At 64.2% G+C, this 115,343-nt stretch carries 105 protein-coding genes, 2 tRNA genes and 1 pseudogene (1 of these 108 cut by a window edge); 48 read left to right on the forward strand and 60 right to left on the reverse strand.

What is annotated here, in order from left to right; translation table 11 throughout:
• Positions 1-176: 176 nt before the first annotated feature.
• A complete protein-coding gene (locus tag AC56PL_RS11685) occupies positions 177-575 on the forward strand; it encodes an MmcQ/YjbR family DNA-binding protein (RefSeq protein ID WP_497153925.1) in 399 nt (132 codons plus the stop codon).
• Between the two features lie 151 nt (positions 576-726).
• The gene (locus tag AC56PL_RS11690; RefSeq protein ID WP_497154293.1) at positions 727-1,119 is read left to right on the forward strand and encodes an FCD domain-containing protein; all 393 of its coding nucleotides are present in this window, start codon (positions 727-729) and stop codon (positions 1,117-1,119) included.
• 31 nt (positions 1,120-1,150) lie between these two features.
• Here the strand turns inward: AC56PL_RS11690 and AC56PL_RS11695 are convergent, their stop codons facing one another.
• On the reverse strand, positions 1,151-1,792 hold the full coding sequence (locus AC56PL_RS11695) for an aminodeoxychorismate/anthranilate synthase component II (protein ID WP_495515961.1): 642 nt from the start codon (positions 1,790-1,792) through the stop codon (positions 1,151-1,153).
• Positions 1,793-1,937: 145 nt separating this feature from the next.
• On the opposite strand from AC56PL_RS11695, the gene crgA reads away from it, so the two are divergent.
• Both crgA and AC56PL_RS11705 read left to right on the forward strand, forming a co-directional pair.
• Positions 1,938-2,228 (forward strand): cell division protein CrgA, encoded by a 291-nt coding sequence (gene crgA / locus AC56PL_RS11700; protein ID WP_495513856.1) that lies wholly within the window; start codon positions 1,938-1,940, stop codon positions 2,226-2,228.
• 161 nt (positions 2,229-2,389) lie between these two features.
• Complete coding sequence (locus AC56PL_RS11705) at positions 2,390-2,851, forward strand: PH domain-containing protein (RefSeq protein WP_495513857.1); 462 nt, start codon at positions 2,390-2,392, stop codon at positions 2,849-2,851.
• Between the two features lie 14 nt (positions 2,852-2,865).
• Here the strand turns inward: AC56PL_RS11705 and AC56PL_RS11710 are convergent, their stop codons facing one another.
• Both AC56PL_RS11710 and AC56PL_RS11715 read right to left on the reverse strand, forming a co-directional pair.
• Positions 2,866-3,705: a rhomboid family intramembrane serine protease gene (locus AC56PL_RS11710; protein ID WP_497153926.1), complete on the reverse strand. Its 840-nt coding sequence runs from the start codon at positions 3,703-3,705 to the stop codon at positions 2,866-2,868.
• Between the two features lie 54 nt (positions 3,706-3,759).
• Positions 3,760-4,296, reverse strand: a complete 537-nt coding sequence (locus tag AC56PL_RS11715) for a peptidylprolyl isomerase (RefSeq protein WP_482136547.1) — start codon at positions 4,294-4,296, stop codon at positions 3,760-3,762.
• A 104-nt stretch (positions 4,297-4,400) separates the two neighbouring features.
• Here AC56PL_RS11715 and AC56PL_RS11720 point away from each other — a divergent pair, with 104 nt between their 5' ends.
• Both AC56PL_RS11720 and AC56PL_RS11725 read left to right on the forward strand, forming a co-directional pair.
• Positions 4,401-5,015, forward strand: a complete 615-nt coding sequence (locus AC56PL_RS11720) for a hypothetical protein (RefSeq protein WP_495513859.1) — start codon at positions 4,401-4,403, stop codon at positions 5,013-5,015.
• A gap of 28 nt (positions 5,016-5,043) precedes the next feature.
• The gene (locus tag AC56PL_RS11725) at positions 5,044-5,769 is read left to right on the forward strand and encodes a DUF4190 domain-containing protein (protein ID WP_497153927.1); all 726 of its coding nucleotides are present in this window, start codon (positions 5,044-5,046) and stop codon (positions 5,767-5,769) included.
• A 105-nt stretch (positions 5,770-5,874) separates the two neighbouring features.
• Here AC56PL_RS11725 and AC56PL_RS11730 read toward each other — a convergent pair whose 3' ends face one another.
• From AC56PL_RS11730 to dnaA, 11 genes are all read right to left on the reverse strand, one after another.
• A complete protein-coding gene (locus AC56PL_RS11730; protein WP_497153928.1) occupies positions 5,875-6,801 on the reverse strand; it encodes an LLM class F420-dependent oxidoreductase in 927 nt (308 codons plus the stop codon).
• A 229-nt stretch (positions 6,802-7,030) separates the two neighbouring features.
• A tRNA-Ala gene (locus tag AC56PL_RS11735) sits at positions 7,031-7,103 on the reverse strand.
• Positions 7,104-7,272: 169 nt separating this feature from the next.
• Positions 7,273-7,346, reverse strand: a tRNA-Ile gene (locus AC56PL_RS11740).
• A 67-nt stretch (positions 7,347-7,413) separates the two neighbouring features.
• A complete protein-coding gene (locus AC56PL_RS11745; RefSeq protein ID WP_497153929.1) occupies positions 7,414-8,487 on the reverse strand; it encodes a DUF3566 domain-containing protein in 1,074 nt (357 codons plus the stop codon).
• Positions 8,488-8,587: 100 nt separating this feature from the next.
• Entirely contained in the window at positions 8,588-11,074 is a 2,487-nt protein-coding gene (gene gyrA / locus AC56PL_RS11750) for a DNA gyrase subunit A (protein WP_497153930.1), read from the reverse strand.
• A 47-nt stretch (positions 11,075-11,121) separates the two neighbouring features.
• Positions 11,122-13,158, reverse strand: coding sequence for a DNA topoisomerase (ATP-hydrolyzing) subunit B (gene gyrB / locus AC56PL_RS11755; RefSeq protein WP_495515962.1), 2,037 nt, complete (start codon positions 13,156-13,158; stop codon positions 11,122-11,124).
• A 403-nt stretch (positions 13,159-13,561) separates the two neighbouring features.
• A complete protein-coding gene (locus AC56PL_RS11760; protein WP_495513864.1) occupies positions 13,562-14,158 on the reverse strand; it encodes a DUF721 family protein in 597 nt (198 codons plus the stop codon).
• On the reverse strand, positions 14,155-15,330 hold the full coding sequence (gene recF, locus AC56PL_RS11765) for a DNA replication/repair protein RecF (RefSeq protein WP_495513865.1): 1,176 nt from the start codon (positions 15,328-15,330) through the stop codon (positions 14,155-14,157). Before recF ends, AC56PL_RS11760 begins: the two co-directional genes overlap by 4 nt.
• Positions 15,331-15,350: 20 nt before the next feature.
• Positions 15,351-16,244 (reverse strand): phosphogluconate dehydrogenase (NAD(+)-dependent, decarboxylating), encoded by an 894-nt coding sequence (gene gnd / locus AC56PL_RS11770; protein WP_495513866.1) that lies wholly within the window; start codon positions 16,242-16,244, stop codon positions 15,351-15,353.
• 159 nt (positions 16,245-16,403) lie between these two features.
• Positions 16,404-17,573 (reverse strand): DNA polymerase III subunit beta, encoded by a 1,170-nt coding sequence (gene dnaN, locus AC56PL_RS11775; RefSeq protein WP_495513867.1) that lies wholly within the window; start codon positions 17,571-17,573, stop codon positions 16,404-16,406.
• 654 nt (positions 17,574-18,227) lie between these two features.
• A complete protein-coding gene (dnaA, locus tag AC56PL_RS11780; RefSeq protein ID WP_497153931.1) occupies positions 18,228-19,865 on the reverse strand; it encodes a chromosomal replication initiator protein DnaA in 1,638 nt (545 codons plus the stop codon).
• A 443-nt stretch (positions 19,866-20,308) separates the two neighbouring features.
• Between dnaA and rpmH the strand changes: the two genes are divergently transcribed.
• From rpmH to AC56PL_RS11825, 9 genes are all read left to right on the forward strand, one after another.
• Positions 20,309-20,452, forward strand: coding sequence for a 50S ribosomal protein L34 (rpmH, locus tag AC56PL_RS11785; protein ID WP_495513869.1), 144 nt, complete (start codon positions 20,309-20,311; stop codon positions 20,450-20,452).
• A gap of 43 nt (positions 20,453-20,495) precedes the next feature.
• A complete protein-coding gene (rnpA, locus tag AC56PL_RS11790) occupies positions 20,496-20,864 on the forward strand; it encodes a ribonuclease P protein component (RefSeq protein ID WP_495513870.1) in 369 nt (122 codons plus the stop codon).
• On the forward strand, positions 20,864-21,232 hold the full coding sequence (yidD, locus tag AC56PL_RS11795; RefSeq protein ID WP_497153932.1) for a membrane protein insertion efficiency factor YidD: 369 nt from the start codon (positions 20,864-20,866) through the stop codon (positions 21,230-21,232). Before rnpA ends, yidD begins: the two co-directional genes overlap by 1 nt.
• A 4-nt stretch (positions 21,233-21,236) precedes the next feature.
• Positions 21,237-22,430 (forward strand): membrane protein insertase YidC, encoded by a 1,194-nt coding sequence (gene yidC, locus AC56PL_RS11800; RefSeq protein ID WP_495513872.1) that lies wholly within the window; start codon positions 21,237-21,239, stop codon positions 22,428-22,430.
• A gap of 48 nt (positions 22,431-22,478) precedes the next feature.
• Positions 22,479-23,048, forward strand: coding sequence for a Jag family protein (locus tag AC56PL_RS11805; protein ID WP_497153933.1), 570 nt, complete (start codon positions 22,479-22,481; stop codon positions 23,046-23,048).
• A 134-nt stretch (positions 23,049-23,182) separates the two neighbouring features.
• Positions 23,183-23,875, forward strand: a complete 693-nt coding sequence (gene rsmG, locus AC56PL_RS11810) for a 16S rRNA (guanine(527)-N(7))-methyltransferase RsmG (RefSeq protein ID WP_495515963.1) — start codon at positions 23,183-23,185, stop codon at positions 23,873-23,875.
• An 11-nt stretch (positions 23,876-23,886) separates the two neighbouring features.
• Positions 23,887-24,882 carry an AAA family ATPase gene (locus AC56PL_RS11815; protein ID WP_495515964.1) on the forward strand — a complete coding sequence of 332 codons (996 nt, stop codon included), beginning with the start codon at positions 23,887-23,889 and terminating at the stop codon, positions 24,880-24,882.
• 98 nt (positions 24,883-24,980) lie between these two features.
• Positions 24,981-26,033 (forward strand): ParB/RepB/Spo0J family partition protein, encoded by a 1,053-nt coding sequence (locus AC56PL_RS11820; protein ID WP_497154294.1) that lies wholly within the window; start codon positions 24,981-24,983, stop codon positions 26,031-26,033.
• Positions 26,034-26,253: 220 nt separating this feature from the next.
• Positions 26,254-26,985 (forward strand): hypothetical protein, encoded by a 732-nt coding sequence (locus AC56PL_RS11825; RefSeq protein ID WP_495513874.1) that lies wholly within the window; start codon positions 26,254-26,256, stop codon positions 26,983-26,985.
• Positions 26,986-27,042: 57 nt separating this feature from the next.
• Here the strand turns inward: AC56PL_RS11825 and AC56PL_RS11830 are convergent, their stop codons facing one another.
• The 3 genes from AC56PL_RS11830 to trxB all read right to left on the reverse strand — a co-directional run bounded on the left by AC56PL_RS11830 (position 27,043) and on the right by trxB (position 29,805).
• The gene (locus AC56PL_RS11830; RefSeq protein ID WP_495513875.1) at positions 27,043-28,221 is read right to left on the reverse strand and encodes a peptidoglycan-binding protein; all 1,179 of its coding nucleotides are present in this window, start codon (positions 28,219-28,221) and stop codon (positions 27,043-27,045) included.
• A gap of 182 nt (positions 28,222-28,403) precedes the next feature.
• Complete coding sequence (gene trxA, locus AC56PL_RS11835) at positions 28,404-28,736, reverse strand: thioredoxin (protein ID WP_495513876.1); 333 nt, start codon at positions 28,734-28,736, stop codon at positions 28,404-28,406.
• 67 nt (positions 28,737-28,803) lie between these two features.
• The gene (trxB, locus tag AC56PL_RS11840; protein ID WP_495513877.1) at positions 28,804-29,805 is read right to left on the reverse strand and encodes a thioredoxin-disulfide reductase; all 1,002 of its coding nucleotides are present in this window, start codon (positions 29,803-29,805) and stop codon (positions 28,804-28,806) included.
• Between the two features lie 210 nt (positions 29,806-30,015).
• On the opposite strand from trxB, the pseudogene AC56PL_RS11845 reads away from it, so the two are divergent.
• Positions 30,016-30,522: pseudogene (locus AC56PL_RS11845) on the forward strand (phosphatase PAP2 family protein); the annotation flags it as partial.
• Between the two features lie 171 nt (positions 30,523-30,693).
• Here the strand turns inward: AC56PL_RS11845 and AC56PL_RS11850 are convergent.
• The 3 genes from AC56PL_RS11850 to AC56PL_RS11860 all read right to left on the reverse strand — a co-directional run bounded on the left by AC56PL_RS11850 (position 30,694) and on the right by AC56PL_RS11860 (position 33,626).
• Positions 30,694-31,461, reverse strand: a complete 768-nt coding sequence (locus AC56PL_RS11850; protein ID WP_495513878.1) for an RsmA family anti-sigma factor — start codon at positions 31,459-31,461, stop codon at positions 30,694-30,696.
• An 88-nt stretch (positions 31,462-31,549) separates the two neighbouring features.
• Positions 31,550-32,116, reverse strand: coding sequence for a G/U mismatch-specific DNA glycosylase (gene mug / locus AC56PL_RS11855; RefSeq protein ID WP_497153934.1), 567 nt, complete (start codon positions 32,114-32,116; stop codon positions 31,550-31,552).
• 4 nt (positions 32,117-32,120) lie between these two features.
• Positions 32,121-33,626 (reverse strand): MFS transporter, encoded by a 1,506-nt coding sequence (locus AC56PL_RS11860; RefSeq protein ID WP_497153935.1) that lies wholly within the window; start codon positions 33,624-33,626, stop codon positions 32,121-32,123.
• Between the two features lie 97 nt (positions 33,627-33,723).
• Between AC56PL_RS11860 and AC56PL_RS11865 the strand changes: the two genes are divergently transcribed.
• The gene (locus tag AC56PL_RS11865) at positions 33,724-34,458 is read left to right on the forward strand and encodes a TetR/AcrR family transcriptional regulator (RefSeq protein WP_497153936.1); all 735 of its coding nucleotides are present in this window, start codon (positions 33,724-33,726) and stop codon (positions 34,456-34,458) included.
• Here the strand turns inward: AC56PL_RS11865 and sigM are convergent.
• Entirely contained in the window at positions 34,453-35,043 is a 591-nt protein-coding gene (gene sigM, locus AC56PL_RS11870; protein ID WP_497153937.1) for an RNA polymerase sigma factor SigM, read from the reverse strand. The genes AC56PL_RS11865 and sigM overlap by 6 nt on opposite strands.
• A gap of 174 nt (positions 35,044-35,217) precedes the next feature.
• Between sigM and AC56PL_RS11875 the strand changes: the two genes are divergently transcribed.
• The 3 genes from AC56PL_RS11875 to AC56PL_RS11885 all read left to right on the forward strand — a co-directional run bounded on the left by AC56PL_RS11875 (position 35,218) and on the right by AC56PL_RS11885 (position 38,184).
• On the forward strand, positions 35,218-35,724 hold the full coding sequence (locus AC56PL_RS11875) for a flavin reductase (RefSeq protein ID WP_495515966.1): 507 nt from the start codon (positions 35,218-35,220) through the stop codon (positions 35,722-35,724).
• Entirely contained in the window at positions 35,721-36,449 is a 729-nt protein-coding gene (locus AC56PL_RS11880; RefSeq protein WP_497153938.1) for a pyrimidine reductase family protein, read from the forward strand. Before AC56PL_RS11875 ends, AC56PL_RS11880 begins: the two co-directional genes overlap by 4 nt.
• A 298-nt stretch (positions 36,450-36,747) precedes the next feature.
• Positions 36,748-38,184 carry a stealth family protein gene (locus AC56PL_RS11885; RefSeq protein ID WP_497154295.1) on the forward strand — a complete coding sequence of 479 codons (1,437 nt, stop codon included), beginning with the start codon at positions 36,748-36,750 and terminating at the stop codon, positions 38,182-38,184.
• 10 nt (positions 38,185-38,194) lie between these two features.
• Here AC56PL_RS11885 and AC56PL_RS11890 read toward each other — a convergent pair whose 3' ends face one another.
• On the reverse strand, positions 38,195-39,106 hold the full coding sequence (locus AC56PL_RS11890) for a phosphodiesterase (RefSeq protein WP_497153939.1): 912 nt from the start codon (positions 39,104-39,106) through the stop codon (positions 38,195-38,197).
• 290 nt (positions 39,107-39,396) lie between these two features.
• Here AC56PL_RS11890 and AC56PL_RS11895 point away from each other — a divergent pair, with 290 nt between their 5' ends.
• Positions 39,397-39,861: an NUDIX hydrolase gene (locus tag AC56PL_RS11895; protein ID WP_497153940.1), complete on the forward strand. Its 465-nt coding sequence runs from the start codon at positions 39,397-39,399 to the stop codon at positions 39,859-39,861.
• A 7-nt stretch (positions 39,862-39,868) separates the two neighbouring features.
• On the opposite strand, the gene AC56PL_RS11900 is transcribed toward AC56PL_RS11895, so the two are convergent.
• Genes AC56PL_RS11900 through AC56PL_RS11915 form a run of 4 tightly spaced genes read right to left on the reverse strand, consistent with a single transcriptional unit; the run spans position 39,869 to position 48,020 of the window.
• Positions 39,869-40,483 carry a DNA-3-methyladenine glycosylase I gene (locus AC56PL_RS11900; protein WP_497153941.1) on the reverse strand — a complete coding sequence of 205 codons (615 nt, stop codon included), beginning with the start codon at positions 40,481-40,483 and terminating at the stop codon, positions 39,869-39,871.
• Between the two features lie 9 nt (positions 40,484-40,492).
• Positions 40,493-44,371 carry a murein biosynthesis integral membrane protein MurJ gene (gene murJ, locus AC56PL_RS11905; protein WP_497153942.1) on the reverse strand — a complete coding sequence of 1,293 codons (3,879 nt, stop codon included), beginning with the start codon at positions 44,369-44,371 and terminating at the stop codon, positions 40,493-40,495.
• Entirely contained in the window at positions 44,368-46,944 is a 2,577-nt protein-coding gene (locus AC56PL_RS11910; protein WP_497153943.1) for a DUF6049 family protein, read from the reverse strand. Before AC56PL_RS11910 ends, murJ begins: the two co-directional genes overlap by 4 nt.
• Before the next feature lie 11 nt (positions 46,945-46,955).
• Positions 46,956-48,020 (reverse strand): NUDIX hydrolase, encoded by a 1,065-nt coding sequence (locus AC56PL_RS11915; RefSeq protein WP_497153944.1) that lies wholly within the window; start codon positions 48,018-48,020, stop codon positions 46,956-46,958.
• Between the two features lie 124 nt (positions 48,021-48,144).
• Here AC56PL_RS11915 and AC56PL_RS11920 point away from each other — a divergent pair, with 124 nt between their 5' ends.
• On the forward strand, positions 48,145-49,635 hold the full coding sequence (locus tag AC56PL_RS11920) for a CCA tRNA nucleotidyltransferase (RefSeq protein ID WP_497153945.1): 1,491 nt from the start codon (positions 48,145-48,147) through the stop codon (positions 49,633-49,635).
• Between the two features lie 18 nt (positions 49,636-49,653).
• Here AC56PL_RS11920 and AC56PL_RS11925 read toward each other — a convergent pair whose 3' ends face one another.
• Genes AC56PL_RS11925 through AC56PL_RS11935 form a run of 3 tightly spaced genes read right to left on the reverse strand, consistent with a single transcriptional unit; the run spans position 49,654 to position 53,009 of the window.
• A complete protein-coding gene (locus tag AC56PL_RS11925) occupies positions 49,654-50,460 on the reverse strand; it encodes a transglutaminase domain-containing protein (protein WP_495513891.1) in 807 nt (268 codons plus the stop codon).
• A gap of 51 nt (positions 50,461-50,511) precedes the next feature.
• Positions 50,512-51,435: a YegS/Rv2252/BmrU family lipid kinase gene (locus AC56PL_RS11930; RefSeq protein ID WP_495513892.1), complete on the reverse strand. Its 924-nt coding sequence runs from the start codon at positions 51,433-51,435 to the stop codon at positions 50,512-50,514.
• Entirely contained in the window at positions 51,432-53,009 is a 1,578-nt protein-coding gene (locus AC56PL_RS11935) for an FAD-binding oxidoreductase (protein ID WP_497154296.1), read from the reverse strand. Before AC56PL_RS11935 ends, AC56PL_RS11930 begins: the two co-directional genes overlap by 4 nt.
• Before the next feature lie 62 nt (positions 53,010-53,071).
• Between AC56PL_RS11935 and AC56PL_RS11940 the strand changes: the two genes are divergently transcribed.
• Both AC56PL_RS11940 and AC56PL_RS11945 read left to right on the forward strand, forming a co-directional pair.
• Positions 53,072-53,710 carry a TetR/AcrR family transcriptional regulator gene (locus AC56PL_RS11940; protein ID WP_497153946.1) on the forward strand — a complete coding sequence of 213 codons (639 nt, stop codon included), beginning with the start codon at positions 53,072-53,074 and terminating at the stop codon, positions 53,708-53,710.
• Complete coding sequence (locus AC56PL_RS11945) at positions 53,656-55,269, forward strand: glycerol-3-phosphate dehydrogenase/oxidase (protein WP_497153947.1); 1,614 nt, start codon at positions 53,656-53,658, stop codon at positions 55,267-55,269. The genes AC56PL_RS11940 and AC56PL_RS11945 overlap by 55 nt, the downstream gene beginning before the upstream one ends.
• Before the next feature lie 7 nt (positions 55,270-55,276).
• Here AC56PL_RS11945 and AC56PL_RS11950 read toward each other — a convergent pair whose 3' ends face one another.
• Entirely contained in the window at positions 55,277-56,368 is a 1,092-nt protein-coding gene (locus AC56PL_RS11950) for an aminotransferase class V-fold PLP-dependent enzyme (RefSeq protein WP_495513895.1), read from the reverse strand.
• 99 nt (positions 56,369-56,467) lie between these two features.
• On the opposite strand from AC56PL_RS11950, the gene AC56PL_RS11955 reads away from it, so the two are divergent.
• The gene (locus AC56PL_RS11955) at positions 56,468-57,088 is read left to right on the forward strand and encodes a hypothetical protein (protein WP_495513896.1); all 621 of its coding nucleotides are present in this window, start codon (positions 56,468-56,470) and stop codon (positions 57,086-57,088) included.
• A 31-nt stretch (positions 57,089-57,119) separates the two neighbouring features.
• Here AC56PL_RS11955 and AC56PL_RS11960 read toward each other — a convergent pair whose 3' ends face one another.
• The 5 genes from AC56PL_RS11960 to AC56PL_RS11980 all read right to left on the reverse strand — a co-directional run bounded on the left by AC56PL_RS11960 (position 57,120) and on the right by AC56PL_RS11980 (position 61,260).
• Positions 57,120-57,923 (reverse strand): hypothetical protein, encoded by an 804-nt coding sequence (locus AC56PL_RS11960; RefSeq protein ID WP_495513897.1) that lies wholly within the window; start codon positions 57,921-57,923, stop codon positions 57,120-57,122.
• Positions 57,920-58,336, reverse strand: coding sequence for a M78 family metallopeptidase domain-containing protein (locus AC56PL_RS11965; protein WP_495513898.1), 417 nt, complete (start codon positions 58,334-58,336; stop codon positions 57,920-57,922). Before AC56PL_RS11965 ends, AC56PL_RS11960 begins: the two co-directional genes overlap by 4 nt.
• A complete protein-coding gene (locus tag AC56PL_RS11970; RefSeq protein ID WP_495513899.1) occupies positions 58,333-58,746 on the reverse strand; it encodes a hypothetical protein in 414 nt (137 codons plus the stop codon). The genes AC56PL_RS11965 and AC56PL_RS11970 overlap by 4 nt, the downstream gene beginning before the upstream one ends.
• 247 nt (positions 58,747-58,993) lie before the next feature.
• Entirely contained in the window at positions 58,994-59,836 is an 843-nt protein-coding gene (locus AC56PL_RS11975; RefSeq protein ID WP_495513900.1) for an LLM class flavin-dependent oxidoreductase, read from the reverse strand.
• 44 nt (positions 59,837-59,880) lie between these two features.
• A complete protein-coding gene (locus AC56PL_RS11980; protein WP_495513901.1) occupies positions 59,881-61,260 on the reverse strand; it encodes an MFS transporter in 1,380 nt (459 codons plus the stop codon).
• Positions 61,261-61,373: 113 nt separating this feature from the next.
• Between AC56PL_RS11980 and AC56PL_RS11985 the strand changes: the two genes are divergently transcribed.
• Together AC56PL_RS11985 and AC56PL_RS11990 are read left to right on the forward strand one after the other, a co-directional pair.
• Positions 61,374-61,949, forward strand: a complete 576-nt coding sequence (locus AC56PL_RS11985; protein WP_497153948.1) for a YqgE/AlgH family protein — start codon at positions 61,374-61,376, stop codon at positions 61,947-61,949.
• 107 nt (positions 61,950-62,056) lie between these two features.
• A complete protein-coding gene (locus AC56PL_RS11990) occupies positions 62,057-64,090 on the forward strand; it encodes a CocE/NonD family hydrolase (RefSeq protein ID WP_495513903.1) in 2,034 nt (677 codons plus the stop codon).
• A gap of 100 nt (positions 64,091-64,190) precedes the next feature.
• Here the strand turns inward: AC56PL_RS11990 and AC56PL_RS11995 are convergent, their stop codons facing one another.
• Positions 64,191-65,132 (reverse strand): bile acid:sodium symporter, encoded by a 942-nt coding sequence (locus tag AC56PL_RS11995; protein WP_495515969.1) that lies wholly within the window; start codon positions 65,130-65,132, stop codon positions 64,191-64,193.
• Positions 65,133-65,187: 55 nt separating this feature from the next.
• Positions 65,188-65,634 carry an SdpI family protein gene (locus tag AC56PL_RS12000; protein WP_495513904.1) on the reverse strand — a complete coding sequence of 149 codons (447 nt, stop codon included), beginning with the start codon at positions 65,632-65,634 and terminating at the stop codon, positions 65,188-65,190.
• 84 nt (positions 65,635-65,718) lie between these two features.
• On the opposite strand from AC56PL_RS12000, the gene leuS reads away from it, so the two are divergent.
• Positions 65,719-68,604, forward strand: a complete 2,886-nt coding sequence (gene leuS / locus AC56PL_RS12005) for a leucine--tRNA ligase (protein WP_497153949.1) — start codon at positions 65,719-65,721, stop codon at positions 68,602-68,604.
• A 71-nt stretch (positions 68,605-68,675) separates the two neighbouring features.
• Here leuS and AC56PL_RS12010 read toward each other — a convergent pair whose 3' ends face one another.
• Together AC56PL_RS12010 and AC56PL_RS12015 are read right to left on the reverse strand one after the other, a co-directional pair.
• Positions 68,676-71,030 carry an FHA domain-containing protein gene (locus AC56PL_RS12010; protein WP_497153950.1) on the reverse strand — a complete coding sequence of 785 codons (2,355 nt, stop codon included), beginning with the start codon at positions 71,028-71,030 and terminating at the stop codon, positions 68,676-68,678.
• Positions 71,031-71,086: 56 nt separating this feature from the next.
• The gene (locus AC56PL_RS12015) at positions 71,087-71,851 is read right to left on the reverse strand and encodes an LppX_LprAFG lipoprotein (RefSeq protein WP_497153951.1); all 765 of its coding nucleotides are present in this window, start codon (positions 71,849-71,851) and stop codon (positions 71,087-71,089) included.
• 192 nt (positions 71,852-72,043) lie between these two features.
• Between AC56PL_RS12015 and AC56PL_RS12020 the strand changes: the two genes are divergently transcribed.
• The 5 genes from AC56PL_RS12020 (at position 72,044) to AC56PL_RS12040 (ending at position 78,253) form a co-directional block, all read left to right on the forward strand.
• Complete coding sequence (locus AC56PL_RS12020) at positions 72,044-73,543, forward strand: cytochrome b5 domain-containing protein (RefSeq protein ID WP_495513908.1); 1,500 nt, start codon at positions 72,044-72,046, stop codon at positions 73,541-73,543.
• 68 nt (positions 73,544-73,611) lie between these two features.
• Entirely contained in the window at positions 73,612-74,802 is a 1,191-nt protein-coding gene (locus AC56PL_RS12025; RefSeq protein ID WP_497153952.1) for a type III polyketide synthase, read from the forward strand.
• Positions 74,803-74,840: 38 nt separating this feature from the next.
• Complete coding sequence (locus tag AC56PL_RS12030; RefSeq protein ID WP_497153953.1) at positions 74,841-76,577, forward strand: ATP-binding cassette domain-containing protein; 1,737 nt, start codon at positions 74,841-74,843, stop codon at positions 76,575-76,577.
• Between the two features lie 93 nt (positions 76,578-76,670).
• A complete protein-coding gene (locus tag AC56PL_RS12035; RefSeq protein WP_497153954.1) occupies positions 76,671-77,516 on the forward strand; it encodes a DUF8686 domain-containing protein in 846 nt (281 codons plus the stop codon).
• 98 nt (positions 77,517-77,614) lie between these two features.
• Entirely contained in the window at positions 77,615-78,253 is a 639-nt protein-coding gene (locus AC56PL_RS12040) for a maleylpyruvate isomerase family mycothiol-dependent enzyme (RefSeq protein WP_497153955.1), read from the forward strand.
• A 23-nt stretch (positions 78,254-78,276) separates the two neighbouring features.
• On the opposite strand, the gene AC56PL_RS12045 is transcribed toward AC56PL_RS12040, so the two are convergent.
• Both AC56PL_RS12045 and AC56PL_RS12050 read right to left on the reverse strand, forming a co-directional pair.
• Positions 78,277-78,546 carry a DUF4235 domain-containing protein gene (locus tag AC56PL_RS12045; RefSeq protein WP_495513913.1) on the reverse strand — a complete coding sequence of 90 codons (270 nt, stop codon included), beginning with the start codon at positions 78,544-78,546 and terminating at the stop codon, positions 78,277-78,279.
• Positions 78,547-78,622: 76 nt separating this feature from the next.
• Positions 78,623-79,504, reverse strand: a complete 882-nt coding sequence (locus AC56PL_RS12050; RefSeq protein ID WP_497153956.1) for an alpha/beta fold hydrolase — start codon at positions 79,502-79,504, stop codon at positions 78,623-78,625.
• A gap of 72 nt (positions 79,505-79,576) precedes the next feature.
• On the opposite strand from AC56PL_RS12050, the gene AC56PL_RS12055 reads away from it, so the two are divergent.
• The gene (locus tag AC56PL_RS12055) at positions 79,577-81,535 is read left to right on the forward strand and encodes an AfsR/SARP family transcriptional regulator (protein WP_497153957.1); all 1,959 of its coding nucleotides are present in this window, start codon (positions 79,577-79,579) and stop codon (positions 81,533-81,535) included.
• Between the two features lie 52 nt (positions 81,536-81,587).
• Here the strand turns inward: AC56PL_RS12055 and AC56PL_RS12060 are convergent, their stop codons facing one another.
• The 9 genes from AC56PL_RS12060 to AC56PL_RS12100 form a co-directional block, all read right to left on the reverse strand.
• Complete coding sequence (locus tag AC56PL_RS12060) at positions 81,588-82,790, reverse strand: MFS transporter (protein WP_497153958.1); 1,203 nt, start codon at positions 82,788-82,790, stop codon at positions 81,588-81,590.
• 150 nt (positions 82,791-82,940) lie between these two features.
• Positions 82,941-83,633, reverse strand: a complete 693-nt coding sequence (urtE, locus tag AC56PL_RS12065) for an urea ABC transporter ATP-binding subunit UrtE (RefSeq protein ID WP_482136485.1) — start codon at positions 83,631-83,633, stop codon at positions 82,941-82,943.
• Entirely contained in the window at positions 83,633-84,481 is an 849-nt protein-coding gene (gene urtD, locus AC56PL_RS12070) for an urea ABC transporter ATP-binding protein UrtD (protein ID WP_495513917.1), read from the reverse strand. The genes urtE and urtD overlap by 1 nt, the downstream gene beginning before the upstream one ends.
• Positions 84,478-85,596 (reverse strand): urea ABC transporter permease subunit UrtC, encoded by a 1,119-nt coding sequence (urtC, locus tag AC56PL_RS12075; RefSeq protein ID WP_497153959.1) that lies wholly within the window; start codon positions 85,594-85,596, stop codon positions 84,478-84,480. The genes urtD and urtC overlap by 4 nt, the downstream gene beginning before the upstream one ends.
• On the reverse strand, positions 85,593-86,480 hold the full coding sequence (gene urtB, locus AC56PL_RS12080; RefSeq protein ID WP_495513919.1) for an urea ABC transporter permease subunit UrtB: 888 nt from the start codon (positions 86,478-86,480) through the stop codon (positions 85,593-85,595). The genes urtC and urtB overlap by 4 nt, the downstream gene beginning before the upstream one ends.
• A gap of 58 nt (positions 86,481-86,538) precedes the next feature.
• On the reverse strand, positions 86,539-87,819 hold the full coding sequence (gene urtA / locus AC56PL_RS12085; RefSeq protein ID WP_495513920.1) for an urea ABC transporter substrate-binding protein: 1,281 nt from the start codon (positions 87,817-87,819) through the stop codon (positions 86,539-86,541).
• A gap of 388 nt (positions 87,820-88,207) precedes the next feature.
• Positions 88,208-90,568 (reverse strand): endopeptidase La, encoded by a 2,361-nt coding sequence (gene lon, locus AC56PL_RS12090; protein ID WP_497153960.1) that lies wholly within the window; start codon positions 90,566-90,568, stop codon positions 88,208-88,210.
• 168 nt (positions 90,569-90,736) lie between these two features.
• Positions 90,737-93,241, reverse strand: coding sequence for a toxin glutamine deamidase domain-containing protein (locus AC56PL_RS12095; RefSeq protein WP_497153961.1), 2,505 nt, complete (start codon positions 93,239-93,241; stop codon positions 90,737-90,739).
• Between the two features lie 114 nt (positions 93,242-93,355).
• The gene (locus AC56PL_RS12100; RefSeq protein ID WP_497153962.1) at positions 93,356-94,219 is read right to left on the reverse strand and encodes an LLM class flavin-dependent oxidoreductase; all 864 of its coding nucleotides are present in this window, start codon (positions 94,217-94,219) and stop codon (positions 93,356-93,358) included.
• Positions 94,220-94,324: 105 nt separating this feature from the next.
• Between AC56PL_RS12100 and AC56PL_RS12105 the strand changes: the two genes are divergently transcribed.
• Entirely contained in the window at positions 94,325-95,173 is an 849-nt protein-coding gene (locus AC56PL_RS12105) for a DUF5995 family protein (RefSeq protein ID WP_497153963.1), read from the forward strand.
• Between the two features lie 17 nt (positions 95,174-95,190).
• Here AC56PL_RS12105 and AC56PL_RS12110 read toward each other — a convergent pair whose 3' ends face one another.
• Positions 95,191-95,790: a hypothetical protein gene (locus AC56PL_RS12110; RefSeq protein ID WP_497153964.1), complete on the reverse strand. Its 600-nt coding sequence runs from the start codon at positions 95,788-95,790 to the stop codon at positions 95,191-95,193.
• 132 nt (positions 95,791-95,922) lie between these two features.
• Here AC56PL_RS12110 and AC56PL_RS12115 point away from each other — a divergent pair, with 132 nt between their 5' ends.
• Positions 95,923-96,204, forward strand: coding sequence for a hypothetical protein (locus AC56PL_RS12115; RefSeq protein WP_495513926.1), 282 nt, complete (start codon positions 95,923-95,925; stop codon positions 96,202-96,204).
• 13 nt (positions 96,205-96,217) lie between these two features.
• Here the strand turns inward: AC56PL_RS12115 and AC56PL_RS12120 are convergent, their stop codons facing one another.
• The 5 genes from AC56PL_RS12120 to AC56PL_RS12140 all read right to left on the reverse strand — a co-directional run bounded on the left by AC56PL_RS12120 (position 96,218) and on the right by AC56PL_RS12140 (position 98,588).
• The gene (locus tag AC56PL_RS12120; protein ID WP_497153965.1) at positions 96,218-96,550 is read right to left on the reverse strand and encodes a transcriptional regulator; all 333 of its coding nucleotides are present in this window, start codon (positions 96,548-96,550) and stop codon (positions 96,218-96,220) included.
• Positions 96,535-96,999, reverse strand: coding sequence for a hypothetical protein (locus tag AC56PL_RS12125; RefSeq protein WP_497153966.1), 465 nt, complete (start codon positions 96,997-96,999; stop codon positions 96,535-96,537). Before AC56PL_RS12125 ends, AC56PL_RS12120 begins: the two co-directional genes overlap by 16 nt.
• 107 nt (positions 97,000-97,106) lie before the next feature.
• Positions 97,107-97,616, reverse strand: coding sequence for a peptide-methionine (S)-S-oxide reductase MsrA (gene msrA / locus AC56PL_RS12130; RefSeq protein WP_495513929.1), 510 nt, complete (start codon positions 97,614-97,616; stop codon positions 97,107-97,109).
• Positions 97,617-98,075: a peptide-methionine (R)-S-oxide reductase MsrB gene (gene msrB, locus AC56PL_RS12135; RefSeq protein ID WP_495513930.1), complete on the reverse strand. Its 459-nt coding sequence runs from the start codon at positions 98,073-98,075 to the stop codon at positions 97,617-97,619.
• A gap of 123 nt (positions 98,076-98,198) precedes the next feature.
• Positions 98,199-98,588 (reverse strand): YidH family protein, encoded by a 390-nt coding sequence (locus AC56PL_RS12140; protein ID WP_497153967.1) that lies wholly within the window; start codon positions 98,586-98,588, stop codon positions 98,199-98,201.
• A 95-nt stretch (positions 98,589-98,683) separates the two neighbouring features.
• Here AC56PL_RS12140 and AC56PL_RS12145 point away from each other — a divergent pair, with 95 nt between their 5' ends.
• Entirely contained in the window at positions 98,684-99,958 is a 1,275-nt protein-coding gene (locus AC56PL_RS12145; RefSeq protein ID WP_495515970.1) for an MFS transporter, read from the forward strand.
• Positions 99,959-100,011: 53 nt separating this feature from the next.
• Here the strand turns inward: AC56PL_RS12145 and AC56PL_RS12150 are convergent, their stop codons facing one another.
• The gene (locus AC56PL_RS12150) at positions 100,012-100,968 is read right to left on the reverse strand and encodes a hypothetical protein (protein WP_495513932.1); all 957 of its coding nucleotides are present in this window, start codon (positions 100,966-100,968) and stop codon (positions 100,012-100,014) included.
• Between the two features lie 174 nt (positions 100,969-101,142).
• Here AC56PL_RS12150 and AC56PL_RS12155 point away from each other — a divergent pair, with 174 nt between their 5' ends.
• From AC56PL_RS12155 to AC56PL_RS12180, 6 genes are all read left to right on the forward strand, one after another.
• The gene (locus tag AC56PL_RS12155; protein WP_495513933.1) at positions 101,143-101,679 is read left to right on the forward strand and encodes a ferritin-like domain-containing protein; all 537 of its coding nucleotides are present in this window, start codon (positions 101,143-101,145) and stop codon (positions 101,677-101,679) included.
• Between the two features lie 110 nt (positions 101,680-101,789).
• Positions 101,790-102,164 carry a nuclear transport factor 2 family protein gene (locus tag AC56PL_RS12160; protein WP_497153968.1) on the forward strand — a complete coding sequence of 125 codons (375 nt, stop codon included), beginning with the start codon at positions 101,790-101,792 and terminating at the stop codon, positions 102,162-102,164.
• Between the two features lie 4 nt (positions 102,165-102,168).
• A complete protein-coding gene (locus AC56PL_RS12165; protein WP_497153969.1) occupies positions 102,169-103,152 on the forward strand; it encodes an alpha/beta fold hydrolase in 984 nt (327 codons plus the stop codon).
• Positions 103,153-103,233: 81 nt separating this feature from the next.
• Positions 103,234-104,112 (forward strand): LysR family transcriptional regulator, encoded by an 879-nt coding sequence (locus tag AC56PL_RS12170; RefSeq protein ID WP_497153970.1) that lies wholly within the window; start codon positions 103,234-103,236, stop codon positions 104,110-104,112.
• Positions 104,094-105,020 (forward strand): serine hydrolase, encoded by a 927-nt coding sequence (locus tag AC56PL_RS12175; RefSeq protein WP_497153971.1) that lies wholly within the window; start codon positions 104,094-104,096, stop codon positions 105,018-105,020. Before AC56PL_RS12170 ends, AC56PL_RS12175 begins: the two co-directional genes overlap by 19 nt.
• Before the next feature lie 115 nt (positions 105,021-105,135).
• A complete protein-coding gene (locus AC56PL_RS12180) occupies positions 105,136-106,941 on the forward strand; it encodes a penicillin-binding transpeptidase domain-containing protein (protein WP_495513938.1) in 1,806 nt (601 codons plus the stop codon).
• 15 nt (positions 106,942-106,956) lie between these two features.
• Here the strand turns inward: AC56PL_RS12180 and AC56PL_RS12185 are convergent, their stop codons facing one another.
• Entirely contained in the window at positions 106,957-107,637 is a 681-nt protein-coding gene (locus AC56PL_RS12185) for an SDR family oxidoreductase (protein ID WP_482142667.1), read from the reverse strand.
• 91 nt (positions 107,638-107,728) lie between these two features.
• Here AC56PL_RS12185 and ggh point away from each other — a divergent pair, with 91 nt between their 5' ends.
• From ggh to AC56PL_RS12200, 3 genes are all read left to right on the forward strand, one after another.
• Positions 107,729-109,069 (forward strand): glucosylglycerate hydrolase, encoded by a 1,341-nt coding sequence (gene ggh, locus AC56PL_RS12190; protein WP_497153972.1) that lies wholly within the window; start codon positions 107,729-107,731, stop codon positions 109,067-109,069.
• Positions 109,070-109,134: 65 nt separating this feature from the next.
• The gene (locus tag AC56PL_RS12195) at positions 109,135-110,082 is read left to right on the forward strand and encodes an alpha/beta fold hydrolase (RefSeq protein WP_497153973.1); all 948 of its coding nucleotides are present in this window, start codon (positions 109,135-109,137) and stop codon (positions 110,080-110,082) included.
• A 75-nt stretch (positions 110,083-110,157) separates the two neighbouring features.
• The gene (locus tag AC56PL_RS12200; protein ID WP_495513942.1) at positions 110,158-110,778 is read left to right on the forward strand and encodes a TetR family transcriptional regulator; all 621 of its coding nucleotides are present in this window, start codon (positions 110,158-110,160) and stop codon (positions 110,776-110,778) included.
• Here the strand turns inward: AC56PL_RS12200 and AC56PL_RS12205 are convergent.
• Together AC56PL_RS12205 and AC56PL_RS12210 are read right to left on the reverse strand one after the other, a co-directional pair.
• Positions 110,775-110,933, reverse strand: a complete 159-nt coding sequence (locus AC56PL_RS12205; RefSeq protein WP_497153974.1) for a hypothetical protein — start codon at positions 110,931-110,933, stop codon at positions 110,775-110,777. The two genes, AC56PL_RS12200 and AC56PL_RS12205, sit on opposite strands and share 4 nt — an antisense overlap.
• 222 nt (positions 110,934-111,155) lie before the next feature.
• Entirely contained in the window at positions 111,156-113,240 is a 2,085-nt protein-coding gene (locus AC56PL_RS12210; protein ID WP_497153975.1) for a PhoX family protein, read from the reverse strand.
• A gap of 128 nt (positions 113,241-113,368) precedes the next feature.
• Between AC56PL_RS12210 and AC56PL_RS12215 the strand changes: the two genes are divergently transcribed.
• Positions 113,369-114,805, forward strand: coding sequence for a phytoene desaturase family protein (locus AC56PL_RS12215; RefSeq protein ID WP_497153976.1), 1,437 nt, complete (start codon positions 113,369-113,371; stop codon positions 114,803-114,805).
• 14 nt (positions 114,806-114,819) lie between these two features.
• On the forward strand, positions 114,820-115,343 hold the 5' portion of the coding sequence (locus AC56PL_RS12220; protein WP_497153977.1) for an LLM class F420-dependent oxidoreductase. Its footprint extends 271 nt past the window's final position; 524 of the gene's 795 nt are visible here — the first part of the coding sequence; the start codon lies at positions 114,820-114,822; its stop codon lies beyond the right edge, outside the window.

Genomic DNA, 115,343 nt, shown 5'->3' on the forward strand with positions numbered 1-115,343 from the left:
GGGGGAGTTGGGAGGTGCCTGGCGGCGCCTGTTGCTGACAGGTTCGCCCAATACGGTGTGGACCGTGGGCGCGTGCCGATAAATTTGGGGTTCATCGAGAGAGAGCCCAGCGGCGAGTAGAGCGTGGCCCCGTCAGTGCTCCGGCTGTGCCCGTATTGATGAGGGGGTTCGCGACCATGGACGGAAAAACCCTGCAGAACACAGCCCAAAGGTGTGCTGAGAACCTCCCGGCAACCACGCTGGACCCCTTCGAACCCGGCTGGAAGGCCGCCAGAGTCCACGAAAAATGGTTCATGCTGATGACCGAGGTTCCGCAGGATTCCCAAATACGGGACCTGGCCGGCCAGCCGGTCGTGATCGTCAAGTCCGACCCGAGCGACGCCGCAGCCCTTCGTGAGGCTTACGCGGACATCACTGCCGGTTACCACATGAACAAGCAGCACTGGATCACGCTGGCTCCCGGCGACTCCATCGACACGAGTCTGGTCGAGGAACTGGTGACCGAATCCTACAGACTCGTGGTTGACACGCTGCCCAGATCTCGCCGGCCCGTCGATCCCGAAGACGGTCGGTGACTGACTGCGACCCGCCCGCCTGCGACCTCGCCGGCCAGAAGCTGCAGCACGTCAACCAGGTTGCGAGACAGGTCATCCTGATCGTCACCGACGATCCGGACGAAGGGATCATCGCCGTCAGGTCAGAGCAGACGCGAGCTCTGCAAGGTGGATACGCCACCTCACACGTGGCGTCGAATTCACAAACTCCGCCAGAGACTTTCACGACCTGGTCGTCTCGTTCACACCCAACGCCACCATTCGTTACGCCGTCGGCAGCTGCGTCGCCCTGTGGTCCTCCGCCCAGGAAGAGGCGTGGGCAGAAGCCCGCACCCGGCACGGCGAGTACCCCTCTGAACACGAAGCGGAAGGTGCGGTTCACGCCCACCGCCGCCTCGTCGAAGAGATCGCAGCCGGACGTGCCGACGAGGCCGAACGGCTGGCCCGAGCCCACCTGGCCGCGACCCAGGCATTTGTACTCGAGCGCTTCGGCGATCAGATCGTCAACGCATCTGCAGCCATGTCGCGCCAGGCGATCCACGCCGGCCGACGCTCACGGATGTGACGTCACGCCACCGACCGACGCGGGCGGGTCGTCAGCCCAGCGCTGCGGCGACCTGTGCCTCGAGGGTGTTGACCTGACCATCGGGTACGGCCATGCCACACACCGTCAGCCAGTTGGCAAGCATCCGATGGCCACCCTGGGTGAGCACGCTCTCCGGATGGAACTGAACGCCATGGATCGGGAGTTCGCGGTGATGCATCGCCATCACGATCCCGGTATCGGTCTGAGCGGTCACGACCAATTCGTCCGGGATGGTCTCCGGCAACACCGTCAGTGAGTGATATCTGGTGGCGATGAATGGGTTCGGCAGGCCGGCCAGAACACCCTCACTGTTGTGGGCCACCAAAGAGGTCTTGCCGTGTAGGAGTTCCGGTGCGCGGTCGACGGTTGCGCCGAACGCGGCGCCGATGGCCTGGTGGCCCAGGCAGACCCCGAGCAAGGGGGTACCGGCAGCGGCCGCGGCACCCACCAGCGACATTGTCGCGCCTGCGCGCTGCGGCGTCCCCGGTCCCGGTGAGAGCAACACACCATCGAATTGCGCCACCGCGGCCGCTGGATCGGCCAGCCGCTCGTCGTCGTTGCGCCAGACCTGGGCATGGACACCGAGTTGTCCGAGATATTGGACAAGGTTGTAGACGAAGCTGTCGTAGTTGTCGACAACCAGGATCTGCACAGGGGCGCCAGGGTTCACGTCGACAGGCTACCTGGGTCGATGCCGCGAGCTCACCCCACTTTCCGGGTAGCCGCAGAACTCCGGCACCCGTCGACGGGTGGGTTAGGTTATAGGGAAACGTTTGTACCCGCGAACCGAGGAAGTCATGCCCAAGTCAAAGGTCCGCAAGAAGACCGATTACACGATCAACCCTGCCAGCCGCACACCGGTGAAAGTGAAGGCCGGTCCCTCCGGCACCATCTTCGTTTCGGTGATGCTCGGCCTGATGCTGCTGGGCCTGGCCTGGCTCATGGTTTTCTACCTTGTCGCCACGCCCGAGTCCCTCGGCGCCCCCGGCAAGATCCTCAACTGGATGTACGAGCTCGGTTCGTGGAACTTCCTGATCGGATTCGGTTTCATGGTTGCCGGTCTCGTGATGACGATGAAGTGGCGTTGAGCTGCAGCTTCAATGATTCACAGGCTGTGGAACACCATGTGTGTAATTCATCCCCAGTGTGGATAACCCCTGTGGAGTGAAGTGGCGGTGAACAGCACTTTCATTCATCCACAGCTGTGGAACAACATGTGTGTAATTCATCCTCAATGTGGATAAGGCCTGTGGATAACTCTGTAAACGCACGTCTGGAATGGGCAACACCAGCACCGATGGGTGCACTGATGGTGGTCGGTGGGATTGCCCTCGGCGGCGCCGGACTTTTCTCCGGCACCGACGCGGCGGGCATGGCTCTGATGCTCATCGCCGCGCTGCTGCTTCTGCTGCTCGGCGGGCAGAGTTTGTGGATCCGTCCGAAGCTGGCCGTAGAAGGCCGCGAACTACACGTCCGCACGCTTTTCCGGGGGACGTGTAGTTATTCGTTCGACGACGTCCGTCGTGCACAGGTGCTCACGTACCCGCGGTTCGGCCGCCGGGTACCGCATCTGGAACTGGATCTGGACGATGAGCAGGCCCATGAGGGGGAACGTCTGGTCATCTACGGACGCTGGGATCTGGGCACGAACCCACTCGATGTGGCCGACGCGCTGCGCGCGGCCGGTCTACCGGTGGAAGAGCGTAAATAGCGGTTCGGTGAACGTCAGAAGGTCAGCGTCTGGGCTTTCACGACACCGATGATCAGTGCCACCACGATCAGTAGGCCCATCGCCAGGAATCCCACCGCCGTTGCATTGCGGGGATTGCGTGATCGGGTGGGCAGCAGCTCCGGTCCGTAGACGATGCCTGCGGCCGCCGCGGCGCCGAATGCCAGGCCGCCGAAGTGGGCCCAGATCGAGATGTTCGGGATGGTGAACGAGAGCACGACGTTCAGGGCGATGATGCCCAACAGGCCGGTGGCCGGGATCTTGGCCTTCAGCACCACGACCAGCGTGGCACCCATCAAACCGAAGATGGCTCCCGAGGCGCCGGCGTTGATCGCCAACGGGTCGCCGAACAGCATCACCGCGGCGCTACCACCGAGCAACGAGGTCAGGTAGATCCCGACGAAACGTGCGGTACCCAGGGTCAACTCGACGTCGCGACCCAGGATGTACAGCGAGAACATGTTGATCCCGACGTGGATCAGAGAGAAATGCAAGAAGCCGGCGGTGAGCAACCGCCAATACTCGCCCGAGGCCATGAAGGGCCCCCAGAGCGCGCCGTCGGCGAACACCTGCGACGACGCCACGACGTCGGTGAGGCTCCTCGCCTGGGCGGCGACGATCACGAACAGGGCGATGTTGATCGCCATCAAGGTGTAGGTGGCCCAGGCGACCTTGGCACCGATGGTGCGGGCCCGGGGAACCTGACGGCCGGAGGCCCGGACGCAGTCGACACAGTGTTGGCCGACTGCGGCCGGGGTCAGACAATCGGAGCAGGCCGGACGCCCGCACCGGCTACACGCCAGTCCCGTCGGCCGATCGGGGTGCCGAACGCACACCTGGGTAGGTGGAGACGGCGATTGAGAGGCCGGGGGCTGGTATGTCACAACAGGTCAGGAAATCGTGACCCGCTCGATGACAACATCCTCCAGCGGACGGTCACGACGATCGGTGGCGACACTGCCGATCGCGTCGACGACCTTCTTCGACTCGTCGTCCTCGACGACACCGAAGATGGTGTGCTTGCGGTTCAGGTGGGGGGTGGGGCCCAGGGTGATGAAGAACTGCGAACCGTTGGTGCCAGGTCCGGCGTTCGCCATCGCCAGCAGGTAAGGCTGGCTGAAGGTGAGCTCCGGGTGGAACTCGTCTTCGAATTGGTAGCCGGGGCCACCCGTGCCGGTTCCGGTGGGGTCACCACCCTGGAGCATGAAGCCGGAGATGATCCGGTGGAAGACGGCGCCGTCGTAGAACGGTCCACTGTCGCCACCCGAGGCGTTTGCCGTCGAGTAGTCCTTGGAGCCGTCTGCCAGGCCGGTGAAGTTCGCTACCGTCTTGGGTGCGTGGTTACCGAACAGGGCGATCTTGATGTCACCTTTATTGGTGTGCAGGGTCGCGGTTGCGGTTTTCAATGCTGTGGTCACGCCCACCATGGTGCCACTTCGGCCGTGGTGCCCCCGACACAACCGGCCAGATCGCACCACCGGTGGCACTAGTGTGGAGTCGATCCCGCTGGTTCTACCCGAGGAGTTTTTTCATGAGCACACTCGAATCCGATCTGAAAGCTGTGCGAGACAAGGCGGTCGCGTTGTCCTCGAGTCAGCGTCTGCGGCTCGGTACCCACCAGAGCCTGGCAGGTCTGTCGAATGTGACCCTGGGATCACTCGGATTGGGTGGCATCGGCATCCGCAAGACCTTCGACTCTGCTGCCCTCGCCACCCGCAGCACCGGCGCAGCGGCCTGGTCTGGTGCCAAAAAACTTGGAGCCCAGGCATATTCGAAGGAAGCGGAACTTGCTGCGGACGCCCGCCGGCTGACCGACGAATACCGCCACCGCGCCGCTGACACCTTCCCCGTGCAGATCACCAATCCGACCGTGGTCTCGGGTCTGCAGCGCACCGGCCTGGCCGACGCGCTGCCGGAGCAGGTGGCAACGATCAAGCCATCGCGACGACGGCTGAAGATCGCACTCATCGCCGCCGGTGCCCTCGCAGCGGGTGCGGCCGTGTTCGCGATTTCCCGTCGCCGCCGTCCGTCACCGCCCTCGGTGGCCGCCGCTCCCCCGCGTCTGACCGATGTTCCGGTTGCCGACGAGGTCGAACCGGTCCCCGCTCCTTCATCGCCCTCATCGAACGGACAGACGGAAAGCTGACACCGGGCAGACGGGTACCGTGTCATTCGTGAGTGTTGAGAACGGGGACCCAACCCGGCGCAGTGCGCCGGTGCCCGCATGGGAGCAGCGAGGACCTCAGGGTGCACCGCCTCCCGGCTATCGGCCGCAGCCCCCGCGTCACGGCACGGGGCCTGCGCCGCAGGGTGGCCGCCCAGGTCCGCCGCCGGTCAATCAGCCGCCGCCGAATCGCATCCCACCGCCCATGCCGGGATCCGGCCCGCCACCGGGTGCGCCCTACCGGCCGGCCCCCGGCAGAGCTGGACCGGGGCAATCCGGCCCACAGCCGCGCCCACCGTGGCAATCAAACCCATCCCCGGCCCCGCTGAGCGGTCCCGCTGCCGGCATCGGTTCTCCTGACGCCGGGCCCGGCAACGCATATTCACAGACCCACGACCCGGCGGACCGTCGCAATGAGAACTACGACGACTACTCCGCCGCCTATCTCGCCGACCCCGTCGAGGATCACGAAACCGGAGCACAGATGACACCCGCACCAACCTCGCGGGCTAACACGACCAACCGCACCGCGATCGCGGCGTTGGTCCTGTCGGTGATCGGCGTGACGTTCATCGCCGGGATCATCTGCGGCCACATCGCACGTGCACAGATCCGCCGCAGCGGAGAACAGGGCAGTGCGTTTGCCATCGCTGCGCTCTGGGTGGGTTACCTCTACCTGGCGGCCTCCGTGCTGGTGCTGGGCGGCTACCTCTACATCGTCGGCACCGGCAGCTGACCCAGGTTTCACCAGCCTTCCAATCCGCTTCATCTTCCGCGATCCGCTCCACCTGCAGTGCGCTGCAAGTGGAGCGGATCGTTGTATGTGGAGCGGATCTTCGGGTCAGAGCTGAGGCATGACCTTGTCGGCGATGTAGTCGATGTGCGCCAGGTCTGCCATGTCGAGCACCTGGAGATAGATCCGCGATGCGCCGGCCTGCGCGAAGGTCCCGATCTTGTCCACGATCTCGGCCGGGGATCCGGCCAGGCCGTTGGCCTTGAGTTCATCGACGTCCCGGCCGATCTTCGCCGCCCGGCGGGCGACCTCGGCGTCGTCGGCGCCCGCACACACGACCAGCGCGGCCGAGTAGACCAGCTCGTCGGGTGAGCGTCCCCGGTCGGTGCAGGCCTGCCGGACGCGACCGAACGTCTCCTGGGCCGTCTGGGCCGAGACAAACGGGACGTTGAACTCACTGGCGAACTGAGCGGCAAGCGCCGGTGTCCGCTTCTTGCCCTGACCACCGAGCAGGATCGGCGGTGTCGGGCTCTGAACGGGTTTCGGCAGTCCCGGTGAATCGGTCACGGAATAGTGCTCCCCGGTGAACGAGAACGTCTGGCCCACCGGTGTCGTCCACAGGCCGGTGATGATCGCCAGCGACTCCTCGAGGCGGTCGAACCGCTTACCGAGCGACGGGAACGGGATAGCGTACGCATCGTGCTCGGCCTCGAACCAGCCGGCGCCGAAACCGAAGTCCACACGACCACCCGACATCTCGTCGACCTGAGCGACGGTGATCGCCAACGGTCCCGGGTAGCGGAAGGTCGCCGAGGTGACCAATGTGCCGAGACGGATCGTGGAGGTCTCCCGCGCGATGCCGGCGAGTGTGGTCCAGGCATCCGTCGGTCCGGGCAGACCCTCGGCGTTCATCGCGAGGTAGTGGTCGGAACGGAAGAAGGCCCCGTAACCCGCTGCCTCTGCGGTCTGGGCCACTGCCAGCTGATCGCTGTAGGTGGCACCCTGCTGTGGTTCGACGAAGACACGTAATTCCATGCCTCTCACTCTTGTCGGAGCGGCCTGCGGACAGCAACTCGGCCAGTGAGGCGGTGTGCGTCTTCGCGCGGCCTCAGAACGGCTCTCAGGGGGTGTGCAGCTCTGAATCGGGGCATGTTTCCCGTGAAACAATCACATTTGCGTAATTCACATTCCGACGGCGTTTGTGAAGTACCTACCGACACAAAAATGACCACCTCCCCGATTCGGGAAGATGGTCATTTTTCTGTGGAGCCTAGGAGATTCGAACTCCTGACATCTGCCTTGCAAAGGCAGCGCTCTACCAACTGAGCTAAGGCCCCGGCGCCAGTTCTCACTGACTTTCGGGCAGCCCGTGCCAAATCTCCATCTTGCGACGAGACTCGGCAAGCAGGCTCGCGACTATGAGTGCCAGTGCCGCGGCGGTGATCAAAACGAACTTCATCACGTCCCTTTCGGGTTTTCGTCCGCGGTGTGGACTCATGGTCACAGTGGGCCTAGGAGGACTTGAACCTCCGACCTCTTCGTTATCAGCGAAGCGCTCTAACCGCCTGAGCTATAGGCCCTTGAACCGAAATCAGAGATTACCCGACGTCGGCCCCACACAACAAAACGCCTGGTCAAAGACCCTGTTTAGTCGCGATCCGCAAGAGTGACCTCAAGCCCGCCGACAAGATCGGACGACAGGTTGTAGATGAACGAACCGACGGTCGCCAAAGCTGTGAACAACACCACGTTCACGGCCCCGACCAACGCTGCGATTCCGAACACACCGCCGGCACTGATCTCGAACGACGACTCCGTCTCGGTGTCGCTCGACACCAGGGTTCCGAAGGAGTTGTTGACCTGATCCCAGACGCCCATGCCGTCGAGGATGAGATACAACACACCGATCGCGATCATCCAGACGAAGAACGACGCCACCGACAGCACTGCCGACACCTTGAACGCGGCCCACGGGTCGATCCGGCGCAGCTGTACCGACGCACGCAGGGCTGCACCCACAGGACTGTGCGCCGGGACCGCTGAGATCGGCTGTATCGGCGCCGGAGCGGCTTCGGGATGGTGGATGGCATCGAGGTCCGGAAGATCCTCCTGGGCGAGATCCCGGCGATCGATGTTCCGAGTCGGGCCGTCGAGCAGTTTCGGTGCCGCGGTACCGGTGATCACCGGACGTTTGACGGTCTGCGGACCACTCCCCTGCCCTGGTGCGCCCGAACCCGAGGACGGACGCCCGGGAGGCGGCCCGGCCGGACCCCGACCCTGCGTCGGGACACCGGGAGGCTGCTGTGAGGCAACACCCGGAGGCGGTTGGCTGCCTGCCGGAGGCGGCGGCTTGCCGGGACCACCCGGCGGACCCTGTGGAGGTTGCTGACCCGGACCGGGAGCACCGCCCCCGCCACGCTGCCACGGCGGCACCCCACCCGGACCGGTACCTGTCGGACGACCCTGTGCCGGTCCCGGTGGTGGCGGTGTCACCGGATTCGCCTTCGTCTCATCGCCGCCGGTCTGTGCCTTGGTGGGACCTGTGTCGGGTCCCCGCGGCGGTTGATCCTGCACCGAGACGGCAGGCCGAACACCATTGGTCCCGGGAACAGGGGCCGGGGTGCCCGCCCCGTTCGACGAAGCCGGCTTTTGCACTGGCCCAGGGGTCCCGGCCGAGTCGCCTTCGGTGTTGGGTTCCGTGGGCTCATTGGGTGTGCTCATGCGTTCCTTTGCCTTCGGCTTCGTCTCGCGGAGCACTTCGCCTGCTCCGACCGTTCAGTGCAACAGCTCTCCTGGCCAACTTCTGGCCAGCAGGCCCGCTCTACTGCTCGACCGGTTCGTCCGGCAAGTCAGCGTTACGGGCAATAGCCAAGAGCGTAGTTCCTTCGTCCAGGTTCATCAGGCGGACGCCCTTGGTTTGGCGTCCGGCCTTACGGACCTGCCGGGCCGCGGTACGAATCACGCCGCCGCCCGAAGTGATTGCATAGAGCTCACTGTCATCGTCGACGATCAGTGCACCGACCAGCGCACCACGACGTTTGTCGTACTGGATGGTCAGAACACCCTTGCCGCCACGACCCTGCACCGGGTAATCGTCCATTGCGGTGCGCTTGGCGTAACCACCGGAAGTCGCCACCAACAGATAGGTGCCCTCGCGGACCACGTTCAGCGACAACAACTGGTCCTCGTCGTTGAAGCGCATGCCCTGGACACCCGAGGTCTGCCGACCCATCGGGCGCAACGCATCATCGGTCGCGGAGAACCGGATGGATTGGCCCTTGGTCGACACCAGCAGGAGATCGTCCTCGGCACTGCACAACTGGGCACCGACGAGTTCGTCTTCGCCACGCAGGTTGATCGCGAAGATGCCGCCGGAACGGTTCGAATCGAAATCGACCAGACGGGACTTCTTGACCAGGCCGTTGAGCGTCGCCAGCACCAGGTACGGGGCATCCTCGTAGCTCTTGATCTGGATGACCTGAGCGATGCGCTCCTCGGGCTGGAAGGCCAGCAGGTTGGCGACATGCTGTCCGCGGGCGGTGCGGTTGGCCTCGGGCAGTTCGTATGCCTTCGCGCGGTAGACCCGGCCCTTGGTCGTGAAGAACAGGATCCAGTCGTGTGTGGAGCACACGAAGAAGTGCCGGACGATGTCGTCCTGCTTCAGCCCCGCGCCCTGCACGCCCTTGCCGCCACGCTTCTGGCTGCGGTACAGATCGGTTTTGGTGCGCTTGGCGTAACCGGTCTCGGTGATCGTGACCACGACGTCTTCACGGGCGATCAGATCCTCGTCCGAGACATCACCGTCTGCGGCAATGATTTTCGTCCGGCGCTCGTCGGCGAACTTTTCGACGATCTCGGCCAATTCGTCACGCACGATGGCGCGCTGACGCTCAGGCCTGGCGAGGATGTCCTGGTAATCGGCAATCTCGACTTCGATCTCCGCCAACTCGTCGACGATCTTCTGTCGCTCGAGGGCGGCGAGGCGCCGCAACTGCATCGCCAGGATCGCGTCGGCCTGGATCTCGTCGACGTCGAGCAGGTCGATCAATCCGGTACGGGCCAGATCAACCGTCTGCGAACGCCGGATGAGTGCAATCACTTCATCAAGTGCGTCAAGGGCTTTGACCAGACCACGCAGGATGTGGGCGCGCTCTTCGGCCTTGCGCAGGCGGTACCTGGTGCGCCGTACGATGACCTCGATCTGGTGGGCCACGTACAGCCGGATCATCCTGTCCAACCGCAGGGTTCGCGGTACGCCGTCGACGATGGACAACATATTCACACCGAAACTGGTCTGCAGCTGACTGTGCTTGTAGAGGTTGTTCAGAACAACCTTGGCCACCGCGTCACGCCGCAGGGTGACCACGATGCGCATACCCACACGATCCGAAGACTCGTCATCAATCTTGCTGATGCCCTTGAGCTTTCCTTCGTTCACCTGCTCGGCGATCGACAGGATCATGTTGTCCGGGTTCACCTGGTACGGCAGTTCGGTGATGACGAGGGTGGTCGAGCCCTTGTTCTCTTCGATCTCCACGACACCGCGCATCCGCACACTGCCACGACCGGTGGTGTAGGCATCTCGAATACCCTGACCGCCCACGATGAGTCCCGAGGTGGGAAAGTCCGGTCCCTTGATGGCTTCCATACACGCGGCGAGGGTGGTTTCCTCGTCGGCTTCGTAGTTGTCCAGGGCCCAGAAAATGGCGTTGGCCACTTCACCGAGGTTGTGCGGCGGGATGTTGGTGGCCATACCGACGGCGATACCACTCGAACCATTGATCAGCAGGTTCGGGATACGCGACGGCAATACCGTCGGTTCCTGAGTCTTGCCGTCGTAGTTCGGCGTGAAATCGACTGTCTCCTCGGTGATGTCACGCAACATCTCCATGGCGAGCGGCGTCAGCCGCGCTTCGGTGTAACGCATGGCGGCGGCGCCGTCGTTGCCACGCGAACCGAAGTTGCCCTGGCCGTCGACGAGCGGGTAACGCATCGACCACGGCTGGGCCAGACGGACCAGCGCGTCGTAGATCGCGGTATCACCGTGGGGGTGATAGTTACCCATCGTCTCGGCGACCGGCTTGGCCGACTTGACGTAGCTGCGGTCCGGGCGGAATCCGGCGTCGTTCATGGCGTAGAGCAACCGGCGATGTACGGGCTTGAGGCCGTCGCGGACCTCGGGCAGGGCGCGGCCCACGATCACGCTCATCGCGTAATCGATGTAGCTGCGCTGCATCTCCTGCTGGATGTCTACCGGTTCGATGCGGTCGCCTTCGCCACTGTCGGGCGGCAAGGTGGTGTCGGTCATCGTTTCGCTTTCGTTGTATCAGGCTGGTGGGTGAGTGACGACGCCGGTCAGACGTCCAGGAAGCGAACGTCTTTCGCGTTGCGCGCGATGAAGCTGCGGCGCGCAACGACGTCCTCACCCATCAACACACTGAACAGCTCGTCGGCGGCTGCAGCGTCATCAAGTGTCACTTGACGGAGAACTCGGACCGCGGGATCCATCGTGGTTTCCCACAGTTCCTTCGCATTCATCTCGCCCAGACCTTTGTAGCGCTGGATGCCGTCTTCTTTGTTGATCTTCTTGCCGGCTTCAGCGCCTGCCTTGAGGAGTCCATCCCGCTCACGATCGGAATATGCGAACTCCGCAGGCGCACCCTTCTGCCACTTGAGCTTGTACAGCGGCGGCTGTGCCAGATAGACGTGGCCGTGCTCCACTAGCGGACGCATGAAGCGGAACAGCAGCGTCATCAGCAGGGTCGAGATGTGTTGTCCGTCAACGTCGGCGTCGGCCATCAGCACGATCTTGTGGTACCGGAGTTTGGAGATGTCGAACTCGTCGTGGATACCGGTGCCGAACGCTGTGATGATCGACTGGACCTCGGTGTTCTTGAGAACCCGGTCGATCCGCGCCTTCTCGACGTTGATGATCTTTCCGCGCAGCGGCAGAATCGCCTGGTACATCGAATCTCGACCGGATTTGGCGCTACCGCCGGCCGAGTCGCCCTCCACGATGTAGACCTCACACTTGCTGGGATCCTTGCTGCGGCAATCGGCAAGCTTGCCCGGCAGACCACCGATGTCGGTTGCGCTCTTGCGGCGCACCAACTCTCGCGCTTTTCGGGCGGCGAGACGAGCCTGTGCGGAATCGAGTGCCTTCTTGATGATGATCTTGGCCTCGGCGGGATTTGCCTCGAACCAGTGCGAGAGGTGTTCGTTGCTCACCTTCTGCACAAAGCTCTTGACCTCGGTGTTGCCGAGCTTGGTCTTGGTCTGGCCCTCGAACTGGGGATCGGCCACCTTCACGGAGATGACCGCGGCCAAACCCTCACGGATGTCATCACCGGTGAGTTTGCCGTCTTTTTCCTTCACCAGTTTCTTGTCCAGCGCGTAGCGGTTGACGGTGGTGGTCAGCGCGGCGCGGAAACCCTCTTCGTGGGTACCACCCTCATGGGTGTTGATGGTGTTCGCGAAGGTGTGCACCGACTCGGCGTAGCCGTTGTTCCACTGCATGGCCACTTCGAGCTCGTGACCGGTTCCCTTGGCGGTGAAGCCGACGATCGACTGGTGGATCGCCTGCTTGGTCCGGTTCAGGTGCGCCACAAAGTCTTCCAGACCACCGGGGTAGTGATAGGTGCGGGTGCGCCTCTTCTTGCTGTGGACCTCGGGCTTGCCCTCGGCGTCGACCGGGACGTCGTCGGCGAGCTCGGTGTTCTCTGCCTCTTCGGCCAGTTCGTCTTCGGACTTGGGTGCCTCGGCGATGTCGACGTCGTCGGCATCACCGACCGCAACGGTGGCTGCACGCTCATCTGTCAGCGTGATGGTCAGACCCTTGTTGAGGAAGGCCATTTCCTGTAGTCGTCGGGCGATGGTGTCGAAGTTGTAGTCGGTGGTCTCGAAGATCGAGTCATCGGCCCAGTAGCGGACCAGGGTGCCGGTCTTCTTGGACGGCTCGCCCTTGACCAGTGGCTCCGGGATTGCGTTCTTGTAAGTCTGCGACCACGAATAGCCGTCACGCTGAATCTCGAGTTCGACTTTGGTCGAGAGCGCGTTGACCACCGAGATACCGACGCCGTGCAGACCACCGGAGACAGCGTAGGAATCGGAGTCGAACTTGCCACCGGCGTGCAACTGGGTCATGACGACCTCGACGGTGGGGACTCCGGTCTTGTGCATCTGAACCGGGATGCCACGGCCGTCGTCAACAACCTGAACGGCGCCATCGGCTCGCAGGGTGACATCGACACGCGTGGCGTATCCGGCCATCGCCTCATCGACAGAGTTGTCGACAACTTCCCAGATCAGATGGTGGAGTCCGCGCTCTCCGGTGGATCCGATATACATACCGGGCCGTTTCCGGACCGCCTCGAGACCCTCGAGGATGCTGATCGAGTCCGCACCGTATTCGCTGTTCCCCTTCTTCTTTGCCGGGGCTTTCTTTGCCGGTTCCGGGTTCTTCGCCGGATCCGAGGCTGCCGGTTGCTGGGGTTCGGTGCTGTCGGCCACGAGTGCGTCCGCTCCTTACATCGCCAATGATTCACCACGCAGCACGCACCCGGCAGTCACAGATGTCTGCCTGTTCCGGGGGTTCTCCACGCGGCGGTCTGCCCCGGTTCGGGGCAACTCTCTACATACTACTGGGTGAGGCGACAAGAGATAGCCCTGCCGCACCCCTCACGTCTCTTCTGGCGGAGTTTTTCGACAGAGTCCTAGTCTGACCGACAACTTTGGGGTCCAACGTTCGTTGCGACGGGTTTCTCGCCCTTTGCCGACATCGGCCCCGCTGCCGGTTCTATCCGTAGGTGTCCCGCGGTCCGCGGCCGCGTACGTGGCGCTCACCCTTACGCCAGGACGGAGCCTGCGGGCCGGTGATCCGCAGACTGGTCACCACATTGTCGCCAACCACCGCCGCGATCTTCGCGATGATCTGTGACTGGACCAACCGCAACTGGGTGGCCCAGGCCGTCGATTCAGCGGTTACATGCAAAACTTTGTCCTGCAATGCTTTTGGCTGAGCGTGCGATGAAATTTCTTCGCCGACGATGCGATCCCAGGACCCGAAAACGGTACCTTCGCTGATCTTGTCGCTCCAGCCGCGACGCCCGGCCAGACCGCCCACGAGCCGCCCGAACGGCTGCGGGTCGTACTGATCCGGTCCGGCACCGGTCCAGCCGCGACGGGTGGGTCGGCGTGATCCGGGCTTGCGAGCGGCCGGTGACGCCCGGCCCTGTCCGACCGATTTTCCGGCGGCCCTGGCCGCTGCGCGAGCATCTTCGAGCGCCTTGCGGGCCATGTCGTAGCCGCTCGGGGCCGGGTTTTTGTTGCCGGACTCACCACCCTGCGGCGTGTCGGCACCACCGGGAGGTCGATTCGAATCGCTCTCGCTCATCCCTGCACCACCAACTCTGACGTCCGGACACCTTCGGATTCGACGATGTTGACCGCAACGGTGCGGCCACCGATCTGCGTCGGGATGTCGTCTGCCACCGCCGCGGTGACCAACACCTGCTCGGCACCTTCGGCCACCTCGACCAGCTTCTCCCGGCGTTTGGCATCGAGTTCGGCGAACACATCGTCGAGCATGAGGACCGGTTCGACCCCGTCGGCACGGGCCAGTTCCACCGAACCCAGTCGCAGCGACAACGCCATCGACCACGATTCCCCGTGGCTGGCGAACCCCTTTGCGGGTTCATTGCCCAACATCAGATCGATGTCGTCGCGGTGGGGTCCGACCAGACAGACACCCCTTTCGATCTCTTTTTTACGCAGCATCGACAGATCGTTCAGCATCACTGCCTCGATGTACTCGAGGTCGGCCTTCTCCCCGTCGGCCGGGATGACATTCTCCGACACCGACGAACGATAGTGCAGCGATGCCGGCCGAGACTGCGGAGCGATCGTCGAATATGCCTGGCGCACATGAGGTCCGAGTTCAGCGACGAGATCTATTCGGGCCGCGGTGACCTGCGCCCCGTACTCGGCGAGCTGAGCATCCCAGACATCGAGCGTGCTGATGACCGAGTCGGCCTCGCCGCCACCCCGACGCAGCGCCGCCGACGCGGTCTTGAGTAGAGCGGCCCGCTGCCGCAGCACGCGATCGTAATCGGCCTTGGCCGCCGCCCACCGGGGGCCACGAGCGGCGGTGAGTTCGTCGGCGAATCGTCGCCGCTCCCCCGGGTCGCCGCGCACCAGCGACAGGTCTTCCGGAGCGAACATCACGGTGCGCAGGATCCCCAGGATGTCCCGCGGACGACGGCGGGGTGCACCGTTGATCGCGGCCTTGTTGGCCTTGGACGCGACGATCAGCAGGTCAACTGTCAATTCCCGGCCGTCGTTTTCCACGGTCGCGGACAACCTGGCCTGCTCCGCACCAGACCTGATCAACGGCTGATCGGTGCTGACGCGATGCGATCGCAAGCCCGACAGGTAGTAAAGGGCCTCGAGTAGATTGGTCTTGCCAAATCCGTTTCTTCCGACGAAAAGCGTTGTGCCGGGCGTTAATTCGACTGACACATGTTCCCAGGAACGGAAATCATGCAGCGTCAGATTGCGGACATACACCTCGTCGGATCAACTCCCGGTCATGTCGTCGACCTCTGGACCACCGAGTGTCCACCGAACTGTTGACGCAGTGCCGAGACCGCCTTGAGGGCGGGCGAACCACCTTCTTGACGGGAACCGAAGCGGGCGAACAGGGCCGCGGAGATCACGTTGGCAGGCACCGAATGTTTGACCGCTTCCTCGACAGTCCATTTTCCTTCGCCGGAATCTGTTGTGTAGTCCGTCATTTCAGACAATCCGGGGTCCTCTTGGAGAGCTTTGACCAAGAGTTCGAGAAGCCACGAGCGCACTACGGTGCCGTTGGTCCAGGCACGGAGGGTTCCGGTGACGTCTTCGATGAGTGGTTCGGCGTCGAGAATTTCGTAGCCCTCGCCGTAGGCGTGCATCAGTCCGTATTCGATACCGTTGTGCACCATCTTGGCGTAATGCCCGGCGCCGACCTTGCCTGCATGGACGAATCCATCGGCACGTTCTCCTGGTGGGCGAAGCGCATCGAAGATGGGCATCGCCCTCTCCACATCTTCCTTCGCGCCACCGCACATCAATCCGTAGCCGTTCTCCAGACCCCAGACACCACCGGATACACCACAGTCGATGTACTTGATTCCGTTGGCGGCCAACAGTTCTGCATTGATTGCATCATCGGTGTATTTGGAGTTGCCGCCGTCGATGACCAGATCTCCCGGAGACAGGACATCGGCCAGTGCCCTCACTGTCGAGCGTGTCGGTTCACCCGCAGGCACCATCACCCACACGATCCGGGGAGCGGCGAGCGCACTGGCGAGTTCGGTGAGCGAGGCCACGTCCGAGACTTCCGGTCTCGGGTCGTAGCCCACCACTTCGATGCCGGCGTCGCGGACCCGGGTGCGCATGAAGCCACCCATCTTTCCCAGTCCCACCAAACCAATCTGCATGGTCGTCCCCATCTGTGTGCCGATCACGGTGCTCGCGGACAATCTCCGCCGGGCCGACGCTCATCGTCTGACTCGACTCTGTCTGCGCCTCCCTCATTCTGATCCGATTCGGTCAGGTCTGCGCAGATTCTCGCCCCGAACACCGTGTCAGCAGGCGACTCAGCCAGGCAGACGAACCGGCATCAGCAGGTATGTGTATTCGCTGTTCGGGGCGGCGTAGGCACCGTTGCCGTCAGGGGATGGCTCACTGTCGGCGCCCGGACGCAGCACGGCGGGCCGCGACGGGGTGGTGAACCCGAAGTCAACCGTCGACGAGTGCAGCGATCCCAGTCCGTCCAACAGATATCCGGGATTGAAGGCGATGGTGAGCGGTTCACCGTAGAACTTCACGTCGACCTGCTCCTCGGCGCGGCCGGCGTCATCGCCACCGGCGGTGAGAAGCACCGAATCCTCACCGAACTCGAGACGCACCTGGGCGCCACGCTCGGCGACAAGGGCCACACGCTTGATGGCCTCGGTCAGCGGCGCGATCTCGATCGACGCGACGGAGGTGTGAGTCGCGGGCAACAACTGCCGGAACTTCGGGAATTCGGCATCGAGGAGACGGGTGGTTGTCCGTCGTCCGGAACCGACGATGCCCAGAAGGCCGTCGGCACCGATGCTGCCACCGGAACCGAATGCCAAACCCACAGCAGAGCTGCCGTCGGCTCCTGCGGTTTTTGCCGCTTCCGACAACGTCTTGGCCGGGACCAGGACCGCGGAGGTCGTGTCGGGGACCTCAGGGGTCCAGGTGAGCTCTCGGACAGCGAGCCGGAACCTGTCAGTGGCCGCCAGGACAACCTTCGTGCCGTCGATCTCGAGCCGGATTCCGGTGAGCATCGGCAACGTGTCGTCGCGGCCGGCTGCGATGGCAACCTGCGTGATTGCCTCGGAGAAGACATCCGCCGGGATCGATCCGGTCTTGTCGGGAACGTCCGGGAGCTGGGGGTAATCCTCGACGGGCATCGTGGGCAGCGAGAACTTTGCACTACCGCAGACGATCGCAACGCGGGTGCCGTCGAGCTGGACGTCGACCGGTTTGGCGGGCAGGGCACGGGTGATGTCGGCCAACAATTTGCCCGAGACGAGGACCTGGCCCTCATCAGCGACCTCCGCTGAAACGTTGACCTGCGCAGATACCTCAAAATCGAATCCCGATACAGAAAGACCCGCATCGGTCACGGTCAGCAGGACTCCACCGAGCACCGGTACCGGCGGTCGGCTGGGCAGACTGCGCGCAACCCACGCGACCGAATCTGCAAACTCGTCACGAGTCACCCGAAACTTCATAGTCTCCAGCTTGCCCTTCTTGATTGAACTTTCCGATGCGCATCAGGTTGCCTGCGGACGCAGAACATCCGACGAGCGCAGGCGTCAGGGTCTCCACTCTAAGGCGGATCCCAAGTATTCGGTGCCGATGGGGGTGCTCGAAGACATCGACCGATGGTTTGCCGGCAGCGCGTGTGGAGCAGTTTGTGCACAGCACTGCTTTTAAAGAGTTTTGTTGATAGATAAATTCTTATTGGTAGTAGGCGCTGTGAATTTGTGGACAGGTACCAAATTTGCCAGGTGAGAACGGCTGAGGGGTTGGTAGCGAATTCTTGGCGACTGGTGGACCAACATGGCCGGCATGTGCACAGACCTCGGAGTTTGTGGAAACGTCCACCGCTTATCCACAGAAATTCGGAGTTATCCACGGAGTTGTACACAGGCTGGCGGCGACGCGGCGGACGCCGATTTGTGAGATCGCACGGATCCAAAGTCTCGACCAGAGGTTGAGGTTGTGGTGGTTTGGACGCGTTTGTGTGTCCGTTTGATGACTGCTCCCGACGACGGTTGAACCAGGCGCTCACGTGCCGCAGACCGTGGGCCCGGGGGCGCACAACAAAACAGTGGGCGGCCATCAGGCCGCCCACTGTGGGGTCTTCTCTGTAGTGCTGTTGTCTAGCGACGTGAGCGCTGTTTGATCCGTGCGGTCAGTTCCTGCACCTGGTCGTAGACGCGCCTGCGCTCGGCCATTTCCTTACGGATCTTCTTGTCGGCATACATGACGGTTGTGTGGTCACGGTCGAAGGTCTCACCGATCTTCGGCAGTGAGAGGTCCGTGAGCTCACGACAGAGGTACATGGCGATCTGACGGGCCTGCGCGATGGACCGGGTCTTACCGGGTCCGCGGAGTTCCTCGAGACTGATGTCGAAGTACTCGGCGTTGACGGCGAGGATTGTGGCTGCGGTGATCTCCAGGCTTGCCGAGTCCGGTAGCAGGGCTTGGAGCACCACATCGGCCAGCGCGGTGTCGAGTTCAGAGTGATTCAACGAGGCGAACGCCGTGACGCGGATCAGCGCACCTTCGAGTTCTCGGATGTTCCGCTCGATCTTCGAGGCGATCAGCTCGAGCACATCGTCGGGTACCCGGATCTGATCCATCTGCGCCTTCTTGCGCAAGATGGCGATTCGGGTCTCGAGCTCCGGCGGCTGAACATCGGTGATCAGACCCCATTCGAAGCGGGTACGGAGTCGATCTTCGAGTGTTGCAAGCTGTTTGGGAGGCCGATCGGACGAAACGACGATCTGCTTGTTCGCGTTGTGCAGGGTGTTGAAGGTATGGAAGAACTCTTCCTGGATACCTTCTTTGCCTTCCAGGAACTGGATGTCGTCGACGAGCAGCACATCCATGTCGCGGTACCGGCGCTTGAATGCAACCCGGCGGTCATCACGAAGCGAGTTGATGAAGTCGTTGGTGAACTCTTCGGTGGAGACGTACTTCACCCGCATACCGGGGAACAGTCGCTGCGCGTAGTGACCGGCGGCATGCAGCAGATGTGTCTTGCCCAGTCCCGATTCACCCCAGATGAACAGCGGATTGTATGCGCGGGCCGGAGCCTCGGCGATGGCCACGGCCGCGGCGTGCGCGAAGCGGTTGGAGGCGCCGATGACGAAGGTGTCGAAGGTGTACTTCGAGTTCAGGCTCGAGTCGGCGCTCGAATCCGACTTCGACGATGCCGCGGAGAAATACCCGGACCACTCGGCGGCCCCGGTGCGACCGAGATCACGGTCGCGGGAGGCGAAGGTCTCGGGAGGGAGCGGCGGTACGGATTGCAGATACCGGCCGTCACCCTCTTCGGCGCGTACGCCTGCGGGTCCCGCGGGGTCTGTCGGAACCTGACCGGATCCGGCCGGTCCTGGCGGGACGGACCCGGGACCGCCTGCCGGCTGCCCGGCAGACTTTTTGTTCTCGGCCCGCTCGGATTTCGCCCGATCGGCCTCATAAGGGTCGAAGAGGGTGTCGGCGGCGGCGATCGGGTCGATCCGCACACCCAGGTCGACGGAATAGCCCAGATGCCGGCTCAGCGCGGTAACGATCGGCTCGCGTAGTCCGCGTTCGATCTGTTCCTGCACACGCTGGGTCGGAACGGTCAGAAGTGCAAAGCCCTCGGCAAGCGTCAACGGGCGGACCAGCGAGAGCCAGGCCTTCTGTTGTTTCGAGAGTGGAAGTCGGTTTCCGGTGCTGTCATCGTTGAGCTCGGTAACGACTTTGTTCCAGATCACCGTGAAAGAATCGTGATCGGAATCGGCTGGCATGGTCATCCCTCCTGGTGGTTCGTCACCAATTGTCCACACCGTTATCCACAGGTGTGGAACAACAGCGAGACAACAACGAACCCCAGATGGGTGATCGCGATTCCGCCCCGGGTGGATAGCTTCGGTGAAGTTAACAGACATTGGTCAGGGGTCACAACCGAAAACCACATGTTGCAGGTAAAGGCAAGAATCCGTCGGTCTGAGGCGTGTCGATCGTCGATATCGCAGGTCGGGGGCGGTTCGGCACTTTCTCCGGCGGTTTGACCCGCCCGCCCGTCATCAGTAGTCTCGAACGGTCGCCAAACGTCGATTCCGGCTGCGGTGAGCGAACCCGTACAAAGGTAGCTTGCTCGTCCGATGCTTCGAGGTAGCGAACAGACCACCGATTAACAAGCTGGGCTCAAATTGTGTAAGCGAGCCCATCACCATGAGGAGATTTGGCCGTGGCCAAGGGCAAGCGGACTTTCCAACCAAACAACCGTCGTCGTTCACGTGTGCACGGCTTCCGGTTGCGTATGCGTACCCGCGCTGGACGCGCGATCGTCAATGCACGTCGCGGCAAGGGACGCTCGAGCTTGACGGCCTGAGTCGGCACGGAACCGCAGCCCGCGTAGCAGGCCGCAGCAACTCGTGTTGGCTCCGCCCAACCGGATCACCCGGCGATCGGACTTCACCCGCACTCTGAAAAATGGGGTGCGGGTTGGTCGGCGTGATGTGGTTGCGCATGTTTACAGGCCGTCGCACCCGGATTTTGTCACCACCGGCGGACCACGAATCGGATTGATCGTGGGCAAGACGGTGGGCAATTCCGTGACCCGTCACGCGGTGTCACGCCGGCTGCGTGCGGCCTGCCGGTCGTTGCTCGCCCAGTGCGAGCCGACCACAATGGTGGTTGTCCGGGCGTTGCCCGGTAGTGCCACCTGTTCGGAGCCAGAGTTGGAACAGCAACTTGTCAGTGCATTGAGTAAGGCGCAACGCCGTATCGAATCGACTGCGTGATGAGCGCGGCAGCAGGTTTTCGTCACGCGGTGGCGATGTGGCCGCGCCGGGCTGTCATCTTCCTGATCGAGCTCTATCGCACATGGGTCTCCCCCATGCGGTTGCCGACCTGCCGTTTTGAACCCAGCTGTAGTACCTACGCCGTCGAGGCGCTGACCGAGTTCGGATTCTTCCGAGGCGGTCTGCTGTCCATCGTGCGGCTTGCGAAATGTGGACCCTGGCACAAACCGGGCTACGACCCGATCCCGGAGCGCCGCTGCAGGCACCGCGCTGAACCCGATGATTATGCGACATCGGGCAGCGAACAGGATCTGGACCGATCTTCTTCGGCTGCAGAGCCGAATTGTGTTGTAACAGTGAGGAACTGACGACGTGCTCGATTTCATTTACTGGCCGGTTTCGGCAATCATGTGGGTGTGGCACTGGCTGTTCAGCCAGGTCCTGCCAGATACTCCGGGCTGGGACGGCATTTCGTGGGCGCTCTCCGTCATCTTCCTGGTCTTCACCCTTCGCGCCATCCTGTACAAGCCATTTGTGAAGCAGATCCGCACCACGCGGAAGATGCAAGAGATCCAGCCGCAGATGCAGGCGATCCGCAAAAAGTACGGCAAAGACCGGGTCAAGATGACCGAGGAGATGCAGAAGCTCCAGAAGGAACACGGGTTCAACCCACTCCTGGGCTGCCTCCCGATGCTGGCGCAGATCCCGGTGTTCATCGGTCTGTTCCACGTGTTGCGCTCGTTCAACCGGATGGGCACCGGTTTCGGTCAGTTGGGTATGACGGCCGAAGAGACCCGGAACACCGCCAACTACATCTTCAGTCCTGAACTCGTTCAGAACTTCCTCGACGCCCGTCTGTTCGGTGTGCCGCTGTCGGCCGCAATCAGCCAGCCCGAGACCGAATGGGTGGCGTTCAGCGCCAACGGGGTCATCGACTTCACCCGCGCGAACATCATCATGTTGGTGATCCCTCTGGTCATCATCTCCTCCATCGCGACGCACATGAACTCTCGCGCCTCCGTGGCACGCCAGAGCGAAGCGGCGATGGAGAACCCGCAGACGCGGATCATGAACAAGCTCGCGCTCTACGTCTTCCCCCTGGGCATCCTGGTGTCCGGTGCCTTCTTCCCCGTCGCGATCCTCCTCTACTGGGTCTCGAACAACCTCTGGACCTACGGACAGCAGCACCTCGTCTTCGGTCGGATCGAAAAGGAAGAAGAAGAAGAGAAGGCTGCGAAGCTGGAGAAGCGGTCGCAGAATGCACCGAAACCCGGCGCCAAGCCGGCTGTGTCCGCCAAGCCGAAGCCGGGTGCAAAGCCCGTTGCCAAGGGTAAGGCGGCCGACACCGCCAAGGTAGACGCTGTCGATCTGTCCAAGGGTGACTCAGACACCGACGATGATGAGATCGTCGCGGACGACAGCAAGACTGCGGCCAAGGATTCTCCGGGCGTCAAGAAGACTCCCGACAAGACCAAGGCCGCCGGCTCCCCCGCTTCGAACAATGCGAAGAAGCCTGCCGGTGGACGCCCGAGCGGTAACCAACCACGACGTAAGAAAAGGCGCTGACACAATGCGCGGTCAGCTCCCCGGAAGAGTACAAAGCGAGGTATTGCGATGAGTGCAGAGACCAAAGACGTCGCTGTCGAAGACGTGAACGACGAGACTGCTGCCGATGACACTGCCACCGAGGATTCGGCGTCGGATGAGCCGGAGATGTCCGATGAGGAGCGATTGGTAGAAGAAGGCGAAATCGCCGGCGACTACCTCGAGCAGCTCCTCGACGTCCTCGATTTCGACGGGGACATCGACCTTGATGTCGACGGGGATCGGGCGATCGTCAGCATCGACGGTGGATCCGATCTCGTGAAGCTGGTCGGCAAGAACGGTGAGATCCTCGATGCGCTCCAGGAGCTGACACGGCTCGCGGTGCAGCGCACCACCGGTGATCGCAGTCGGCTCATGCTGGACGTGGCTCGGTGGCGTGCCGATCGTCGGGAGCGGTTGGCCAAGCTGGGTACCGAGGTCTCCGAGCGTGTCCTCGAGACCGGTGAGCGCGAGACCCTCGACGCCATGTCCCCCTTCGAGCGCAAGATCGTCCACGACGCGGTCGCCGCTGTCGAGGGCGTGTACTCCGAGAGCGAAGGCACCGAGCCCAACCGCCGTGTTGTAGTGCTCAAGTCCTGATCTTCCAGTGTTTGATGCAATGGGCCCCGGCGGTTTCGCCGGGGCCCATTGCGTTGTCGATGTTTGGTGCTGCACTAGTTACACCGATGTAGTTTGCTCGTCCGCGTTCGGTGCCCCGCACCAAGAGCGCGGTGATGTTTCACGTGAAACGGAGGATGACGTTGTCAGCAGAGTTTGATGGTCCCGAGGGTGAGAAGACGTTGGCCGCCGCTCAGGCGGTGTTCGGTGAACGCTTACCGCTCGCAGAACGATATTGGTCGAGCTTGGCCGGCGCCGGGGTTGAGCGCGGGCTGATCGGACCGCGGGAAGTGGACCGGCTGTGGATCCGTCACGTGTTGAATTGCGCCGTGATCGGAGACCTCCTGACCGACGGCGAGAATGTGGTTGATATCGGCAGCGGTGCCGGCTTGCCGGGTGTGGCCGTGGCGATAGCCAAGCCGACGGTGCGGATGACATTGGTCGAGCCGCTGTTGCGCCGTGCGACCTTTCTGGAGGAAGTCATCGAGGAGCTCGGTCTGGATGTGCAAGTCGTCCGCGGGCGTGCCGAGGAAAAGACGGTCAAGAAGATTGTCGGGGGTGCCGATGTCGTGACCTCGCGAGCGGTTGCCCCTCTGGACCGGTTGGCCAAGTGGTGCGTTCCCCTACTGCGGCCCGGCGGCCGACTGATGGCGATCAAGGGATCGTCGGCTGCGGACGAGATTTCCGAGCACCAGGGAACCCTGGGGCGAATCGGACTGTCCAACCTTCATGTCGAGACGTGTGGTTCTGGGATACTCGAAACGCCGACAACAGTTGTTGTTGCCACTCGAATTGGTGGACGTCGGTGACAGAGCGCAGAATGTTCGGTAGGCGTAGCCGAAGGAGCGATAGCGTGTCCAATGAACCGAATGTTTCACGTGAAACGGTTTCACGTGAAACCACCGGATATGAGGCCAGACCCCAACCCCACTACGACACCCCTATTGCCGCGGCGGCCGAGCGTGCCAGCCGGGTACTGACGCCGGGAGGTTCGGGTTCCCTCCCCCGCCCCGCGCGCACTCGGATCATCACGATCGCCAACCAGAAGGGCGGCGTCGGCAAAACCACCACGGCGGTCAATCTGGCGGCAGCGTTGGCGGTCCACCAGCTCCGGGTCCTGGTGATCGATCTCGATCCCCAGGGCAACGCGAGTACGGCGCTCGGTGTGGATCACCGTTCGGGCGTTCCGTCGGTGTACGAGCTCCTTATCGGTGAGGTCGATTTCGCAGACACCATCGTCCAGAGCTCCAGTAACGAGAATCTCTTCTGTGTCCCGGCGACACTGGATCTGGCCGGCGCCGAGATCGAGCTGGTGTCGATGGTGGCCCGTGAGAATCGCCTCCGGAATGCACTCGACCGCGAGACGCTCGATCGCTATGACTTCGACTTCGTCCTGATCGACTGCCCGCCTTCCCTCGGCCTGCTGACGATCAACGCGATGGTCGCGGCCCAAGAGGTCCTGATCCCGATCCAGTGCGAGTACTACGCTCTCGAGGGCGTGAGTCAGTTGCTCTCGAACATCAACTTGGTGCAGGCCCATCTGAACCCCGCGTTGCATGTGTCGACCGTGGTCCTGACGATGTATGACGGCCGGACGAAGCTTGCCGATCAGGTCGCTGAGAGCGTCCGTGCGCACTTCGGTGACCGAGTGCTCAACGCCGTCATTCCACGCAGCGTGAAGGTCTCTGAGGCCCCGGGATACGGCAGCACGATCATCGAGTACGACCCGGGTTCACGTGGAGCAATGAGTTACCTGGACGCCGGTCGTGAATTGGCGTTGCGATCTGAACGAGAAGATGTGGAGGGCCGGCAGTGACCGACAACAAGAACTCTGCGAAAGCGAACCCCGCGAAAGCAACGGGCGCCGCCAAGCCGGCAAAAGCCGCACCACGCAAAGGTGGTCTCGGACGTGGCCTGGCCGCACTGATTCCCACCGGTCCCGCCGACGGGCCGAAGATGGGTTCGGCCGCCACCGACGTTATGTTCGGCAGCGGCCGTACCACGGCAGCATCGTCCACCGGTGACATCGCAGGCGACACCGTCAGCGACACCGGTAGTGGCGACAAACAGGGTAAGCCGACCGGCACAGACACGGCGAGTGCTCCGGTACCCACTCCCCCATCCATCACCGATCCGGATGGAATCGATGATGTGGGGGCGATCTACGACGAGATCGAACCCAGTCGGATTCAGCCCAACCCGCAACAGCCGCGGACGGCGTTCGACGAAGAGGCATTGGCCGAACTGGTCCACTCCATTCGCGAGTTCGGGCTCATGCAGCCGATCGTGGTGCGCCGGCTGGCCGAACCCGAGGGCACTGCCGAGTACCAACTCGTCATGGGCGAGCGCCGTTGGCGAGCGAGCCAGGAAGCCGGTCTGGAGAAGATCCCGGCGATCATCCGGGAGACCGCCGACGGCGACATGCTGCGCGACGCACTGCTGGAGAACATCCACCGCGTGCAGCTCAATCCTCTGGAAGAGGCAGCCGCGTACCAACAGCTGCTCGAAGAGTTCGGCGTCACCCACGATGAACTGGCGAGCCGACTGGGGCGCTCACGCCCGGTGATCACCAACATGATCCGGCTGCTCCGTCTTCCCATCCCGGTCCAGCGCCGGGTTGCCGCAGGCGTGCTGTCGGCGGGTCATGCGCGGGCGCTGCTCTCGCTCGAGGCCGGAGCGGACGCACAGGAAGTTCTGGCGGCCCGGATTGTTGCCGAGGGTATGTCGGTGCGTGCGACCGAAGAAGCAGTGACGTTGGCCAACCGCGACGACGGTAAGACCACTCCCCTTCCTCAGAAACGCAAACCGATGCAGATGCCGGGCCTGCAGGACGTGGCCGAGCGACTTTCGGACAAGCTCGATACCCGCGTGACGGTCGCGATGGGCAAGCGCAAAGGCAAGATCACGGTGGAATTCGGGTCGGTTGGCGATCTCGAGCGGCTGGTGGACATCATCGCGCAGAGTTAGAAAATTCACCGCGAAATCTCGGGTACCGGTGGGTGCGGGTGAAACGTCACAGTGACAACAATGCGAACAATAGGCTCTGATATTGATGAAAGACGTGTTGTGACAACAGAATTGGCGTTCACCATCGCTCGATGCGAACTGGATTCCGTCATCGCATATGCTGAGACGTGTTCTTCGCAGTATTTGGTCCAATGACGTGTTTTCAGGAGGCGGCGGGTCCGTGTCGGTAACGATAACGCCGCTCACCATGGACGGGTTCGAGTCACTTCCCGTGCACGGTCGGCGCTGTGTGTTCTGGGAGATGCAACCGAAGCTGATCCCCGACACGGTGGGTGGAGAACCCTTCGCGAGCGAGTTCGACAAAGAGGCGTGGGTCTCGATGATCCTGCTCGAGTGGGGCACGTGCGGACAGGTTGCGATCAACCGCAAGACCGGCAAGGTGGTCGGAGCCGCGTTCTACGGTTCCCCACTCAGCGTCCCCCGCTCGGCCCTCTTCCCCACTTCGCCGGTTTCCGCCGACGCTGTGATCCTTTCCTCGATGTGGGTGGACCCCGGTCATGACAATGCCGCCGAGGATCTGGTGCGGGCTGTCATCGTCGACCTCACCCGTCGTGGAGTGCGCGCGGTCGAGGCGTTCGGGATCGTGCGATCCGAACGCGCCGACCTGAGCGTGGAACAGGGCAACGGCGAGATCGTCGGCGACGAGACCATTTGCCCGCGCTGCATGATCGACGCGGAGTTCCTCAAAGAATCAGGCTTCGACGTGGTGTCAGCACACCACCGCTTCCCCCGGTTGCGGCTGGAGCTCGACAGCGACCTCGGCTGGAAAGCCGGCGTCGAGAGCGCACTCGAGAAGTTGGTTGTGATGGCCGCCATCGACGTGGCCGGTCGGGAACGTACCGCGGTGACCGTTGGACGACGCGGGCACACTACGGCGCTGACTCAGCCCTGACTCGTTCGAATATTTCGGGGCCGAACGGGTTCCGTGCAACCCGGTGCGGAACCTGGACTAGCGCGGGATCTGTTCGGACGCGAGCAATCCGGCAAACGTGTAGGTGCCGGTGGGCTGGTCGTCGCGTTCCAAAAGGTACAGGCGCTTGACCGCGACAAGAATTGCCTCCGCGATCGTGTCGCGTACCGCTGGGTTGCTCAGCTCGGTGGCGTCGTGAAGATTGCTGATGTAGCCGATGTCCAACTGGACCGCAGGCATCCGACTGCGGCGCAGGATGTCCCAGGTACGTTCATGCGAGCGGCAGTCTCGCAGTTCGGTTCTGGCAACGATCTCGCGCTGGATGAAGCCCGAGAGCGAACGGCCGATCGTGGACGTCGATCCATGCGGGGTTCCGAAGTGGAAGCAGGCCACACCACTGGCCAGGCTGTTCGGGTAGTGCGCACAGCGCAACGCGATAAGTAGATCGCCGCCAATGGAATTCGCGATCTCGGCGCGCTCTTCGTCCGACGGGTTCTGATCCTCGGCACGCGACAGGAAGGTCTCCATGCCTGCCGCGATCATCCGGCCCTCGAGACGGCGTGCGAGATCCCAGAGGATCTCGGCTTCGATGGCCGATTCGGCCGGATCGGCACCGGGATGGTCACCACCGGAGCCGGGATCGATGACAATGCGTTTGCCGGACAGCTGCGGTCCGAGACGACGGACGTGCTCCTCTTCGCGAATGGCGTGGGGAGAACCACCGGTGACACGGGTTCCGAGCAGTTCCAGGGATCGCAAAGTGGCCGGTCCGCAGATGCCGTCGGCACTGAGTCCGAACTCGCTCTGGTAGTTGCACAGCGCGGCGTAGGTGTCGCCACCGAAGTGGCCGTCGACCAGGCCGGTGTAGTAACCGAGATTCTGCAGTCGAGATTGCAGCGTTGCCACGTCGTCGCCGTGCATGGGGGCCGACAGTTGATAGAACAGAACGCGGGCGCCGAGGCGGTACGAGGCCTCATGAAGTGCTCCGAAGGTGGCCGGGCCGACGATTCCGTCGACAAGCAGGCCACGTTGCTGCTGAAATGCCCGAACGGCCTGGTCGGTTTCGGCATCGAAGACGGCTTCGGGCGGCGCCCAACCGTTTGTATCGACCACACGACCCAACAGGGGAACGGTGTCGGCCAGCAAACCCTGATTGGTCAGGATTGCCCGTATTTCGGCGACAGCGGATCCGTGATCCCCCAACCGGAACAACGGCATCGGAGTGGCCTTCCTTCTAACAACAACACGAACTGACGACAATACGGACCTCGATGAGCCGGGACACGAACTCGTTTGCAAGTGTCTCAGCAATCGGATGACAGAGCCAATACGGCCAGGCACCAGAACGGAACCTTTAAGGTCACGCTGCTGATGTCTGGCCGTTGCGCCCTGAGGCGATATTACTTGCCGATGACCCCGTCGAGCTCGCGCAGCAGAGCTGCCTTGCCCTTCGCGCCAACGATGGTCTTGGTGGGCTTACCGTCTTCGAACAGAATCATGGTCGGGATCGACATGATCTGAAAGTCCCTGGCCACGTTGGGGTTCTGGTCCACGTCGAGCTTGGCGACGGTGATCTTCCCGGAGTTCTCGCCGGCGATCTCCTCGAGGACCGGGGCGACCATCTTGCACGGTCCGCACCAGGTGGCCCAGAAATCTACGAGGACCGGCTTGTCGGCTCCGAGTACCTGTTCCTTGAACGTGGCATCGGTGACGACCACGGTGTTTGCTCCCATTGTGTTCTCCTTTTCACAGCTACGTGCAGGCCGTTCAAATGAACGGATCCTGCGATTGGTGGGCGGTTCAGGCCCCGGCGGCGGCCGACACTGCTCCGACGGCTTCCGGTACTTCGGGTGCGGTCGAATCTGCCTGGTCGGCGAGCCAGCGCTCGGCGTCGATGGCCGCGGCGCATCCGGAGCCGGCGGCGGTGATGGCCTGCTGATAGGTGTGATCAACCAGGTCGCCGGACGCAAAGACACCGGGCAGCGAGGTGTAGGTCGTGCGACCGTCGACCAGGACATAGCCGTCGGCATCGAGGTCGACCTGGCCCTTGACCAGTTCACTGCGGGGGTCGTGTCCGATCGCGACGAACATGCCGGTCACGTCGAGGTTCGAGGTCTCACCGGTGACGGTGTCGACCAGCTCGAGGCCGGTCACCGACGTCTCACCGAGAACGCGGCCGATCGTTGTGTTGGTCACAAAGCGGATCTTGTCGTTCGCGCGAGCCCGATCCAGCATGATCTTCGACGCACGGAACTCCTCGCGACGGTGGATCACGGTGACGGAGCGTGCGAACTTGGTGAGGAAGGTTGCCTCCTCCATCGCAGAGTCGCCACCGCCGATCACGGCGATGTCCTGGTCGCGGAAGAAGAAGCCGTCACAGGTCGCACAGGCCGAAACGCCACGTCCGAGCAGTTCTTGCTCGCCGGGTACGTCGAGGTAACGGGCCGCTGCCCCCATGGCGAGGATGACCGCCTTGGCGCGATAGGTCTCGCCACCGGCGTCGATCTCCTTGATGTCGCCGGTCAGGCGGACTGCGTCGACGTCCTCCATGCGCAGGTCAGCGCCGAAACGGATCGCCTGCTCGCGCATCTCCTCCATCAACTCAGGACCCTGGATACCCTTCTGGAAGCCCGGGAAGTTCTCGACCTCAGTGGTGGTCATCAAAGCGCCGCCGAACTGTGTGCCCTCGAATACAACGGGCGACAAATCCGCACGAGCTGCGTAAACGGCTGCCGTGTAGCCGGCCGGACCTGATCCGATGATGATCACGTCGTAGACGGTGTCGGTACCTGCTGAGGTCATCGATGCTCCACTTTCCTTCACTGGGTGACAGCTTTATAAACATCAGCCTAAGGGCTTCTGTTCCCGGACACGGTTGTGACGCAGCGCCTGAGAAGACTCACAGGCTTCTGCGGCACCATGGAGCGTATGTATCGGTCGTCGCCACTTCGTGCATCCCGAGGACAGCTCTCGCTGTCGTCGGTGTTGTGGGTTGTATCGCTGACGGCCGCAATGGTCGCCACCTACCTGGTCGCCGTGCACACCGCAGTCGGTCAGCGGGCCGATCAACGGGCCTTCCTATCCCTACGCGGGACCGGTGCCACTGCTGATCTCCCCCACATTGTCGGTCTGGGTTCGGTCACCGACCTGAGGTTGTGGGTGGTGTCGGCCGCGGCGATCATCGGATTGGGTCTGCTGGCCCGTCGTCGGCTCAGTATTATTGTGCTGCTTGTGCTTCCGGTTGTCGGGATCCTGCTCACGCAGTTTCTGCGCGATGATCTGCTGACCCGCCCCGACTTCGACGGGCTCGGATGGGTGGCCAACACCTTCCCCAGCGGTCACGCTGCGGCCGCCGCTGGTTGTGTGGCCGCGATCGTGCGGGCCGCGCCCCGTTCGATCGCTCCGGTTGCGGCTATCGCCGGCGTCGGGTGGCTGACCCTGGTGTCGCAGGATCTGATGGTCTGGGGTTGGCACCGTCCCAGCGACCTCATCGGCTCGGTGCTACTGGCGGCCGCACTCATGCACCTGGTGCCCGGGTCGACCGGACGGGGACGGAGTCACGGCGGCAATCGTCTGCTGGTCGGGGCGATCACCGCCCTGGTGGCAGCCGTGGGACCGTTGGTGTGGGCTGTGGCCACCGGACATCTGGCCGTTGCCCCGGTCGGTCTGGTCGCCGCAGTGGCGATCGCCTCACTTGTCGCCGATGGTGGTGCGGCTGATCGTCGCCGGGTTCCCCGTGGTGCAGTCGGTCCCGACGACCAGCGCGTCGAACGTCCCCATCGTGCCGGTGGCCAGCAGGATTACCACGGCACGGCCGCCGGCGTTGTTGATTGATCCGGACCCCAATACTTGGGTCGACGGCGCGATTCGATTGGCGAGCAGACACCGATCCTGCGCTGCCTGATCCACGAATCCCTCATTCTCGGTGCTGCCGAGGACGCTGAGAAGTGTGGCCGTCGACAGGCCGGTGGGGGTCAGGGTGTCGGTGGCTTCGGTGGCCGTGGCCACCGGAGCCCGCTCGGAGTCCCGGGAATCGGCCGTGAAGGAGAAGGTGGCCGCGACTGCGATCCCGACCACCGCGGCGGCTACCGCGAGCGATGCCGCGACGGCGCCGCGACGGCGCGATAGCCAGGTGACCTGTGCACCCCCGCGGTCGGCCTCGGCCAGTGCAGTCAGTGTTTGATCGATCCGCTCCTGTGCGAACGGCGGGACCGGGATCGGTGAGGCGGGTAGCTCGGCCAACTGGGCAGTGGTGGCCTCGAGCGCCGACCAGATGGCACCGGCGTCCGGATCGGCGAGTACCCGAGGTTTCAGCAGTTTCGCGAAGTCTTCGGGGTATACCCCCGCGTGCAGGTCAGCGATGACATCTACGGGGTAGGGCGGGTCGAGCAACTCACTGTCTGGGTGGTCTCGGTTGCCGATACCGAACATCGTGCGGACCCCTGCTTCCCTCGTCATCTCGATGGCCAGTCATCTCGATACTCAGCTAGGACGTCGTCGCGGCACGGTCGGTTCCCTCGGTATCGGAAGTTCGGTGGACCAGTTGTCATCGTACGATTCCCGCGGCCCTGGCCGGCTCGCGGTAGTCGGCGGCAAGTGAGTCGATGGTGGCGTGGGCGTTGAGTCCGCTGGGGTTGGGGACAACCCACACCGGGATGTCGCCGATGGTCCGATCCTGAAGACCTACCGCTGTCTTCCGTTCCCCGAATGCGGTGCGGTATGCGGTGATTCCGGCAACTGCGATGATCTTCGGCGACACCGCGCGGACCGTCGCGATCAGTTCTTCGCCACCGGTCTGGAGTTCCTCGGGAGTCAGCTCATCCGCACGGGCCGTTGCTCGACGCACGAGGTTGGTGATACCGATACCGCTGTCCAACAACAGTTTCCGATCCTCTTCGCGATAGCCCTCCGATGCGTCGATCACCCGATCGACGATTCCGGCGCGGGCCAACGCGGGATAGAAGCGGTTGCCAGGGCGGGCGAAGTGGGCACCGGTCGCAGCTGTCCACAATCCCGGATTGATCCCGACGAACAACAGCCGGCAGTCGGGCCCGACCAGGTCCGGGATGACCGCATCACGATACGACTCGAGTTCGGCGTGTGTGAAACCCATGTCCTCAGTAGACCGCAGCCCGGGCAGCCGCGGCGTCGGTGGGTCGACGGAGCAGGACGATGGCGGCCAGTGCGGTGAGTACGAGAACGACTGCACCGACCACCGAGGCAACCACGAAACCGTTCACAAACGCGGTCCGTGCCGCGGCCGCCAACTCGTCACCGGTTGCCACAGATGATGTCCGGACTGCGGCGAGGGCACCGCCCAGGCTCTCTCGCGCGGAGTTGTCCACGGGGTACGAGTAGTCGAATGTGTTGCGGTACACCATGTTCACGACGCTGCCGAGGATCGCGATGCCGAGCGCTCCGCCGAGTTCGGTGGTGGTCTCCAGCAGTCCGGCCACAGCACCCGCGCGCTCCGCGGGCGCAACCCCGACCACGTAGTCGTAGACCATGGCACTGGTGGCGACCAGACCACCGGCCAGGAATGTCGCTCCGATCAGGCCGGTGATCAGCGAGTCGGTTGTTGTGAACATCGCCAATATTGCGAAGCCGCCACCGGCCACGAGTAGCCCGCCGATCATCACCGGCGGCCGACCGACCCGGGTGGCCAGGATCGCGGTCAATGGTGCGACAAAGGCGATTGCGACCGAGGGCAGCAGACTCCAGAGTGCCGCGACCAGCGGCGACTGACCGAGGACCGACTGCAGGTACTGCGTAACGATGATGGCGTTGCCGAGGATGCCGAACATGGCGATCATGTTGATCCAGATGGTGGTGGAGAAGCGCCGATCGGAAAATTGGGTCAGGTCGACCAGTGGCTCGTCCAGGTGCTGTTGGCGGCGCACGAACATCACGCCGGCAGCAACTCCCACAACCAGATAGCCGACGCGCACCGGACCCCAACCGTCGGACGCGAGCGTCTTGATGCCCTCGATGATCGGGAGGATGGTGACCAGTGCCAGGAGGGAGCTCACGATGTCGATCCGACGCGTCCGGTCACCGGTGTCACCCGGGAGCAGGACCGGGGCCACAACGAGCAGCAGCACCATCACCGGAATGTTGATCAGGAACACTGATCCCCACCAGAAGTGTTCCAGCAGTGCACCACTGATGATCGGGCCGACCGCAACTCCCCCGGTCATCACGGCGGTCCAGGTGGCGACGGCTTTCGCTCGCTGGGTGTCGTCGATGAAGATGTGCCGGACCAGGGCCAGCGTCGACGGCATCAGTGTGGCGCCGGAGACGGCAAGGAGCGCCCGGGCCCCGATGAGCATCTCGGCGCTGGTCGCATAGGCCGCGAGCAGCGAGGCGATGCTGAAGCCGATTGCTCCGATGAGCAGCAGGCGGCGATGTCCGACCCGGTCGGCAACCGCGCCCATGGTCAGCAGCAGGCCGGCCAGGACGAATCCGTAGATGTCGAAGATCCAGAGTTGCTGCGCGGGTGACGGATCGAGATCTGCGGAGATGAACGGTACGGCGAAGAACAGGACCGATACATCCATCGAGACGATGAGCATCGGGAGGCACAGGGCCGTGAGGGCGAGCCACGGTGAGCGGGTGGTGGGCATCCGGTATCCAAACTGTGTACGGACAATACTGTTTATGAGGTACACGGATATTAGGCAGCTAACTGTGTATCTGGCAAGCAGTTAGTAGGATTGCCTCATGACCACCGACGATCGACCGATGCCGCGTCATATGCAGCTCCTCTGGGGACAGGAGGTCCTCGGTCGTCGAGGTCCCAAGCCGTCGCTGTCCATCGGAGACATCGGAGCCGCGGCGGTGGCGCTTGCCGATGAGCGGGGCTGGGACTCGGTCACGATGAAGGCGGTCGCGGAGGTCCTCGGGCTCACCACGATGTCGCTGTACCGCTATGTCGATTCCCGGGAGGAACTGCAGCAGGTGATGCTCGACGTCGCCTTCGGCCGCGCCGATCCCGCCTTGACCGCCACCGGAGACTGGCGCACCCGACTCGAGAGGTGGGCGCGCGGGATCGCGACGGTGTTCCTATCCCGATCCTGGATCGTGACGGCGCCGATGCACACCGCGCCGATCACCCCAAATCTGTTGAGCTGGACCGAATGTGGACTCCGGGCCTTCGACGGGACATCGATGTCGGGCCAACAGAAATTGTCGTCCCTTCTGCTCGTCGACGGATTTGTGCGTAATCATGTCCGCCAGTCCATCCAGTTGGGTGCGGTCACGGAGCGCGGCGTCACCGCCGACGACGGTGCCTTTGAGGCATCGATCGTGAAACTTGCTGCCCCCGAGGTTTATCCGCACCTGGTCGAGGCGGTGACAGACGAGGCGAACACGCCAGGCGACTACTACACAGAAGAACTCACCTTCGGTCTCGAGGTCATCTTTGCCGGCCTCGAGGCCCGGATGGACACCCTATGAGTTGGCCTCTTCGGCCGAAGATCGCAGATGCCCCAGCGCCACAGCAAGTTTGGCGCGTCCGCGCGCACAACGACTCTTGATCGTCCCGGTGGGCACACCCAGGATCGCCGATGCCTCGGCCACCGAATATCCCTCGATGTCGACCGCCACGATGGCTGCTCGCTGATCCGCAGGCAAGGCGTCGAGGGCTCGGCCGATCGAGACCGACAGGTCGACATCACCGTGCTGGTCGTGAGGATCTGCCAGCTCGGAGATGTCGAACTCCGGTAGCGGCACGGTCAGGCGCGACTTGTTGTGGCGAATCCGGTCGAGACATGCGTTGACCACGATGCGGTGCATCCACGAGCTGACCTTGGCGTCGGCCCGAAACCGATGGGCCATCCGGTGTGCGTTGAGCAGTGCATCCTGCAGAGCGTCCGCCGCATCCTCGTCAGAATGCGAGGTCCGGCGCGCAACCGCCCACAAATGACCCTGCAACCGCGTGATCAGTATCCCGAACGCATCGGAGTCCCCCTCCACGTGAGCCGCAAGCAATTCCTCATCAGTCCGTGCATCATCCCCACAGACCTCCCCCCACTCGGCCATGGGTGGAGACTAATGGAGGCAAACGTTCCACGCGATGGCAGACGCCAAATCCGTATCCCCCCGTCGGCAGGGGAAATGAGTCCGTGAGGTTTGCGTTCTACTCCACCCGGAGACACTGCAAGCAGAACGTGTCCAGGAACGTTTGTGATTGGTGTGACGAAGGATGAGCAAGTGGTGAATGAAAAGGAATCCTCTGAGCCCGCTTTCGAGCAGCTGGTGGGCCAGTTGAATTATCCGATGTTTGTTGTGACGACCCGCGCTTCGGATCGTATGGCAGGCTGTCTGGTCGGCTTTGCGAGCCAGGCCAGCATCAGTCCGTCCCGGTTCTTCGTCGGCGTGTCCAAGAGCAATCACACCTTTGGGGTCGCTCAGGATGCGGAGTACCTCGCCGTGCATGTCCTTGCTCGTAAGGACCTCGACCTCGCGCGCCTGTTCGGTTCGGAAACCGGCGACGAGGTGGACAAGTTCAAACGATGCCAGTGGCATGAAGGCCCGCATGGGTTGCCGATCCTCGATGATGCGGCCGCGTGGTTCGTCGGCCGAATCGTCCGGAGAATCGACGCCGGGGACCACGAAGGAATGCTGGTGGAACCGTTTGACGGTGCGACAACGCCCGCGGCCACCCAGGAACTGGTGAGTTTCTCCGATGTCCGAGACCTCGAGCCAGGACACGACGCATGAACGATTCAAAGGTGCGGTTGTTGCCCTCGGGTGAGGTGGACATCACGACGCTGGCCGTCGACTGGTACGGGGATCCGCCCGTGGGTGTCCGGGCGAACATGGTGACGAGCCTGGACGGGGAAGCGGCGTTCGACGGGCGGGTACGCCAGATCTCGGGTGCCACCGACCAAGCCTTGTTGAAGGCTCTGAGAATCTTCGCCGACGTGGTGTTGGTCGGGGCCGGCACCGTGCGTGCCGAGAACTACGGGCCGGTGGTCCTGAAAGACGCCTACCAGCGGGTACGTGAACAGCGCGGGGCGATGACCGCACCGCCGATCGCGGTGGTCACCAATACCGGTGTCTTACCCGAAACCTCACGACTGATAGGTGCCACTCCCCCGCCGATCATCGTCACGACCACCCGCGCGCGCACCAGGGCGCAGGATTACGGAGCCGACGTGATCGCTGTCGGCGATGAGTCCGTCGACCTTTCGGCGGCAATCGCGGCGCTGAAAGATCGTGGGATGAAACACATTCTGTGCGAGGGCGGTCCGACATTGCTGGACGCGCTTGCCGCTGCCGACCTGGTCGACGAATTGTGTTTGACGGTGGCGCCGAAATTCGCAGGGCTCCAAGAACATACCCCTCGGGCGCGCCCTGTGGGTCGACTCGCCGAGCCGCGTGGCCTGACGCTCGCGCATGCCCTCGCACACGACAATTTCTTGTTCCTGAGATACGTTCGCTGACCTGGTGGGCCGCCTACGCAAGCGGGATCGAGATCAGCATTCGGGCTGCGGTCGGGAGACGATCTACACTGGTGAGATTCCGGGGATCTCTCGGCCGTATGCCGTCCCCGGAAGGAATGCCATCACTTCATCCCCCGCACCCCATGAGATCTACCTCGTCCCTCCCGAGCCGGAGACCCCGGAGTCGGTCGTCCGGGAGTCTGCCGCGTCGGTGGCCCGCCTGCGGGAGCAGCCGAACGTCGTGGGCTTCGAAGGTCGGTACGCGCTCGCCATCTCGTCGACCACTCCGCAAGAGGCGATGGTCGAGGATCTGCTGTTCATCCGTGGCGTCCTCGACGCTGCCGAGATCGCCTACCTCCTGGTGCGCGGCAACGACGAACGACCGGTGATCGCGATCGCATGGCCGGACCGCGCCGCCTTCAAGGCAGCAATGGTCGCCGCTTGCGAGCGGGAACCGTTCTACTCGAAAACTGTTGATGCAGAACGGGGTAAGGCGGTACTGGTAGGCGATGGGAAACTGTCGCAATCCACGAAAGCAAGAATCTTCCGGCTCTATCGACCGCGCGTCGAACCGAACAGCGGGCTGCACTACGGTGCTGCGACCGCCGTGCAGATAGAGCTGTGGTCTTTCGATGACACCGAGATCACCCTGCCGATCGAGAACTCGTTGACCCGGCGGACCATCCCGAGGGACGAAGCCGTCCGTGGGACCGTCGAGCGCTACGGTCTGACCTGGCCCACCATCGAGAACATGTTCGCCGGACATGCCTCCGACATCAATTTCGACATCGACATCGTCTTCTCCTGGGTCGACGGGTCATCGGCGGAGTTCCAGGCGCAGCGGGCCAAGCGAATGCAGAATTACATTGTCGGAGAAGGGGATGCGTCGGCCGCGCGGTACCGCCAGATCGACGAACTGAAGTATGCGTTGCGCTCGGTCCACATGTACGCACCCTGGATTCGCCGGATCTTCGTCGCCACCGATTCACCGCGCCCGGCGTGGCTGGCCGACGATCCTCGGGTGACCTTCGTCCCGAGCGAGGAGTTCTTCGTCGACACGTCGGTTCTGCCGACGCACAACTCTCAGGCCGTCGAGAGCCAGCTCCACCACATCCCGGGGTTGTCCGAGCATTTCCTGTACTCCAACGACGACATGTTCTTCGGACGTCCGGTCGGACCGCAGGCGTTCTTCTCCTCGGGAGGGGTGAGCATGTTCATCGAGGCGACCACGCGGATCGGACTCGGCTACAGCGACGCCGACCGCAGTGGTTTCGAGAATGCCGCCAGGGTCAACCGCCGATTGCTGCAGAACCGATTCGGCCTGATGACGACGCGGCACCTCGAGCATGCGGCAACTCCGTTGCGCAAGAGCGTGTTACAGGAGATGGAAAAAGAATTCCCGGAGGAGTTCGCCGCCACCGCCGCCAGCGCTTTTCGCACCAGTTCGAATATCTCGGTGACCAATTCGCTGTACCACTACTACGCGCTCATGACCGGTCGCGCTGTGGTGCAGAAAGACGCCAAGGTCAAGTACATCGACACAACCGCCGTGGCGGGACTCAAGGCCATGGGGAAGATGCTGCCGCGGCGGGCCGTCGACTTCTTCTGTCTCAACGACGGCAGTACCCCCGAGGTCGATCTGGAACTCCGCACCCAGACGGTGATCGGCTTCCTCGACCGCTACTTCCCCATCGCCGCACCATGGGAGACGGCGGCAGGGGCGGCGTCGGACTAGTGCCCCGACGCTAGTTCCGGCTGACCGGGCTTCGCCGGGTGCTCTCGGCGATCCGGATATGGGCTGCGGCCAGTCGGCGCGCGGTCTCGTCGGGTGAAACATATTCGCCCACAGTCGCATACGTGCCGATGGGTACGGCTGAATGGACGACGGTCGAGTCGTAGACGTGGATGAGGTTGAAGCCTTGTCCCCCGTCGCGGCCGCGCATCGCCCCGGCCGGCACGTTGAGATCCTGGTTGTAGCAGGTGGCGGCGGCCACGGAGACCGGTATCCCGGCGAACGTCGCGTTGGTCGAATAGTGCAGATGTCCGGCAATGATGGAGCGGACATCGCTGCCCTGCAACACATCTGCGAGTCGGTGCTGATCGCGTAGTTCTACGAGGACCGCGAGATCGAGTACACACGGCACGGGTGGGTGGTGCATCGCGAGTATGGTGCCGTGTTCGGCAGGTGTCGCCAAAAGATCTGTGAGCCAGGTGAGTTGAGCGTCGGTCACCTCGCCGTGGTGCAGGCCGGGGACGGTTGAGTCCAGGGTGATGATCCGCAGACCGCCGACGTCGTGCACCATGTCGATGGACCCGGTGTCCGGCGGCTGGTCGAGCAGTTCCACTCGGAAGACGGCGCGATCGTCATGATTGCCCATCGCCCAGATGAGCTCGGCTCCGAGCCGGTCGGCGACGGGTTCGACCATGCCGCGCAGCGTCTCATAGGCGCGTGGATCGCCTTTGTCGGTCAGGTCACCGGTGAAGACCAGTGCGTCGATCGCGACACCGGATCCGGTGAGTTCGGTGAGGATCTGGCGTAACCGCGCCTTGCTGTCGACACCGCCGTACAGATCGCCGTCACCGTCGATGAGATGGGTGTCGCTGATGTGCACTATGCAGTGATTCGGCCTGGGGTATTCGGCCGTTCGAGCCACCATCAACGCACTCGCTTCCGATCGGCCCTGCGCTGCTGCGGTTGTGTCGGGCGGACGCCCGGGCTGACAACCGTCACCAACACACACTAGCGAAACACATCGAGAAACCCTGAACGCGGACGTCGCCAGGACAGCAGATGAACATCTGCGGTGGCTTCCGGAGACGCGTCTGTGGCCCGGTGACTGCCGGCACGGTCGGTTACGGCGGGTGGTTCGCAGCGAGATCCCGGGGCTGAGCTCAGTGCGCCCGCATCGGGTCTGGCAGGCTGGTGAACGCCGGAAGGGGGTGGACGATGGGAGTGACCGGACGTCGTCGACAGGCCGCGAGGATGATCCTGATCGACGAGGTCGGCCGAATCCTGCTGTTCCGTGGGGTCGATCCGATGAACTCGTCAGGCGGGACATGGTGGTTCACCCCCGGGGGCGGCCGCGAAGGCGACGAGACCGATGAGCAGACCGCCCGGCGTGAGGTGTTCGAGGAAACCGGTCATCGGGTGGACGTGATGTCGGGGCCCGTGATGCACCGCGAGTTCGACGTCGTCTTCGCCGGGGAACCCATCCATCAGGTGGAGGTCTATTTCGTCGCGTATGTGCCGGCATTCGAGCCGCATTCGATCGGCTGGACCGAACTCGAGCGGCACACGATCCTCGACCACCGCTGGTGGTCACCAGCCGAGCTGGAGTCCAGCACCGAACTGATCTTCCCGACGAACCTGGCCGACCTCGTCCGTCGCCTCGGCACAGCGGATCAGCGGTAGCCGACGACTAGTGGGGATCGGTCCATACGCCGGAACTCCCCCGCCGGAACGAGTCCATCAAATGGGTGTCGACGATCCCGATGGCCTCCATCAGCGCATACATTGTGGTCGGACCGACGAATCGAAAACCCTTTGCCCGCAATGCCTTGGACATCGCAACAGACTCGGGCGAGGTGGTCGGCACCTCGGCCATGGTCCGCGGGCGCGGGGTCGTCTCCGGCTTGTACGACCAGAGGAAGTCGACCAAACCGCCGTCGGCGCGCAGATTCTGGGCGGCCCGTGCGTTCCCGATGGTGGCCTCGATCTTGCCCCGGTGCCGGATGATGCGGGCGTCGGTGAGCAGTCGGGCGACCTCGGGTTCCCCGTAACCGGCCACGGTGTCGACATCGAAGTCGGCGAAGACCTCCCGGAACGCCGGACGTTTGCGCAGAATGGTCGCCCACGACAGTCCGGCCTGAAACCCCTCCAACGCAAGACGTTCGAAGTGGGCGTGCTCGCCGGAGACAGGCATGCCCCACTCGGTGTCGTAGTACTCGCGCATCAAACCCGTCTGCGCGGCCCAGGCGGGCCGGATCAGCCCATCCTCACAGCGCACCGCACCCACCGGCAGGTCGTCGTTCACAGCGGGGTACTAGCCCGTCATCGACACTTGGCTGATGGCACCCTGGTAGCGCCCACTGTCGTTGCGTGGCAGGGACGTCAGCCATACCAGGACGTACTTCCCCGGCTTGGCGTCGCTGATCGGGATCCGGGTCTCCTGGCCCTCGAGCGTGGCCGCCCCGACCAGTGTGGTGGCCTCGAACGCCGTCTGAACGGAGTTCGCGGTGCGGATCTCCAGCTGCATGCCCGGCGTCGGTGACCGCACGATGACCTCGGAGAGCGTCGCATCCCGATCGAGGGTGAACATCAGGCCCAGACCGGGTTTGAGGTTGCCGAACTTGGCGCCACCGCGATACTCATCGGTTTTCCACGCCGGCGCCTGCCCGCTGATCACGTTGTTCAGGTTGGTCCGGCCGTCCGGTACCTGATCGGAGTAGTCGAGCATCGTGACGGCGGTCAGGCCCACCGGTCCTGCTGCAGCCGGAGCCGGAGCCGGAGCCTGTGGGGCCGCCTCACCGGACGGACGTGCCGAGGTGGAGAAGATCGAGTCGATGTCCGGGGTCTCGTCGTCTCCGCCGAAAGCGTTGGTGGCCCAGACGACCACCGCGATGACGAGGAAGAGGATGAACAATCCCGCGCCTGCCAGGATCGCCATTGTGCGCACCGAACGCGGCTTCTTGGTGTCGTCGTCTCCGCCCCCACCGAGCATGCTCGGTGTTGCGCGCGGCGACGAGTTCACCGGTTTGCCGTCGGTCCCGACCTGGGCGATCAGGTCGGTCTGCTGGTCGAGAACCGTTGCCTGGTCGAGAACATGCTGGACCGTGGCGGCGGTGCGGATCCCGCTGTTGCCCTCCAGGGCCCGGGCCGCGACCGCGGAGATCTCGAACGGGATGTCGGGGCGCTGCGCCCGGGGTTCACGTGGCAGACCGTCGTTGCCCGGCGCGGCAGGCGCCAGACCACCGATCTGTTCGGCTGATTGCCTGCTGGTGGCGAGTTCGACCCCGGTCTCGGCGTCGAGCGGCCAGCGCGCCAGCAGGAGGGCGTAGAGAACAGCCCCGAGGCCGCGCACGTCCGAAGACTTGTCAGAGTCGGCGAGCGTACCGGGGAACGCCAGAAAAGCATTGCCCTCCTGGCTGATCCGGACGCGTTCGGGATGATCGATGGACAGGGCGCCACCGTTGCGATGTGCGGCCTCGGCCGCGGCGGCCAGTGCGCGGACCGCGCGAGCGGCGCCGACCGGCGACGGATTCGACTTCGCGACGTCGGCCAGCGACGAGCTGGGGATCCATTCGGCGACAACAATTCCGCCCGATGATCCGCGGACCACATCCAGGACCCGCGCGATGCCGGGCGAGTTGATCCGGCCGAGCCGCAGGGTCCGCGACAGCACTGCCTGCGGGCCCTCGTCACGGGGATCGATCCGCACACCGGCTTCCGGTAGCGGAGCGGCCTGTTCGGCGTCGACAAAGGTCAGTGCCACGTCGCGGTCGAGGTTGATGTCGCGGGCCTGCCAGAACTGCAGACCGCGCGATCCGCCGTGGTGTTGCAGCAGTCGGTACCGGCCACCGGCGACGGCAGCTCCCGGAACGAGCCTGGGGCCCCGGCGAACCCGCGGCCGGGCGGGCGCCGGTGGACGGGCCCCGGTCGGCGCTTCGGGTGTGGCCTTGCCGGCTGCTGCCACATCGGCGAGGTTCATCTGCGCGGTCTCATCGAGACCCGGCGCACCGACGGACGGGCGTGGCGACGTGGGCGCCTCGACCGACTTGCTGTCGGCATCCTGTTTACCCAAAGCACCCACTCCTTTCCTTCGATACCGCAGGTCTTGTGGCTGACGGAAGTTGGTTCCGGCAGCGCCGCCGCTTGTGACCGCGTAGGCCTGCCAGCTCGATGTACCCCGATCGAAGCGTCGGATAACTTCGACCTGACCAGAATACGGAACAGACTCCTCGCCCGAGATCCGCGGGAACTGGACCGTCATCGTGGCCGCACCCTCGGTCTCGGGTTCGGGTGCCGGTGCGATGGCCGGGATGAAGCGGCCAAGCAGACGTCGAACCACGACCACGACGGTCAGCACGTCGGGCACTCGCAGCAAGGTCAGCACGATGTAGATCAGTGAGATGGTGACGATCCCGACCAGACCGAGGTAGGCGATCGACCCCAATTTGCCGTGATCGGTGGAGAGTTGGTCGAGCCCGGAGATCTCGGCCAGTGCCCACACCAGCGCGCTGCATCCGACGGAGACCACCAGGGTCCACGACACGGTTCGGCCGACGTTGGTCATCCGGGCGCCACCGAGGCGGCTGCGCAACAGGAAGTGTCCGACAACGGCGCCGACCAGATAGCCCAGACCGTTGGACAGGGCGAGCCAGCGGATGATGTCGTCCGGGTCGTCGAACAGCACCGGGCCGAGGTACGACGCGGCGACCTTGACCGCGGTGATCCCGACAACCATGTAGGTAGGCGTCCAGGCATCCTCGCGGGCGTAGAACACACGCAGCTGCACGAGCGTCATCGCGTACGGGATCATCGTGAACGCGCCCCACGACAGGACACTGCCCAATTGGGAGGCGGTCTCTGCGTTGAACTTCCCGAAGTTGAAGACGGCCACACCGATGGCGGGACCGAAGAACGTCATGAATGCGATGACCGGAACCAGCGAGACCATCGTCAGGCGGGTCGCGAGCGACAGGTCGTCGATCACCGCGTGGGTGTCGTCGGCGGCGGCGTTGCGGGACAGTCGCGGCATGATCGCGGTCAGGATCGTTACGCCCAGGACGCCGTAGGGCAACTGCAACAACTGCCACTGGGTGGCGTAGACGCTGACACCGTCCGCGCTCGCGGCCGAGGCGATCCGATAGGTGACGATCAGACCGACCTGCAACACCGCGACGTACAGGACGATCGCCACGGCCATGTTGCCGAACTTGCGGAGTCGGTCGTCCAGACCCCACTGCAGGCGCAGTTTCACACCGCTGCGGCGGATCGCCGGTACGAGGATGAGCGTCTGCGCGACCACGCCGAGTGTGGTGCCGATACCGAGGATCAGCAGTTTGGTATCGCCCATCCGGACCGGGTCCAGGGAGATCTCACCGGGACTGGCGGCATAGGCGATCAGGGTGATGATCTGAACGATGTTGTTGAGCACCGGTGCCCAGGCGCCCGGCTTGAACAGGCCCTTCATGTTCAGGATCGCGATGAACAGGGCCGACAGTCCGTAGAACAGGATGGCGGGCAACAGCAGGTAGGCCAGTCCGGTCGCCAAATCCCGGTTGACCTTGCCGTCACCGAGATTGAGGGCGGTCAGGAGCGGCGCAGCGATCACCGCGACGAGGGTGGCGGCCCCGAGTAAGACGACCGTCAGGGTGAAGATCCGGTTGATGAACCCGGCTCCCCCGTCGGCGTCTTCGCGTTCGGCGCGGACGAGGACCGGGATGACGATCGCGGTCAGGACCGCACCGAGGACAACCTCGGCGATCATGTTCGGCAGCACGTAGGCGGCCTGGAACGACGACGCGACCGCTGCACCGAGCATGGCCAGCACCAGGACGGTCCGGACGAAACCGGTGATACGTGAGACGAGGGTGGCCAGCGCGATCGAACCACTGGTTCGCATGACGCTGTCGTCGGACGGCTGACGCGGCGTGGTGGCGGTCGGCTCGTCGGGCTTGGGGTCGACGGTGACCGGCGCCACAGTGGCCCGGTTCACCCGCCCACGCGTGGACGCAGGGTCACCGGCAGTCGGTCGGGCGTCGCCGGGAGGTCGTGGCTGTGGCGCCGGACCTCCGTGGGGTGCGGGCCGGAATCCCGGTGGTGGGCCCGACGGTGGGCGCGGACCTGTTCCCGGACCCGGCATGGGCCGCGGTGGTGGCCGGCGCCGGGGCGGCGGGGGTGGTGGTGGCTGATCGGTCATCGATTGTCCCCGTCAGGCCGTCCGGGGTTGTCTCCTGGCCGGTGCCCTGGCTCCGGCGAAGCCCAGGTGCCGATGCCCCCGCTGTGGAGAGCGCGACTGTCGGCCATCAGACGCTCGCGCTCGTCTGGTTCGGGTCTGTCGAGGTCAGCGGGATCTGGTTCGCCGCGGAATCGATGCCAGAGCCGTCGGCCGGCGAGGAGTACCAGGAGCACCCCGGCACAGATCGTGATGATGAAAAGCGGTTGTCCATATGCGTTGGAATGTACTGACAATTCGATCGGACTACCCAATGGGACACCGCTGGATGTGACCAAACCGATCTGCACGGTCATGGATTTGGAGCGGTCGGCCCGGGTCGGGATCTGCAGTTGCCGCGTTCCCTGCGCCGGTATCTCGATGACGCCGAGGTCCCCGACCGTCATCCCGGCCGGGGCCGAGACCGAAAGACGGGCACGCATCGCGACCGGGAGGTCGTTGCGGATGACCAGCAGCAGCGGGCTCCGTTCGGAGGCCAGGGTGAAACGGCCGCCGGGATCGAGGATGCCGACGCCGCCGCGAATCCCCGCGATCGTGATCGCCACCGCAGAGGTCCGCATCTCACCGGCCTCCGTGGCGGCCCGCTGATCCTGGGGCGAGACCGATGCCATCGCACGGAGCAGGTCTTCACGAAGCGGAGCCATGTACGCCTGCGGCGTGATCGGGACATCGGACCGCGCGACCATCGACTCCTGCAGGTCCCAGGTCTGGGTGGTGTCCGATCCGACGGCGGTGATGATCTGCTCCGGCGGGCCGGTGATCTCGGCGCCTGCCGGTGCGATCAGTCGGGCCCCGGCCGGTGCGGTGGCGGTGGCTGTCAGGTCGGCGCCCAGGGTCTCGAGCGGTCGCGGGACACCCAGGTTGGACGTCAGCAGCTGGGTCATCGTGGACAACACGGCCTTGGTGTCGTCTGCGGTGGCGGACCACGTCGGCGGCGGCATGAGGACCTGACCCCGTCCGATCGTCTTGGCGATCGGGTCGTCGCTCCCGTTCTGCTCGGCATCACCGGTGATCGCGGACAGTGTGGACGGCGCCAGTGCCGAGAACATCATCGCTCCGAGCGCGGTCTGTCGCCGGGCCGCCTCGCTGCCCCGCAACCATCCGTCGCGCTGATCGGTGGGGGTGACCTGCGCCGACCGCGGGGCATCACCCATCGCGGCCAGCGCACTGGACATCGCGGGATCGAAGGTCTGGACCGCAAGGTCGTCGCCGAGCGGGTACTCGCCGTTGGTGGAGGTGGGTGTGGTGGTGCGGACCGCGGACGCGGACAGGAGCGTGCCGACCGAGCCGTTGTCCTTCACCAGGTCGGCGGCCTTGTCGTCGAGGACGCCGGAGGTGGGAAGGGTCAGTCCCCGCACGCTTTTCACCTTGAGGATGGTGTCGACGATGTCGGCCGGTGTGTCGAGTGCGGCCTTGGAGAGCCCCGAGTCGTCCACCTGCGCGAGCGCGTTCGTGTCCACATGTGCAAACGGGGTCGCGACGACGCACATCGTCGGTGCCAGTGCCTGCAACCGGGCCAGCCAGGCCTTGGCGACCGCCGATCCGGTGCCCTCGAACGCAGGTCCGGTCGGATCGCCGGGATCGGTGCTGACCAGGTAGGGGCCGGTCATGGCCTGGACACTGACGAGCAGATCTGGATCGATGGCCAGGCACAGGCTCTGGGTGAGCGGCGTGTTGGCCTCTTGCGCGTGGGTCTGTTCCATCGCGGTCAGGAGGGTGTCGAGTCGACCGCCGGATTCGAGTGATTGGCGCAAACCGTTGTCCAACAAGCGGACCGTTTCGTCGCCGCCTCCGGTGACACCCGGTGCCAGTGACGCGGGTGCGGCGATCGGCCACAGCAGGGTCAGGCCCATCGGCTGGGAGGTGTCCGGGGCGATGGATCCGTCCGGCGCCACCGGGATCGCCCCGGTCGGCGCGGAGTCCGATCCGGCCAAACCCTGCGTCTGCGCGCGGGTGTCGTCGTCGGGCAACCCCATGACCGGCAGCAGGGTCCGGGCATCGTCGAGCCTGGCCGCATCGCCGTACTCGGGTGTGCCGTTGACGTTGATCAGGATGGGATAGACGCCCGGTGTGTCGATGGCCAGACTGGGCCGGTCGGAATCGTCCGCCGACAAGGGGAGCCGCAGGGTGAACGGCACCGATTCCCCTGGCTTCAGTTCCCTGGTCACATCGACGAAGTTGCCGACGATCTCGAAACTGTTCGGATCTGCCGACAACGAGTCACCGAGGCCCGCGCTGGTGGTGATCACGTCCCCGCGCTCCATGCGCATCGCGATGTTGCGGACCGGGCGGTCACCGATGTTGTTCAGCGTTCCGCTCGCGGTGACGGTCCCGCCGCTGGTGGTCGACACCGTCGACGGATCGATCGACTCGAGGGAGATCTGCAGGAACTGATCAGAGTCGGTCTGCACGTCGCCGGGCGCTGCGAACGCTGCCGGAGCCAGCGGCACCGCAATCATGATCGTGGCGCCCAGGACGATCAGTAGTCGCCGGACAACGAGGAACCACCGCAGGTGGCCGATCCCCCGAGCCCGCATCGAACCGGCCTTCACGTGGCTTCTGATGGGCCGGAGTCACCGGTTGGGCCGTGCGCGGCCGCTCCCCCGCCTTTACCCGCCGAACCCTCGCCTCCGCGACCGGAGCCGCGTCGACCGCGTCGTCGGCGTCGACGCGGTTTCTGGACGGGAGCAGGTGGTTCGTTGCGTTTCTGGTTGCGCGCCGCGGCGGCCTTCTCGTAGGCATTGGGTTCGCTGCGCGTGCCCAAGGCCTCGGATTCGGCCATCCGATCGGGATCGGCGGTCAGTTCGGCGATGACGTCCTCGGCCACGCGGGCCAGGCGCCGCTCATCGGAGTACGTGAGTCGACGGGGCAGATCGACCAGTGGCACCCAGGCCACCTCGGCGACCTCGTAATCGGCGTCGGACAGCTCTCCTCCGGTGAACCGCATCAGATAGTGGTGCACCGTCTTGTGGATACGTTTGCCTTCGCTGACAAACCAGTAGTCGATCTTGCCGAGGGGCGCGACGACGTTGCCCTTGATGCCGGTCTCCTCGGCGACCTCACGGATGGCCGTCTGCTCGGCGGTCTCACCGGTTTCGATATGGCCCTTGGGCAGCGACCACATCATGCGGCCCCGCCGGTCCACGCGACCGATCAGTGCGGCGCACCGCTCGTTGTCGGGACCGTCGAGGCCGGAGACCATCAAACCGCCTGCAGAGGTCTCCCGGACGGTTCGCAGCCGCTGCTTGGCAAGGTTCGCCGGGACCTTCGCGGGCAATTTCGATCTGCCCACGTCCGATGGCTTGACCTGCGCGGTCCGCCCGTCGGCCGCCTTGGTGCCTGCGACACCGGTCGATTCGCTGCGGGCGGCATCGACCGTGTTGTCGACGGGACGGGACGGTTTGCGGCGCCGACCGCGACGCGATCGACGTGATGATCCGCCCGCGGGCGTCTTGTCGGTCGCCGGGGCGTCGTTCGTCGCCGGCGAATCGGACACCGCTGCGGGTGGCCTGGGATCGGTGGTCTGACCAGCGCCGCCCCCGCGGCGATTGCCGCGCCGTCGCCGAGGACGCCGGGTGACGTCCCTACTCGGCTCTGTGGGTTCGGCTGACACTCAATAGATGCTAGTCGTCGGTAACCGGCTGTTTCCGCCAGCGTGGCCGATCAGGCACCGAACTCACACCCTGTGGTGGCCCGTGAACTCCCCTGCCGGTCCCGCTCGACTAGTCTGGCGTTTCGTGACAACTCCCCCGCCTGCCGCCGATTCCTCTGCCGCCGATTCCGCAGGCGCAGACGAACGACGCACGCGGTTGCTGGCCTCTGCCGCGGTGTCGCTGCGGGAGCTCTCCGACGTCCTCGATCCCCTCGGTGCCAAGTTCGCCGCGGCCGGATTCCAGCTCTACCTGGTCGGTGGTTCCGTGCGGGACGCCGTCCTCGGCCGGCTCAACCACGGCGATCTGGATTTCACCACCGATGCCCGCCCGCAGGACGTGCAGGAACTGCTGCGTGGCTGGGCCGAGGCGATCTGGGACACCGGCATCGACTTCGGGACGATCAGTGCGGTCAGGTCCGGGCAGCAGATCGAGATCACAACGTTCCGTGCCGACAGCTACGACCGGGTCGGGCGGAACCCGCAGGTCCGGTTCGGCGACACCCTCGAAGACGATCTGGTGCGGCGTGACTTCTCCATGAATGCGATGGCGGTGAAGATCGGCGCCGATGGCAGCCAGGAGTTCGTCGACCCGCTCGGTGGTCTGGAGGCATTGCTTGCCGGGGTGATCGACACACCCGCTGCCCCCGAGGACTCCTTCAACGACGATCCGCTGCGCATGTTGCGGGGTGTCCGGTTCGTCTCGCAGCTGGGCTTCTCCCTCAGTCCGCGGGTGTTCGAGGCCATCACGGCCATGGCCGACCAGATCGCCCGGATCACGGTCGAACGGGTTGCGGTCGAACTGGACAAGCTCATCCTCGGAGAGCATGCGGTCGAGGGCATCGACATGCTCTGCGAAACGGGTTTGGCGGAACGGGTGATCCCCGAGATCCCGGCGATGAAGCTCGCGATCGATGAGCATCATCAGCACAAGGACGTCTATACCCACTCGTTGACGGTGCTGGCTCAGGCGATGGACCTCGAGGACGGCGACCCGGATCTGGTGTTGCGGTGGGCGGCCATCCTGCACGACATCGGAAAGCCCGACACCCGTCGGCACGAACCCAACGGCGGCGTCAGCTTCCACCATCACGAGGTGGTCGGCGCGAAGATGGTCCGCAGGCGGTTGCGGGCACTGAAGTATCCGAAGGCCGTGATCGAGGACGTCGCGAATCTGGTCTTCCTGCATCTGCGATTCCACGGCTACGGCGACAGCCAGTGGACCGATTCCGCGGTCCGCCGGTACGTCACCGATGCCGGTGACCTACTCCCCCGCCTCAACAAGCTGGTCCGCGCCGACTGCACCACCCGCAACAAGCGCCGGGCTCGCCGACTGCAGCAGAACTACGACAACCTCGAAGAGCGGATCGCCCGCATCGCGCAGGACGAAGATCTTGCCCGGGTCCGGCCCGATCTCGACGGCAACGCCATCATGGAGTTGCTGGGATTGCCGCCCGGACCCCAGGTGGGCAAGGCCTGGCGCTACCTCAAGGAACTCCGGCTCGATCGTGGCCCGATGTCCCATGAGGAGGCCGAGCAGGCCTTGCGCGAGTGGTGGGCGCAGCAACAGCCGAGTTAGTGCCCGGGGTCCGGCAGATCAGGTGAGCGAGACCAGCTTCCCGATGTCGTCGGCGGGCAGCTTGCCGTCTACCACCGCGGTCACGGTCGTGTTGTTCAAAGTGATTGCGCCACCGTGGTTGTCGAGGAACGCGGTGTCGGCGGCGTCGCGTCCGGTCGAGATGCGGATGAGGGTCTGGCGCGGTGCCAGGCAGGTCGCGTCCACCACCCGCCACTGGTCGTCGACAAGTGCTTCGGCAACGGCGTGGAAGTCCATCGGGTCACATCCGGGCGCATAGACGGCGACGAGTCGGGCCGGCACATTCAGGGCGCGGAGGGCTGCGACGACCAGGTGCGAGTAGTCCCGGCAGACACCGGCCCCGGCGAGCAGGGTGTCGGTGGCCCCGTCGGTGGGACCGCTGGCACCGGGTGTGTAGTCGAGGTGGTTACCCACCCAGGCGGCAACGGTCTCGAGTAGCTTGGAAGGTTTGGCGTTGGTATCGAATTGCTTTGCGGCCCAACCGAAGAACTTGTCTGTCTCGGAGTACCGACTGGGTCGAAGATAGAGCGACCGATCGTAGTCGGTGGCCGTGGCGGGCGCGGTGGTCCCCACGATGGTGGCCGTGTACGCGACCTTCAGGTTGCCGACGCCGGCATGTAACAGGTGGATTCTGTTGCCGTGGGGTCCGCTGATCTCCCTGGCGTCCAAGGGCTTTCCATCGAGCGTGAATGAGAGGGTCTCGGTCACCTCGGCACCGGGATGCGGTGCGACGGCGATCTGGAACTCGAGATCCGTCTCGCCGTTGATGTCGACGTCGAGGCGGGCTGACACATCGCGCTTTTGCACGCAGAACTCCTGTATTGATCAATTCGGAACATGGATCGGACAGGAGAACTCTCAAACACCCCCCGGCGCTGCCGACGACAGAAACGATACCGCACCCGGACGGACTTCGATGGTTGCCGGTAGTTCGCCGATCCGGTCGCCGTCGGCGTATATCGGCGTCCTCCTGGAACTGGTGAGTTCGATGCGCCTGCCGCGCAACTGCTCCACTTCTTTGCGATGAATGTGCTTGCCGCTGTAGATGGTTGGGAACAGACCCATCAGCTTCAGGCGTGGCCCGTGATGCACCAGGATGACGTCGAGTTCCCCGTCGTCGATGACGGCCGACGGAGTGATCTGCATCCCACCGCCGTAGCTTGCGGTGTTCCCCACCGATGCCAGCACGAGATCGCGCTCGAGTCGGCGGCCGTCCACGGAGATCTGATAAGGAAACGGTTTCATCCGGGCCAGCTCGATCAGGGCCGCAATCGGGTATCGCAGTTGACCTTTCGGCCACGAAAGGGTGTTCGCCCGTTCGGTGACCAGGGCGTCGAGGCCGGTGGCGGCCACAGTGCCGTACGCGTGAATGCTGCCATCGGACAGCGTGATGGTGGCGGTGTCGCAGACCCGGCGGGCACCGCCGCGGATGATGGCTGCCGCTGCGGCCGGATCACCGATCGGGATGCCCAGTGTCCGGGCCGTGTCGTTGCCGGTGCCGGCAGGCATCAGTCCGATGGGTACGGCGTCTGCGCCGGCCTCATAGGCGGCCTGTAGGGCCAGGCGGATGGTGCCGTCGCCCCCGACCACCACCAGGGCGTCATGCTCGGGTGAACGGACGCCTCGTGCGAATTGCAAGGTCTCGTCGGCGCTCGAACCGGTCAACGCGGTGACCTCGAGGCCGGTTGCCACCAGCGCTTCGACGGCGGCGGCCACTGCGGCGCCGGCGAGGCCGTGACGTGCGGCCGGATTGATGAGCGCGGCAACCCGAAGGATGGTCATGGAATGAGTTTGCCCGGATTCAGGATGCCGGTGGGATCGAGGGCGGATTTGACCGCGCGCAATATCTGCGCGCCGACGTCCCCGATCTCCATCGGCAACCAGCGACGGTGGTCGGCGCCGACGGCATGATGGTGGGTGATCGTGCCGCCTGAATCCACAATCGCTTGACCGACAGAGGCTTTCACGCCGGACCATTCGGTGATCGGATCATCCCCGTAGCGGTAGACCACCGTGAAATACAGTGAGGCGCCGGTGGGATAGGTGTGGGAGATGTGGCAGAGCACCAGTGCCGGGGAGCCGGACCGTCCGATGGCCTCGGTCAGGGCGCCGGTGACCGCGGTCTTGAGTGTGCTCACGTTCGACCAGGTGGTGGCGGTTTCCAGTGTCTCGCAGCCGACCCCGATGTCCAGGAGTGCATCCCGCAGGTAGGGAGCGTTGAAACGGCTGTGTTCCCAGGCCTGTGCGCGGGCGGCGCCCAGCGACGTACCACCGGCGGCGGCCAACAGTCGTCCGGTGAGCTCCTGGCGAGCCCGGGCCACCGCCTCGGTCCCCTCGAATGTGGTGATGGCCAGGCATCCACCGGAAACGGTGTCGGTGTCGGCACCGATCTTGTCCGGGCTGGCCAGGTTGACACCGGTCTCGGCCTCGTCGGACAGACGCATCACGGTCGGCCCGCCTCCTTGCTGCGCCACCGCACGCAAAGCTTCTGCGCCGGAGTCGAAGTCGGTGAAGTGCCAGGCGTCGTACAGGGTGACGGGCGCGATGCGGTGCACACGCAGGGTCACGGCGGTGATCACGCCGAGGGAGCCCTCGGAACCGAGGAACAGTTGGCGAAGATCGGGTCCGGCCGCGGTCTTCGGCGCCCCACCCAGGTCGATGACCCCGGTGGGTGTGACCACTCGCAGGCCGGTGACCATCTCGTCGAACCGGCCGTATCCGGCGGAGGCCTGCCCTGATGATCGAGTGGCCGCGAACCCGCCGATGGTGGCGAACTGGAAACTCTGCGGGAAATGTCCGAGTGTGAATCCATGTGCAGCCAAGAGCTTTTCGGCCTGTGGACCGGTGACGCCTGCACCCAGCACCGCCTCACCGGAGATGGTGTCGATCGACAGCAGCTGATCAAAACGCTGTAAATCCAGGCTGATCACCGCGCGCAGGGAGCCGGCGTCTGGGTCGACCCCCCCGACCACACTGGTGCCGCCACCGAAGGGAACCACCGCGACCCGGGATCTGGCGCACCAGTCCAGGAGGTCGGAGATCTCCTGTTCGCCTGCGGGTTCGACCACACCGTCCGGTGCGTCTTGTCTGCGGGTCCTTCGACGCAGGAGGTCAAGGGTCGATTTACCACCCGCCCGCGTCAGTCGATCACCGTCGGACGTCGATACCGCACTGACGATTCCGCGGAGGGCATCGAGGTCGGCGTCCGTGAGCCGGACGGGCGAGAGTTCGATCTCGGTCGCGGCCGGGGCCGGGATCCGATCGCCGGAGACGCCGAGAACCTGTGACAGGAGTGCCCTGATCGGCTCGGAGAGCTCGGTGGCGGCCTCGGGTGATCCCCATCCGTCCCAACGCATCGGGGGCAGAGGCAGGGAATGCTGGGGAAACTCGACCGTCATGAGTTACAGTTTTACACAACATGTCAATCCGTAACGGTAAATCGTCCATGGTCGGAAACCACGACGCCGGCACCCCCGACCCGGTGGCCTCTGCCATGGGCGCCAACATCACCGATCGGGTCCTCGATGCGACCCGTGCGGTGCTGATTCGCGCCGAGGGCCGCAAGATCACGTTGGCTGAGGTGGCCCGTGAGGCCGGGGTGAGCAGGCCTACCGTCTACCGGCGTTGGCCGGACGTACGGACGTTGATCGCCGACCTCGTCACCCGGGAGTTGATCGGCACGATCGCCGACATCCCCGCACGCGGCACGACCCTGGACGCCAAGGTCGATCGCCTGGTTGCCGTCGCCGATGCGATCCGGGGCAACAACCTGCTCGAAATGCTGTGGCGTGAACCGTCAGCCGCTCTTGCCCCCTATGTTTTCGTGAGGCTCGGTCGCAGCCAGAACGCCGCCCTGACGATCCTGCAACGGGCCATCACCGACGGTCAGCATCGCGGCGACGTCCGTGACGGGGCTCCGGACGAGATGGCCGCCATGGTGCTGTTGATCTGTCAGTCGGCGATTCAGTCGCATGCGATCGTCCAACCGATCCTGGCCGATCGATGGACCGTGGAATTGCGGTACGCGCTGCACTCGTACCTGCGGACGGCGCCGTGATCGCCGGACAGTTTCCGGCCGGAGCGCTGAGCCCGGCGTCACGTCGGGCCGGCCTCGATGAATTACGGCTGCGCACTGAGCCTTTGGATGTCCTGGTGATCGGCGGCGGAGTCACCGGAACGGGCGTCGCATTGGATGCTGCCAGCCGTGGTCTGTCGGTGGCCCTGGTGGAGGCCCATGATCTCGCCTTCGGCACCAGCCGGTGGAGCAGCAAGCTGATCCACGGAGGCCTGAGATATCTCGCAAGCCTCGATGTGTCGATCGCGCAGGAGTCGGCCGTCGAGCGGCATCGGATCATGACGGTGATCGCCCCACACCTGGTGCGCTCACTGCCGCAGGTCATCCCGGTCTTCGCCGGTGGTTCGGTGAAGGGGAATCTGGCCGCGCGATTGGGGATGCTGGCCGGGGATGTGTTGCGCCACAATGCCAAGACGTCAACCGAGGTCCTGGCGCGGTCACGGAGGGTGTCGGCGTCGGAGGCCGTGGAATTGTGTCCGGGAATCCGTACCGAAGGGCTGCGGGGTGCGGTGGTGGCCCACGATGGGCAGCTCATCGACGATGCCCGGTTCGTGGTGACACTGGCGAGAACCGCTGCCGCGCATGGCGCGATCATCAGTACCTACACCCGGGCAACAGATGTGACCGGAACGGGAGCAACCCTGACCGATGTCCGCACCGGCGCCACGTTCGGGATCCGCGCCCGCGCCGTCGTCAATGCGACGGGCGTCTGGGCCGGTGAGGTCGACAACGCCGTCAAGCTGCGGCCGAGCCGCGGGACGCATCTCGTGGTCGACTCGGCATCCCTTGGCAACCCGACGGGTGCACTCACAGTTCCCTTGGGCGACAGCATCAGCCGGTACGTGTTCGCGTTGCCGCAGCAGCTCGGCCGCACCTACATCGGTCTCACCGACGAGGATGCGCCCGGTCCGATCCCGGACGTGCCCAAGCCGACCGACGCCGAGATCACCTTGCTGCTCGACACCATCAACAAGGCGCTGGAACGTCCGCTGTCCACCGACGATGTCCGAGGAGTCTTTTCCGGCCTGCGTCCGTTGGTCGAGGAGGTCGGTCCCGGGGTGCCGCTGAGCACGGCTGATCTCTCGCGCAAACACCTTGTGGCAGTGGCGGACAGCGGTCTGATCACGGTCGTGGGGGGCAAGCTCACCACTTACCGTGCGATGGCCGAGGAGGCGGTCGACGAGGCCGTGAGTCGTGCGGGTCTGAGGGCCGGGCCGTGCCACACCAGTGAACTGCCGCTCATCGGGGCGACGGGGACACCGGACGTCTCGGGCTTACCGGGTTCGTTGATCGCCCGTTTCGGTGCGGAGGCCCCCCACGTGCTGGGCATCGCGCAGGTGCCGGATGCGGCCGCCCCGATCGCGCCCGGCATCGATGTCACCCGGGCCGAGATCGAGTTCGCCATCACCCACGAAGGTGCCTGCACGGTCGACGACATCCTGGCCCGCCGAACGCGAATTTCCTTGGTACAGAAGGATGCCGACCTTGCCAGGGCTGCCGTCGCCGAGATCGCCGGGATCGTGAACCCGGCGGGGACCTGACGCCGGACTAGTAGCCCATCCCGCGAAGCTCACCGGCCAGCAGATCGAGGTGGGATCGCTGGACGTCCAGATGTGGGCTGATCCGCAGGACCGACTGTTCCGAATCCAGTGGCGCGCGCCAGGAGTCCGCGCAGGTCACAAGGATTCCGATCGATCGCAGTTTGTCACGGGCGGCCTGGACGTCCGACGGACCCCAACCCGGTGGTGGGGCCAGGGTCACGATGGCCGACGGCTCGTCGATCGGTTCGAGAACCTCCCAGCTGCCGATACCGTGGAGGCGCTCACGGGTGAAGCGGCCGATGGCCGCCAGCTCCCGGTTGACCCGTTCGGGCCCGAAGCTCTGCAGTTCCTGGATCGCCACACCGAGCCCGAGACGCCCGGCCACGAAGGCTTCCGAACTCTCTACCTCCACCGGGCGTACCGAATCCGAACGTGCGGCAAGGAATCCGACACCGCGCGGGCCGGCCAGCCACTTACGGCTGGTGCCGTAGACCACGTCGGCTCCGGATGCGCAGTCGCGCTGGCCAAATGACTGCGCGACGTCGACAACCACCGGCACACCGGCGACCCTGGCGAGCTCGACGACCTTGCTGACCGGCTGCACCACGCCGCTCTGAGAGCCGATATGGCAGATGTGGATGAAGTCGGGCTGGTCGAACTGCAGCATGTTCTCGAGTGCGTCGGTGTCGACATGCCCGTACACATCGCCGGAGGGGATGGTGTGGACGGCGTAACCGCGGCGTTCGAACTCGTCGAGGTTGGGGCCGAACTCGTTCTTCGCCACCCAGACCGTGGCGGATATCGGGAGGTTCCAGTAGGTCAACAGCGCTCGCAGCGCGGCCTTTGCCGACTCCCGGAACGCTAGTTCGTGGGCCTGATGTCCGACGAGCGCGGCGATATCGCGACGGCAGCGGTCCAGGGCCTCGCTCATCTGTTCCTGTGCGACGTAGGCGCCGCGCTCGGATTCACGCCACAGGTGCGCGGTGATCGTCTCGATGACTTTGGTGGAGGAGCGTGATGCCGCCGCCGAATCGAGATGGATGTTCATCGGCTCGGTGCGACCGCGATGCCACAGATCGCCGAGCTCGCTCACATACATCCGTAGATCCTCCTCGACGCCGGGACATGGTGTGCATCACACGCTACCGTCTTCGGGCGCCGTGGAACCGACGCACCGGTCCAGTCCGTCCAAGTACTCATGGAGCCGGTCATCGAGTACGTCTTTGGAATTGGTGACGGATCGAGCACCACATGGACGTCGCAGGCCGACGTGGCACTCGGTGGAGGTGCGGTAGATGCGATTCGACTCGATTTCGACGGTGACGGCAGAGCCGACGACGTGATGTGGGATCGAGACGGTGATGGCCGGGCCGATCTCAGTGGTCTCGACCTCGATGACGATGGTGCAGTCGACAAATGGTTCTCGGACAACGGTTCTGGAGTGTGGGGGCACCCGGAGCCGGATCCTCGGGTCAGTGCACCGAGCCCACCCCCGGTTCCCCATCCGCCGATATCCCAGCCAACCGACATCCGTCTCACGTGGACGTCGCTCGATGGCGCATCACAGACAGCGACGGCAGACGCAGATCCGGGGGGTTCGCGCGCGCTGGTCGATTTTGTCGGTGACGGTGATGCCGCTGATGTGCTCTACGACCGTGACGCGGACGGTCGCGGTGAGATCGTGGTGGTGCGGTCGGGCGGGCGCGTGTACTTCGATACCGACGGCGATCAAGGTTTCGACCAATTGTTCGTCGACGACGATCTCGACGGAACGGCAGATGCGGTGATGTTGCCGGGCCAACCCGGTTTCGGTGTCTGAGAAGTCAGACCACAAGCTTCAGGCCGTAACGTCAGGCGGCCCGGTTGTGGTGCCGAAGGCGACGGTCCTCGATCGCGCGTGCGTTCCGGTAAGTCCGCCCGTTTTGCCAGGCAGAATACGATGCGGTCAGTCCGAGCAGCAGTGCCCCGATCACGCAGAACGCCAGGGCCAGGAATCCGAGAGTCACGCTCACCGGACTGTTTTCGGCGATATCGACGCCGCCGATCCAGATCGTTGCGGTGACGATGATCTTCCAGATCGCCCAGAGCACACCACACAGTCCACCGAACCCGACGGTGTAGCGCAGCGGACCGAGTTCGGATCGGACAACGGTCCATCCGAGATAACCGGCCGGAAATCCGATCCAGCTGGCGAATACCACCTGGTACATCGCCACCTGGTACATGTGGCCGTAGTCGGAGAGAAAGTTCGCCGACGGCGCGAGTGTGCTGTGGGCGAGCGTCAGGTTGATCACGGCAATCGAAGCCGCGGCAGCCACCACCAGAAGCACTATCCGCTGGTTGAGGTCGGGATCGTTTCGAGGGGCGGATCCCGGATTGCTGTTGCCGCGGCGGATCGCCATCAGGGATGCGACCAGGGCGCAACCGGCGATCACCGCCGAGGTGGCACCCCAGATCCGTTCGGAAGTGTTCAACACGTGGCGGACACCGTTTTCCGGAACCAGGGCGGTGTAGGTCTCCCCGGTCAGGCAGTAGAAAGCGACGCACACGCCGAAGGCGGTCGTCGCTGTCTGGCGGTACAGGGCCCCACGGATTGCGAGTATCGCTCCCAGGGCGACCCCCGTCCAGGCGAGGGCGCCCAGAGCTTGACTCATGCGACTATGCCAACAGCTCCGAACGCTGCAGTCAAAGCGCGATTATTGCGGGGTTCGTTGCCCCGTCCTTCGGCGAGCGTGCCGACGGTCGTGGCAAATGCCTCGGCCTGCGCTTCGCGCCGTGCGTTCTGATCGCAACCCTCGTGGCCGGCAAGGAGATGCCAGGCTTCATGGGCTGCAATGTGGATCCGGTGGGCGTCAGAGACATTGGCAGGAGAGACGATGATCGCGGTCCCGCGGGTGGTCCGCAATGCGGCTCCGGTGATCTCGCCGGAGTTGAATGACTCCGACGTGATGCACCGGACATCGCACTCGAGTTGCTCGCCGAGCCGGGACTCGAAATCGTCCCAGTCCCAGCCGCTCATCGGTGTGATGGCCGCGGCGAGGCGAAACATCTTCTGCCGGGTCATCATTGTCCGACGCTCTTCTCGGCTTCGAGGACCCGACTCACCTCTCGCAGTAGGGAGGCGAGTTCAGCCCGCCCGGTCGACGACAGCTGATCGGCGCGGAGGCCGGCTACTTGAAGTCCTGTTTCCTCGATCGCAGCCTGCACCTCTTGGCCGAGCGTGCGGGGGCTGAATGAGAAATGTTCTTTCGAGACTCCGAAAAATGAACAGATGGCGTCGCGAACTGCGCCGTCCACCTTCATTACGCGGCCCTTGCGGATCCGCCATACAAATTGCCGATCGATGTTGCGACCTGTTTCGGCCGTCACCCAGTCGGCAATCTCTGCATTTGCAGTGCGCGACCCACCTGGCCAGCGAGTAGCACAGAGCCTATTGAGTTCAATGGCGAACTCAGACACCTCGTCACGATTGCGCATTCGCCAATAGTGCCAGGTGATTCCCTATTTTGTCGCCTTGATGAGCGGAAATTGCCGATATTTTCTGTCACGGTATCGGTGATGTTTGTGCCGGAGTGTCTGCGCTCCCAGGCGCTTCACGGCGCTGAACTGCATAAACGCTCGAATTCAGCTGGTGTTTCCGTGATCTTTCGCAAAGGTTACGATCAATTTTCGCAAATCCGGGCTCGGGCCGAAGATATGCCGCTGACCTCCGCAGATACCCCATTTATGGGGTAGTGGGCATGGGCGGCCCGGCATTGATGCGCTCGAGTTGGTAAGCGATGGGATCGTCGGGTGTTGCACCCCAATCCGAGTCCAACCACCAGGTGATGCCGGCGTCGGCCAGTGCCGCCGCCCGCTCGCGTTCGCCTGCGGGGTCCGTCAGGTCGGTGGTGCCCTCGTAGACGACGTCGTAGTGCCCGCTGTAGCCGAGTTCGTCGCGAAGCTCTCGGATGTTCCGGGCCACGCTGACCCACCGCTCGAACGGTTGCGGTCCCGGGCCCTGCGCACCGGCGAAGTTGGGGATCAACCCGTCGCACCGGGCCGCCCGCGACATCGATCTGCGAGAACCCTCCAATCCCACACACCAGGTGGTGATGCGGGGCTGTTGAACCGGCGGATCGGGCAATTCGAAATCGGTGGGCCGCACTTCGTAATGCTTGCCGTCGTAGGTGAAGGGCTGACCACCCCAGAGCCCGAACAAGACGTCGAGACCTTCATCGAGGAGTTCGGCACGCACCTTGCGTCCCTGATCGGCCTCGAAGGCCAGCCAGCCCGGATGCAGTGCGCCCAATCCGACGCTCAGGATCACGCGACCACCGCTCAGCCGATCCAGGGTGGCGGTGGTCGATGCCAGGTCCCACGGTTTGCGCCGGGGCAAGGGCGTGAGCATCGTCCCGAGCTTGATCCGGCTGGTTCGCATGGCCGCAGCGGTCAGGGAGATCCAGGGGTCGACGCCCCATAGCGCTTCCCAGCCGAACACCGCGTCCCAGCCGGCTTCCTCGGCGGCCACTGCCATCTCGGCGAAATCCGCACTGTCACCTTTGGGGAAAACGATTCCGTACTGCACGGTGCCTCCTGTGAAGAGTCGACCTGACCGGCAGCGGGCACGGATCAGGAGGTGGTCGCCAGTGGCGCGGACGGTGGTGAGCTGACCGGGACGGGTCGATGGTGGATCAGGGTGACCGAAACGATGGCGAGCGCATAGAGCACGCAACCGGCCACGACCAGGACCGCGGACTTGCCGTCGGTGGGAATGGCAATCGCGGCGGCGGTGACCGCAGCGACGAACGCAACGTTGAACAGCGCGTCCTGGAATGAGAATGCCTGTCCGCGGCGGGCGTCGTCGACGTCCATCTGCATGGCCGCGTCGCCGCACAGCTTGCACACCTGGCCGATCAGACCCAAGACCACCGCCGCGAAGCAGATGACCACGCCGTTGAAACTCAGCAGCGACAGCTGGGCGACCGTCCCGATGGCCAGCGCCGACACCACAGCGCGCTGACGCCCGAATCGGGCGACCGCGAAGGGGGTGATCACCGCGGCGAGCAGCATGCCCACCGCAGTCAGACCCGCGACGAGCCCGAAGCCGGTCAGTCCACCGCCAAGCGCCGACTGTTTGGTCAGGACGAGCAGCAGGAGCGTGTTCATGCCGAACACGATGCGATGAGCACCCACACCGGACAGTGCTGCGGCCGCAGGTGGCGAGCTCCAGACCGCACGGGCGCCATGGCCCAGACCGACCGCGACAGCGCGCATGGCAGTGCCCTCCGGGTGCCCGGGGATCGGAGGACCGACGAAATCGGGATGATCCGGGCCCAGCTGCAGTGGTTTGAATCGGTGTGCGACGACTGCGGTGACCATCGCCATCACAACTGCGCCGAGCAGGGTCAGGGCGCTGCCGGTGTTGTCGGACCCGAAAACCTCGCGCAGGGCGAAGGTGGCACCGGCGCCGAGGGCCAGGACTCCGGAACCTGCGGTGGTGAAGAACGAGTTCATACCGACCAGCAGGTCGCGGGACACCACGTGGGGCAGCGACGCGGACAGCCCCGACGCGACAAACCGGCTCGCGCCGGTCACCGCCAGCGCGGCGATCAGCACACCGGTGTCGCCGGCTCCGGTGGCGACCACCACCGACACGATCGAGACCAGGATCGCTCGCAGCACGTTGGCCCAGACGAGAACCAACCGTCGATCCCAGTGGTCCAGGAGCGCGCCGGCAAACGGACCGATCAGGGAGTAGGGCAGAAGCAGGACCGCCATCCCGGCCGCGATCGCCATCGGATCGGCGTGGCGCTCCGGGTTGAAGAGGATCGCGCCGCCCAGCGCGGCCTGGAAGAGACCATCGGTGAACTGACTGCCGAACCGGACGGCGAGAAGCCGGGACAGGCCGGGTGATTCCCGAAACGACCGCGTGAAATCGCGCAACGCCAACCGCTCATGGCTGGCGCAGACATGCGGCTCTGGGTCCGCGACGGGCGGTTCGGCGTTCATCGTGTCCAGCCTACAAATGAATTCACGATCGGGTATTCCGACGGATACGAGACCGGCTGATTCCGACTGATCGCCGTAGCCTGTTGGGGCCATCGGCGTGGCATCATGTTCGGGTGTCATCTGGTACCGAGGCGATTTCCGCCGGCAGTTTGTTGATGGCGTCCACCGATCTCGCGGAGCCGACTTTCCGCCGGACGGTGGTCTACGTCATCGAACACAACGATGCCGGCAGCCTGGGTGTTGTGCTGAACCGGATGAGTCAGACGGCGGTGCACAACCTGTTGCCGACGTGGACCGACACCGCGGCCCGGCCGAAGGCGGTGTATGTCGGCGGTCCGGTCAAACAGGACTCGGCGCTGTGCCTCGGTGTGGTCAAACCCGGTGTCGAGATCGATGACGTGCCCGCACTGCGACAGGTCGAAGGCCGTGTGGTCCTGGTCGATCTCGACGCCGACGCCGACGAACTCGGCCACTTCCTGGTCGGCGTCCGGATCTTTGCCGGTTATGCCGGGTGGGGTATCGGACAGCTCGGTGATGAATTGCGCAGCGGCAGCTGGATCGTGGCCCCGTCGCTGCCCACCGATGTCATCGCCCCCGCCGAGGTCGATCTCTGGTCGCAGGTCCTGCGGCGTCAGCCGTGGCCGCTTCCGATGCTGGCGACACACCCGATCGAGCTCGAACGTAACTGATCTGGTGATTGTCGATTGGATTTCGATAACCTGTTATTGTTCATCCCTGATGTGAGCGGCGTCTCAACAGATGCTTGCTCGGGGGTCGGGGAATGCGGAGGGGTCCGATGGTCTTGTGGGGTCGATGTGTGGGCGTGGTCGCCGGTCTCGTGTCAGTTGCGCTGATTGCCGGCTTCGTGAATCCTGTTGCAGCGCAGGCTGATCCGACGGGTGGCACGGATGGTGAGCGGTGGACCGCGCAACACGACGGTCCGCCGCGGTATCCCGGCATCAACGTCTCCTGGGACGTCCCGATCACCATGAGCGATGGCACCGTCCTCAAGGCCAACATCTACCGGCCCGCCGACGCCGCGACGAGGCCGGTTGCCACCAAGACGCCGGTGATCGTGAACATGACGCCGTACACGAAACTGGTGAGCGCTGTTGCCGATGCGGCGCTGTCGAATCCGGTGCTGGCGCCGCTGGCCCTGCAGCTGGCCGACCTGCTGAACTTCTCGGGCACCCCGATCGACGGCCTGTCCGATCTGGTGCAGACCCTCAAAGGCGGCTTCGCCCAGACCTTCAGCGTCGACCCCGCACTGGTTCGCTCCGGCTATACGCAGGTGGTCGTGGATGTGCGCGGGACCGGTTTCTCGCAGGGTGTCTGGGACGTCTTCCAGGCCCGTGAGCAGCAGGACACCATCGAGGTCATCAACTGGGCCGCGAAGCAGAGCTGGTCCGACGGCAAGGTCGGCATGAGCGGGGCGTCGTACTCGGGCATCAATCAGGTCCAGGCGGCCAACAAGAACCCGGAACCGCTCAAGGCGATCTTCCCGGTCGAACCCGGTGGCGACCTGATCCGCGACATCGTGGCGCCCGGCGGCGCGTTGGGTGTCGGCTTCTTGCCTGCGTGGCTGGCACTGGTCAACGGACTCAAGTTCGTGCCCGACGTAGCGTCGATGTTCAACGGCACATTCGACTGGAAGTGGTTGGGCTCGCGGCTTTCTGATCCGGCGGTCTTCGCCCCGCAGCTGTTGGACGCGCTGCTCTCCCCCACCGTGGAGTCGGTGCCGCCGCGTACGCAGAGCCTGCTCGACGAGGCTTCTTCCGAACGCATCAACTGGCAGGACTACGCCGAGAACATCACCACGCCGACGATGATCTACGGCGGCTGGTACGACCTGTTCACCAACAGCGAGTGGCGGATGTTCGACAAGATCCCGCTCGAAAACGGCCGCAAGCAGCTGATCATGGGCCCCACGTATCACGTCACCGGCGGCTCCCGATTCGGTGATCCCGGCTATCCGCCGCGGCTCGACGTCCTGCAACGCGCGTGGTTCGACAAGTGGCTCAAGGGAATCGACAACGGCATCGACAACTATGGCCCGGCCACCCTGTACCAGCAGGGCAATGGCTGGACCACCGCCGAGGACTTCCCGCGCCCGGGAATGAACCACCAGCGGCTCTATCTCTCCGACCGTTCGAGCGGTACGGCGCCGCACGCGGTGCGTGACGGATCGTTGTCCGCGACACCATCCGACAGCCGCGGCAGGCTCACGGTCGCACCGGCTCTGGCCACGTTGTGTTCGCGTGATGCCGCTCAGCAGACGGCGGGCATCCTCGCGGTGTTCTCGTTCTGCGCGGACGATTCACGGATCGCCGAATCCAGCGCTTTGACGTTCACCACGGCCCCGTTTGCCGAGTCGACGAGCGTGAGCGGTCCGATCAATCTGCATCTGAACGCCGTCATGGACGCGACCGACGGCTACTGGACGGCAACACTGAATGATGTTGCCCCCGACGGCACCTCGACGGTCCTCACCTCAGGCCAGTTGATGGCCTCGTTGCGGGCGCTCGACGAGGATGCGACCGGGTACGGTCCGGGAGGTGACGTGGTGGATCCGGTGCAGACATTGACTCTGGCGACACGTCAGCCGGTGACCCCGGGCCAGGCCGTACAGCTCGACGTGGGCCTGCTGGCCACCGATGCCCTGATCAAACCCGGACATCGGTTGCGGATCGATGTGTTCGCGGCGAACTTCCCGAGAGGTGTTCCGTTGCGGCCGTTGCTGAACGATTCGCAACTCAAACCCGAACACATCCAGCTCGATCCGAATGCGCCGAGCTACGTCAACGTTCCGGTGTCGCGGCCGGTGGGCTGACCCCCTTCCCACATTCGCGCCACTTGCCTGCGTTTGCGCCAGTTGTAACCGGCGCGTTCGCGAGTAAGTGGCGCGAATTTCGGGGGCGGCTGCAGCGGTTCTAGTCGGAGGCCTCGGACTGGCGGCTGTAGCGGGTGGCGAGCCAGGCGCAGATCATCAGCTGAACCTGGTGGAAGATCATCAGCGGCAGGACGATCAGGCCGATGGTGCGACCCTCGAACAGGACAGCGGCCATCGGCAGACCGGTGGTCAGTGATTTCTTGGTGCCGCAGAACTGGATTGCGATGGAATCGGCCCTGTCGAATCCGAGGCGCCGCGATCCGGCGCCGGTCAGCCACAGCATCACGGCCACCAGCACCACGGCCAGCACGACGAGGATCACCACCTGCCACCAGCTGACCTGACTCCAGATACCGTCCCGCACACCGTCACCGAACGCGGCGTACACGACGAGCACGATGATGCCGCGGTCGAAGAACTTCGTGAGGCTCTTGTGCGCCGCGATCCGCCGGCCCACCAGCGGCCTGAGTAACTGTCCGGCGATGAACGGAACCAGTAGTTGCAGGACGATCGTCACCACGGACGAGGCCGAGAACGAGATGTCGCCGGACGAGTTCATCAGGAGCACCACGAGCATCGGGGTGAGGAACACACCCAGCAGATTCGACGCCGAGGCGCTGACGATGGCGCCCGCGATGTTGCCGCGGGCGATCGAGGTGAAGTTGATCGATGACTGGACCGTCGACGGCACCAAACACAGGTAGAGCACACCGGTGGCGAGGTCGTCGCCGACGAGGTGCGGGAGCAACGGCCAGAGGGCCAGACCGAGCAGTGGGAACACCACGAAGGTGAACCCGAGGATCGTCAGGTGCAGGCGCCAGTGGGTCAGACCGGTGAGGGCATCACGTGGGTGCAGTCGGGTGCCGTAGAGGAAGAAGAGCAGCCCGACGCCGATCTTGACCACCCAGTCGAGGATGTCGTCGGCGACGCCGCGGGCGGGGAAGATCGTCGCGACGACCACCGCGCCGATGATGGCCACCATGAAGCCATCGATGTTGAAGCGCTGAAGGAAGGCCAGCGGGGAGCGCGCCACGCCTTTAGTTGGCGGGAGCTGCGCCACCGGCGGCGCTGTCGGTGGTGCACATGCTCTGCAAAGAGCAGCTGGTGCAACCACCGCTGACACCGCAGTCAGAGGCGGGATCGGGCAGTGCTGCGGCCGCTCGGACGCCCAGTGACCCGATGACACCGGCCAGGCCGATACCGACCGCGATGGCCGCGATGGCGATGATCACGCCTGCGGTGCCACCGAGGAGAATCGCCAGGACGGCGCCCATCACCAGGACCACACCTGCGCAGATCAGACCGGGTCCGGCTACGCGGTTGGCCAGCTGGAACTTCTCGTCGCTGCCCATGGTCTCGGCGGAACGCACGCCGAGCCAACGGTTGCGGGGCAGGCGCCTCACGGTGCCCAGGACCCCGGGTACTCCGAAGACCAGCGCCAGCGCCAGGGCGACGACGGCGAGGATGTTTGCTGCGACGGTCACGCCCATACAATACGAGGCCCCGGAAAATCAATGGTCACCCAGGCCTGCCTGCAGCTCAGATGAGCCAGGCTTTACGCTGGTCAAGTGACTGGCCCGACGACTTCAGCCCCCGACGAATCCCCGCAGCACCGCTACACGGCAGAGCTGGCCGGGCAGATCGAGGCGCGATGGCAGCAGAACTGGACCGAGCGGCGCACTTTCGAGGCGCCCAACCCGGTGGGTGACCTGGCAGGTGATCTGTCGGTGTTCGACGGACCCGACGCCAAGCTCTTCGTCCAGGACATGTTCCCGTACCCCTCGGGCGCCGGACTCCACGTGGGGCATCCTCTCGGCTTCATCGCCACCGATGTGTACGCGCGGTTCCACCGGATGAACGGGCGCAACGTTCTGCACACGATGGGCTTCGATTCGTTCGGGCTCCCGGCCGAGCAGTACGCGGTGCAGACCGGAACCCATCCCCGCACGACCACCGAGGCCAACATCGAGCGGTACCTCGAACAGATCCGCCGGCTGGGCCTGGGCCACGACGAGCGTCGCCGGGTCGCCACCACCGACGTCGACTTCTACCACTGGACCCAGTGGATCTTCCTGCAGATCTACAACGCCTGGTTCGACGGCGATGCAGGCAAGGCCCGCCGCATCCCCGAGTTGATCGCCGAATTCGATTCCGGAGCACGGACTCTCGCCGACGGCCGGGACTGGTCGGATCTGGACGAGGCTGCCAAGGCCGAGGTTATCGACGACTACCGGCTCGTCTACCAGAGTGATTCGCTGGTCAACTGGTGCCCCGGTCTGGGTACCGTGCTGGCCAACGAAGAGGTCACCGCCGACGGTCGCAGCGACCGCGGCAACTTCCCTGTGTTCCGTAAACACCTACGGCAGTGGATGATGCGCATCACCGCGTACAGCGACCGCCTGCTCGACGATCTGGAACTGCTGGACTGGCCCGAGAAGGTCAAGACCATGCAGCGCAACTGGATCGGCCGATCGCGCGGCGCGCAGGTCGCGTTCAGCGTCCCATCTGGTCGAGCTCCGGCTTCGCCTTCGTCTCCGGTGCGGGACTGTAAAATTGAGGTGTTCACCACCCGCCCCGACACCCTGTTCGGTGCGACGTACATGGTGCTCGCCCCCGAACACGAACTCGTCGATCAGCTGATCGCGGCGCAGTGGCCTGCCGATGTCAATCCGCTGTGGACCGGCGGCGCGGCAACTCCGGCGGAAGCTGTTGCCGCCTACCGGAAGACGATCGCAGCGAAGTCGGATCTCGAACGCCAGGAGAACAAGGAGAAGACCGGCGTCTTCACCGGCTCCTACGCCGTCAATCCGCTCAGCGGCGCGCAGGTCCCGGTGTTCATCGCCGACTACGTGCTGCTCGGTTACGGAACCGGCGCCATCATGGCGGTCCCGGCCCACGACGGCCGCGACTACGAGTTCGCCACCGCATTCGGGCTGCCGATCATCGAGGTCATCGGTTCGGAGCAGGGTGTGGCCGAGGAAGCCTTCACCGGTGACGGACCTCTGGTCAACTCGGGCTTCCTGGACGGCATGCGGGTCGATGAGGCCAAGTCGGCCACCATCGAGCGTCTCGAAGCCGACGGCACCGGCAGCGGCACCGTTCAGTACAAGCTGCGCGACTGGCTCTTCGCGCGTCAGCGCTACTGGGGCGAACCGTTCCCCATCGTCTACGACGAGTCCGGTGCGCCGCATGCGATCCCGGATTCGATGTTGCCGGTAGCACTTCCGGATGTCATCGACTACGCGCCGATCTCGTTCGACCCCGACGATCCGAACAGCGAACCGTCCCCTCCGCTGGCCAAGGCCACCGACTGGGTGAACGTCGAACTCGACCTCGGCGACGGACTCAAGCACTACACCCGCGACACCAACGTGATGCCGCAATGGGCCGGTAGCTCCTGGTACCAGCTGCGCTACATCGATCCCACCAACTCGGAAGAACTGTGCGCCAAGGAGAACGAGGCGTACTGGATGGGGCCGCGGCCGGACATCCACGGTGAGAACGATCCCGGCGGGCTCGATCTGTACGTCGGTGGCGTCGAGCACGCGGTGCTGCACCTGCTGTACTCGCGTTTCTGGCACAAGGTGCTGTTCGACCTCGGGCACGTCAGCTCGGCCGAGCCATACCGGCGTCTTTACAACCAGGGCATGATCCAGGCCTACGCGTACACCGATTCCCGTGGTGTCTACGTGCCTGCCGAGGAAGTCGTCGAAGAAGGCGGTAAGTTCTTCTACGAGGGCAAAGAGGTCAACCGCGAATACGGAAAGATGGGCAAGTCCCTGAAGAACTCCGTTGCGCCGGACGACATCTGCCGCGATTACGGTGCCGACACCCTGCGTGTCTACGAGATGTCGATGGGACCGCTGGACACCTCGCGGGCCTGGGCGACCAAGGACGTCGTCGGTGCGCAGCGATTCCTGCAGCGCGCCTGGCGTCTGGTGGTCGACGAGATGACCGGCAAGACCCGGGTCGTCGACGTTGATCTGACCGATGACACCAATCGGCTGCTGCACAAGACGATAGACGGTGTGCGCGAAGACTATTCGAACCTGCGGGACAACACCGCAGTGGCGAAGTTGATCGAGCTGACCAACCACCTGACCAAGCAGTATCCCGACGGTGCTCCGCGCGACGCGGTCACCCCGCTGGTGCTCATGCTGGCGCCGGTGGCACCTCACGCAGCCGAAGAACTGTGGGAGCGTCTGGGCAACAACGGATCTCTTGCACACGGGCCGTTCCCGGTGGCGCAGGAGCAGTGGCTGGTCGACGACACCGTCGAGATCCCCATCCAGGTGAAGGGCAAGGTGCGCAGCCGGATGACCGTTGCGGCCGACGCAGACGAGGCGACGTTGCGTGCGACGGCGTTGGCGGACGAGAAGATCATCCCGTTGCTCGACGGTGAACCCCGCAAGGTCATCGTGGTACCCGGCCGAATGGTCAACATCATCCCCTGACCCCGGAATTGGTGGGTTTTGGCGAGTAAACGCGCAGGTCGCGGTCTCCAGAACCCACCAAGATGGGGCGGTCAGGATCGTTTCAGCCGCAGTCGGCTGTAGATGAACAACAACAGGACCGCGGCCATGGCGCCGAGGATCGCGTAGCTGGTGCCCAGGGTGGTCATGTCGTGTTGCCAGAGGGGTTCGTTCTCGGTGGCCGAGCCGGGTGTTGTCCACTGCACCTCGACGGTGGAAGCTGCTGCGGCATAACCCCATCGACTCGGGATCAGCCACGCGATCTGTTCCAGTCCGGCCCTGTCATGCAGGGCGAAGAGGCCACCGCAGAACACCAGTTGGATCATCACCGCGACCACCAGTGGCGGCATGGTCTGTTCCGGGGTGCGAACGGTCGCCGAGATGGCGAGGCCGATGAGGGCGCCGATGCAGGTGAGCAAGGCGAGGCCGATGCCGAGTTCAACTGTGGCAGGCAGGTATACGCCCTTACCGGGCGTGCCACGGCCGGCGTAACAGATCAACAGCATGATCACCGATTGCACAATCGCGAACACCGCGAAGACGAGGACCTTCGCGGCCAGGTAGGCGCCGGGGCGTAGTCCCACAGCACGTTCGCGCTCGAAGATCGAACGTTCACCAACCAGATCACGGACCGTGAGCGCCGACCCCATGAAGGTCGCACCGATCACCAGGATCACCAGGATCTGCAGGGTTTCAGTGGTTCCGGGTGCGTTGAGTCCGAATCCGGCCGACCCGGGGATCACCAGGGTCAGCGCTCCCAGGACCACCGGGAGCAGCAGGAGGAACACCAGATATCCGCGGTCGGCCAGGATCAGCCGGAACTGCCTGCGGGTGATCGTGCTGACCTGCCGCAGGGCGCTCGCCTGACGGGAACGTGGCCGCGATGATCCGGGTTGCGGTGGCGCCGGTGGGGGTTGCCGTCGGACAGTGGCCCGGTATCGATTCGATGCCTCTTCCGGATGAGCGGCGACGTAGGTGAAGATCTCCGGCCAATCATCGGTGCCCATGGCGGTTTTCACGGATCCAGGTGGACCACAGAACGCGGTCCTTCCGCCGGGTGCGAGCAACAGCACCTGATCGCATATCGACAGGTGTGCCACGGAATGGGTGACGACGATGACCACACGACCGGCGTCGGCGAGACGGCGCAGGGTCTGCATCACCTGCCGGTCGAGTGCGGGGTCCAGTCCGGACGTCGGTTCGTCGAGGATCAGCAGTGCAGGCCCGGTCAGCAGTTCCATCGCCACTGATGCCCGTTTGCGTTGTCCACCAGAGAGTTTGTCGATTCTGGTACCGGTGTGTTCGGTCAATTGCAGTTCGGCGAGCACTCCGTCAATCACCAGATCCCGGTCGGCGCGGGACATATCCGGTGGCAGTCGCAGTTGCGCGGCATAGCGCAGAGCCTGGCGCAGGGTCAGCCGACTGTGCAGGACGTCGTCCTGCGGGACCATACCGATCCGGGTGCGGAGTGCGTCGTACTCTTCGTGAACGCCGTGCCCGTCGAATGTCACGGTTCCGGCGGATGGCTGGTGTGAACCCGAAACAATCTTGGACACAGTCGATTTACCGGCGCCCGACGGTCCGATGATCGCGGTCAGTGTCCCGGGTGCGGCGGTGAAGTCGATGTCGTCGAGTAGCTGTTTGCCGTCGATGGTCAGACTCACCGAACTGACGTGCACACCGCCGGAGACCACCGACCGGGCCTGACCGCGGACCAATTGACCTTCGGCGACCACGAAGTCGCTGTTGCCGATGGTGACGACATCGCCGTCGGTGAGGGGTTGCCGGGTGATCCGGCGGCCGTTGACAAACGTCCCGTTGACGCTGCGCAGGTCTTCGATCACCAGACCGGATGGGCTGCTGATCATCTGGGCGTGGTGGCGAGAAGCGAGTACGTCGCTGACGACGACATCGTTGTCCGGGGTGCGACCGATACGGATCGTGGATCCGCTGGCGATGTCGACGGCCTGTCGTTGCGGCGGCGGCTGATTCCCGGCGGTCTGGTACACCGCGGACATGTTCTGCCGCAGCGCCTGCATGTGCGGCCGGTCGTCGGCCCCGGCCGGCTTCTGCAGGGGCCGAATCGGTGCCGGAGCGGGTTCTGCGATTCTGAACCGCAACACCGGTCCGGCGTCGGGCCCACCGAGTCGGACGTCCTGTGTGCCCCGTAGGTTCACCGATTGCACCCGTTGACCACCGGCATAGATCCCGTTGGTGCTCCCGGCGTCGGTGATCGACCATCCGCCGTTCCAGGACAGCACCGCGTGCCGCCGGGAGATCAGCGGATGGTCGATCGTGATGTCGTTCTCGGGCACCCGGCCGATCTGGATCTGGGTCGCGCCGTCCACCGGCGGAGCCTGGATCCCATCGACCCATATCTGCAGTTCAGCGGGGATACGTGTGGTCATGATCTGCTGTTACCTGACGTCGGGTGTTCGGTGAGCTCTGCCGGTGTCACCGGCGACTATTCGGGGCTCGCGACGGTGACGGGCTCCTGCCACTTCGAGGTGACGATGTTGACCTCGCCGCCCGAGACCTCAGCTGTGATCTGCACGAGGTTGTACGGGGCTTCGGCGGTGACCCACAGCGTGATGGGTAGCTCGGCACCGGTCTTGTCGACCTCGGGAAGGATCGGCTTGAGTTCCGTACTCGCGATGGTGCCCTCGATCTTGATCGCCTCGACACCGTTGACCTCCTCGGTGCCGACGACCGTCGGATTCTGGACCTTGGAGATCACATTGGCCAAGCCCTTGTCCTTGTCGAGGATGATGGCCGGGTCGTAGATCCGCTGGGCCGGGCCGAGGTTGGTGTAGCTGTTTGCGCCTTCGCCGCGGGTGTAGAGGTTGCCGTTCGCGACGATGAAATCGGTCGCCGTCAGGTTGTTGTTGATCCGGAACTCACCGGCACCCTGGGCGCCGACAACCGGCTGATTCGTGACATCACCGTCGATCTGTTGAATGGGCAGACTCTCGATCGACTCGTCGACCACCAGTGCGATGTGTACGGAGTTCATCATCCGGGTCGTCTGGGAGCTCTGCTCGATCACGGCAGCCGGATCAGTCGCGACCACCGACGGCTGAGTCGATCGAGATGTTTCCAGGACTGGCGGAACCGACTGGGACACAGTCGCTTCCGAATCGTTGGAACCTCCGCCGCCGCAGGCGGTCAGCAGAACTCCGGAGAGCGACAGTGCGACCGCGGCCGCGAACAGGTTTGTTTTCGAGCGCATGATTCGCGGGGTGCGAGAAGGTTGATTTGGCATGCTCAGGGACGGTATAGCCCCGCGCGGCATGTCAAAAGTCGTTCAATTGACCGTAATCGGTTTCCTCGCCCGGGAACATCGGACGCCTCCGCGTACTCCTATAGCCAAACCACGACCGCTGCCGTCACCTGATTCGGGCAGCCGACACGGAGGAATCGGATGACTGAATTGCAGACCGACGAGGCGACAGACGTCGACGTCGATCAGGGGCCGGCGGCGGACCACGACCTCGGCCGGGCGCCCGGACCCGACGGCGGACCCCGCTTGGCCAATGTGTGGATCTACAAGGGCCGGGCCTACGACCTGACGGATTGGATCTCGAAGCATCCCGGCGGGGAGTTCTTCATCGGTCGCACGAAAAACCGCGATATCACCTCGATCATCGGCTCGTACCACAAGAATCCTGAGCGGGTCGAGAAGATGCTGGAGAAGTACGCCCTCGACCGCGACGCCGAGGTCGAGGACATCCACCCGAAGGCCAACGCACCGGACTTCCTGTTCAAGGAAGGCTTCGACAGCTGGCGTGACACCCCGCACTTCCGGTTCGACGACAAGAACGACCTGCTGCACCGGATCAAACGCCGGTTGCGCGAACCGGAACTCGCGGCCCGGATCAAGCGGATGGACACGATCTTCAACGTCGTGGTCGTCGCGTTGGTGCTGGCATATTTTGCCGTCCAAGGCCTGCGGCTGTATGACACCAGCTGGATGCCGTTGCCGGTCTTCGTGATCGCGATGGTGGTGCTGCGCAGCGGTATTGCCGGGTACGGACACTATGCGATCCACCGGGCGCAAAAGGGTGCAAACAAGGCGTTGGTCAGTGCCTTCGACATCAACTACGTCGCACTGTCCTTTGTCACCGCCGATGGCCATGCGCTGCTGCATCATCCACACACGCAGAGTGAGGTGGACATCAAGAAGAACGTCTTCACCTTCATGATGGATCTGCCGCGGGCCTTTCGGGTGCCGATCCACACCCTCCACAAGTTCGGGCACGCCACCACCGGCATGGTCATCCGGCTGCTGGAGATCTGTAAGCTGACCAGGCAAGTCGGTGTCTCCGACATGTACGGTTCGCTGCGAGGCGGACTGCCGCACTTCGTCGGTGCCTTCGGTCTGCGAGCCCTGTTGATCTCCGAACTCGCGATTTTCATTGCCGTTGGCGACTTCTGGGCCTGGCTGGCGCAGTTCGTCGCGGTCCTCTGGTTCAGTACCTTCCTGGTGGTGGCCAGTCACGACTTCGATGTCGACACCCACGACCTACCCGAGGTCGAGACCGACGACTGGGCCGTGGATCAGTTGGAGAAGGCATACGACCTCAAGGTCATCGGTAACCGTTATGCCGACTGCTTCTTGTCCGCCGGCCTCAGTTCGCACCGCGTGCACCACGTTCTTCCGTTCCAGCGCAGCGGCTTTGCCAACATCGCAACCGAAGACGTGGTGCGAGAAGAAGCTGCCGAGTTCGGTGTCGAATGGTTACCTGCCAAGAGCTTTGTCACCGACCGCCTGCCCAAGCAGTGCCGCGTCTACCTGGGTTCGCGGTCGCGGCCGGCCCAGGAACAGGGATGGGGCTTCTTCCGCGAGCACTTCTCACCGGCCGCACTCAAGACCTGTGCCGACTACACCATCAAAGGCTTCACCGGAATAGGGACGGTCTGACCCCTGCCCGACCCCATCCCAGCACACCCCCGCACCACCTCTCCCTTACCCGAAAGGACCACTCCCCCATGTCTGTCATCTCTGATCAGCCCATCACCGGATCGCATCCCACGTTTGTCGGCCGGCGTCCACACATCCGCCCGAGTCTGCCGCCGGCCCCGCCGACCACTGTCGCCGTGATCGAGGGCATCGCCACCGGCGCACCGGAGCAGGTCTTCTCCCAGGCCGATGCCGCCGAGGAGGTGGCCGCGCTGTTCACCGATCCGATTCAGCAGGCCCGCATCCGCCGGATCTACGAGAAGACCCGAATCACCGAGCGTCACTTGGCCATCGACCCCACCGATCCCGAGTTCCGCGACTTCAGTGAGCGGCGTGGCACCATCCGCGAACGGATGAACCTCTACCTCGAGCATGCCGCACCCCTGGCCGTCGACGTCGCCCGTCGGGCCCTGGGCAGCGTGAAGGGTGAGGTCGAGGTGGGATTGCTGGTGTTCGTCACGAGCACCGGGTTCATCGCGCCGGGTGTGGATGTCGCGGTGATCAAAGAACTCGGCCTGCCCCGCAGTACCAATCGGGTGGTCGTGAACTTCATGGGCTGCGCGGCCGCGATGAACGGGATCCGCATCGCCGGAGACTTCGCCCGCGCCAACCCCGACAAGAAGGCCCTGGTGATCAGTCTCGAGGTGTCTTCGGTCAACGCCGTGTTCGCCGACGACATCAACGAGGTCATCACCCACAGCCTCTTCGGCGACGGGTGTGGTGCGGTGGTGGTCGGTGCCAGTGAGGTCCGTGCGCCGATCCCGGCAGGCCGGATCGTGATCCGCGAGACGTTCAGTCATCTCCTCGATGACGCGGAAGACGGAATCGTGTTGGGAGTCAACGACAACGGGATCACCTGCGAACTCGCGGAGGATCTCCCCCAGTACATCTTCCGCGGTGTCGACCCGGTCATCACCCGGGTTCTGGGCTCTCACGGCCTCGGCAAGTCCGACGTCGACCTGTGGGCGATCCACCCCGGTGGCCCGAAGATCATCAACGAATCGGCGCATTCGCTCGGAATCGATCCGGAGTGCGCCGACGTCAGCTGGGACATCCTGGCCCGTTACGGGAACATGCTCAGCGTCTCGTTGATCTTTGTGCTCGAGCAGATGGCGCAGCGTGGTGCCGACACCAACGAGGAGTCCACCACCGGTGTTGCCTTCTCCTTCGCCCCCGGAGTCACCCTGGAGGGCCTCCTCTTCGACATCGTCCGTCGCTGACGCGACCACCGAGTCAACGAACCAAAAGGTCAAACATCATGCAGCTCATCAGATTTCTGATCTCCGTGTCCTGGAAGGGCATCGCATTCGCAGTGATCGCCGGTTTGATCGGCGGTGCGGCCAACGCGTACCTGGTCACGCAGATCAACACCGTGGTCTCACCGCCGCCCCACCCGGACAACATGGTCATCCGATTCGCCATCACTGCGATTGTCGTCCTGGTGACCGGGCTGCTGTCCCAGATCGTGCTGATCCATTTGGCGCAGAGCGCGATCTACCGATTGCGGGCGAAGCTCAGCGCCGGCGTGGTGTCGGCTCCGCTCGAACAACTCGAACGTCTGGGTATGCATCGGTTGATCGCAACACTCACCGAGGACGTGCGTGCGCTGTCGATGGCGGTTTCGGCGATTCCGAGCATCTGCATCGACGCCGCCACCATCGTCGGATGCCTGATCTTCCTGGCGATGCTCTCCGGTCCGATATTTGCGATCACCGTGGGATCGACGCTGCTGGCGATCATGTGTGTGGAGACGGTGTTGCGACGGGTGCGGGCCATCTATCAGCACGCCCGGGAACGTGAGGACGACCTGCTGCGCTCTTTCCAGTCGGTCACCTTCGGCATCAAGGAACTCAAGCTGCATCGCGGACGTCGTCGTGACTTCATGGACCGGCATCTGCTCGGTACCGCCGAGGATCTGCGTGCCAAGAACGTCTCTGCCGGGGCCAAGTTCTCGATCGCCCAGGGTTTCGGTCAACTCTGCCAGCTGGCGACCATGGCGTTCATTCTGTTCGGTTTGGCTCTGCTGCTGGACATTCCGCATGAGCACATGATCGGGTACGTACTGATCACCACGTTCCTGGCGATGCCGATGCAGAACATGATGCACCTGATCCCCGACATCCTCCGCGGTGATGTGGCGCTGGCGAAGATCAGGGACATGGACCTGTCGATGATGTCGGCCGATGACGAGTCGAACCTGCCGTACACCGATCGGCCGGTGGTCGCAGGCGCCCGGATCGAGCTGCGCGGGCTGGGCTACGCCTATCACGGCGAGCAGCTGACCGGTCCTCCCCCGCCACCCCAGAAACCGGGCAAGCCGGGTCAGCGACCGTCCGGTCCACCTCCGGGTGGCCCCGACGACGGTGCCGGTTTTCACCTCGGACCCATCGACCTGACGCTCGATCCCGGGCAGGTCACCTTCATCGTGGGTGGCAACGGGAGCGGCAAATCGACTCTGGCCAAACTGATCACGGGCCTGTACGCACCTCACCACGGACAGGTGGTGCTCAACGGCGAGCCCATCGACCACAACAATGTGGAGTGGTACCGGCAGAACGTGTCGGCTGTCTTCACCGACTTCCACCTGTTCGAGGACTACCTCGGATTCGATCGGCCCGGAATCGACGACGAGGTGCGCGGTTACCTGCATCAGCTGCAGATCGCCCACAAGGTGACCGTGTCCGACGGCAAGCTGTCGACCATCAATCTGTCACAGGGACAACGCAAGCGACTGAGCCTGGTGACGGCGCTGCTCGAGGATCGTCCCATCTACGTCTTCGACGAATGGGCGGCCGATCAGGAACCACAGTTCCGGGAGTTCTTCTATCGGCGCATCCTGCGCGACCTCAAGGAGGCAGGTAAGACGGTCGTGGTGATCACCCATGACGATCGCTACTTCGATCTTGCCGATCAACTGGTCAAACTCGACTTCGGACGTCTCGCGCAGGTCGGTGAGTTCGCCGGCAATATGGCGAATCAACTTGTGGCCCCGTAGAACTGCTGACAGACTCGACTTCGACCGGACCTGGTTTGTCCGATCGGAGTCGAGTTCGGCTCCAGGGCAGGACGACAGGTTGGAGACGAACAGATGGCGCGTGCCCCACGGCGGTCAGCGATGTTGCGTGGTCTGGCCATCGTCGCCGGTGTGCTGGTGGTGTACGTGTCGGTTCTGCTCCTGTATGCCCTGGGCGGTTCCGGCAATCAGCCCGACACCCGTGAGCCTGCTGCCGATGGCGTGCTCGTTTATCTCGATATAGACACCGTGAATGGCGCGGAGTATTCGTTCGGCGGGCATGTGTCGGTGTATCCCGGTGGCAATCTGGTGGACGAGGACGGCAACCTCAAGGACGCTCTGCTGATCGACGTCTCACCGATGGTTGCGAATCAGCGGATCGAATTCGCCAGTGGGACACGGCCGGGGATGCTGGCGGTCTCGCTCTATGCCTACGGCGACATCCGCACCTGGCCCTTCGACGAGTACACCTCGGAGTCTGTTGTGGTGCGCGGCGTGAGCGAGATCGGCGACAAGCGCGAACCACTCGAGACCGAGGTCGCGATCACCGATTCGCTCAGCGGCTGGGACATCGACGCTGGTGACGAGGACCCCGGTGCGGGACAGTCATTCATCATCGAGGGGTCGAGATCTGCCGGATCCCTCGTCTTCGATCTGGCGCTCTGCGCGATGCTGGTGGTGCTCCCCGTCTGTACGTTGTTCGTCGCGATCCAGACGGTGCGCCGGCGCAAGGCGTTTCAGCCGCCGATGGTCACCTGGTTCGCCGTCATGTTGTTTGCCGTCCTCCCCCTGCGCAACATCTTCCCCGGTACGCCGCCGTTCGGATCGTGGGTCGACTACACCGTGGTGCTGTGGGTGGTGGCCGGGTTGATCTCGGCCATGGCGTTGTATGTGATCGCCTGGTGGCGCCAGGCCCCGTGAGACTCGGCTCGGCCTGACCACAGGGTGGGGCCTTGTGTGCCGGATGGTGTTGTTCGCCCTCGCGATGAGTTTTCGAACTGTCGGCGGTCTGTTTGTGCATGAAACGCAAGTTCTCGGATGTGTGGCCGGTGGTGCATGCCGAGCGGGTCCAGCTGGTCGATGATCTGCGCGGCATACCCGCTGATGCGTGGTCGACGCCCTCGTTGTGTCCGGGTTGGGATGTGCACGATGTCCTGGCACACCTGGTCGACTCGGCGATGACCACCAGGTCCAGCTTTGCGCGACGAATGATCCTGGCACGCTTCGACTTCGATCGAGACAATGCCACCGGTATCGCAAGGCAGAAACGGGATGACCCCCGCGACACGCTCGAGGCAATGCGCGCCGTTGCCGAGTCGACCAGGACGCCGCCGGCCAATCCGGCAACACGTCTTGTCGAAGCGTTTGTCCATGGCGAGGACATTCGCCGGCCGCTCGGCATCGACGCGCACTACCCCGTGGACTCCGTTGTGGATGCCCTGGGTTATCAGGCGGTCACCGCGGTCGGCTTCGGCGGTGGACGCGAACGGGTGTCTGGTCTGCGCCTGATCACAACCGACTCCGAGTTCGTCCACGGCCTCGATACCGGGGACGATGTCCGCGGTCAGACGATCGATCTGCTGCTGGCGGTCTCGGGCCGGGCGGTGCCCACGGGCGCGCTCTCGGGTTCAGGGGCAGCAACGCTGATCGACGACTGAGCGATTGGACGATGCCGCCTTCCTCAGGCGGGATCCTCGTGTGTCATGGCCTTGTAGCTGCGCGCACCTGCACGGTCCACGGCCGCGCGCACCAGTCCGAAGATCAGCCCCTGCAGCGCGGCAGCGACAAGCACTTCGGTGTTGCTCCTGCTCAGATCCTTGGGGTCAGGGACCTTCGAGTCGTGGCCCAGACGTTTCCACACCTGTCCGAAGGCAGCGGAGGCAGCCAACCCACCGAGCACGCCGGTAGCGATCGACAGTGGCTTGTACATGGCTTTGGACTTGACGCTCATTTGCTTCCCTTGTTCGAACGCGTATCAGACGACCAGAGAGTACCGATCTGCGCGAAGGTTGAAACCTTTCCGCGATCTAACGTTTCAGGAGGTCGGTGATGGCGCAGACCACCTCGGCGGGAGACTGTTCGGCCATGAAGTGGCCGAAGTCCCGGAGGCGGTGATCGAGATCGGTCGCCCAGCTCTTCCAGATCTGCTCGCCGTCGAAACCCATCTGCGTGCCCCAATCCTGCTGAATGACGCTGACGGGCATGGTCAGTGTCAGACCTGCGGCGCGGTCCTGCTGGTCGTGTTCGATATCGATGCCTGCTGACGCGCGATAGTCGGCGACGATCGAATCGATGGCGTCGGTACTTGCCTGCAGGTACCGCGCCCGGATATCGGCGGGAATCACCTGTCCATCAGCGCCCCAGGCATCGAGGAAGTAGCCGAAGAAGGTGTCGGCACTGCCCCGGATCATCGCCTCGGGCAACCCGGCCGGTTGAGCCATGAGATAGAGGTGGAAGCCGACCGCGGCGGACACCCCGTGCATGACGTCCCACATGTCCAGCGTGGGCAGGACATCGAGGCTGCCCAGATGGGTGATGCGGTCGGGGTGATCGAGTCCGGCGCGGATCGCCACGAGTGCGCCGCGGTCGTGGCCGACGAGTGCGAACTTGTCGAAGCCGAAATGTGCGGCCAGCGCGATGACGTCGTCTGCCATCGTCCGCTTGCTGTAAACGTCAGGACTCGTCTCTGCCGGCTTGTCGCTGTCCCCGTAGCCACGCAGGTCAGGAACGATCACGGTGTGGTTGTCGGCCAGCGCAGGGGCGACGTGACGCCAGCACAGATGGGTCTGCGGGAATCCGTGCAGTAGGACAACAGGTGAGCCCTGACCTGCGACGGCGGCGTTCAAGGAGACATCGGGTGCGACCTGGACGCGGTGGTATTCGAATCCGTCGATGGATGGTGTGGTCATGGCGATCGGGTCTCCTACAGTTGAGTGGTGATGTCGTTCGGATCGAGTCTGTGCGGAGCGGATGAGTAACCGATGAGTCCTCGCGGTGATCTACCCGCGACCGCCGCGGAGATGGTGTGCGTCCTGGGGTTTGTCGGTGGGCGCACACCGACCGGTGAACGGATCGAGCTCGGCGGCCGGCGTCAGGCGCAGCTCTTGGCCCGGCTGGTGGCCGCGCGGGGCGCCGCGGTGTCTGTTGATGATCTGGCCGCGACGTTGTGGCAGGCGGAGAGCCCGCGGGACCCCGTCGCCGCGATCCGCACCTTCGTTGCCGACATCCGCCGCCGACTCGAACCGCAGCGGCCCCGCGGAGTGCCGTCGGCTTTTGTGGTGACCTCGGGCCGCTTCTATCGGCTCGACCACTCGGCACGAGTCGACGCATGGGAGTTCGCCGAGCTCGCCGCATCGGTGGATTCGATGCCATGGGCGCAGCGGCTCAGCAGGCTTCCCGACGCTCTGACCGACCTGTGGGGTGGGGCGCCGTTCGCCGGGCACCGTGATCTACCGGGGGTTGGAGCAGAGTACGCCCGGCTCGTCGAACTACACGCCCGGACAGTGGAGGCACTCGCCCAGGCGCAGATCCATTCAGGCCGAGGTGATCTCGCCATCTCCGAGTTGCAGTCGCATGTCGACCGACACCCGAGTCGGCAAAGCGCGTGGATTCTTCTGGCGTCGGCCCTGCACTCCGCCGGGCGCACAGAAGACGGACTCGCGGTGCTGAACCGCGCACGCACACGTTTGGCGGACGAGTTCGGTCTGGACCCATCGGTGGAATTGGATCGGGTGCGCCGGGAGCTTCTGCAGAGTGATGGTCTTCCCGAAGAGACCGGGAGACCGTGGCAGTCTTCGGCGACCGCGTTTATGCCCACAGGCAGCCGATCCCGGGTGCTCAGCTCCGCGGTCCTGCTGCGCGACCTGGCACTCAGTGGTGCGGACGGATTGGTGACCGCCCAAACGGAACGCTCAACGGGTGCAACGGAACTCACGGCGCGCGACGATCCCCGCCTGGCCGCGGACTTTCTCACCCACCTCGAGATCCCGGGTATCTGGACCATCTCCGACGATCCGGCGCGATCAGCCCGGATCGTCGCCGCCTCCCGCAGGTGTCTCGAACTCCTCGACGGCGAACTGTCTCCCGCGCAACGCGCCCGACTACTGGCCCTCATCGGCATCGAATCACGCGGTACCCGTGGACCGGCCGGTTCCGAGGCCGCGGACCGTGCGGTCGCGATCGCGCGCGACCTCCGCGATCCCACCGTGCTGTGCATCGCGCTCAACGCCGAGTTTCTACAGTCGTTCCATACCTTGGACTCCATAGAGCAGCGCCAAGCGATCGGCGGCGAACTCATCGCGCTCGGTGCCGACCATGACCTGCCGACCTACCAGATCCTCGGACATTTGATCTGCCTCCAAACAAGCGCCAGTACAGGCGATTTCGACCGAGGAGATCACCACGCAACCACCGTGGACCGGCTCGGCGAATACCACGAGCGCAGCCTCGCGGGGTTCTTCACCACCTGGTACCGTGCGATTCGCGCGGATATGACCGACGGTCCACCTGCCGAGATCCGGCAACGCTACGCCACAGCGCTCTCCCTGCTGCCCTCCTGCGGAATGCCCGGCATCACACGTGGGCTGGCCCCGTTGATCGCGCTGGTCCATGCCCTACGAACCGGGTCGGGTCTCCACACGTTCGACGACGTCGACTTCGGGCCCAACATGCCGTGGACGACCCCCATCACGGCTGATGCCGCCGGCGATCACCGACGCGCGTTGACATCGCTTCAGCAGGCACCGGCACCACCTCCCGATCACCTCGCGACCACACGGTGGGCGCTCCTGTCGATCGCAGCACATCGGTTGGGCGACACCACAACCGCGGCATCTGCGGACGGTCGGATCCGGCACCTGTCTCATCCCATCGGATCCGAGACCGGAATGTTCACCCTCGGTGACACCGCACATCTACCCGTCGTCATGCCACCGGCGTGAGCGATCCCGACGGGATCGCGAGCTGGACCCGCCAGGTGGGGAAACGGGTGGTTCACGATCGCACCGGCGCCGCACGATGAACAAACAGCAAGCCCAAACAGAAGGTCGCCAGACCGAACAGTGTCACCCCCGCGCCCAACGCCCCGGTCGATCCGTAGTCCATCCCACGCATCACAGCAATCGAACCGATCAGTGCGCCAAGACCGTTGGACGCGTTGAACGATGCACTGGTGAGGGCGGTGGCCAGTAGTTGGGCCCGCCCGGCCGCACGCATGACGTGCACGATGAAGCCGAGTCCGGTAGGTGGGCCGAGCAGGCCCACCAGGAAGATGAGCAGGAACAGCGCCAACGACGTGCGCGTCACCAGAGTGATCCCCACCAGTAGGCCGATCGTCACCAGATTCCCCACGACAATCACCCTGATCGCCCCGGATTCGATGATGCGTCCGGCAACGAGGCCGCCGAGCACCGAACCGAGTCCCCACAGCAGCATCGCCACCGGTACCGAACCCTCCGACAAGTTCGCGGAGTCGGTGACCAGCGGCGCGATGTAGGCGTACATGACGAAGACGCCACTCGAGGTCAGGAGCGCGCCCACCGCGCCGAAGACCACCTGGGACCGCCGCAGTGCGCTGAACTCCGCACGCACATTGAGGGTCTTGTCGCCGGGGGACATCGGTACAAACGCCCAGATCGCCGCGGCGGCAACCAGGCTCAGCACAAAGATCGCCAGAAAGGGAACCCGCCAGTTCGTGACCTGCCCGAGCCAGGTGCCGGCCGGGACCGCGGTGATGGACGACAGTGTCAGGCCCAACCCGACGTATGCGACCGCCCTCCCCTGCCGGATCGGTGCCACCAACGTCGATGCCAGCACTTGTGCGGCTCCGAAGTACGCGGCGTGTGGCAGCCCGGCCAGGAACCGCGCCACGTGCAAGGTCTCGAAGTTCGTGGCCAGTGCGGTCAGCAGGTTGCCCACGCCGAGGGCAAGGACCAATCCGATGGTCAGTGTCCGACGCGGCAGATGGGTTGTCGCCGCGACGATCAGGGGAACACCGACCAGAACTCCGCAGGCATAGGTGGTGATGATGCGCCCGGTCTCGGCGACCGAGCGGTCCATCGAGGCTGCGATTTCTGGGAGCAGCCCCATGGTGATGAACTCCGTCATACCGATGACGAAGGTTCCGGCGGCCAATGCCGCTGTGGCCAGACCGATTCGGGTGCGTTCCCCCGGGATCGCGGACTTCTCTATCGTCATGCCGGGCTCAGGAGAGCGCCCAGCGCCACCGGTGTTCCACTGACTCTTGGTGCACTGAAACGTGATTCGTGCTCCCCGGCCGCAGGTTTCCCTTTCATCAGCTAAAGATACTGGCGCAGTGCACATATCGCCATCCGAGAGCGATTCCGGTCAAATGGTCATCGCCTCGCGGACACCGGCTTCGGCGTCGGCGCCGCCTGCGCCGGATGAGGTGATTCGACCGCCTTCGAGGATGTAGTACCGATCGGCGGCTTCGAGCGCGAATCCGATCTGCTGCTCCACCAACAGAACTCCCATGTCACCGCGTTGGGTGAGGGCGGTGATGGTGTTCTCGATCTCGGCGACAACCGACGGCTGGATGCCCTCGGTGGGTTCGTCGAGGATCAGCATCTTCGGTTCCGTGATCAGGGCTCGCGCGATGGCCAACTGCTGGCGCTGACCACCCGAGAGCAGTCCGGCCCGGCGGGTCAGGAGTTCTGTCAGAGCGGGGAACAAGTCCAATGCCTCGGCGACGAGTTCTTTGCCGCGCTTGCGGCCGTCGGCGACAACCTGAAGATTCTCTGCGGTGGTCAGGTAGCCGAAACTCTGCTGGCCCTGTGGGACATAGGCCAATCCCCGGGCCACCCGTGCGCTCGGACGCATCGAGGTGATGTCGGTGCCGTTGAATTTCACGGTGCCCTTGGTGACCTTCAACAGGCCGACCGCTGCACGCAGCAGGGTGGTCTTGCCCGCCCCGTTGTGCCCCATCACCGCGGCGACACCGTCGGTGGGTACTTCGATACTGGCGCCGTGGACTACCTCGGTGCGGCCGTAACCGGTACGGACATCGATCAATTCGAGCATCAGAGTGCCCCTTCGGATTCTGCGGCGGCGGCGACTTCTTCGATCTCGGTGCCGCCGGCCGCGGTACCGAGATAGACCTCCTGGACTTGTGGGTTGGCCTGAACGTCGGCGACAGAGCCTTCGGCGATGACCTTGCCGCGGGCGAGCACGGTCACCGAGGTGGCGAACGAGCGCATGAACTCCATGTCGTGTTCGACCACCACCACGGTGCGCTGTCCACCGATGCGGCGCAACAGTTGTCCGGTCTCTTCGCGTTCCTCGTGACTCATGCCGGCGACCGGCTCATCGAGAAGGAGCACAGATGCGTTCTGTACCAGCAACATCCCGATCTCGAGCCACTGCTTCTGCCCGTGGGCAAGAATCCCGGCGGGGGAGTCCTTGAGGTGCTGCAAGCCGATCGTCTCGAGTGCTTCTTCGATCTCGGGCAGAATCCCGGACCGCCGACGCAGCAGGGTCAGTGGACCGCGTCCGGCGCCGGCGGCGATGTCGAGGTTCTGTAGGACGGTGAGCTCTTCGAAGACGCTGGCGGTCTGGAAGGTTCGGCCAACACCCAGGCGGGCGATGCGGTGCACCTTCTTGCCGACCAGCTCGACACCTGACTTCTGGATCGATCCGGTCGCGGGGACCAAGCCGGTGATGGCGTCGATGACGGTGGTCTTGCCTGCGCCGTTGGGGCCGATGAGAAACCGTAGATCACCCTGCAGCAAAGTCAGATCCACGTCACTGACGGCCTTGAAGCCGTCGAAGCTGACCGATAGGCCACGGACCTGGAGGTAGTCGCTCGACATACCGGCGTTGCCGCCGAGTTCGGGTTCTTTCTCCACAACCGGGGTTTCATTTGCGCTCATGAGGAAGCTCCCACTGGTGTCACGTCCGCCTTGTCTGGATCGGGATCAGATTCGGGTGGCTCGGATTCGGTCTTCTTGCGACGCCACTTGGCGAGGGCTCCGAGCCCGGCCAATCCGGCGGGGAAGAAGCCGACCACGACGATGAAGAGCAGACCCTGGGCGTAGACCCAGCCGGACGGGAAGTTCTCTGACAGGTTGGTCTGAGCCCACGCAACACCGATGGCGCCCAGGACCGGACCGAGCAGCGTGGTGCGCCCACCGATGGCGACACCGATCAGGAATGCGATCGACGGCACGATACCGACGTCCGCGGGCGAGATGATGCCGACGATCGGAACGAACAGTGCGCCGGCGATACTCGCGAACAGTGCGGCAACGGTGTACGCCACGAGCTTGATGTTGGCGGGGTCGTAGCCGAGGAAACGGACGCGCTCTTCCTGGTCGCGGACGGCAACCAGCAGTTCGCCGTAGCGGCTGTACATCAGCTGGCGGGTCAGTGCGACAACGATCAGCAATGTTGCTGCGGCGATGAAGAACAGGAGTCGCTTGTTGGCCGGATCATTCAGTGCCAGACCGAAGAAGCTACGGAAGCGGTTGAGCCCGTTGCTGCCGCCGGTGCTCTGCTGGCCGATGAGCAGGATGGCGAACGCGGCCGCGAGAGCCTGCGACAGGATGGCGAAGTACGCACCCTTGACGCGGCGTTTGAAGATTCCCAGGCCGAGGATCAGTGCCACACCGGCCGGGATGAACAGGATGCCCAGAATCGTGACGACCGGTGAGGCGAACGGCTGCCAATACGCGGGCAGTTCGGTCTTGCCTGCGATCTGCATGAAGTCGGGAACGTCGTCACCCCGGAGCTCTGCGTCCGAGATCTTGAGGTGCATGGCCATGATGTAGGCGCCAAGGCCGAAGAACACACCTTGGCCCAGGACGAGCATTCCGCCACGGCCCCAGGCCAATCCGATACCCACGGCCACGATGCCGAAGCAGAGGAACTTGCCGAGCAGGTTGAGCCGGAAGTCGCTCAGTATGGCGGGGGCGACGGCAAAGAGGATGACTGCGGCGATCGCAAAGCCGGAGTAAGCCTGCCAGCGTGAGGATAAGAACTGTTTCATACCAGGCTCCTCGTCTTGACGGTGAACAGTCCCTGCGGCCGGATCTGCAGGAAGACCACGATGAGGACGAAGACGATCACCTTGGCCACCGAGGCGGTGGTGTTGTATTCGATGAATGAATTGAGCAGACCGAGCGACACGGCCGCGATGACTGCGCCCTTGATCTGTCCGAGGCCGCCGATCACAACCACCAGGAAGGCGTCGATCAGGTAGGTGGTTCCGGTGTTGGAGCTGGTGGAGCCGATCAGTGTCAGTGCCACACCGGCGATTCCTGCCAGGCCTGAACCGATGAAGAAGGTGGTGATATCTGTTTTGCGACTTGATATCCCGCTTGTCTCTGCGAGTTCGCGGTGCTGCACCACAGCCCGGATCCGCCGGCCCATGGGTGTGTACTTCATGGTTGCCGCCAGAGCCACCACACAGACGACGGCGAGGATCATGATGAAGATGCGGCTCTTCGGCACGACTGCGCCGAAGATGTCGACACCACCGCTGAGCCATTCCGGGCCGACCACGTTCACTGCCGGTGCGCCGAAGATGTCGCGGGCAGCCTGTTGCAGGACCAGGCCAACACCGAATGTGACCAGCAGGGTGTCGAGCGGCCGGTGATACATGCGCTGGATGAGTGTGACTTCGAGGAGTACACCCATCAGCCCGCCGACGAGGAAGCCGACAAAGAGTGAAACGATCAGGGAGACATTGGTATTGGCCACCACGTGTTCCTGCACCACATAGGCGGTGTACGAACCGGTCATGATGAACGCACCATGAGCCATGTTGATGACGCCCATCTGACCAAAGGTCAATGAGAGTCCCAATGCTGCGAGTAGCAGGATCGACCCCAGACTGAGTCCGGTAAACGTCTGTCCTATCAGCACATCCACGAGGGCTGTTCCTTCCCGATCACTTTTTGCCGGCTTCCGTCGTCGCTGTCGAGCTGAACTACTTGGCGCTCAGGCCCTCGGCCCAGGGGTACCCCTCGAGGTACGGATCGGGCTCTATGGGTGCCGGTGACTCCCAGATCGTGTAAATCAGACCGTCGGAACGGATCTCACCGATACGTGCGGTCTTGGTGATGTGGTTGTTCTCGCCGTCGATGGTGACCGGGCCCTCGGGTGCGTCGAAGGTGACGCCGCCTGCGGCTTCCTGAATAGCTGCCACCTCAAAAGAATTCGCCTTCTCGACGGTGTTCTTCCACAGGTAGACCGAGACGTACGCGGCTTCCATCGGATCAGAGGTGGGCTTGTTGGCGCCGTACTTCGCCTTGTATGCGGCGACAAACGCGTTGTTCACCGGGGTGTCGATGGTCTGGTAGTAGTTCCAGGCCGTCAACTGGCCGTCGATGTTCTGTACACCGATTCCGCCGACCTCTTCCTCGGCGATCGAGACAGAGACGACCGGCATGTCCGCGGCGGTCAGGCCGACGTTGTTGTACTCACGGAAGAACGCCACGTTGGAGTCGCCGTTGAGGGTGTTGAAGACGGCGTCGGCGTCAGCGGAGCGAACCTTGTTGACGATTGTCGAGAAGTCGGTGGAGCCCAGCGGCGTGTAGTCCTCGCCCTTGATCTCCATGCCGTTGGCTTCTGCGTAGGCCTTGATGATGCGGTTGGCCGTCTGCGGGAAGACGTAGTCGCTGCCGACGAGGTAGAGGGACTTGACGCCCTTTTCCTTCAGGTAGTCCAGAGCCGGGACGATCTGCTGGTTGGTGGTGGCGCCGGTGTAGAAGATGTTTGGCGAGGACTCGAGGCCCTCATACTGCACCGGGTAGTAGAGCAGTGCGTTGTTGTCTTCGAAGACCGGGAGCATCGCCTTGCGGCTGGAGGAGGTCCAGCCACCGAAAACTGTTGCAACACAGTCACTACTGATCAGCTTCTCGGCCTTTTCGGCAAAGATTGTCGGCTCAGAGGCGCCGTCTTCACCGACGAGCTGGATCTGTTTGCCCAGCACACCGCCGGAGGCGTTGATCTCATCGACCGCCAGTGCGATCGAATCACGAACGGTGACTTCGGAAATCGCCATGGTACCGGACAGCGAGTTGAGAGAGCCGACCTTGATTGTGCTGCCAGAGGTGTCGACACACGAAGTGGCCGAGGTGGTGGACTCATCACTGGCCGAGCTGCCACAGGCACTGAGGGCGAGGGCAACTGCTGCGAGTGCGGCAGGGGCGACGAGGGCGGACCGGCGGAACCGGGACCTCTGGGAAACAGCATCGGATTGCGGCATAGCGGCCTTTCACTTGTGTTGCGTTGCACGAGAATTTGCACCGAAAGAGGAGGTCTGCAAGCAGCGCTCAGACCCAGAACTGCGCGTATACGGTTCCGTGTACCTGCATAAAAATAGGTAGGGTTTGTTTCATCGAGGTGTCTTGACGTGACAAACCGATTTCCGATTTACGAAATTTGCGCGTCTTCGGTGGTGGGAGCCGTTGATGTGATGTGAGTCACTACGCGTACGGCGTGTGGAATGCGCTGTGTTGTAGATGCTTTGCGAAAGCAGCTAGCAGGCAATTGTTTTCGGCTTATCTCTGTAGCCAAGCTAAGTAATTCGCGATGCGTCGGACACAAAGAAGCCCACCCGCAACCAGGTGCGGGTGGGCTTCAGATCGGGGTGATCAGGCGGCGGCGGTCGCGCCTTCGGAGATCGGCTCGAGTGCCTGGGCAACTATCTGTGCCACATCGGTCATCGGGAGCACAGTCAGTGCTTCGAGAACTTCGGTCGGCACGTCGTCGAGATCGGGCTCGTTGCGTTGCGGGATGAATACGGTGCTCATTCCCGAGCGGGCCGCAGCGAGAAGCTTTTGCTTCACCCCGCCGATAGGCAGGACCCGGCCGTTGAGTGTGACCTCACCGGTCATCGCGACGTCTGCGCGAACATTGCGGCCCGTTGCCATCGACACGAGCGCCGTCACCATCGTGACACCCGCGGACGGTCCGTCCTTGGGAGTGGCACCTGCCGGCACGTGTACATGGATGCTCCGTTCCAGTGCCTCCGGATCGATGCCGAACTCGGCTGCGTGCGAACGGACGTAGCTCAGCGCGATCTGTGCGGACTCCTTCATCACGTCGCCCAGTTGTCCGGTGAGCACGAGACCTTCACCGTCGGTGGATCCGGCCTCTATATAGAGGACGTCACCGCCGAGGCCGGTGACCGCGAGTCCGGTCGCCACACCGGGCACCGCGGTGCGTTCCTCGGCGTCCGGGGTGAACCGGGGTCGTCCGAGGTACCCGACCAAATCGGGCTCATCCACCAGCACCTTGTCGGTGTTGCCCGCGGCGGTGAGTTCCGTCGTCACTTTGCGGAGCAGCTTGGCGAGGAGACGCTCGAACTGGCGGACTCCCGGTTCCCGGGTGTAGTCGGCCGCGATCTTGCGGAGCGCGGCGTCGGTGACCTCCACCTCGTCGCCGGTGATGGCGGCGCGGTCCTGCTGCCGGGGCAGCAGGTAGTCACGCGCGATGACCACCTTGTCGTCCTCGGTGTAGCCGTCGATGGTCACGAGTTCCATCCGGTCGAGCAGCGCCGACGGGATCTGTTCGATGACGTTGGCTGTGGCCAGGAACACGACATCGGACAGGTCGAGGTCCAGGTCGAGGTAGTGGTCACGGAACGTGTGGTTCTGCGCCGGATCGAGCACCTCGAGTAGGGCTGCGCTGGGGTCGCCACGGTAGTCGGCGCCGACCTTGTCGATCTCATCAAGCAGTACAACAGGATTCATCGATCCCGCCTCACCGATGGCCCGGACGATACGGCCCGGCAGTGCGCCGACGTAGGTGCGCCGGTGGCCGCGGATCTCGGCCTCGTCGCGGACGCCACCGAGGGCGACACGAACGAACTTGCGGCCCAGCGCCCGTGCCACACTCTCGCCCAGCGATGTCTTGCCGACCCCGGGAGGTCCGGCCAACACCATCACGGCTCCGGAACCGCGGCCGCCGACGACCTGCAGGCCACGATCGGCCCGGCGGGCCCGCACCGCGAGGTACTCGACGATGCGGTCTTTCACGTCGTCCAGTCCGTGGTGATCGGCGTCGAGGACCGCCCGAGCGCCCTTGATGTCGGTGGAATCAGTGGTGGTGACGTTCCAGGGTAGATCGAGGACGGTGTCCAACCACGTTCGGATCCAACCTGATTCGGGACTCTGGTCGCTGGCCCGTTCGAGTTTGCCGACTTCGCGCATCGCAGCTTCGCGGACGTTGTCGGGCAATTCTGCGGATTCGACACGGGCGCGGTAGTCGTCGCTGCCGTCCGGCTCATCCTCGCCGAGTTCCTTGCGGATGGCGGCCAGTTGCTGACGCAGCAGGAATTCCTTCTGTGTCTTCTCCATGCCGTCGCGGACGTCGCCGGCGATCTTGTCGTTGACCTCTACCTCGGCCAGATGGTCGCGGGTCCAGGTGATCAGGGTACGCAGGCGGATCCCCACGTCGGGGGTCTCCAGCAGTTCACGCTTCTGGACGTCGGTCAGATACGACGCGTAGCCCGCGGTGTCGGCGAGCGCCGAAGGATCGGTCAGCTTGTTGACCGAGTCGATGACCTGCCAGGCCTCGCGGCGCTGCAGCATCGCGAGCACCAGTTGTTTGTATTCGGTGGCCAGTTCACGGACGTCGTCGGTGACGTCGGGTTCGTCAACAGGCTCCACCTCGACCCAGAGCGCAGCGCCGGGGCCGGTGGTGCCCGAGCCGATGTGCGCGCGGGATTCACCTCTCAGCACGGCGCCCGATCGGCCGTCGGCCATCCGGCCGAGCTGGACGATCGAGGCAACGACACCGTAGGCGGGATAGCGGTCGTCCAGGCGTGGGGCGACCAGTAGTTTGCCGGCGTAGTGGTCGAGCTCCGGCTTCGCGTTCGTCTCCGGATCACTGGCTTTCGCAGCGTCGACCGCAGCTCGAGCGGCGTCATCCAGCTCGACCGGCACGACCATCCCAGGCAGGAGAACAGGCTCGGTCAGGAACAACACCGGCAAGCGATTGAGTTCGGACATGTGACCTCCAAAGTTAAGTTCATAGGGCTCAACTTCGAATTCAGGAGCGTTGTTCCCGCAGGTATCGGTGTTCATCTACAGCAGAATCCGGCGTCGCCGAGAACTTGTGGGCGAACAGCCTCCTCATCCACCGTGAAGTGCTGTCTCCCAGCGACCTCGACCCCGGGCTCAGTGCCGTTCGATCGGCATGTAGTCAATCGCACCGATTCGCGCATCGGGGAACAGCGCCGCGATTGTGGTTGCGACGTTGCCGCTGTGACCGTCGAGATAGTAGACGGTCCCGTTCTTGTAGAAGGCATTGAAGAAGTGCCCGATGTCGAGTGCCTTGCCATCGGCGCCCAGCCAATCGACATAGACAACCCCCTGAGCGCCCTCACCGCGGGCCGCGATGTTCGCGGCGACCTTGGGCTCGGTACTGGGGTCGAACGAACCGTCGTACTGGTCACCGATGCTCTCCTTGTAGCGGATGCCGTCGGAGCGGGGTGTGGAGCCCAGACGCAGATTGCCGCCTGCGCGGGCGTGGGCATCGGGGTTCGTCCCGTTCAGCCGGGCTTCGATGGCCTCGATGACGTGACCGCAGTTGTTCGTCGACTTCGTGGGATTCACCCCGTCGATCTGGGCCGCGAGGGCCAGTCGAGTGGCATCGACGGCGGCCTTGCGGGCCTGGTTGGCGTTGTACTCGGCGACCCGGGCCTCGAGTCGCTCGGTTTTGTGGTCGCCCGCCTGCCGTGCCGCCGCGGCGTTCTCCGCCGCCTCCGCCGCGCGTCGGGCATGATCCGCACTTTCCTTGGTCAGGCGGTTGATCGTTCGTCGCGCGGAGGCGACAACCTCTGAGGCCGGGGTGGAGTTGGTGCCTGCCCGGCCGATCACCGCGCTCACCTCACTCGCGGCAGCCGCGATCTGGTCGAGCGACCGGCGGGCGGTCGTCGCCTGGGCCTGTGCGCTTCTCGCGGAGTATTCGACCGGTGCCGGGGTATCGGATAGGTCGAACCGACCGTGTACGTCGCGTTCGGGTGCGGATGTCTTCGGCGATGTCGTCGGTTTCGGGGGTTCGATGACGTCGCCGAGGTCGGTGTCGGCGTCGGTGTCGTGGGGTGCGGGGCGGGTGGTGGTTCGTTTGTCGCCGGGGGTGGTTGGTGTGGGGCCGGCCGGTTTCGGGGGTTCGATGACGTCGCCCAGATCGGTGACGGCGTCGGCGTCATGGGGTGCGGGCCGCGTCACGGTCTTGTTGTCGCCGGGAGCGGTCGGGCCGTCGTTGTCTCTACTGCTGCCGCCTGCCCCACTGCCGCGTCCACCTGCTGATGCCGGAACCGGCGCCGGCTGGGTTCCGTCCGGGGTGTCGGACAGGTCGAACCGCTCGTGCACGCTCGGTTTGGGTGCAGCCGGCTTGGGTGCCGGTACCGGCAGGCCTTCCGGTGCTGCGGTGGCGGATGGAACAGCTTTGGGTTGGCCGATGGCTTCCGGTGCCGCGGCAGGTTGCCTGGCACCGTATTGCTGGTCGGCGGTCAGACCCACTGCCACAATGAGATTGGCGGTCGCATCGAGGAACTGTTGCTGTCGTTGTTCGTCGGTGAGTGTGGTGTCGTTCTGGATCTTCACCAATGTCGCCGTCATCCCGGACAGTTGGGCGGCGGTCGCGACGAGGCCCACCTGGTTGAGGAAGTCGCGCACCGCGGGCACGCTCGCCGATCCGATTCCCGCCACACCGGCGATACCCCCGGCTATCTGGGCGATCACGGCCGGATCGCTGAAGATCTCTCCCCAGGACTTCCCTTGGCCACGCATCACGCCGATACCATCAGCTGTCATCCGGATGCCGCCGCCGACCTGGGTCAGCATCAGGAATTGTGCTGCCACGCTTCCACCCTGCGCTGCCTTGGCGATTCCGCCGCCGAAAGCCAGTCCGCCGGCGACCTTTCCGCCGAAGCGCCCGAGTTCGTCATCGCTGACGAGCGTGTGGTCGATACCGGTGGCCGAGGTGAAGCCGCCCTTGATCGTGTTGTAGCGCTGGGTGTTCCACTCGACCAGCCCGGGATCGACGCCGACCAGGCCGGCGCCCATGTCGATCAAACCCAGCAGGGAGTCGGCCGCACCCTCGAAGATGCCGATGACGGCCAGCCCGACCCGCTTGCCGACGTACGACCACACCGACTGTCCCATGAAGATCCGGTGCGCCTTGATCTCGATGTCCGTGTACTTGCCCGCCTCGCGCGTCCACATCCCGGCGAGTAACAAATTGCCGCGGGAGTAATGGTTGGCTGCCCGCCCGAGCAGCTCCATCGACTCGGCGTACATCTCTTTGACTTCTTCGAACGGGTATTCCTTGAGTACCGTCTTGGCGTCCTCCGGGATCGCCTTCATCTGGTAGCGCAACCGACGACCGAGCGCCGCGCGTTCGGCTTCAAACGCGGTGGCGTCCACCATCTTCTTCTTCCGCGCGATGCGGTCATAGACCGGGAACATCGGGGCCGCACCGGCCTCCCCGGACTGGGCATTGGCGGGGGTGGACGTCTGTGGGCCACCGGTTCCGGTGATCGCGTTCGTCACCGCCGCGTTGCCGGCCTCGCGTTGCAGGCTCAGAAGTGCCGCACCCGATTGCGTTGGGGCAGAGAGGGATCGGGCTCGAGGCGGCGTCGACTCGAAGCGAGTATCCGGTGTGCGGTCTGAGTACATGGTCCGCTCGACGATAACCGCGCCGAGGCCGCCAGGTAAGGGATGTGGTCAAACCTCGCGCGAACGGGCACCGCTTCGTTCCCGAACGGGCCGATGGTACGAACCGGCTCTTGACTACGGGTTCTTGAATCCGCGTTCTGCCAACGACTCCAATACAGAAACCGATCCACGGAACGGGTCGTTGTCACGCGGCCAATGGGTGATCACGTCGGTGAATCCGAGTTCTGCTGCCTGGCCGACCATCTCGTCGAAGACCCCGATGCTCTCCAGTGAGAATTGAGGTGAGGCATCAAGGTTCAGATAGCGATCGAAGCCTTCCGGATCCCGACCGTTGGCAATCAGTGCTTCGTCGAGTAACCCGCAACTCGCGGCGATGCCGGTGAACCACTCATCAAGCGTCTCGACCTTGGCGCCGGTGGTCATCCAGGCATCGCCGTACTTTGCGGCAAAGCGGATTGATCTGGGGCCGTTGCCTGCCAGCACCAACGGGATCCTGTCGCGTACCGATCCACCGACGAGCCGCATGTTCCTGGCCTGGTAGTACTCACCGTCCGCGGTGACGTGGTCTTCGTGGAAAAGCCGTTGGAGCAGCAGCGTGAACTCCTGGAACCGGTCCACCTTCTGCTTGGCGGACAGCGGAGCCCTGCCTTCGAGACCGTCGTCGGGGGTGCCACCGGCGCCCAGTCCCAGCAGGATCCGGTCGCCGGCGATGTCGAGGAGGGTTTCGATCTCGCGGGAGAACGAGACGGGATGCCGGAAGTTGGGTGTGGCCACGAATGTCCCGAGCTTGATCGGTGTCACCGCTGCCGCGGCGGTCATCGTGGGTATGCAGGAAAACCACTGGGAGTCGGGCAGACCACCCCACACCAGGTGGTCGAAGAACCACCCGTGGTCGAAACCCATGCTTTCCACACGTTCCCACTTCGGCCGCGCTTGATGCCATGGCTGGTCCGGAAGTATTGAGATCCCATACCGCATCAGCTGAGCCTAAACCGGAAACGGCGCACAGTTCTGAGCGGTGTGCGCGAGATGACGCCCACACCCGAACGTGCAGTCGGTCACAGCACGGGCTAGTGTCCGGCTGTGATTCTCAATACGACACTCCGGGCCGCAGTCGTGACGGCTGCGCTGGTTCTCGGGTCCGCGACGTTGACCGCTCCCGCCGTTGGCGCGGCACCTGCCGCGTCGGCGTGTGTACCCCTTTCGACACCTGAGTCCGACGCCACACTCGCCGCCCTGACGGACCCCGCCGGCATCGAGACCTTCGAGCAGGCGCGAGATCGCATCACCGCCTTGCGTGGCGAACTCACCCACTCCGACGACTACCGGGGCACATTCCCCTTGGCGTTCGACGAGATCCTGAATCTCGTCGGCCCGAGTATCGACTCGGGGGTGTACGACGATCCGGTGTGGGCCGGCGACCTTGCCGTGGAGGTGGTCCGGTTGTACCTGACCGACCTGCACAAGTTCGTCACCGGTGGCACACCGTCGCCCCACTGGGCCGCTGCGCTGGCGCTGACCGAGGATTGCGACCGTAGTCCAGGACGGGTTGTCATGGGCGCGATCTTTGCGCACCTGATCGTCGATTTCCCCAAAGCGCTGGTCAACATCGGCACCACCGCGGACAACACCAAGGATTTCTACACCTTCGGCGGTGCGTTGGTCGACGCGACACCCGGGATCGTCTCGGGCTTCGAGAAGACCTACGGCACCGACCTCGAGGGGTTGTTCACGGGCTGGTTCGTCGGCGACATCTTCGGCGATGAGTTGGCGACCACGTTGATGTTCCAGTCGGTACGGACCGTGGCGCTGGTCAACAGTTTCGGTTTGCAAAATCCTGCCACCCACGACGCGACGGTCGCCGAGATGAACCTGCTGCTGGGTACGGCCAACGTCGCCCTGGACGGACTCGAGGTGACCGGCCTCATCTGATCGCCGAAACCACTCGCCTACTGGGGCGTGTGCCGTTGGCCGGGTGCCGGAGCATCACCAACGTGCCGGGCCGGATCTTCGCCGCGTGAGACGTTGCCGTCGCGGACCGGATTGCCGTCGCGGACCGGATTGCCGTCGCGGGCCGGATTATCGGAGTGGACCGGATTGCCGTCGCGGGCCGGATTGCCGGAGTGGACCGGATTGCCGTCGCGAGCCGGAGTATCGACACCGACCGGATTGTCGCCGTCTCCGTGGCGCTCATGCCGGCCGGCGTGCGGCACATCGGGATCGATCTTGTCGGCGTGTTCGAACTCGGCCTGCAGTTCCTCACGTGAGGACGCTGCCACACCGTGATGGGTCTGGGCTTCGTGCGACAGACGCTTGGCCTCGGCGGCCTTTGCTTCGGCGTCTGCTTGTGCGCGGCGAGCCTTCGCTGCTGATTCTTCGGCGATGGCCTCGTTCCGCTGGACTTCGTTCACCCGATGGGAGGCGGCTTCCCGGATCTGTCCGGCTTCGACCCGGCGATGGGCGCGCCGCTTGCGCACCAGGACGACAGCAAGTGCGAGTAGGACGAGTACGACTACTACGGCTATGACGATCCAGACAACGGTGTTCACGATCAGCTCCAGACATGTCGATGGTGCTGACGGACTACCCTGTGCGCCTCGGGGGCAAACACAACCGCTGCGGTGTGGTCGGTGTTTGTGCTGGTCAACGGGTACGTCAGGGGTTGCGAATACAGTGCTCCCATGAGTGAAACCGACGGCTTCCCCGACGATTGCCCGACGTTGGCCCGTGATGGCCGGGTGATCGGCTTCTGCCCGTCCCCGAGTGGGTCGCACCTACTCGTGTGGTGGCGGGCCGACAGTGTGGTCATCGGTGGATTCGAAACCTACGAGGCCGGTGTCATCTGCGCACTGCGTGCTTTCGCCGGCGACGGTCTCGACCCGGATCCAGATGAGGTCAAGCTCGAGGCCGCGCACCTCGAGAGAGAATTCACCGCCACCGACTGGATGGGGCTCGGTTTCTAACGCACGGCCCCGGTCATCCTTCGGTCAGCGGATGACCGGGGGCGGCGCTGCTGACAATCTTTTGCAATGCAGCGGTATGGCCTTTGAAGGCATGCCGCCCGACGTCGGTGAGCCTGACCCGAACCGTTCGTCTGCGACCGGTGGATGCCCGTTCGGTGATCAGGTAACCAGCGTCTTCGAGCGTCGACAATTGCTTGGACAGCGCTGAATCGGAAAGGTTGAGGCGTTCTTTCAGGAATGCGAACTCGGCCCAGTCTGCGGCCGCCAAGGTCGCGACCAGCGACAGCCGTGTACTCGGGTGGATCAGTTCGTCGAAACCGTCGGGTTGGCTCACACTCGTGCCCATCTGCGTACCGTCTTCAAGATCTCCGGTCCGGCGACCCCGGTCATCATGGCGACGACCAACGATGACCACAGCGCGGGCATCCCGACGTCCTGGGCGTCGAGAACCAGTGCGAACGAGATGGTCAGCGCCACCAGGATCAGCAGGATTCCGACCACCATGATTGCGTTCTTCGCGCCGGTCACCTCTCGGCTGACCTGGAGGCGAGAGGTGCGGCGACGACCGCTCAACAGTTGCGATGCGAGAACGGAATGCCCCACACCGAACAGGATGGTTGCCGCGAGCGCCACCCACCACGGAGTGAATGTGGAAAGAACCCCCAACACCAGCCAGCCTGCCGCCATGCCCCACCAGTACTGGTTGGGCAAACCCACTTCGTCGCTCACCTGGCGACGAGCGCGTTCGGCGGACTCCAGGGCGCTGCGGGCTTCTTCTGGATCAATATCGGCCATGATGCGAAACTCACTTTCCTGTCGGGAAAGTAGTATCTACTTTCCCAGTGGGAAAGTCAAAGCCCCCGTCCGACCGGAGTCGGGCGAGGGCTTTGAGAAATGCGGGTCTAGCTGGTTGTTTGCGCCCGATGTGGCAGTTTCCAGCCCGGGCGGACGTAGTGGCAGGTGTACCCGTTCGGGATGCGTTCGAGGTAGTCCTGATGTTCGGGCTCAGCCTCCCAGAAATCGCCGGCAGGGGTCACCTCGGTGACGACCTTGCCCGGCCACAGTCCCGACGCGTCGACATCGGCGATCGTGTCCAGCGCCACCTGCTTCTGGTCGTCGTCGGTGTAGAAGATCGCCGACCGGTAGCTGGCACCGACGTCGTTGCCCTGCCGGTTCTTGGTCGACGGGTCATGGATCTGGAAGAAGAACTCCAACAGATCACGGTAGGTGATCTTGTCCGGATCGAACTCGATCTCCAGGGCCTCGGCATGCGTGCCATGGTTCCGGTACGTGGCATTGGGAACGTCGCCGCCGGTGTATCCGACCCGGGTCGACAGAACGCCGGGAAGTTTACGGACCAGGTCCTGTACGCCCCAGAAACAGCCGCCGGCCAGTATCGCCTTCTCGCTCATCTACTTCGCCTCCTCGGTGGTGAACAGCTTGAGATACTCGCCGTAACCTTCTTTCTCCAGGTCAGCGACCTGGATGAAGCGGAGTGCGGCCGAGTTGATGCAGTAACGCAGACCACCCTCGGCGATCGGGCCGTCGTTGAAGACGTGGCCGAGGTGGCTCTCGCCGTGGGCCGAACGCACCTCGGTGCGGACCATCCCGTGTGTGGTGTCTGTCTTTTCGACAACATTCTTCGGTTCGATCGGAGTGGTGAAACTGGGCCATCCACAGCCGCTGTCGAACTTCTGAGTCGAGGTGAACAGCGGTTCGCCGGACACGATGTCGACGTAGAGGCCGGCTTCGTGGTTGTCCCAGAACTCGTTCCGGAAGGCCGGCTCGGTGGCAGATTCCTGCGTGACGGCGAACTGCGCCGGGTTCAGCTTGGCGACGGCCTCTGGATCTTTGCGGTACTCATGCGACACGGGGACGCTCCTTTGATAATTGTCACCGCCGACTGCCGGTGTCGGGCATTCGGCGGGAGTCGTGGAGTTCTGTACCTACAACGACGGGTGAGGTTCAGGTGTTCCACGTGCCAAGGGGGCGGCTCAGCGTGTTTGCAATCCGAGGACAACGGCGAACACAGAGAATCCGATGAGCAGCGCGATCAGCATCCAGATGGGGAAAGGGCCGGGCAGTTCGCCGCCGTCCCGCAGCGCGGTGGCGGTCTGTTTCCAGCGCAAGCCGCCGGCGATCGCGGTGAACGCGCCGAACGCCACCAGGCCGATGCCGAGGATGTCACGAGACATCTGGGTCGAGTAGTCGGGCAGCACGTGCATCACCGCCAACCCGGCCGCGACGAGCCCGAGCGCAGTCCGGAACCACGACAACACCGTCCGTTCGGCGGCGAGGGTGAACCGGGCGTCGACCGCACCGGGAGGGAGCTGTTGATCCGCCGGTGGCTCATCGGGATTCGGCACGACTCCATCATCGCCCATGACCCTCGTGTGCACCGGCCTTGGGCCGGATGTCGGGGCCGAATCGATGAGGACCATGCTTGAAACCTGGGGCCGAACGCGTGAAAGGGATGTCTGTGCGCTCATGGGTGATCTGGGCGACAGGTGTATTCGCTTATGTGGTGGCGATTCTCGCGCGAACCACACTCGGTGTGTCCGGGCTCGATGCCGCTGACCGATTCTCTGCGTCGCCCGGTGTGCTCTCGACGTTCGTGGTCCTACAGCTCACGGTCTACGCGCTCTCGCAGGTTCCGGCGGGACTGTTACTCGACCGTTTCGGGTCCCGGTCGATGCTCGTGACCGGTGGTTTGATCCTGGTCACCGGACAGATGACGATGGCGCTCACCGACGACTTGGCTGTCGCGATTGCGGCGCGGGTCCTGGTCGGGATCGGCGACGCATTCACCTTCATCTCGGTGCTGCGCTTGGTCCCCCGATGGTTTGCGCCGCGACGGGTGCCCCTGGTCACGCAGTTGACCGGGATCTGTGGACAATTCGGTCAGGTGCTGTCGGCGCTGCCGTTCCTCAAGGTGCTCGATGTCCACGGATGGACGCCGGCGTACATGTCGGCTGCCGCCCTCGGACTGTTGTCGGTGGTGTTGACAGTGGCCGTGGTGCGTAACGCTCCGGCCGGAACCGAGACGGCCGTGCCACGGACTTCGCTGCGCGTGACGTTGGCGGGTGTCAAGACGGTGTGGTCGCGGTCCGGGACCAAATTGGGCTTCTTCACCCATATGGGCACCCAGTTCTCGATCACGGTGTTCTCTCTGATGTGGGGAATCCCGTATCTGACTGCTGCACAGGGACTTTCCAAGCACACAGCGGGTGGGATCCTGACGGTGTCGGTCGGTGTGATCGTCATCGCCGGGATCCTGATCGGCATGTTCACCGGACGCTACCCGAGGCGGCGGTCGGATCTGGTGCTCGTGATCATGGGCAGCAACGCGGTGATCTGGGCGATTGTGTTGCTGCTTCCCACTGCGGCGCCGATGTGGTTGCTGCTGCTGCTGGTGGTGGTCATCTCGGTCGGGGGCCCCGGATCGGTGATCGGCTTCGACTTCGCCCGGACCTCCAACCCTGGTGCGGTGCTCGGGACCGCGCAGGGCCTGGTCAACATGGGTGGGTTCCTGGTGTCCATGGTGGTGATGCAGTTGATGGGCAGCATCATCGGCGCGATGGGCGGCTATTCCTTCGACTCGTTCCGGGTCGCGTGGACCGTGCAGTTCCTCGTCTGGATCGGCGCCATCGCCGGTGTCCTGGTCTACCGCGGCCGGGCGCGCCGGGAAGCGGGCGTGCGGCTCATCGAAGTGCCGGTGCCTGCGGACAACAAAAACCCGACACCGTCGCCATGATCGGCGCCGGTATCGGGCTTTTGGTGAATCTGGCTCCGCAGGTCGCTACTGACCTAGGCGGTCGGTGAGACCGTACCGCCGGTGAGGACGCGGTAGGCGTAGGTGCTGGAGATGACAACAATTGGTGCGGCCACCAGCAACCCGAGGCCACAGGTGATGACTCCCAGGACGATCAGTCCGGTGTTGGCGAGCGCGAGCAGGAACAGGGGACCGACGTTGTTGGACGTCAGCTCGAAGCTCGCCTTGATCGCGGTTATCGCGTCCTGATCGCGATCGATCGCGAACGTGAGCGCGAACCAGGTCAGGAACATGATGATCAGGCCCGGGATGATCAGCAGGATGAAGCCGATCGAGGTGGCAATACCCACGACGATTGCAACGAGGAACACCGCGGCGAGGTTCCTGAAGTTGAAGAACGCGGCGACGTTCGGACGCCGGCCGTCGAGTTCGGCCAGGGCGCCGTTGGTGAGCGCGGCCTTGAAAAGCGTGCTGACGATGAACGACGCCAAGCTGCCGAGCAGGCTCATCACCACTGATTCGTCGTTGAAGCTGAAGCCCGAGAATGCAAATGACACAAACAGGCTCACGACGAATGCCAACAGGCAGATCGCGATCCAGGGACCGACGTTCGCCTTGTACTTGTCCCAGCCGTAGCTGATCGCCGCTCCGACCGACAGCTGCGGAGGTCCGAAGCCGCCGACGGGGTATCCGCCACCCTGCGGCGCGTACTGCCCGGGCGGCGGTGGTGGCGGGAATCCGCCTTGTGGGGGCTGGTAGCCGCCCTGCGGTGGGTATTGCCCGCCCTGTGGGGGCTGGTAGCCACCTTGCGGTGGGTATTGCCCGCTCTGTGGCGGTTGGTAACTACCGGGCGCTGGGTACTGGCCGCCCTGCGGGGGCTGGTATCCGCCCGGCGGTGGGTATTGGCCACCCTGGGGTGGTTCGGCCTGCCCCGGATCCTTTCCGAGGGGAACGTCTGGTTCGTTCCCGGGTGGGGGTGGGTTCTGCGTCATTTCGCAATCCTTCGACAATCCGTTGAGACTTCGGCACTAGTGTTCAACTGACCCAATCCCACCAGGTATGGGGTGTCAAGGACATCGGGACCCGTTTGGCCAACGTGTGTCTGAACGTCACACGGTGACGATTGCGGACGTTTGGCGCCGGTGCTTGATGGGAACCCTGCCCCCATGACATTCACCGCACCCGGCCTCTCTGATGACGCCACAAAAAAACTGATCGCAGTCATGCAGGAACGACTCAGCGCGTTCAACGATTTGCACTTGACCCTCAAGCACATTCATTGGAATGTCGTCGGCCCTAACTTCATCGGTGTCCACGAGATGATCGATCCGCAGGTCGAGCTGGCCCGCGGATACGCAGACACCCTCGCCGAGAGGATTGCGACGCTGGGCGGATCGCCCAACGGCACCGCAAAGGCGATCGAGGAGGATCGCTCGTGGAAGGACTATTCGGTCGGCCGCGATACCGTCCAGGCCCACCTCGGAGCGCTTGATCTGGTGTACGTCGGTTTCATCACCTCGCAGCGTGAGGCGATCTCCGTCGCAGGTGAGATCGATCCGGTCACCGAGGACATCTTCATCGGCCAGACCGCCGAACTCGAGAAGTTCCAGTGGTTCGTCCGGGCGCATCTGGAGAACGCATCAGGCGAATTGTCCAACGCGGGCGCGAAGACCGCGGCTGGGGCAGCGAAGAAGAGTCGCTGACCGCGTAGCCGGACTCCGAACTCCTCAATCCCCGTCGGCACAGTGTGCCGGCGGGGTATTGTCCTGCCTCGAACTAGAACACGTTCTACATATTCGAGGGGAGACGCCAGATGGCGAGTGTCGAGGAGTTGCAGAAGGTTGTCGAATCGTATGTCGACCTGGTTGCGAACGGAACGCCCGAACAGGTCGCCGACCTCTACGCCGACGGGGCGACCGTCGAAGATCCCATCGGGGCCGACATCCGGAACACCCGCGAGTCGCTGATCGAGTTCTACGGCGTGATCGCCGCGATGGACAAGGCCACCGCCGAACTCCATTGGACCAAGATCGCCGGAGACACCGCGGTGTTCGAGTTCACGTTGATCACCGAAACCGCCGGGATGGCGTTCAAGATCACCCCGGTCGACATCATGGTGTTCGACGAGAACCGCAAGATCAAGACGATGCGAGCGGTCTGGCGTCCCGAGGACCTGCAGCAACTGTAGTTTCATGCGCTATCGGCAGATGTCTGTCGCCGGATTCGACTGGAACCTGATCGACGAGGGTTCCGGGCCGGCGATACTGCTCTGCCATGGCTTCCCGGGCCTGGCGTACAGCTGGCGACACCAGGTCGAGCCGCTGGTGTCCGCCGGGTTCCGGGTGATCGCACCGGACATGCCGGGATACGGCGGGTCCTCGGCGCCTGCGGACGTCGGTGAGTACACCTACAGGTCTGTCGGTACCCGTCTGATCGGCTTGCTCGACGCCCTCGACGTGGACTGCGCGCTGGTGGTCGGCCACGACTTCGGGGCGCCCACGGCGTGGACTTTGGCGCTCGAGCACCCGACGCGTGTCGCAGGACTGGTTCTGATGGCAATGCCGTACACGCCGGACCGGCTTCCGATCAGGCCGTCCGATGCGTTCACCGCCATGGCGCAGAAGCATTTCTTCCACTTCGAGTACTTCCTGCAGCCCGGCCTGGCCGATGCCGAACTCGACGGCGCGCCTCGGGAGTTCCTGCACCGCATCCATCACGCGCTGTCGGGGTCGTACCGCTACCTCGACATCTGGCAGCACCCGAGTCATCGCCCGAATCATCACGACGACACCAGGCTCGGATACCTCGACGTCCTGCCGCAGGCGCCGCCGCTCCCGTGGTCCTGGCTGACGCCCGCCGAGATGGACGTCTACGAAAGCGCTTATTGCCAAGCAGGTTTCACCGGTGGCCTGAACTGGTACCGCGCCGCCGACCTCAACTGGGAACAACAGGACGTGCAGCCTCGGATGCTCGATGTACCCGCGATGTTTCTCTGCGGCGGCAACGACCCGGTTCTGACGATGGCGGGTACGCGGGCCATCACCCGGATGCGCCAGATGATGCCTCGGCTGCAGAGGGTCGAAACATACGACGGTGCCGGTCATTTCATCCAGATGGAACGTGCCGGCGAGATCAACGCGGCATTGGCGCACTTCGCGACGACACTCGACTTCTGAAAACCCGGACCACCGATCAGACCGTGGGGTCGGGTCCGGCTCGGATGCGACGACGATCGGTGAAGGTGCCACAGTGGGGGCATGGATCTTGTCCGACACCTGAGGTTTTTCGTTGCGGTGGCCGAAGAGGGACATTTTGGCCACGCCGCCGCGCGCCTGGAGATGACACAACCGCCGGTGTCCCAGGGGCTGCGTCGTCTGGAAAAGGAACTCGGTGTCGAACTGATCCGCCGGGGACCGCAGGGAGCGGTACTGACCGGCGCGGGGCGCGAGCTCCTGCCCCGTGCCCGGGTGTTGGTCGACGACGCGGAGCGGTTCGCCGGGGAGGCGCGGCGCTTGCGGGAGCACCGGGATGTTCTGCGATGGGGGTTGCCGTCGGATGTCGATCCGGCGATTGCTGCCCGGTGTTCGACGGCACTTGCCGTGCTGGGCGCCGATCGTGGGCATCGGATGGTCACGGGCACGGTTGTCGAGTTGATCGCGGATGTCCGGAAGGGACTGATCGATTTCGCCGTTGTCGAGCACCCCTGTGTCCGAGATGATCTGGAAGCGGGGCCGGCCGTTCGCATCGAGCGGACCTTCGTGGTTCCGCAGGGTCATCCGGTGGCGTCGGCGGCGCGGCCATCGGTGCGGATGCTCGACGGGTTGGCGTTGGCACATATGCCCCGGACCGCGAATCCGCCCGCCGTCGATCTGCTCCTCGACACCCTCCACGTCCGCGGGCTGGACGTCGAGGTCATGCCGGTCCGGACCTCTGGTGAGGTGATCGCCGCAGTGGCAGGCGGTCAGGCCTTTGCGTTGGCGGTGGGCGCTGATCACCTCGGGCACATCGCCGGCATCACGCCGGTGCCGATGATCCGCGAGGACGTGCCGCTACGACTGCAGGTGGTGCGGCGTGCGGGAGCCGATCGCGAGGCGATCGACGCGGTCGAATCCGCGCTGTGGAAGCTCTCCCGGTGATCTCCCGCGATGTCGCGAGCGCCCGATCCCGGATCGGCGAGACCTTCGCCGATGCCGGTTGCGCGGGATGGGTCCACGCCCGCACCATCGGCCGGGCCCCGGCTCGTGAGTTCGCCTGGCAGGCAGACGATCCGGTGGTGATGGCATCGGTCTACAAGCTCCCCCTCATGGTGGCGCTGTGCCGGAAGTCGGATCGCGATGAGCTGGATCTGGGTGCGACCGTCACCGTCGATCCGCGTACGTGTGCGGCCGGGCCGACGGGCATTGCCGCACTGCATGATCCGATCACGTTGAGCTGGCGTGATCTCGCGGTGCAGATGATGGTGATCTCCGACAACGCCGCTGCCGATGTGATTCTCGCCGAGGTCGGTCTGGCCGCGGTGCGGGAGGTACTCGAGACGGCGGGCCTGGGCGGGACCCGAGTGGTCGGCGGAATGGCGCAACTGCAGCAACAACTGGTGGCCGAGACCGGGACGGACTCGGTCTCCGAGGCCTTTTCGGCGTTGGCGAACATCGATCGCGACGACACCATCAGCGCGTACGACCCAGCGCTGGCCAGCGCCACCACACCTCGTGAGGCCACCCGATTACTCGAACTGATCTGGGACGACAGGGTGGCCTCGCCGGCGATGTGCGACCTGATCCGCAAGACCATGCGTAAGCAGGCCTGGCAGCAACGCGTCTCGTCGGGATTCCCGCTGGGGGTGGCGACGATCGCGGGCAAAACCGGAACACTCGGCGCCATCCGCAATGAGGTTGCGGTGGTCGAATACCCCGGCGAGCATCCGATCGCGGTCGCCGTGTTCACCCATGCCGCCCGATCGGAGATGTCGCTCCCGACGGTGGAGGCCGCGATCGGACGGGCCGCCAGAATCGCGGTCACAGAGGTGCGGAGCCCGGTGATCTGATCGTGCTGTGCCCGCTTCGCATCGGGCTTGGCCTGCGGTGATATCCGAACGCTATCGCGTTGCGGGGTGTTGCGACCTTGTGGGCGGTGCGTCGCGGTGGTTGAGTTCGCGGGCAATGAGTATTGATGAACGCACGCGGCCCGCCTTTCGACGTTCGACCGTAGCGGTGCTGGTGGTCGTGGCACTGCTTGCGGCGGCCTGCAGCCAGTCGGGAGACGATCCGGAAAGCAACTTCGAGGCGTTCGCGTCCGCGCTGCACAGCAAAGACGTGGACAAGGCGGCTGATCAGACCACCGATCCCGCTGTCGCGAGGGCGGCGATCGCGGACATGTTCGATCGACTCGGAGAAGAGGCCGCGGTCGATGTTGCGGTCGGCGACGTGGGATCCGACGGTGGTGATGGCCGGTTGACCATGGCGTGGACGTTCGGGCCGGGCAAAGACCTGACGTACGAGACGACCGGCCGATCCGTCGACACCGACGACGGCTGGCGACTGGAGTGGTCACCAGCCTTGTTGCACAGCAACTTACGCTCGGGTGCGCACTTTCAGTACTCCGACGACAAAGAACTTCTGACCCCGGTCGTCGACCGGTCCGGCGCCGAACTGATGACATGGCAGACGGTAGGTGTGATCACGCTGGATCAGGCGGCACTCGGTGAGGGCTCGGCCGCGCTGGCCCGGGTACTCGCCGGGATCGACCCCTCGATCACCGACGCGTCGATCCGGACCGCGGCCCGAGACCAAGGCGGTCCGACCGTCAACGTCGCAACCCTGCGCGCCGATGATCTGGAAAGAGTTCGGGAACAGCTTGATTCGATAGACGGAGTCGAGGTCGTTGAGCAGGGGAAACTGCTCACCGCCGAGCGCGGACTGCGCTCGCCCGTGCTGGCCGGTATGGAAGACGTATGGAACGACCGGATCTCGGCCGGGGCCGGCTGGTCGGTGCGGATCGTCGATGACGAGGGCAAGAACGTCGACCAGCTCAAGACCGTTCTCCCGCAACAGGTGCAGCCGATCGGGCTGACGCTGGACCTACGTCTGCAGATGCTGGCCCAGCGGGCCGTGTCGGCGCAGACCAAACCGGCAGTGCTGGTGGCCATCTCACCGTCGACCGGTGGGATACTCGCGGTCGCGCAGAACGACGCGGCGAACAGGGAAGGTCCGATAGCGTTGACCGGGCTGTACCCGCCCGGATCGACGTTCAAGACCGTGACAACGGCGGCGGCGTTGTCGTCGGGAACAGTGACGCCGCAGTCGCAGCTGCCCTGCCCGGGTCGCACGACCATCGAGGGCCGGACCATCCCGAACGAAGACGACTTCGATCTGGGTTCGGTACCGCTGACCACGGCATTCTCACGCTCGTGCAACACCACGATGGCGACACTGTCGGACCGACTGGGACCCGATGCATTGCCGGCCGCTGCCGAACAGTTCGGAATCGGTGTGGACTTCGTCGTTCCCGGCATCACCACGGTCACCGGTCAGGTCGGCTCCGCGGATACTCCCGCGTTGCGGGTGGAGAACGGGATCGGCCAGGGAAGTGTCACCGTGTCGCCGTTCGGTCTGGCGGTGGCGGAGGCAAGCCTGGGCAACGGCTCGATGGTGCTGCCGGGCCTGGTCATCGGGCAGAGCACCACCGCCGACAAGACACCATCGCCGCTGGATCCCGATGTGGTGGCGGCCTTGCGGACGATGATGCGTCAGACGGTGACGTCGGGCACCGCCGCGTCGCTGGCCGACATCGACGGTCTCGGCGGCAAGACCGGCACTGCGGAGTACGGCGACAACACCCACGCGCACGGCTGGTTCGCCGGGATCAGCGGCGACATCGCCTTCGCGTCACTGGTGGTCGGGGGTGACAGTTCGGGGCCCGCGGTTGCGGTGGCCGGAGACTTCCTGCGGCCGGCCGCCGAGGGCTGAGCCCCGTCAGCCCTGTCAGTGACGACCGGTGGGCTTGAGGACGATCTCTTGCGGATGGGCGTCGACCGGGGTGTTGATGGCGGCGACGACGGCCGCGGCCACGGTCTCGGGCCGCAGGTAGCGGGTCCCGTCGTAGTCGCCCCCGCTTTCCATGGCATTGAGTTCTTCCTGCATCTCGGTGTCGATCCGGCCCGGGAAGATCGACGTGACCCGCAGCGCCGGTTCTTCGAGACGCACCGCGTCGGCCAGCGCTCGCAGTCCGAACTTGCTGGCCGCGTAGACACCCCAACCGGCGTTGACCCGTTGGCCGGCACCGGAATTGATGAACACCACATGGCCGCCGGCGTTACGCAGGGCAGGCAGCAGCTGCCGGGTGAGTTCGGCGGCGGCGATGAGATTGACCTCGAGGACCCGGCGCCACTCGTCGGCAGGGGACTCCTCGACGGTGCCCCAGCTGATCACCCCAGCGCTGTGTACCAGCACGTCGAGTGAGCTGATCGCCTCGGTGGCGGCCTCGATCTCGTCGGGATCGGTCAGCTCGACCGGCCATGTGCTGGCACCGTCCAGAGACAACGCCATGTTGTCCAGGTCGGTGGAGGGTCTGCCGCCGAGCAGCAGGTCGTGGGTGGGGGCGAGTTGGCGGGCGATGGCCGCTCCCAGCCCGCGGCTGGCGCCGGTGATCAACGCGGTTGGCATGGCCTCAACCTTAGTGCCGATGGACCACACGCCCGGCGGGTCGGGCTACCAGGCCGGGCGCGAATGGAGGTGGGGGGTCAGAATGTGGAGCGTGGGATACTCCGGATTCACGAACACACAGCTGTCCGCCCGCGCCGCGTACCTTCTGCGCGGCAACGATCTGGGGACGATGACCAGCGCGGCGCCGCGTCTTTATCCGCATATGTGGAGCTGGGATGCCGCCTTTGTCACGGTGGGTCTGGCGCCGCTGAGTGTCGAGCGGGCCGTGGTCGAGATGGACACCTTGCTCTCGGCGCAATGGGGCAACGGGATGATCCCGCACATCGTGTTCGCCAACGGTCGCGACGGTTACTTCCCCGGGCCCGCCCGCTGGGAGTGCTCCGATCTCGCGTTCAATGCGCCACGGGCACCGGACACCTCGGGAATCACACAGCCGCCCGTGCACGCGATCGCGGTCCAGCGGATCCTCGATCATTCCCGTCGGCAAGGTCGCACCACCCGGTCGATGGCCGAGGAGTTTCTCGATCGGCGTTGGGGCGACCTGGTGCGCTGGCACCGGTGGCTGGCCCACGCGCGGGATCCGAAGGGGCGCGGCCGGATCACGCTTTATCACGGCTGGGAGTCCGGCATGGACAACTCCCCGCGGTGGGATGCGGCCTACAACAACGTGATCCCGGGCCTCGATCTCCCGCCGTACACCCGGGCTGATCTGTCGCATGGCGCGGACGCGTCGATGCGTCCGACCGACATCGAATACGACCGGTATCTGTGGCTGGTCGAGCAGATGAAGCGCGCCAATTACGACGACGCGATTCTGCCCGACGTGATGAGTTTTGCGATCGAAGACGTGTTTGTCAGCGCGATCTTCGCAGTCGCCTGTGACGTCCTGGCCACCATCGGAGAGGACTATTCCAAACCGCTCGCCGACGTCCGCGACCTGCGAGCCTGGTCCGAGCGCTTCCGCTCCGGGGTTGCGGCCTCGACGTCGGAACGCAACGGGGCGGCACGTGATTTCGATATTCGCGCGGATCGCTGGATCAACACCGAGACCATCGCGATGTTTGCGCCGCTGCTCTGCGGTGGTCTGCCCCGCGACCGCGAACGCGCCCTCTTGCGTTTGTTCGAGGGCCCACGCTTCTGCGGCCACCCGGATCTGAAATATGCGGTGCCGCCGTCCACGTCACCCATTTCCGCGGACTTCAAACCGCGGGAGTACTGGCGCGGGCCGGTCTGGCCGGTGATCACATGGCTGTTCTCGTGGGCTTTTGCCCAGCGCGGCTGGCCCGAGCGGTCGGCACGTCTTCGCGAAGAAGGTCTGCGGCAGACGCAGGACGGGTCATTTGCCGAGTACTACGAACCGTTCACCGGGGCGCCGCTGGGCAGCATGCAGCAATCATGGACCGCGGCGGCGGTTCTGGACTGGCTGGACTGAGCTGGCAACGGCGGTCGGACCGCTGAACCCTGGACAGGACGGCGGCTGTCGGCTTGAGTGGTTCGATGGCCCCCGAAGTCGACCCGTCCGAAGTGGATCCCGAAATCGCTGTGCCCGTAGGCGCCGAGGTGATCATCCTGGAATTGCCGACGGTCACGCTCACCGCCTTCGCGTGGGGTCCGCCTGACGGCCCACTTGCGCTGTGTCTGCACGGTTTTCCGGACACCGCCTACAGCTGGCGGCACCTTGGTCCCCGGCTGGCAGCGGAGGGATACCGGGTTGTCGCACCGTTCACCAGGGGCTATGCGCCGTCGACGGTCGCGGCGGACGACGATTATCACCTGGGTGCGCTGATGTACGACGCGGTCGAAATCCATCGGCTTCTCGAGGCCGACAACCGGGCAGTGGTCATCGGCCACGACTGGGGTGCCCTGACCTCCAACGGGCTTGCTGCTTACGGGGATTCCCCGTTTGCCGCGGTGGTGTCGATGTCGGTGCCACCGGTCGGTGCCTTCACTTCGCTGTCGGACAATACGGCACAGCTGATGAAATTGCTCGGTCGCCAACTGGTCATGAGCTGGTACATGATGTTCGTCCAGCTGCCGCGGTTGTCGGAGCGCAGCCTGGACCGGCTGATCCCGCTGCTGTGGCGTCGCTGGTCACCAGGCTATGACGCCGGTGTGGATCTTCCCGCGGTCTTTGCCGCCTTACCGGATCGGCAGCACCGCAGCGCAGTGCTCGGCTACTACCGGGCGACGTTGCGACCGGGTCGCAGCGCTGGCCGATATCACCGCATGCAGGCGGCCGCCTTCGGTAAGCCGCTGACACCGGTGCTGTATCTACACGGCGCCGACGACGGCTGCATGCAGGCCGGGTTTGTCGGTCGTTCCGAAAAGGTCCTGGCGCCGGGCAGTGAAGCCCGCATCGTGCCGGGTGCCGGTCATTTTCTGCATCTGGAAAAGCCCGACGTTGTGGGTGAGTTGATTGTCGACCATCTCCGCCGGACCTCTTGAACGATTTGTGAGGAATTGTTTGAAGGTGGGCAGACAATTGATTGCCGAGATCGCACGGCCCTAGAATCCCTTGTGATGAGTACGCCTACGAAAAAGCCGCGCGGTGATCGGCGTCCGGACAAGTTCGGGGATCGCCGCCGAGAACTGGCGAAGTCGGCCTTACTGACACTCGCCCAACGCGGTTATGCCAACACGAGTTTGCGCGACATTGCAAATAATTCGGATTTCACTCACGGCGTCCTGCACTACTATTTCGCGGACAAAAACGAACTCATGATCTTTGTCGTCCGTGAATACAAGGTCGAATGCGTGACCCGATATGACGCAGCCACCGAGGGAGCCACCAGCGCGTCAGATCTGTGTAGCCGGTTTGCCGCGGCGATGAAGGATTCGGTCGTCGAAGATGCGTCGACGCACCGGCTTTGGTACGACATGCGGGCTCAGAGCCTCTTTGACAAGAGCTTCCGGCCGGTGGTCGGCGAGATCGAGCAGGGTCTGGAAGACATGACCTGGCGGGTTGTCACCCGTTACTGCGAGTTCGATCAGGCAGTCCCGGCGCTGCAGCCACCGCAGGCCTACGCGCTGATCGACGGTCTGTTTCAGCAAGCCCTGATCAGGTGGCACAACGGTGACGACACCGCCGGGGACTACCTCGCCGCACAGGTGAGCGACGTGATGGAGAACCTCTTCACCTAGGGGTTTGTGGGCTCGGTGTCGGGCTGGGGTGCGGCAGGTGTGGACTGGGGCGCCGCGGGTGCGGGCTTGATCTTCTGCTTCAGCTGGTAGGCCTTGATGAAGATCGCCCCGATGATCTTCTGGATGCGGGTGGGTTCTGACGGTTGTTCTGACACGTTGATTCGCTCCGTGGATAGTCGGCAATGGTGTGATCCGGTGCAGGTTGATGATTCACGCGTCGAACCCTGCCCCGGTCGACACACCAGGTACACGCCCCCACCCCGTAGATCCCTCCCCGTCGGATCCATGGAAAGGTAACCCATTCAGGGCGCTATGGATAGGCTTTCGCGTCCAGTTCTTCTGAAGTGGGTCCCGGAGCCCCGGCCTGGCGTACTGCCTCAGATGCCGATCTGACCGCCGGACTTCCAGACCGACACCACTGCCGGGCGGGGCTGGCTGTCGCCACCGTCGGGCCAATGCGAATACGGCTTGTCGGCCGAGTAATCGTCCTCTTCTCCCGGATGCTGGACGCACACGATGACCCGGTCGGTCCCGATGATCGGGCCACAGGTCTCGGAGCTGCGCGGGACGGTGAGGAATTGCTTTGTCTCACCCCGGTTCTCGCCGGAGAGGGCGACGGCGAACAGGCCGTCGTTGTTGCCGAGGGCATTGCCGTCGGTGGACACCCACAGGTTGCCGTGCGGATCGAAGGCGACGTTGTCGGGGCAGGAGATCGGGCTGACCTTGGTCTTGTCGAAGCCACCGTAGTAGGTGTCGGCGGCTGCCGGATCGCCGCAGACCAGCAGCAGGTCCCAGGTGAAGTCGGTACCCGCGTGGTTGTCGGTGATCTCGATGATCTGGCCGTTCTTGTTCTTGTTACGGGGGTTTGGTGAATCCGCCGCGGCCTCACCATCGGTTCCGCGATCGCTGTTGTTGGTCAGCGCGCAGTACACCTTGCCGGTGACCGGATGTGCCTCGATGTCCTCGGGGCGATCCATCTTGGTCGGGTTGACCTTGTCGGCGGCCGCTCGGGTGAACACCGCGACCTCTTGGGCGCTCATGCCGTCGACGCGCGACTGGGCGCCGTCGTCGGTCACCGTCAGCAGTGGGAACCATTTGCCGGTTCCGGCGAAAGAACCGGAGGACGGTAGTGCGCCGCTGCCGTCGATCGACTTGGGTTCGTTGCCGCTCAACTGGGCGACGTACAGGGTGCCGGTCGACAGGATGCTCATGTTGTGGCGCATGGCCGCGGCACCGAGTCCGGGCTGAACCTTCTTGTCGGACACGAACTTGTAGATGTACTCGAACTTCTGATCGTCGCCGGTGTAGGCCACCACGGTGCCGTCTTCGGTGACAAAGATGTTGGCGCCTTCATGCTTGAGCCGCCCCATCGAGGAATGCTTGACCGGGGTGGACTCCGGATCGTGCGGGTTGACCTCCACGATGTAACCGAATCGGTTGCCCTCGTTGGGTTCTTGGGCCAGGTCGAAACGGGTCTCGTAGCGACCCCACTGGTGGTAGTCGTCCTCGTCGTCGAATCCGTAACGGTCCAGACGTTCTTTGGCGACCGGTTCGGTGATCGATGCCGCGCCGGTGAAGTAGTTGTTGAAGTTCTCTTCGCCGGAGACCATCGTGCCCCACGGGGTCAGGCCGCCGGAGCAGTTGCCGATGGTGCCGAGAATCGTTGTCCCGGTGGGATCTGCGGCAGTCTTCACGAACTCGCTGCCTGCTGCCGGACCGGTGAGGGTGAACGGGCTCATCGCCGTCAGCCGTCGGTTGCGGTCTCCGACCACGGGTGTGAGTTTGCCTGAACCGCTTTCGCTTTTGACCTCGACAACCGTGATCCCGTGGGCTGCCATCGAGACGCGGGCCTGCTGATCGGTGGGTTCTTTGGGCTTGTAGCCCTTGAACATGAACTGTTCGGTCGTGTACTCCTGGTTGACCACCAGGTAGAAGTGACCGGCCTGGCCGTCGATGGGGATCAGTCCGGCAAAGTCATTGTTGAATCCGAACTGCTTCTCCTGGGCTTCGGCGGTCTGGTTGTCGAAATCGAATTCAGGGGCGCCGGGCAGTACCGGGTCACCCCACCTGATCACCACCGCCTGTTCATAACCCGCCGGGATCACCAGGGCGTCTTCGACATTCGGTGCGACCGGCGCGAAGTTCATTCCGGTGGTCCCGGTTTCCGCCGCGGTACCGACACCGGTGCCGGCGGCAGCGCTGCTGCTCGTGGCCGCTGTCTTGCCATCGTCGCCGCAGGCTGCCAGTGCTGAGGTGGCGCCGACCGCTACCACTGCGGCCGCTGAGCCACGCAGGATCGAACGTCGGGAGATGGCCCCGCGGGCGACATCACGGAAGTAGGTGTTGTTGCTGGTGTTGGGGGGTTCATGCCAGCAGGCGTCGCCGCACTTGTAGTGGCAGGTCACCAGGGAACGCGCAGACGCCCCTTCATGCTTGGTGGTGATTGTGAGCGGAATACGCACCGCGGGCTCCCCCAGGTAGACAGACATCGAGCAACCGGTCGAACGTTAGGCGGCGTAAACAACGGGTGTCGGAACGTGGGATGAATCAGTGGTTAAGTCTTGGCATTTGAGGTCTACCGTTGATGGACATGGGAGCAGATGGGTACGACGCGGTGGTGGTCGGATCGGGTCCGAACGGTTTGTCCGCGGCGGTGACCCTGGCCAAGACCGGCCGCAAGGTGCTGGTACTCGAGTCGCACCCCACGATCGGCGGCGGGACGCGGACGGCCGAATTGACCGAGCCCGGCTTTCACCATGACGTGTGTTCGGTGGTGCATCCGACCGGGATGGCTTCTCCGGCGTTCAATTCGATGGATCTGTCGCGCCACGGCCTGCACTGGCTGGTGCCCGAGATCGGTCTGTCGCATGTGTTCGGTGACGGGACCGCTCTACCGCTGTACACCGATCTCGGCCGCAGCGCCGAGTTCCTAGGCCGCGATGCCCGCGCCTGGTCGGCGACCCTGGGATACGCTGCCGCGCACTCGGCGGACCTGATCTCCGATTTCTTCGGCCCGTTCCGAATACCCCGACACCCGTTGGCCGCCGCACATTTCGGGCCGCTGGCCCTGCTCAGCGCAGATGTGTTCAACCGGATCATGTTTCGGGACCCTCGGACGCGCACGGCATTCTCGGCGATCGCCACGCATGTGGTCAGACCGCCCGGCGAGGTCGCGACGGCCGCGGTGGGACTGATGCTGGGGATGCTGGTGCATTCCGGCGGCTGGCCGCTGGCGCATGGCGGCAGTCAGTCGATCGCCGATGCGCTTGCCGGTGCACTGCGCGAGCACGGTGGGCATATCGAGACCGACCATCCCGTCTACAAGTTCGATGACCTGCCGGATGCACCGCTGAAGCTCTTCGACATCGATCCGCGGCAATTCGCCACCATCATGGGCGAGAGGTTGCCTGCCCGCTATCGCCGCAGGCTCGCGAAGTTCCGGTTCGGACCGGGCACCTTCAAGATCGATTACGCGTTGTCAGAACCGATCCCGTGGACCGACCCCCACACCGGGTCCACGGTCACCTTCCACATCGCCGAAAGTGAACAGCAGATCCGCGACAACGAGAAAGATGTGCAGGCCGGCCGGATCCCGCAGCGTCCGAACCTGATCGGTGGCACGCCAACCGTGCTGGATCCGACGAGGGCCCCCGCAGGCAAGCACGTGGCCTGGGCGTATTGCCACGTACCGCACGGCAGCGACGTCGACATGACGGCGGCTGTGGAGGCGGAGATCGAGCGGTGCGCACCGGGCTTTCGAGACGTCGTACTGGCTCGGCACACCATGACCGCCAAACAGTATTCCGTCTACAACCCGAATTATGTAGGTGGCGACATGAATTCGGGCATTTCGGATCTTCGTCAGCAGTTCACCAGGCCGGTCGCTGCTCGGGTGCCGTACGCAACGCCGGTGAGGGGCGTGTTCCTGTGTTCGTCGTCCACGCCTCCCGGCGGCGGTGTGCACGGAATGTGTGGGAAGTACGCCGCCGAAGCCGCGATCATCCAGGAGCACTCGGGCCGAAACTGAGGCAGACTGGATTCATGACCGCACCTATCCAGATTGCTGTTCAGCTGCAACCACAACACGCCCAGTACTCAGACATCCGCGACGCAGTCCTTCGGGCAGAGGATGCCGGGGTCGACATGGCGTTCAACTGGGATCATTTCTTCCCGCTCTACGGTGAGCGCGACGGTGAGCACTTCGAGTGCTGGACGATGCTCGGCGCGTGGGCGGAGCAGACCTCGAACATCCAGATCGGTGCGCTGGTCACCTGCAACAGTTACCGGAATCCGGAGCTGCTCGCCGATATGGCCCGAACGGTCGACCACATCTCGGGTGGACGACTGATCCTGGGAATCGGATCAGGCTGGTTCGAGCGCGACTACACCGAGTACGGATACGAGTTCGGCACCGCAGGTGGCCGGCTCGATGCGCTCGGCGAGGCCCTGCCGCGGATCAAGGACCGGTTCGGCAAACTCAACCCCGCACCGACCCGCGAGATCCCGATCCTGATCGGCGGGGGCGGCGAGAAGAAGACGCTGAAGTACGTGGCCGAGCACGCCCA

Source organism: Williamsia sp. Y721, from assembly GCF_059683565.1.

Coding starts and splice junctions, on each gene's coding strand:
- AC56PL_RS11685 (WP_497153925.1), top strand. CDS start 177: ATGGACGGAAAAACCCTGCAGAACACAGCCCAAAGGTGTGCTGAGAAC.
- crgA (WP_495513856.1), top strand. CDS start 1,938: ATGCCCAAGTCAAAGGTCCGCAAGAAGACCGATTACACGATCAACCCT.
- AC56PL_RS11715 (WP_482136547.1), bottom strand. CDS start 4,296: ATGGTGGGCGTGACCACAGCATTGAAAACCGCAACCGCGACCCTGCAC.
- AC56PL_RS11720 (WP_495513859.1), top strand. CDS start 4,401: ATGAGCACACTCGAATCCGATCTGAAAGCTGTGCGAGACAAGGCGGTC.
- AC56PL_RS11730 (WP_497153928.1), bottom strand. CDS start 6,801: ATGGAATTACGTGTCTTCGTCGAACCACAGCAGGGTGCCACCTACAGC.
- AC56PL_RS11745 (WP_497153929.1), bottom strand. CDS start 8,487: ATGAGCACACCCAATGAGCCCACGGAACCCAACACCGAAGGCGACTCG.
- gyrA (WP_497153930.1), bottom strand. CDS start 11,074: ATGACCGACACCACCTTGCCGCCCGACAGTGGCGAAGGCGACCGCATC.
- AC56PL_RS11760 (WP_495513864.1), bottom strand. CDS start 14,158: ATGAGCGAGAGCGATTCGAATCGACCTCCCGGTGGTGCCGACACGCCG.
- gnd (WP_495513866.1), bottom strand. CDS start 16,244: ATGCAGATTGGTTTGGTGGGACTGGGAAAGATGGGTGGCTTCATGCGC.
- dnaN (WP_495513867.1), bottom strand. CDS start 17,573: ATGAAGTTTCGGGTGACTCGTGACGAGTTTGCAGATTCGGTCGCGTGG.
- dnaA (WP_497153931.1), bottom strand. CDS start 19,865: ATGCCAGCCGATTCCGATCACGATTCTTTCACGGTGATCTGGAACAAA.
- yidD (WP_497153932.1), top strand. CDS start 20,864: ATGAGCGCGGCAGCAGGTTTTCGTCACGCGGTGGCGATGTGGCCGCGC.
- AC56PL_RS11805 (WP_497153933.1), top strand. CDS start 22,479: ATGAGTGCAGAGACCAAAGACGTCGCTGTCGAAGACGTGAACGACGAG.
- rsmG (WP_495515963.1), top strand. CDS start 23,183: ATGTTTCACGTGAAACGGAGGATGACGTTGTCAGCAGAGTTTGATGGT.
- AC56PL_RS11815 (WP_495515964.1), top strand. CDS start 23,887: ATGTTCGGTAGGCGTAGCCGAAGGAGCGATAGCGTGTCCAATGAACCG.
- AC56PL_RS11830 (WP_495513875.1), bottom strand. CDS start 28,221: ATGCCGTTGTTCCGGTTGGGGGATCACGGATCCGCTGTCGCCGAAATA.
- trxA (WP_495513876.1), bottom strand. CDS start 28,736: ATGGGAGCAAACACCGTGGTCGTCACCGATGCCACGTTCAAGGAACAG.
- trxB (WP_495513877.1), bottom strand. CDS start 29,805: ATGACCTCAGCAGGTACCGACACCGTCTACGACGTGATCATCATCGGA.
- AC56PL_RS11850 (WP_495513878.1), bottom strand. CDS start 31,461: ATGACGAGGGAAGCAGGGGTCCGCACGATGTTCGGTATCGGCAACCGA.
- mug (WP_497153934.1), bottom strand. CDS start 32,116: ATGGGTTTCACACACGCCGAACTCGAGTCGTATCGTGATGCGGTCATC.
- AC56PL_RS11860 (WP_497153935.1), bottom strand. CDS start 33,626: ATGCCCACCACCCGCTCACCGTGGCTCGCCCTCACGGCCCTGTGCCTC.
- AC56PL_RS11865 (WP_497153936.1), top strand. CDS start 33,724: ATGACCACCGACGATCGACCGATGCCGCGTCATATGCAGCTCCTCTGG.
- sigM (WP_497153937.1), bottom strand. CDS start 35,043: ATGGCCGAGTGGGGGGAGGTCTGTGGGGATGATGCACGGACTGATGAG.
- AC56PL_RS11880 (WP_497153938.1), top strand. CDS start 35,721: ATGAACGATTCAAAGGTGCGGTTGTTGCCCTCGGGTGAGGTGGACATC.
- AC56PL_RS11885 (WP_497154295.1), top strand. CDS start 36,748: ATGGTCGAGGATCTGCTGTTCATCCGTGGCGTCCTCGACGCTGCCGAG.
- AC56PL_RS11890 (WP_497153939.1), bottom strand. CDS start 39,106: ATGGTGGCTCGAACGGCCGAATACCCCAGGCCGAATCACTGCATAGTG.
- AC56PL_RS11895 (WP_497153940.1), top strand. CDS start 39,397: ATGGGAGTGACCGGACGTCGTCGACAGGCCGCGAGGATGATCCTGATC.
- murJ (WP_497153942.1), bottom strand. CDS start 44,371: ATGACCGATCAGCCACCACCACCCCCGCCGCCCCGGCGCCGGCCACCA.
- AC56PL_RS11910 (WP_497153943.1), bottom strand. CDS start 46,944: ATGCGGGCTCGGGGGATCGGCCACCTGCGGTGGTTCCTCGTTGTCCGG.
- AC56PL_RS11930 (WP_495513892.1), bottom strand. CDS start 51,435: ATGACCATCCTTCGGGTTGCCGCGCTCATCAATCCGGCCGCACGTCAC.
- AC56PL_RS11935 (WP_497154296.1), bottom strand. CDS start 53,009: ATGCGTTGGGACGGATGGGGATCACCCGAGGCCGCCACCGAGCTCTCC.
- AC56PL_RS11940 (WP_497153946.1), top strand. CDS start 53,072: ATGTCAATCCGTAACGGTAAATCGTCCATGGTCGGAAACCACGACGCC.
- AC56PL_RS11945 (WP_497153947.1), top strand. CDS start 53,656: ATGGACCGTGGAATTGCGGTACGCGCTGCACTCGTACCTGCGGACGGC.
- AC56PL_RS11950 (WP_495513895.1), bottom strand. CDS start 56,368: ATGTATGTGAGCGAGCTCGGCGATCTGTGGCATCGCGGTCGCACCGAG.
- AC56PL_RS11955 (WP_495513896.1), top strand. CDS start 56,468: ATGGAGCCGGTCATCGAGTACGTCTTTGGAATTGGTGACGGATCGAGC.
- AC56PL_RS11960 (WP_495513897.1), bottom strand. CDS start 57,923: ATGAGTCAAGCTCTGGGCGCCCTCGCCTGGACGGGGGTCGCCCTGGGA.
- AC56PL_RS11965 (WP_495513898.1), bottom strand. CDS start 58,336: ATGATGACCCGGCAGAAGATGTTTCGCCTCGCCGCGGCCATCACACCG.
- AC56PL_RS11970 (WP_495513899.1), bottom strand. CDS start 58,746: ATGCGCAATCGTGACGAGGTGTCTGAGTTCGCCATTGAACTCAATAGG.
- AC56PL_RS11980 (WP_495513901.1), bottom strand. CDS start 61,260: ATGAACGCCGAACCGCCCGTCGCGGACCCAGAGCCGCATGTCTGCGCC.
- AC56PL_RS11990 (WP_495513903.1), top strand. CDS start 62,057: ATGGTCTTGTGGGGTCGATGTGTGGGCGTGGTCGCCGGTCTCGTGTCA.
- AC56PL_RS11995 (WP_495515969.1), bottom strand. CDS start 65,132: ATGGTGGCCATCATCGGCGCGGTGGTCGTCGCGACGATCTTCCCCGCC.
- AC56PL_RS12010 (WP_497153950.1), bottom strand. CDS start 71,030: ATGACCACACGTATCCCCGCTGAACTGCAGATATGGGTCGATGGGATC.
- AC56PL_RS12015 (WP_497153951.1), bottom strand. CDS start 71,851: ATGCGCTCGAAAACAAACCTGTTCGCGGCCGCGGTCGCACTGTCGCTC.
- AC56PL_RS12020 (WP_495513908.1), top strand. CDS start 72,044: ATGACTGAATTGCAGACCGACGAGGCGACAGACGTCGACGTCGATCAG.
- AC56PL_RS12025 (WP_497153952.1), top strand. CDS start 73,612: ATGTCTGTCATCTCTGATCAGCCCATCACCGGATCGCATCCCACGTTT.
- AC56PL_RS12030 (WP_497153953.1), top strand. CDS start 74,841: ATGCAGCTCATCAGATTTCTGATCTCCGTGTCCTGGAAGGGCATCGCA.
- AC56PL_RS12035 (WP_497153954.1), top strand. CDS start 76,671: ATGGCGCGTGCCCCACGGCGGTCAGCGATGTTGCGTGGTCTGGCCATC.
- AC56PL_RS12040 (WP_497153955.1), top strand. CDS start 77,615: ATGAAACGCAAGTTCTCGGATGTGTGGCCGGTGGTGCATGCCGAGCGG.
- AC56PL_RS12045 (WP_495513913.1), bottom strand. CDS start 78,546: ATGAGCGTCAAGTCCAAAGCCATGTACAAGCCACTGTCGATCGCTACC.
- AC56PL_RS12050 (WP_497153956.1), bottom strand. CDS start 79,504: ATGACCACACCATCCATCGACGGATTCGAATACCACCGCGTCCAGGTC.
- AC56PL_RS12055 (WP_497153957.1), top strand. CDS start 79,577: ATGAGTCCTCGCGGTGATCTACCCGCGACCGCCGCGGAGATGGTGTGC.
- AC56PL_RS12060 (WP_497153958.1), bottom strand. CDS start 82,790: ATGACGATAGAGAAGTCCGCGATCCCGGGGGAACGCACCCGAATCGGT.
- urtE (WP_482136485.1), bottom strand. CDS start 83,633: ATGCTCGAATTGATCGATGTCCGTACCGGTTACGGCCGCACCGAGGTA.
- urtD (WP_495513917.1), bottom strand. CDS start 84,481: ATGAGCGCAAATGAAACCCCGGTTGTGGAGAAAGAACCCGAACTCGGC.
- urtC (WP_497153959.1), bottom strand. CDS start 85,596: ATGAAACAGTTCTTATCCTCACGCTGGCAGGCTTACTCCGGCTTTGCG.
- urtA (WP_495513920.1), bottom strand. CDS start 87,819: ATGCCGCAATCCGATGCTGTTTCCCAGAGGTCCCGGTTCCGCCGGTCC.
- lon (WP_497153960.1), bottom strand. CDS start 90,568: ATGTCCGAACTCAATCGCTTGCCGGTGTTGTTCCTGACCGAGCCTGTT.
- AC56PL_RS12095 (WP_497153961.1), bottom strand. CDS start 93,241: ATGTACTCAGACCGCACACCGGATACTCGCTTCGAGTCGACGCCGCCT.
- AC56PL_RS12100 (WP_497153962.1), bottom strand. CDS start 94,219: ATGCGGTATGGGATCTCAATACTTCCGGACCAGCCATGGCATCAAGCG.
- AC56PL_RS12115 (WP_495513926.1), top strand. CDS start 95,923: ATGAGTGAAACCGACGGCTTCCCCGACGATTGCCCGACGTTGGCCCGT.
- AC56PL_RS12120 (WP_497153965.1), bottom strand. CDS start 96,550: ATGGGCACGAGTGTGAGCCAACCCGACGGTTTCGACGAACTGATCCAC.
- AC56PL_RS12125 (WP_497153966.1), bottom strand. CDS start 96,999: ATGGCCGATATTGATCCAGAAGAAGCCCGCAGCGCCCTGGAGTCCGCC.
- msrA (WP_495513929.1), bottom strand. CDS start 97,616: ATGAGCGAGAAGGCGATACTGGCCGGCGGCTGTTTCTGGGGCGTACAG.
- AC56PL_RS12140 (WP_497153967.1), bottom strand. CDS start 98,588: ATGGGCGATGATGGAGTCGTGCCGAATCCCGATGAGCCACCGGCGGAT.
- AC56PL_RS12150 (WP_495513932.1), bottom strand. CDS start 100,968: ATGACGCAGAACCCACCCCCACCCGGGAACGAACCAGACGTTCCCCTC.
- AC56PL_RS12155 (WP_495513933.1), top strand. CDS start 101,143: ATGACATTCACCGCACCCGGCCTCTCTGATGACGCCACAAAAAAACTG.
- AC56PL_RS12160 (WP_497153968.1), top strand. CDS start 101,790: ATGGCGAGTGTCGAGGAGTTGCAGAAGGTTGTCGAATCGTATGTCGAC.
- AC56PL_RS12165 (WP_497153969.1), top strand. CDS start 102,169: ATGCGCTATCGGCAGATGTCTGTCGCCGGATTCGACTGGAACCTGATC.
- AC56PL_RS12170 (WP_497153970.1), top strand. CDS start 103,234: ATGGATCTTGTCCGACACCTGAGGTTTTTCGTTGCGGTGGCCGAAGAG.
- AC56PL_RS12180 (WP_495513938.1), top strand. CDS start 105,136: ATGAGTATTGATGAACGCACGCGGCCCGCCTTTCGACGTTCGACCGTA.
- AC56PL_RS12185 (WP_482142667.1), bottom strand. CDS start 107,637: ATGCCAACCGCGTTGATCACCGGCGCCAGCCGCGGGCTGGGAGCGGCC.
- AC56PL_RS12195 (WP_497153973.1), top strand. CDS start 109,135: ATGGCCCCCGAAGTCGACCCGTCCGAAGTGGATCCCGAAATCGCTGTG.
- AC56PL_RS12200 (WP_495513942.1), top strand. CDS start 110,158: ATGAGTACGCCTACGAAAAAGCCGCGCGGTGATCGGCGTCCGGACAAG.
- AC56PL_RS12215 (WP_497153976.1), top strand. CDS start 113,369: ATGGGAGCAGATGGGTACGACGCGGTGGTGGTCGGATCGGGTCCGAAC.